Origin of the sequence: Labrys sedimenti, from assembly GCF_034424805.1 — a bacterium.
Lineage (GTDB): Bacteria > Pseudomonadota > Alphaproteobacteria > Rhizobiales > Labraceae > Labrys > Labrys sedimenti.
The window spans coordinates 1-114,046 of sequence record NZ_JAXOUF010000015.1; the positions used below are offsets into that span (position 1 = coordinate 1).

The window sequence follows — 114,046 nt, forward strand, 5'->3', positions numbered from 1 at the left end:
TAATCCGCTTGGATCATCGGTAAGCAGACTTTCTAGCAGGTCGCGCCGTGCCTTTAATGACCGCAAGTAATGATTAAATCCTGCCCCCGCAACCAATTCTGTCATAAATCGCTCGCCATCTGGGTCTAACCGCCCAGATGGCGTTTTGAGTCGAGGGCTTCCACACAAGTGGATACAGTTTGACCTGGGGGAGCGCGCATCGTCGACTACCGGCTCCTCCGGGCTCGGGGCAACGAAACCGGCAGCAGACTTGGCTCGCTCTCCCTTGCCTGACCTGGGTAAGGCGAAGGCGCTGGCGGCCGACTACTGACCCTTATCCAAACTGCGTCCGACATTTCGCGCCAAGAAGGAATGAATCTGCGCGATGACGGCCGCGCCCTCACCGACCGCGGCGGCGACCCGCTTGGTGGAGCCGGCGCGTGCGTCTCCCACCGCAAAGATGCCAGGGCAGCTCGTTTCCAACTGCAGTCGTTCGCCATGATCGGTGTGGTCTCCTGTGAGAACGAAGCCCTTTCCATCGATCGCGACACAGCCATCTAACCAGCTGGTATTGGGATCGGCACCAATGAATAGAAAGAGATGGCGCGACGCACACTCTTCTGTCTCGCCGGTTCGAGTGTCACGGAAGGTGGCACCGGTCAGACCTGTCTCTCGGTCTCCATGCAGGCCCACAATCTCCTTGCCCACATGAAGTTCGACATTGGGCAATGCTGTGATCCGGTCGATCAGATACTGGGACATGGTCTGCTCGAGGGGGCGCCGGACCACGAGATGTAGGTGCCTGACCTGCGGTGATAGGTAGGCTACGGCTTGGCCGGCCGAGTTTCCGCCGCCGACGAGAGTGACTTCCTCTCCGGTGCAGAGGCGGGCCTCGATCGGCGATGCCCAGTAGGAGACGCCGGCCCCCTCCAGCTCTTCGACATTAGTGATATCCGGCCGACGGTAACGCGCTCCTGACGCGATCACGATGGAACGCGCCTGTGCAGTACATCCATTGCTGAGCTCGAGAGAGAACGGAGCCTTCGCCTCAGCTCCATGGCAGCATAGCTTTCCGACGGTCAGCGGGATCGCGAGCTTGGCACCGAACTTCGTCGCCTGGTTGAAGGCGCGGCCGGCAAGAGCCTGTCCAGAGATACCAGTTGGGAAGCCAAGATAATTTTCAATCCGGGCGGACGCGCCCGCTTGGCCACCAAAGGCCCGTGAATCAAGAACCAGAACGGACAGTCCCTCAGATGCCCCATAGACGGCGGTAGCCAGCCCAGCCGGTCCTGCTCCGACGATTGCAACGTCATAGACGCTCGTCGGATCGAGATCCGGTATGATGCCGAGACAGGATGCAGCATCCCCGTCGCTTGGATTTCTGAGTAATGTGCCGTTCGGGCAGATCATCAAGGGCAGATCTTCTGGTGCGATGCCGAGCCGTTTAACCAACTCGCGCCCCTCGGTCTCGCATTCCGCGATGATGGCGTGAGGATAGCCGTTGCGGGTGAGAAATCCGGACAACCTCACGATGTCCGGAGCATCCCGGCGTCCAACCAGAACCGACCCTGCGCCGCCGACCCGCCCTTCATCGATCAGCGAAACGCGACGGAGGATAAAGGCACGCATGATCGCTTCACCAACATCCGCCGACCCGATGACAAGCGCGCGAAGATGTGGTGCATCAAAGGGTATTGCCAGTACGCCGTTATCGCCCGCGACCACCGATGCCAGCGTTGCATGGCCAGACAACTGATTGGTCTCACCGGTGAACTGGCCGGGACCGTAGGTGGCGATCACGGATGACCTGCCAGCCGCACCGCGCTGGATTGCATCGGCCGAGCCCTCCAGGATAAGCCAGGCAGGGACGTTGCGGGTACCGATTTCATAAAGGATGTCGCCTGGGCCAAAGTGGCACGGCTCACCGCTCGCGAAGCGTCGAGCCGTGCCGATTTGGAAGGCTGAAAGTGTTGGGTATGTTTGCTCTCGCCGAGCGTCGCTGATCGTCATGGTATGAACTCCGTATCGGCCTATGCTCGTGCGGACTGCATCCGGATCAATTCGTTAGCTATGCTGCTCGCCACTAAAGCCAACTTCTTCCGCAGCCTCTTCCGCGGACATTTCTAGAGCATCGCGCTGAAAAGTGGGTGCCGGTTTTCGGCAAAAGAGATGTGACAACAGGAACTTACAGCATCGAGCCTGATTCACAAATCAGGCTCGATGCTGTAAGCGTCCATAGTGGGTCATGCAGACGCAAGCTGAGGTGCCTTCGGCAGGGTGAGAGCGAAGACGAGAAGACCCAGAAGGGTCAGTCCGAAGCCCGCCCACACGGCAGAGAAAAGGCCGTAGCCGGCTGCAATGGTCAGGCTGCCCGCCCAAGCGCCGATAGCGTTGGCGACATTGAGCGCCGCAAGGTTCATGGCGCCCATCAGCGTGGGCGCCTCTGGAGCGAGGCGCGTCAGGCGCACCTGGATCGTGGGGATGGCGACCATCATGGTCGTGCCGACGCCAAACAGTGCTGGCATTAGGATCCACACATTGCCGCCACCGGCCGCCAGCACTGCAAGCACGATCAGGGCGCAACCATAACCCATTACCAATCCTCGCGCGGGATAGGTATCCGCCAGCCGGCCGCCGACCAGGTTGCCCGCGGTCATGCCGAGGCCGAACAGCGCGAGCGCTACCGGAATCCATGCTTGATCGAGCGTTGCCGCATCGGTGACGAAGGGGCCGATGAAGGTATAGACGGCGAAGATGCTGGCCACGCCGAGCGCAGCGACGAGCATCATGGTCCAGACCGCCGGCCTGCGCAGGGAGGTTAGTTCTTGTATGACAGGTCCGCCATGAAGCGCTTCGGTTCGAGGCACCCAGGTCCACAAGGCCAGAAAGGCCAGGCCGGCCACCGCGGCAACGCTGAGATAGGTGTTTCGCCAGCCCAGAGTCTGGCCGAGGAAGGTTGCCAGAGGCGAGCCGATGATCGTCGCGATCGTCAGGCCAGTCATGACTAGTGCGAATGCCTTTCCGGCGTGGCCAGGGCCAACGATGTACGACGCCACCACAGCGCCGGCGCCGAAATAGGCCCCTTGTGGCATACCGCTGACGAAGCGGGCCAGGGCGAACATGCTGAGATTGGTGGCGACCGCCGACAGGACGTTTCCGAGGATGAACAGGCCCATTAGACACAGAAGAAGCGTTCGCCGATTCAGCCGCGCCGCCGCCAGCGTCACGAGAGGAGCGCCGATCACCACACCGAGGGCATAGGCCGCAATCGCATTCGTTGCCGTGGGGATATCGATGCCAAGGCCTGCGGAGAACAACTGGAGCATCCCCATGCTCGCAAACTCGGACGTCCCGACGCAGAAGCTGCCGAGCGCCAGGGCGAAAAGCGTGAGGCCCCGTTTTCGCTGCTCTCCTTCGTTCGTGCAATGCACCTTCACGGCGGCGCATTGACCGCGATAGGCTTTCTCCAGCATCCCTGTCCCCATTCGTGGTGGTTATGCGGCGCGCACCGACCCCCGCGCAGCGATCTTCACCCATCTTGTCCAAGGCGGTTACCGGGGCAGGAGAAGCATGTGTGCGTCCGACCGGGAGCCATGGATACGTGACGCTAGCCTGTCACCCGTCTTCAGTTGTGCCCAGAAGTGTCTCCGCTTCACTGCCCGATGCTCTCTTGCAGTCGAGGCAATAGCAGACTGCAAGAAAGTTGGGATCGATGTCGAACCCAAATCTCGCCGGGCCGGACGCGCAGCGGTCGGTATGTTTTTTGATCATCGCAATGTACCTCGACAATAAGACGGCGACCGCAACAACGCGCATGAGGCGGCTTGCTATCGCAGAGCGATCCGCGAAAGGTCAGTTCGCCGGACGATAGGGAGACTGCGGAGCATCGATGAGGTCTCCGATGAATCCTGTATCGGCATGGCGTCAGTGCCGATCACCAAAACAGCACAACCATCATGCCTCCTCAGCGCGGGCAGGGCTGTCCGGCCGCGCCCCAAAGGGCCATGTCTTTGACATGATCCTCGAAGGTCCCCGGCGGAGGCGCGCGGCCGGCGCCTGGCTCCCATGCCCTGGGAATAAATCCGTTTAGCGATGCATCGTGCCTCAAATGCTCAAGGAGGCCGACAGCGTCGCGACCGCCATTCCGCTTGGGATCCTTAAGCTGAGCACAGATCTCGGCACCGCTCTTGCCAAACCAGATGAATTCTACGGGTGCAAGTTGCCAGTCGATGCCTGCATGCAGGGGCGCCGGAGCGGGCGGATTCGGCAATGTTGAAGTGAGATGGCACGTCGAACATGGGACTGTCTCAGCTCCAATTCGACTTTCTCCGCCGCGGATGTTCATGCCGTGTACTCGGGATTTGTTTTCACCGGCCGGCGTCCAAATCGGCACGGCTTTTGCGTCGACATGACAATTGGCACAGCGTGGATGCGTCACCACTGCCTCAATTCTCTTCCAGGCCTCCAACCCCTCGGCCCGGCTGATGCTGCCCGACGGCAAGGCATCCGTCGACTTCTCCTTGGCCAAAACAAAGCCCGTCAGGGCGACAATTGATGAACTCGCAAAGGTGAGCGCGATCAGAGTTGTCCTTCTCATGGCCCGCCCTCACGCGAAATCGACGAACTTGTTGAAAGGCATTTCTCGGATGCGTTTGCCCGTTGCGGCGAAGATAGCATTGGCCAGCGCTGGCGCCGCAGGCGGTACGGGCGGCTCCCCGATGCCCCTGACCGTGTAATCATTCTCCAGACCGCGCACCTCTATCACCGGGCATTGATACATGCGCATGGCTTCATGGTGGTTGTAGTTCGTCTGCTGTACGGCCCCCTTGGCATAGGTGAGTTCGCAGTTCATGGCGTGGCCAAGGCCCCAGACGACGCCGCCTTGGACGAGATTCTCGAAGTTGACAGGATCCACAATCTTGCCGACATCGGCCGCCACCCAGACCTTGTCGATCTTGATGCCCGCGTCGGTCATAGTCACTTCGATGATCTCGGCGACAGCCGTTCCAAACGACTCGACAAACGCAACGCCGCGGCCTTTTCCGCGTCCGAGGGGCCCCTTCCAGTCCGCCATCTCGCCGACGGTCTCCAGGAGCTTCCGATAGATCGGAATCTTGCACATCTCGATGCGCGCCTTGAGCGGGTCTAGCCCCGCGGCGTGAATCAATTCGTCGATAAATCCCTCGATGAAGAATCCATTGGCGGACGCGCCTACGGACCGCCAAGTCGTGGACGGCGATAGTCCTTGCACTTCGAAGCTTGTCGCCCGGTAATTCGGAATGTCGTAGTAAACGTTCCAGATTCCAACCCCCAGCTGGCCATCGGGCTCCTTCGAGGGCGAGCCCATCCTTGTTAAGAGCTCCTTGAACGGCGCTGTTGCGGCCACCTGCATATCAACCGCGACAATCTTTCTATCCTTGACGCTTCCCCTGCCTCGGCCCATCGCAATCTGCCGGGGAATGTCCTGTAGGAAGTCCTCCTCCCGCGAAAACACGAGCTTCACCGGCGTCCCGCGCATCTGGTTGGCGATCTCGGCAAGCACTCTGACATTCTCGAATTCGAGCCGATGCCCGAAGCTCCCGCCCATCCACTCGTTATGAAAGATCACTTGTTCTGGCTTCATGCCGATCGCATTGGCCGCGATGTACTGCACGGATTGTGGCGTTTGATGCCCGACCCAGATTTCCATCCCCTTGTCGGTAACGATGCCTATGCCGTTGAGCGGTTCCAGCGGCTGATGTCCCACATAGGGTGCGCGATATTCCGCCTCGATCAGGGTACCGTCTTTTAATCCAGTGTCGATATTGCCGTCGTTGCGCCATTCTTTGGCGAGGAACTGTGGCGTGAAGGACGAGGCCACGGCTGTCCAGTGATCGGCCTGCTCAGCCGGATATGTGCTCGGCTCCCACACACAGTCGACAAGCTCGGCCGCCTGCATCGCGTACCAACTGTTCGTTGCAATGACTGCGATGCCATTCGATACTTTGAGGATCTTTTGGACCCCCGGCATCGCCTGAGCCTTGCTCGCGTCGTAGGACTTGATCGGTTGCCCCTTGTTGGGGTTGAGCTTGACGGCCGCGTACACCATGCCGTCCATCGTCCGGTCGATACCGAACTTCATCTCGCCCGTAACTTTCGAACGGATGTCAAGTCGCTCCATCGGCTTTCCGAGAATTCGCCATTGCGATGGATCACGGAGCTTGGTGACCGCAACCGGAGTGATCTTCGCAGCCTCGGCCGAAAGCGCGACGTAGGGGATTTTTGTCCCGTCAGGCAAGATCACGCTTCCGGCTTCCGTTCGAATGTCAGCGGCCGGGACGCCACTGCGCTTGGCTGCAGCCGCTTTGAGCGTTTCGCGCGCAATCGCCCCGGCCATGCGCAGCTTCTCGTAGGTATCGGGAATCGCGCTGGAGCCCCCGGTCATCTGCAGACCGGCCTTCCTCAGCCATTCCAGCGCGGCCGCGCGGGCCTTCTCAGCTTCCGGGCTTTGGTCTGGTGCCATGAAGGGCGCAAGTTCGTGGGCAAAGCCGGTATTGAAATAGGCGGGACTAGGTCCGGCGAACCGAATCTCAAATTGGCCCGGCTCGAGGTCCAACTCCTCGGCGATCATGAGGGGCTGGATAGAGCCGATGCCTTGGCCCTTATCGGCATGCTGGGCTATCAGCGTGATTTTTTCCGGACTGATCTCGACCCACGGATTGAACGTTACCGAACGCGGACCGAGGTCCGCGATCAGCGGATTCGTCGCGGCTGCGGAAGAAGGTACCTGTTGTGCCTGACCATACTGCCCGAAGGCCACACCGCCAGCGAACGCGACGGAGCCGAAAATGAAGTTGCGTCGCGAAAGATTTGGCATCTCGCCCATGTCATTTCCCTCCCATCTTCTCGGCGGCCGTGTGGATAGCAGCGCGAATGCGCTCATAGGTGCCGCATCGGCAGAGATTTCCCGACATGACGTCGTTGATGTCTTCATCGGTCGGCTTGGGAATCGCTTTGAGCAGAGAAATCGCCTGAATCATCTGGCCGATCTGACAATAGCCGCATTGCGGAACCTGATGCTCGATCCAGGCTTCCTGGACCGGGTGCAGCTTTCCGTTGCCAACCGCTTCAATGGTGGTTATCGCCTTGCCTGCGACATCAGCCATACGCGCCTGACACGAGCGCACTGCCGCCCCGTCAATTTGCACCGTACAGGCGCCACACTGAGCTATTCCGCACCCATATTTGGGGCTGGTGATGCCGAGCTCATCACGCAAAACCCAGAGCAAAGGCATCTCTGGGACGACATTTACTTGGTGTTTGGTTCCATTGACAGTTAGCTCGATCATCCCGGCGCCTTCCCTCAGTAGACGTTGCTGCTCTTGGCCGCGAACATGGCGTTTTAGGAGTCCATTCTCTGGCTGATGGCCGCGGCTGCCGCCTCGGCCACGGCAATGTCCTGTTCGATCGAACCTGCGCTGGTGCCCACCGCGCCGACGATCTGGTTGTCGATCTTCACCGGTAGGCCGCCTCCGAAGATCACGACCTTGCCGCCATTGCTCTGCCCGATGCCGAATAGTGGCGCGCCTGGTTGCGCCATTCTCGCGAGATCCGAGGTGCACTTATCGAAAAGCCGCGCCGTAATCGCCTTGCCGATGGCGAGATCGATACTCCCGATCAGGGCGCCGTCCTGTCGTGTAAACGCGACAAGCGCGCCGCCGGCATCGACGACAGCGATATTATAGGCAATGCCCATACTGGCGGCCTTGGCTTCACCCGCTTCAAGCATCCGCTTGGCATCTGACAGCGACAAAGTGGTGGAGGAACGCGGCATTGTCTTGCTCGCTTTTCTCGATCCAGATTCCAATCGTCTCGGACCAGGCACGCGCCTTTGATATGACGGACCGAGCGGCCACTTGTTCAAAATGAGGAGTTCTACCCCGGATACCTGCCGCCAGCGTGCCCGGACCTTCATTCTCGCTATCCTGGCTCAGAGCTTACGTATCATCAGAGGCAGCACGTGGGTGGTTAAACGAGGTAAAAAAGATCAAAACTGCCTGCAGCCCCTGAGTCCAGCCAAGGCCTCGTCTACCGTTTGTGGAGCAAAAGGAGCGGCACGCGATACGAAACAATTGCGAAGTCCGCGGCGGAGAGAGGGAGCGAGGAAGGATGGGCGTGGTTGTTCTGCCTATCGCCTACCCATCGAGCTGGTTTTCACCAAGCATTCAAAGCGCTCTGCGCCGCGAGCCCGCGCGAACCGCCATGCCCCGATCAAAAGCATTGGCGGTCTACTCGATCGCCTCATTCCGTCCGAATACGCCAACTTCTTCGAAGCTGCTGGATATCAACGTTCATTGTAAAAGTGCTCCAGCCGGTGAGCTCGCCGAGTGCAGCAATTGCGTTGCGGTACGAAGATCCTGCGTGTCAAAGCCTTCGCTGAATCCCCGATAAAGAGGGGCGAGTAATGCCATAGCCTCCCCAGAGCGGCACGTGTCGATATAGTGGGCCGCAAGGTCGCTTGCGGCGCGCAGCTCGAACGACTTTGCTCCGATCGCATGCGCTTCTTCCACGGCGTCCTTCCACATCCGTTCGGCCGCGGCATGATTTCCGGCCCGGTGCCGAATGGCTGCATCAATCCGTATCAATTCGCTGCGACACCATCGCTCGCCCTGCCGCTCCTGATACCGGAATGCGAGGCTGATCGTATCGGCTGCCTCGTTCAGCAAGCCCCGGTGCAAGAGGACCCGGGCAAGACCAGCGATATACATGCCGATGCGCAACAGATATCTACATTCGATCATGTGCTCGATCGCGTCTCTTACTTCGCGATAGGCCTCACCATCTCCCTTTAAGTAGCTAAGCGTGCCCTTGAAATAATGATGAACCGGGATCCAGCGGGGAATGATTTCCCGCTCCATATTGCGTTGCATCAATACAGAATAATGTTCGAGAAGGGCAATGTTCCCTGTCTCCAAGGCCAGCGGCAGCGCAGCCAGTCCCAACGCATTGGATTGTGACAGCCAATGTCCAGCGCGCCCAGCCTGCTCGACTGCGTCGCGCGTGACAACGTTGGCATAGTCGGCACGGCCGGTCATCCAGGCGATGAAGGTGAGATAGCATCGGACCGACACAAATCGGATGATGTCCTGCCCTGCCATGGCTGTGCGCTTACCGGCGAAGGAATGTTGCACCGCGAGCCGGTCGAGGACCTTCCCGCTTTCGACGAAGTCGCCTCGATGCGCTTTCGCCCAGGCCAGTGCGCGATCGCCCTCGGGGGCGGCCGACCAATCCCGATGCCGCGCCGACAATCTCTCGGACGCCTCTAGGCAACTGATCGCCTCATCGATCTTGCCGACCTCCATCTGATAATAAGCGAGCCCCTCCAGGCCGCGCTGCTCGTATTCGAGGCTATGTGCGCGCTGGGCAAAGCCAATGGCGCGGAGCCAGGCATCCTCGATCTCCTTGCGCATCTTTGAGTAATACAGGCTCCAGGCGCGCGAGCAGGCCAGCTTGGCCTTGAGAAGACCATCACAGGGAACGCTCTCCGCGAGCTTCAGCGCCACTTCCGTGCGTTCCTGCGCTTCGGAAAGGATCGAGGTCTCCGACCACAGTGGAATGGCCGCGACCGTCAGCCCTATGCCGAGCGCGATATCGCCGTCAGCACCGAAAGCCCAGGCAAGCGCGGCACGTAAATCGGCGAGCCGGCTCACATAGCGCGTGGTCCAATCGCCCTTTTCGAGCCAGTGCCATTCATCTTCCGATCTCTTGAAAAGATCGAGAACGCGTTGCGCATGATATTTGAGGATCAAGGCGTCGGCATTGTCGGTACGCCGTTTCTCGGCAGCGTAATGTCGGGTGCTGGCGAGTTGGCGGTAGCGCAGTCCCGGCCCATTGACTTCCGCGTTCAGTAGCGATTTTGCAACGAGGCCGCCAAGGCCGGCCACGACATCGATGGGATCCAGATCCACCGCTCTGGCGACGTGAACGGCATCCTCCAACTCAAAGAAGTCGGCAAAGACCGACACCAGGCGGAAGATGGCCGCCTCCCTTTGCGAAAGAAGTCTGTAGCTCCAGTCTATCGTAGCAAGCAGCGTTTCATGGCGCGGTGTTACCCCGTCAAGGCGAAGATTGGAGAAACTGGTGTGTCGATCGAACATCGCCAGCAGCTCCAAAGGGGAATAGTTCTCAAGCTGCGCCGCCATCAGTTCGATCGCGAGCGGCAATCCGTCGACCGAGCGGCAGATCGACACGACCGCGTCACAATCGGCATCGCTGATTTGATATCCTGCCCACTGCAGCGCCCGAGACGCGAACAACTCCACGGTCGGGAATGAGATAGCGCGTTGCAAGGGCAAACCCGGTTTGCCATCAGGAACGGCAAGCGGCCCGATCCTAATCAGAAACTCCACGTCAAAATTCAGTGGCTCTCGGCTTGTCGCCAGGATCTTCGACAATCCTTTTTTCGACGCCAAGCTGCGTGCAAAAATGGTTGCGGCGGGCAGCACATGCTCGCAATTGTCGAGAATGACGAGCATCCGGCGCGAAAGCAGATAGTCCAATATTGCGGCGAAGCTGTCGTCAGGATTGCCCCGAATACCGAGCGCGGTCACGAGCGCGACTGGAAGTAGAGTCGCGTCGTCTATTGTAGACAGATCCACGAGGCAAAGGCCGTCAAAACATACGTCGGCATAGGCGCGGGCCGCGGCAATGGCCACGGTTGTCTTGCCGATGCCGCCCGCGCCCACCAGCGTCACATGCCGTTCGCGGTGCAAGGCGCTCAGCACGTCGGCAAGCTCCGCCTCCCGGCCCACGATATGCTCCTGCGGCGGCAAATGACCCAGTCCGGAACTTTCCGCAAAGGCGTCGCCTTCCTCGAATGCCCCTATTCCGGCCTGCACCGGCGCAATGAACCGATATCCGCGGCCGACAACCGTAGCGAGATAGCTAGGGTTCAATTTGGTGTCGCCCAGCAGGCGACGCAGGTTGGACATGTTGACCTTGAGATTGCTCTCGTGAACAAAGATACCGGGCCAGGCGGCAGCCATCAGTTCCTCTTTGCTAACGAGTTCGCCACCGCGATGCACGAGTAGCCGCAGCAGTTCGAAGCCTCGACCCCCAAGCTTTACAGGATGGTCCTCAAGAAGAAGCAGTTGGCGGCTCGGTATTAGCCGGTACGGTCCGAACGAGAATACCAGCTCGGGTTTTAAGCGCTCCGCAGCTTCGTCCATGATGCAGCCCCCGCAACCAGATCAATGCCGCGATCAGCTTTGGCGGAACTTGATCGGTATCGCCAGAATATCAATCACCAGAGATTTGTTTAGTCCCAGTATGTCATCGATTGGCGGCCTAGCGAGCGGTTTGTGTTGCAGACTTTTCACTATGCAGTGTGCAGCACGAGAAGCATCCGACCGACGGAGTGCGCTTTATATTCAAGATCGCGTATTCAACCGCCCGGTAATCCTATTTTGCGCGTGCTGATACTTGGCCTAAGCCCTGAGTCTGTGCGGCTTAAAGGAGAAGGTGGTTCAATCGAGAACCCCAGTATCATTTCCAACCTCGTAGATAAAACCAAGACGGTGTATGGAAAAAACTACATAAGATCGAAATCGGCACGGGTGACCCAAGTCACGGGAGGAAATACCCAAGGCGGGCATCAGCAATGGCGCTCAGCGCTTTTGTTATGATGCACAATGTAGGTCAGCAGAATTGATTTCTGCAAGCTCAAAGGTTGGGCAATTCACTCTGAACTCCGTTGGGTCTTTGTAAATCAGCATTGATCACAGCTTTTCGCCATCATACGGCTTCTGCCGCTGGACGATTGAGTGGACTTTTGCATTCGTTCTACAGGCAGACAGGCACGACCCCAGCTCAATTTGTCGAGGCCGCTCGGATCGGACGCGCGAAGACGCTGATGGAGACGTCAGACTGGCCCTTGGCTCGTATTGCCGAGCGGGCAGGTTTGAAGCCTCCATGCCTTGCATAGGGGGTTTTCTAGAAGCGGCTCGGCACTACGCCGGTTTTCTATCGTCGTCGCTCTGGGATGGGATAGGGCACCAATTTAGAACTGTGGCGTGGCGCAGCCAATCGCCTTCATCGCAATCCGCCGAGGGAAATCGCGGTTTCGGACATTGTGGCGTGCTGCGGAGTAGACTTGGTTGCGGGCCCCCGCAACCATCTTTACTTGCGATTTGCCCGCCCCTTCGGCGGGCTTTTTTATGTGACAACACGCCTCGCTGACAGTTCCAGACAAAAACCAAGAATTCCCAATACGTTACCCGCATTCCGCCGCAAACTGGGCGTCAACCTTGTGACGGCATGAGTGTTCGCCTCATTCAGAGGATGACTTCATGTTTTCAGGCCGCCGTTTCGACCGCTCGGTGATCCTGCTGTGCGTGCGTTGGTATCTGGCCTATAGTTTAAGCCTGCGTGATCTGGAAGAAATGATGGTCGAGCGCGGCATCCGGGTCGACCATTCCACGATCCACCGCTGGGTCGTTCGCTTTTCACCGCCGTTGCTGGAGCGATTCAACCTGCGAAAGCGCGCAGTCACCGGGAAGTGGCATGTTGATGAGACGTACATCAAGGTTCGCGGCCGTTGGATGTATCTGTATCGCGCGATCGACAGCGTCGGCGACACTGTCGAATTCCACTTCAGCGAGCACCGCGATCTGATGGCCGCCAAGCGCTTGATCCGCACGGCATTGAAGCGTCACGGCAGACCCGAGTGCATCGTCATCGATGGAAGCCAGACCAACCCGCAGGCCATTATCGCCTGTGGTAGTGAAAGCCGACTGCGAAGCGAGGCACGGTTGGAGCTGAAGGCTATCGGCATTCGCAACAGCCAATATCTCAACAACCGCATCGAGCAAGATCACCGTCGCATCGAGCGACGGATCCGGTCGATGCTTGGCTTCAAATCAATGGCCTGTGCGGTGATGATCACGTCTGGCATCGAGATGGTTCATATGATGCGCAAACGACAAGCGAGGTATGTCTTCAATCCAGCACCGTCCCTTGCCGAGCAGGTCGAAATCCTCTCCCTCTGAACCGGATCAGGTCCGCCCAAGCCCGTCTACAATTCAACTTTGCGACAGAGCCGCCGAATGAGGCTAATACTCATGCCAGCACAACGTTGACGCCGGCTTGCCATAGAACCGGTTGTTTTGTTTGTGCCCCGATATCGCGGGTGCAGCCGGTCAAGCAGCGCGATTGGGTATGCGGACCTATCGGCTCACCCGAGCATGACGTTGATGGTCTTGGCCTCGGTGTAGGAGAGCATCTCCTCGATGCCTTCCTCACGGCCGACCCCCGAATTCTTCATGCCGCCGAAGGGAACGCCGAGGAAATGGTTGGAGCAGCCATTGATCCAGACATGGCCGGAACGGATCCTGCGGGCGACGTTGAGGGCATTGCGGATGTCGTTGGTCCACACAGCGCCGGTGAGGCCGTACTCGGTGCTGTTGGCGAGATCTACCGCTTCGTCCACCGTCTTCCAGCGCCCCACCGATAGGATGGGTCCGAAGACTTCCTCCTGCCACAGCCGCATGCCGGGCTTGATGTCGGCATAGACTGACGGCTCCACCCAGAATCCCTTGGCGAAGCGTTCCCCTGCAGGCTTTCGGCCGCCTGTCATCAAGCGCGAGCCGTCATTCCTGGCGCTGTCGAAAAAGGAAACGACCTTTTCCAATTGCAGGCGTGAATTGAGCGGACCCATATCGGTGGCGGGATCGAAGGGATCACCGAGCCTGAGGCTGGCAACCGTCGAGACCACGCGTTCGAGCACGGCATCATGGATGTCCTCATGCAGCAGCAGCCGGCTGGTGGAGCCGCAGGACTGGCCCTGCCAGGTGAAGTTCATACCGCGGACCGCGGCGGCCGCGATGACATCGGGATCGGTATCGGGAAAGGCGATCAGGGGGTTCTTGCCGCCCAGTTCCAGCGTCACATGCTTGACCGCCACCTCAGCGGCCGAGCGCTGGATGGCGCGGCCGGTCTGAGGCGAGCCGATGAAGGCGATGCGCTTGATGCCGGGATGCCGCACGATGGCATCGCCCACGATGGCGCCCGGGCCGGTGACGATGTTGAACACCCCCGGCGGCAGGGCCTCGCGCGCGACCTCGGCCAGCAGCAGCGCCGACAGGGGGCTGGTTTCCGGCGGCTTGACGATCACCGCATTGCCGGCCGCGAGCATGGCGGCGGTGCGGGCGACGGCGAACATCAACGGGTGGTTGAAGGGCGCGATGCGCGCCACCACGCCGTAGGGTTCCCGCACGGTGAGATGCAGGTTTTCGGCCGTGGCGGGGATGGTCTCGCCCTTCAGCTCGTGGATGAGCCCGGCATAGTAGCCGAGGCTGTCGACGGCATGGCCGACATCGCCGCGCATCGGCGTGATGGTGTTGCCGGTGTCGGCGACCTCGATCCTGAGGAACTCCTCGGCGCGGGCACGCAGGGCTTCGCCGAAGGCGCGCATGCGGGCGCCGCGTTCGGCCGGGGTGAGCGCGGCCCAGGCAGGCCAGGCGGCATCGGCGGCGGCAAAGGCGCGCTCGACGTCCTCGGCCGTGCCGCGCGGCGAGCGGCCGATCACCTCTTCCGTGGCGGGGTTGATCGAGAGGTCGAACTCGCCGCTCGAGGCATGCACCAGTTCGCCGCCGATCAGCATCCGGTCCTGTTCTATCGCGTAAGCCATGTCTGCGTACCTTTTGCGGCCGCCCCTTCGAGAGCGGCCTGACTTCAATGGGTGATCATGCCGCCATCGGCATTGAGGAGCTGCCCGGTGATCCAGCGGGCCCGGCGCGAGAGTAGGAAGGCGATCGCATCGGCGATGTCGTCGGGGCCGCCGGCGCGTTTGAGGCATTGCTGCTCGATCATCGCGGCCTTCTGTTCGGGCGTCACGGTTGCCCGCTCGACCTCGGTGAAGGTCGGGCCTGGTGTCAGCGTGTTGACCCGGATCGCCTGGCTGCCGAGTTCGCGCGCCATGGCCCGCGAAAGGCCCATCACGCCGGCCTTGGACGAGACGTAATGGGCATAATTGGGCCGCCCGAACAGGATGGTCGAGGAGGCCACGTTGACGACCGAGCCTTCGCCCGATGCTGCCAGCGCCTCGCGGGCGGCGCGCGTCATGTTGAAGACGCCCTTGAGGTTGACGGCCTGGACCTGGTCCCATTCGTCGGAGGGGATCTCCCAGAAGGGGCGCATCTTCAGGGTCGAGAAGATCGAGGCATTGTTGACCAGGCCGAAGGCACCGCCAAAGGCTTCGAGTGTGGCCGCGACGGCGGCCTGGCAACTGGCCTCGTCGGCGACATTGGTGCGCACGAACAGGCGCTGGCCGGTTCCCGGCGTGTCCTCTTCGGCCACCGAGCGGCCCTTGTCCTCGTTCCAGTCGGCGATGCAGACATCGACGCCTTCGCTGACCAGCGTAAGGGCGAGCCGGCGCCCGATGCCTTGCCCGGCGCCGGTGACGATGACGGCGCCGCGTGCGGGATAATTTTGCATGGTGAATTCCTTTCGTGCCGACAGTCTCAGGCGGCAGCGCCGAGCTGCAGCGTGACCAGGGACGGCTCGTCCTTGCGCACGACCTCGGCTTCAAGCAGGGTGCCGCAGGCGGTGCAGACATGTTCGCGCAGCTCGAGATCGGCATGGGTGCGGATATGCGGCCCGTAAGATTCCGGTTCCACGTGATAGCTGCGCACCTTCTCCTTCCAATTCGCCTCCACTGGGCCGAGGTCGCAGCCACAGCCGCAGGCAAAGCGCCCGTCTGCGATAGTGAGCTCGCTTTGGGCCGCTGCCCGCGTGGGCGCGGTGCCGGCCAAGCGCCGGACGCGGATCGCGGCCCGGGCTTCCTCGGTGGCGTGCCTGTCGATGGCGCCGTTCGCGATCACTACGCCATATTGGGCGGCCGCGGCAGCGGAGCTGACATGGCCGTTGACGATATCCCTAAGCACCGCGTCGGGATCGCGCAGCAGGGGGTCGCCATAACCGCCGCCGCCCTGGAAGGCATAGCCGAGCACGTCATGCGAAGTGAGGCGCATGCGGCCGGGCTTGGGGCCGAGCTCTTCGACACCGGCCGTCAGCAAATCGTCGAGATCACCGGCGAGACCGGCCAGGACCGCCGGATCGCCGGCGTCGCGGCGGATGACGTTCCGGCCGCAGGCGCCGGGCAGGCCGCCGAACTGGCCGATGGCATTGGGCACCTCCACGCCATGGCCCAGCATCATCGCCTGCAGGGCATCTGTGCCATAGGGCGCGATGGCGAGGGCGGCACCGGCACCGCCGCGCTGGCGGCCGGGCCCGCCGCTGTCGGGCACGAAGGCGCGGAAGAGATAGAGCAGGGGGCCGTTCGCCTCATTGGCCTCGACATTGGCGATGGCCGGCCGCGGCACGCAGAAATCACCGGAGCCGTCGAGGCCGTCATGGTCGGGGAAGGCACCGCCTCCGCCCGCCGTGGAGTCGAGCAGGAAGGTGCCGAAGGGCGCGCCGTCCCGGTCTCGGCCGGCCAGCGTCATCACCATCATGTGGCCCTTGGTGACGGCCTGGCTCTCGCAGGCATGCGCGGGCGAGCAGGCCACCATGCGCGACAGCGCAGAAACCACCACGTTCTGGACGATCCAGGCTGTGGAGATCGTGCCCGAGGAGATCGGGGCCGGCCAGGAGGCGTTGCACAGGATGCCTTCCGGAGCCACGAAATCGACGGCGCGGAGAATGCCCTCGTTCCAGCGGATGCGCGGCGCCAGGATGGGCAGCAGGCCGGTAAGCGCGGCGCCGCGCATGCCCGAGGCCGTACAATTGATGAAGCCGGGCGCCTGGGGCGAGGTGCCGGTCATGTCGAGGGTGAGGCGATCGCCCTTCTTGGTCGCGGTCACGCAGACGCGGTAGAGCACGTTCTCGTGGCCGTCATGCTCGATATAGTCGCGCGCCCGGAAGACGCCGTCGGGCAGGGCTGAGAGGACTTGGCGGATCTGGCGCTCGGAACTGGCGATCTCCTCGGCCATGATGGTCTCGACAGTGTCGCCGCCATAGCGGTCCATCAGTTCGACCAGCCGGCGGGCCGCTACGGTGTTGGCCGCGATCATCGCCTTGAGGTCGAGCCCCAGGACATGGGGCAGGCGGGTCATGCCCATGATCATCTGCCACAGATCCTGGCGCAGCACGCCGTTCTCGACCAGCTTGATGCCCGGCAGCAACATGGCTTCCTGCTGGATCTCGGTGGCGCCGATGGCCCAGGAGCCGAAGCTCATGCCGCCGACATCGAGCTGGTGGGCGCAGGAGCCGGCCCAGGCGACATGACGGCCGTGATGGAAGATCGGAGCCACGATCGAGACGTCGGGCTGATGGATGGCACCGCGATAGGGATCGTTGAGGATGAACATGTCACCTTCCCGGATGCCCGGATTTTCCGCGAACTCGGCATTGATCGAGCGGATCACCGAGGACATCGTGCCGGTGTGGAACAGCACCTGCGGGCCCATGGTGACGATGGAGCCGTCGGCGAGATAGAGGCCGTTGTTGAAGTCGGTCGCCTCGGTCACCACCGGTGAGCCGGAGACCGATTTGAGCGTGATCGCCTGTTCCTCGGTGATCGCCTGCAGCTTGTTGCGCACGACCTCGAAGGTGATGGGATCGATGGCGTTGTCAGTCGTAGACATGGTGGTCTTCCTAACGCTGCTCGATGGTGATGTTGCTGGTGGCGTCGAGCCGGGCGATCTGGCTGGCCGCGACGAAGACCGAGGTCTCGGGATGCTCGATGACGGCAGGGCCGGGGACCGTGAAATCCATCGGCAGCTCGCGCCAATTGTAGACGGCGCACTCCATCCATTCGGCGGCCACGGGCTCGAAGATGCGGCGCTTGCCGACCGTCGGCTCGGACGAGGGCGCCGTGAGGGCGATCTCCGGCCGGCGCGCCTTGCCGAAGGCCTCGACACGGATGTTGGTCAGCTCGATGCCGGCCTCCCTGAAGGCCGATCCCTTGCCATAGGTCTGCTCGTAGACGGCCTCGAAGCGTGCGACGAGGTCGTCCAGCGTTGCGTCGGCGATCTCGCCCGATGGCACGGGAATGATGAGGTCGTTGGTCTGGCGGCGATAGCGCAGGTCCGCCGTGCGCACGAGTTGGATGTCCTCTTCCGCGACGCCAGCCCGGCGCATGGCATCGAGGCATTCGGCTTCGAGGCTCGCAAAACCCGCCGCGATCTCGGAGGCGACCAGGCCGTCGGCCGGGGCGCGGGACCCGCCGCCTGCCCGCATCAACAGCGACTTCTCGACCGCGAATTGCAGGTCGGCGGCCAGAGCCCCATAGGCCGAATGCGCCATGGACGTGACCGGCACCACCATCTTGGGCACGCCGAGCTCGGCGCCATAGCCGGCGCAATGGACCGGACCGGCTCCGCCATAGGCGAAGATCACGAAATCGCGCGGATCGTGGCCGCGGCCGATGGTGACCTCGCGCAGCGTATCGGCCATCTGGGCATCGACAATGCGGCGTATGCCGGCGGCCGCCTCCTCGGTGGTCAGGCCGAGCGGCCTGGCGATCTGTTCCTCGATCGCGGCTGAGGCCGCCGCCTTGTCGAGTTTCATCTTGCCGCCGAGAAAGGTCTGGGGGTCGATGATGCCGAGCACGACATCGGCATCGGTGACGGTGGCGAGCGTGCCGCCCCGGGCGTAGCACACCGGTCCCGGCCGGGCGCCGGCACTGTCGGGCCCGACGCGCAGCTGCCCGTCGACGACGCGGGCGATGGAGCCGCCGCCGGCGCCGATGGCGCGGACCTCGATCATCGGAGTGGCGATATGGAAGCCGCCCGCCTCGTGATTGGTGGACATCAGCGGCTTGTCGTCGACCACGATGGCGACGTCGAAGGAGGTGCCGCCCATGTCGGTGGTGATGAGGTTGCGATAGCCCAGCTTCTTGGCCAGGTGTACCGAGCCCATCACGCCACCGGTTGGGCCGGAGGTGACCAGGGTCACCGGCCGGCGCGCGGCCTCCGCGACCGGCATGACGCCGCCGGCCGAATTGAGGATGGAAAAGGCGCCCTTGAAGCCGCGCTTCCTGAGCATCTGCTCGATGCCGTCGAGATAGGAGACCACCTTGGGGGCGAGGTAGGAATTGAGCGCGGCGGTGGCGGTGCGCTCATATTCGCCGATGACGGGTGCTACTTCGCTCGACAGGCTGACATAGGCGCCCGGCGCTTCCTCGCCGATGATGCGGGCGGCGATGCGCTCATGCTCGGGATTGCGGAACGACCACAGGAAGGCGACCGCGAAGGTCTGGACGCCCTCGCTCGCCAGGGAGCGAACGGCCGCCCGCACCTGGTCCTCGTCGAGCGCGACCAGCACCTTGCCGGCATGGTCGACGCGCTCGCGGATCTCCCGCACCAGATGGCGCGGCACGATCGGCTGCGGATAGCGCCGGCGCGAATACCAGCCGAGCCGGTCGACCGGCACCCCGGCGGTGAAGCCCATCAGGCGCTGGATCGCCAGCGTGTCGCCGAAGCCTCGCGTGGCGATGAGGCCGGTGCGGGCGCCGTCGCGCTCGATCACCGCATTGGTCGCCTGCGTCGTGCCATGGCCGAAGGCGACCACGCGGGCCAGCAACTCTTCGCCCGTCATGCCGCGCTGCGCGGCGGCATCCTGCACGGCGTTGAAGACGCCGACCTCCAATTCGCCCGGCGTGGACAGGGCCTTGGTGGTGACCAGGCCTCCCTCTTCGTCCAGGAGGACGAGGTCGGTGAACGTGCCGCCGATATCGACACCTAGAAACATGGACTTCCTCCCAGCTTGATACCGGGTGATCCATGGCCGAGCGCATGGGTTCGCCGCATTGGAAATGCGGCTGGAACTGCGCTCGAAATCGGATTCTTTCCCGGTGCGGGGCTTTCATTGCCCGCGAGCATGGATCGAGTTTTACGCCCGGGATTTGCAGCAATCCAATATATAATTCACGGTGATACATAGCCAAATGACTATGCATGGACGGCAGCGCCAGCCTGCATTCACGGCGCCATGGGAGCCTCGAAACTTGGCACCCGGCCATCCACGACGGCTCCGCGCACGAAATCCATCAGCCGCGACTGGAACCGCGAGAAACTCTTGCCCCGCTTGTGGATCAGGAAGACGGGCACGGGCAGGTCCAGGCCGGGTGTCGCGACCTGGCGCAGCAGGCCCCGGGCGAGTTCGTCGCGTACGCAGCTCTCCAGTACGAAGGCGATGCCGGCATGATGACGCACGGCCTGCTTCATGGCTTCGGGATGCCCGAATTCGAGCACGACCTCGCGATGCCGGATGCCATGGGCATAAAGCGCGTCCTCCTCGAGTTCGCGGCGGACCTGCTGGCGCGGCGAGGAAATGAAGGGCAGCTTCGCGATGGTCTGTGGATCGGCGCTGTCGCCGACCAGGGTGCTGTCGGCGGCAACCACCAAGACCAGCTGTTCGGTCCACAACTTCTCGACGCCGAGGCCATCGACATCGTGCCGGGGATCGAGAATGCACAGCCCAAAATCGCAGGAGCCGTCTCGCACGCTGGCGGTGACGAATTGCGGGTTGGAAACCTGGACGGTGATGCCCCCCTCGCGCACGGTCCGGCGAAAGGCAGCAAACATCGGCGGCAGCACATAGGAGGCGACGGTCATCGAAGCAGAGACCACGGCGCTGCCGGCTTCGCCGTCGCCAGAGAGCGCCAATTCGCGCTCCAGTTCGCGTGTCCGGGTGACGATGTCGCGAGCCCAGGCCTCGACCCGGATACCTTCCCGCGTCAGCACCAGGCGTCGTCCGCTGCGCTCGAACAGCTTGGCGCCGACCTTGTCCTCGAGGAAGCGCAGATGCGCGCTGACCACGGGCTGGGCGATGCGCAGCCGCTCGGCCACGCGGGTGACGCTCTGCAGGTCGCAGACCATGCAAAAGATCTCGAGTTTATGGAGCGTGGCCTGGGAGGCGAACAAGCGTTGAGCGCCATGTCCTTGGGCGGGTGGAATCGTATCGGTGCTCGGCATTGGAACTTTTCCCGCTCACGATCGGCTCTGGATGGCTATGAATTCAACCATGTATGAACCTGCTGGCACAGCTTAGCTCGCAGTCGACGCTAGCATTCCTCATCGAGACAGGCGCTCAATCTGGCGGCTTGCAGACCTTGATAATGAGAGCCATGAAGTCGTCTCGCTCTTCAGGTGACAGCGAGCCGAGAATGTCCGCCTGAATCTCGATTACCAGGGGTCGCACGTCGGCGAGCAGGGTCTTGCCGCCTGTGGTCAAAGTGAGCGTCCGGGCGCGCCGGTCGGTTTTCTTGACGACGCGGCGGATCAGATCGCGCGCCTCCAGCCGCGAAACGACATCCCCGATGGTCACCTTGTCCATGTCGACCAGCATGGCCAGCGTGGCCTGGTCGATCTCCGGGTTTTCTTCCAGCACGGACAGCACCGCGAATTGCAGCTGGGTCAGGTCGAAGCCGGCTTCCTGGGTCTTCTGCGTGAAGGTCGCGACGGAAAGCTGGTGCAGCCGCCGGATCAGGTGGCCGGGAAGGTGATGGATGAATGCCATGCCCGTTTCCTATCAGCGCGTGGCGGCGGCGACAATCATTGACAAAATCCAATTAGTAAGTATACGTACTATTTAATTGGGAGGAACGACAATGGCGAATGCGATGCAGCCCGAGGACACGCCGGCCCTGCGCAAGCTCTATGCCGACTTCAGGGACCAGCACCTCAATCCGCTCTGGACCCAGCTCGGCGACCTGATGCCGCGCCACCCGCGTCCGAAGGCGGTGCCGCATGTGTGGAGATGGGCGGATCTCTTCCCACTGGCCCAGGCATCGGGAGCCCTGGTCCCGGTTGGCCGGGGCGGGGAGCGCCGCGCCATCGGGCTCGCCAATCCCGGCCTCGGCGGCGAAGCCTATGTCTCGCCCACGCTGTGGTGCGCCATCCAATATCTCGGCCCCAAGGAGACGGCGCCCGAGCATCGCCATTCCCAGAATGCCTTTCGCTTCGTGGTGGAGGGCGAGGGGGTGTGGACGGTGGTCAATGGCGATCCCGTGCGCATGAGCCGGGGCGATTTCCTGCTGACGCCGGGCTGGAATTTCCATGGCCATCACAACGAGACGGACCAGCCGATGGCCTGGATCGATGGCCTCGACATTCCCTTCTCCTACCAGAACGATGTCGGTTTTTTCGAATTCGGGTCCGAGCGCGTGACCGACTACGCCACGCCGCGGTTCTCGCGCAGTGAGCGGTTGTGGTGCCACCCGGGCCTGCGCCCGCTGTCGGGGCTGCAGAACACTGTTTCCTCCCCGATCGGCGCCTATCGCTGGGAATATACCGACCGTGCGCTCACCGAGCAGCTGTTGCTCGAGGAGGAGGGGCAGCCGGCGACGGTGGAGCAGGGCCATGCGGCGATCCGCTACGTCAACCCGACCACGGGCGGCGACGTGATGCCGACCATCCGCGCCGAGTTCCACCGCCTGCGCCAGGGCGCCGAGACGGCGGTGCGGCGGGAGGTAGGTTCCTCGGTGTTCCAGGTCTTCGAGGGCCGCGGCGCCGTGGTGATGGGCGGCGTCACGCACAAGCTCGAAAAGGGAGATATCTTCGTGGTCCCCTCCTGGGTTGCCTGGTCACTCCAGGCCGAAAGCCCGTTTGACCTGTTCCGCTTCTCCGACGCCCCCATCATAGAGCGCCTGAATTTCGACCGCGTGCTGGTCGAGAGCGGCGACTGATGGGCGAGCTCGATGCTGCCCGCCGGGCCTTGCAGGAGCGGCAGGGGGCCGGCGCGCGCTATGATGCGCCGGAAGCGCCGGCGGATGCGCTGCGGCTGGCTAGGCTGGGCACGGCCTATTTCGCCCGCAGGCTCGGCGAACTGAACGATGCCGCGCTTTCCGCGCCCTGCCGGGTTCCAGGCTGGACCCGCGCGCATGTGATCTGCGATGTCGCCTATCAGGCGCGGGCGATCAGCCGGCAAGCCGAGGCGGCGACGGCAGGCGAGGCGATCCCGCCTTTCTATGACGACGAGACCGCGCGGATCGGGGAGATCGAGCTTGGCGCCACGCTGCCTGCCCGGGCGCTGCGTCATCTGTTCGAGCACGCAGCCGTTCATCTCAACGTGGTCTGGCGCGATTTGCCGGGTACGGCCTGGGATGCGCTCGCGCCCGACGCCGACGGCTTGCCGCGAGCATTGCGCGCCACGGCGATGGAGCGCGCGCGCCGTCTCTGGCGCGGCGCCCTCGAACTCGACAATGGAGCACGATTGCGCGACTTGCCGCCCGGATTGCAGGGCTGACGGTTGCCGATATCACAGCAAAGGATGATCCGATGACGACAGCAAACCTCTTTGCCTCTCCCGCCTGGCCGACGGTGCCGGTGAAAAGCGAGACCGCCCTCTACCCGGTTCACCGCATTTTCTGCGTGGGCCGCAACTATGCCGCCCATGCCGCCGAGATGGGCGTCGAGGTGGACCGCGAGACGCCGTTCTATTTCACCAAATCGGCGCTGACCACCGAGCGCAGCGGGGCGACGACGGCCTACCCGCCGGGCACCGCGAACTTCCATTATGAGATGGAGCTGGTGATCGCCATCGGTGCGCCGGTCTTCAAGGCCGATCGGGTCGCCGCGCAGAAGGCAATCTATGGCTATGCCTGCGGCCTGGACATGACGCGCCGCGACCTGCAGCTCGAAGCCCGCGCCAAGCAGCGCCCCTGGGATCTCGGCAAGGATGTCGAGCAGTCGGCCGTGTTCTCCGCCATCACCAAGGCCGCCGATTTCGCGGCCATCGGGCCGCAGCGCATCCATCTGGCGGTGAATGGCGAGGTGAAGCAGGAAGCCCGTCTTGACGACCTGATCTGGAAGGTGGACGAGATCGTCAGCCATCTTTCGCATTATTACCACCTGCAGCCGGGCGACTTGATCATGACGGGTACGCCGGCCGGCGTCGGCGCCGTGGTGGCCGGCGATGTCATCACCGGCGGCATCGATGGGCTCGATCCGATCGAGTTGACGATCGGGGCGGCGGAATGATCCGCTTTCATGGCTATTTCCGCTCCTCTTCGGCCTATCGCTGCCGCATCGCCTTCAACCTCAAGGGCGTGGCCTATGATTTTGCCTCGGTGCATCTGCGCAAGGATGGCGGCCAGCAGAAGGCGCCGGCCTTTCGCGCCCTGAACCCGCAGGCCCTGGTGCCGGCGCTGGAGGAGGGGGATTTCCGCCTGACCCAGTCGCTCGCCATCATCGAATGGCTGGACGAGACCCGGCCGGGACCGAAGCTGCTGCCCGGGGATGCGAATATGCGCGCCGAAATACGCGCCTTCGCCCAGATCATCGCCTGCGATGTCCACCCGCTGCAGAACCTTCGCGTCCTCGATTACCTGAAGGCCAATTTCGCCGCCGACCAGGCAGCGCTCGATGCCTGGTGCCAGCGCTGGATCGTCGACGGCCTGGCCGCCTGCGAAGCCCTGCTCGCCCGCCGTGCGCCCTCGACCTTCTGTTTCGGCGAGGCGCCGACCCTGGCCGATATCTGCCTGGCGCCGCAGGTGTTTTCAGCCCAGCGTTTTGGCGCAGATCTCTCGGCCATGCCAAGGTTGCGTGCTGTCCACACCGCCTGCGAGGCGCTGCCCGCTTTCGCAGACGCCCATCCCGCTAGGCAGCCCGACCGGGAGGCCTGACTTGCGTGAATGAGCAAGACGATTCAGGTTCTCAATAATGGACTGATCAATCAGGAAACGGCGATGCTGCGCAGCATCGCCGTTTTCGTTTCGTCATGCGGCCATGGTTTGGCCCTGCATGTCGTCGGCACGCGCCAAAGCGGGCCTGCCGAGCATCATGTCGGCTGCCTTCTCCGCGATCATCATCACGACAGCGTTGATGTTGCCGCCCACCAGATCCGGCATCACCGAGGCATCGACAACGCGAAGCCCCTCCACGCCGGCGACCCGCAACTGCCCGTCGACGACGCGCCGCGAGTCCTCAACCCCGCCCATCCGGCAGGTTCCGGCCGGGTGGTGCACGGTCACCGAGGTCGCGCGGATGAAGGCGTCGAGGGCTTCATCGTCCTGGGCGGCGAGGCCCGGCGCATTCTCCTCGATGATATGGGGTGCCATAGAAGGCTGGTTCATAGTCCTGCGCAGGATGCGCAGCCCCTCGCGCAGCGTATCGCGATCCTGTTCCGAGGTCAGGAAATTCGGCGTGATGCGCGGTTTCGCCGCCGGATCGGCCGAACTGAGCGTGATCGTGCCGGTGCTCTCAGGGCGCAGCAGGGCAACCCGGCAGCCGAAGCCATCCGGTACCGGGGCGCTGAACGGCGGAAGATAGGGCCGGGCGGGGAAGGGCGCGGCCAGGAACAGGAATTGGATGTCGGGCGCCGGCAGGTCCTGCCGGGTCTTCAGGAAGGCGGTCACCCCGATCGGCACGTCGGAAGCAAAGCCGTCCCGGCGCAGCAGGGATTTCAGCATGGCCAAAGCGAGCCGGTCATAGCGCATTTCCTGCTGGAACCAGCTCGGGCTCTTGCGCCGGTAGCTCGCCATCACCGAAAGATGGTCCTGCAGATTGCCGCCGACGCCGGGGCTGGCGATCTTCACCGCGATGCCGTGCCCGGCCAGCTGGGTGGGATCGCCGATGCCCGAAAGCATCAGCAGCTTGGGCGAATTGATCACGCCGGCGGCCAGCACGACCTCGCGGCGCGCCTGGGCCAGCTGGGTACGGCCGCCCTCTGTGAAACGAATGCCGGTTGCGCGGCCATCCGTCATCTCGATCCGGTCGGCACGGGCACCGACGACGACGCGCAGGCTCTTGCGACCGAGAGCCGGGCGCAGATAGGCGGTGGCGGCGCTGTTGCGCCTGCCGGCATGGATGGTTTCCTGGATGTAGTCGAAGCCTTCCTGCTGCGCGCCGTTATAGTCCGTCGTCACGGGATAGCCCGCCTGCCGTCCGGCTTCGATGAAATCGGCCAGGATGCCGTCGCGATAGCGGGTGCGCTGGACGCGCAGCGGGCCGGCGTCGCCGCGGAAGGCGTCGCTGCCGCCCTCCCAGGTTTCGGAGCGGCGGAAATAGGGCAGCACGTCGGCATAGGACCAACCGTCGAGGCCCGATTGCGCCCAGCGGTCGTAGTCGCTGCGGTGGCCGCGTACATAGGCCATCACATTGATGGAGGACGAACCGCCGATCACCCGGCCGCGGGCACATTCGATGCCGCGGCCGTCGATGCCGGGAGCGGGCTCCATGAAATAACCCCAGTCATGCAGGCGTTGCGGGAAGATCTTGCCGATGCCGACGGGGATGTGGATGAGGGGATCGCGGTCCCACTGCCCGGCTTCGAGCAGCAGCACACTGGCGCCGCCCTCCGTCAGGCGGTTCGCCAGCACGCAGCCGGCCGAACCGCCCCCAACCACGACGAAATCATAGGTGCCGGCATCCTGGATTTGGGTTTCGCCGGCCATCAGGATGCTGCCTTCAGTTCGGAAGCCGGCGGCGCCGGCCGGCGCGAGAGCCACATCTTGAACAGCAGGGCGAAGATGCCGCCGATGACGGCCGCTACCCCTGCGCTGACCATGATCTGCCCCGGCAAGGCGCCCACGGCAAGCATCTGGCCGGCAAAATAGGGCGTGCAGACCTGGCCGAACCGCCCGACCGCCATGCTCAGGCCGACGCCGGTGGCACGGATGGCGGTGGGGTAGATTTCGGCGGCCATGGCGATGGCGCCGGCCGTGCCGATGCCGAGGAACAGGCCGACGAGGCCGATGCACAAGGAGGCTGCGGGCACGGATGCCACGCTGTAGCCCAGGCCGACCGTGGCAGCGGCCCCGAGGATGAAGGCCGGCACCATGGTCGGGATGATGCCGAACCGCTCGATGCAGCGGCCGGCAACGGCTTGTCCGAAGAAGGCGCCGAGACCGTTGAAGGCGACGACGAAGGCGCCGTCCGCCGGCGAGATGCCGTTCATGCCCATCAGGGACGGCGTCCACAGCACGGTGAGGGTCAGGACGCCCATGCCTGTGAAGAAGGGACCCCAGAGAAGGAGCGTACCGAGCGCGAGTCCCCCACTGAAAACCGAGCCGAAGGAGGCGCGTTCGGTCTTGTCGCCATCGGCCGTCAGCACGGTGCCCTCGGGGAGGGAAGCCACGCCCATGCGCTGGAGAATGCGGCGTGCCCCAATCGTGTCGTTGCGCCGCGCGATCAGGAATTTCAGCGATTCCGGCAGCCAGATTGCCAGGATGACGGCAATCGCCAGCGGCAGCATGCCGCCGATATAGAAAATCATCTGCCAGCCGAAATGCTCGATCAGCCGCGAATTGATGAAGGCACCCGCCATCGCTCCGAGCGGGAAGGAGGACCACATCAAGGTCACGCAACTCGACCTGTGGCGCTCCGGCGTATATTCGGCGGTCAGCGCGATGAAGCAGGGCGTGGCGCCGCCCAGGCCGATGCCGGCGAGGAAACGGCAGAGCATCAGGCTGTCGAAGGATTGGGCGGAGGCGGTGAGCAGGGTGAAGACGCCGATGAGCACAGCGGCGATCACCAGCAGGCGCTTGCGGCCGACCCTGTCGGCGATGGCGCCGAAGCCGATGGCACCGAGGGCAGCGCCCAGCAGACCGGCCGAGAAGACGGGACCGAGTTGGGGGATGGTCAGGCCCAGCGATTTGGCGATGAACGGTGCCGCCACGCCGATCGATTGGGTATCCATGCCATCGAAGAAATTGATCAAGCCGCACAGGGCGATCACGGCGATCTGCAGCCTGCTGATCGGCTTTTCGTCGATCAGCCGCGAAACGTTGAGCGAGGGGCTCGCCATGTCTTGTTTCCTCCCCGAATGGCCGGCTGTCATCCGTGAAGAGATCCGGCCGGGATCCTTATTGGCTTCTTGTCGAAGTCGAGCGGGCGTGGCCCCGCGATTTGCCCTGGCCGCCTCTTCGGAGGGTAGCCAGGAGGGCGCGCCCGTTCGATTTTTCAATTTAGTACGTATACATATAATCTGTATACTGTCAATAAAATCGGCCGCCGATATGAAGGTCGATTGGGCGTTCGCCGGACGGTCGGATGCCGCGCTTCCTCACCGTCCGAACGCGCAGATCAGGGGGGCGTGTTCTCGTTGTGGAGGCTGACCAGCTCCGTGAGCAAGCGCATCATCGTCGCGCGGCTCTCCGGCGGCAGCGGCGCGAGCAGGCGCTCCTGCACGCGATGGACAGCCGGCTCGACATCGCCCAGGAGCTTTTCGCCGGCCGGCGCGAGATAAAGCAGCTTGGCGCGTTTGTCGGTCGGGCTGGCCCGCCGCTTTATCCATTTTTTTGCTTCGAGGCGCTCGAGCACGTCGCCGATGGTCGAGCGGTCGAAGGCGATCAGGCTCGACAGCCGCGTGGCATCGAGGCCGGGATTGGCGCGGATGGTGAACAGCGCCGCGAACTGCACCGATGTCAGATTGAAGCCATCGCACTCCTCGGCGAAGATGCTGCTCGAAATTTGCTGCGCGCGCCGGATCAGATGTCCCGGCATGCCATAGAGCTCTGTCATCGAATGCTACCCAGTTTTCGCGGGACGATAGTTAAATCATCGCCCGCGGCAAATCAAAGCAGCCCGCCGGCCGGACTCGGAACTCAGCCTCTGGTGCGGCGCGCTTTCGCCTGCTCGACCCAGAGGTCCCAGGGCCGATGCACCTGCGCCTCGATGTTCTGCGCAGCCGTCCGGCTCTCGCCCTCGCTGAGATAGGTGATCTCGCCGAGCCGGCTGGCTTCGAGCTGGTAGCGGGCATTGAGCTCGGCATAGACAGCCCGGTAGACCGCCTGCGGCAGCGACTGGGCGACGACCGTCGAGCCATGGCCGCGCATCAGCACGATGTCGCTGGCGTCGAACTGTTCGGCGAGGGCGCGGCCGAGCGCGTTGTTGGAGATGAGCAGATCGGTGCTGTCGCCGCCGGCTTCGCGAATCTCGAACACGGGGGCAGCCTGGCCTATGAAGCCGGCCATGTGGAACAGCGCGCGCAGCCTCGTGGACTTCGACACGCTCAGGGGCACGATCGCGTGCGAATGGCTGTGCACCACGGCGATCACGTCGGGGCGGCGGCGATAGATCTCGCCATGGATGAAGCGCTCGAGATAGACCCGGCGTCCCTCGGCGTTGACGGCATCGCCATCGAGCGTGAACTCGATGATGTCCTCGGCGGCTACCCGGCCCGGCGCCATGTTGCGCGCCAGCAGGAAGCGATCCGGACGGCGATCGTGACGCACGCTGACATGGCCGAAGGCATCGACGACGCCCTGGTCGAACAGGATGTGATTGGCGTTGACCAGGTCCTCGATAAGGGCAGGCGAGGGCGCTACGCCGGCTCCCGCCTGGTCGGCGACGACGACGCCTGCGGCATCTTCGGAAGCGTGGGATTTATCGACACACATGGGAAGGTCCTCGAAATACTCTTGAAAGGCTGGATCTGTGCAAGGCGGTCAGGCCGCCGAAATGGATTGGGGAGCCGAAGCTACGCCGAGGCCGTTGCTGCCATACAGCCACTGCAGAGCGTCGTACCATTGCTCCTGCGATTTGGCCGACATGATCTCGTTGCGCAATCGGGCGTGAACGCCCGCCGGATGGTAGATGTGATCGCCGACCGCACGCGACATCAATTGGATACGCGCGGTGCGGGTCACGCGGCGGTGCTGGTAGGAGGCGAGGGCGGTTTCGTGGTTGCCGGGATGGGCGGCGATCTCGTCGGCAAGGCAGACGGCATCTTCCAGGGCCATGCAGGCGCCCTGCGCCATATATTGCAGGGTGGGATGGGCGGCGTCGCCCAGCAGTGCGACCCGCCCCTTCGTCCAGGTATCGGTCGGGTCACGGTCGCACAGCACCCATAATTTCCAGTCCTTGCCATGGCGGATGATGTCCTGCGCGCGGGGATGGACGTGCTGGAAGCCGATGAGCACTTCCTCCTGGCTGACCGGCTTGCCGGCGACCGGTTCCGGGGCGTCGTTGTGGTAGGTGACGACCAGGTTGAAGCTCTTCCAGTCCGACAGCGGATAGTGGACGATATGGCATTTGGGGCCGGCCCACAGCGTCGCCGCGTTCCAACGCAGGTCTTCCGGCATCTGCTCGGTGGGAATGACGCTGCGATAGGTGGTATGCCCCGTCACCCGGGGGGCGCCATCGCCGACGAGCTGGGTGCGGATGTTGGACCATAGCCCGTCGGCGCCGATCAGGAGGCTGCCGGCAACGGGTTCGCCGCCCTGGAGCAGCGCGGTAATGCTGGTGCCCTCCTGCTCATAGCCGGTCACGGTGCAGCCGGTGCGCAGGTCGATGAGCGGATCGGCGCGGCAGGCGCTGACCAGGACGCGGTGCATGTCGCCGCGATGGATGACGGCATAGGGATTGCCGAAGCGCTTCTGGAACGGCTCGGTCAGGTCGATCGAGGCGATTTCCTCGGCCGTCAGAGCATCCATCATCCGCAGCCGGTCGACATAGACGGCCAGTTTGCGCATGGCATCGCCGACGCCGAGATAGTCGAAGGAGTGGAAGGCATTCGGGCCGAGCTGGATGCCGGCGCCGATCTCGCCGAGCACGGGCGCGCGTTCGAGCACGATGCTGGCATGACCCTTGCGGGCGAGACCGAGGGCGGCCGCCAAACCACCTATTCCAGCGCCGGCAATGACGGTCTTGTGCTGCATTTTCACTGTTTCCTCTCCTCTGGCCGGTCCTTGGGATCGGTGCGGCCTTCACGGCACGGCAGACCGTGCGGTGGCCGGGGCAGATGCCCTAGGCACGGCGATCCCGGCAGCGTTCGATCGGGTATTTGATAATTGACAGTTAACTGATAATCCGTATACTGTCAATTATCAAATAAACAAGTCGAGCTGCCTTGGTACGGTGCCTGCGACGCGGGCGGACGGAAGCCCGTCGAGGGGCGGGGCAAGCGGGCGATTGGAGAATCAGGCGAGCTTGCCAAGAGGCTTGCCGCAGGGGAGGAGCACTGTCCGATGAACTACGTCACCCAGGCGGATCGCATGCTGATCGGCGGCGAACTGGTGCATGCCGGCAATGGCGAATTCGACCTGTCGATCAATCCCGCGACGGAGGAGATCATCGGCCGGGTTCCGCGTGCGACGGTCGGGGATGTCGACCGTGCCGCTAAGGCGGCGGATGTCGCGTGGCCGGAATGGTTCGCGCTGACGCCGCTAGCTCGCGGCCGGGCGATGCGTGATTTCGGCAAGGCGCTGCTCGCCCGCTCGGAGGAAATCCTCAAGGTCGAGGTTGCCGACACCGGCAACACCATCACGCCCATGCGCGGCGATGTCGGCTTTGCGGTGGACAGCCTCGATTATTATGCCGGCCTCACCCATGAGCTGAAGGGCGAGACGATCCCCTCCACCCATGAGAACCTGCATATTACCCTGCGCGAGCCCTATGGCGTGGTGGCACGCATCGCCCCCTTCAACCACCCCTTGATGTTCGCGGTGGCGAGGACGGCGGCGGCGCTGGCGGCCGGCAATGCCATCGTGGTCAAGCCGCCGGAAACCAGCCCGCTCTCGGCGATGATCCTGGCGGAAATCGCGCGGGATGCACTGCCGCCTGGCGTTTTCAACCTGATCACCGGTGGTGGCCGCACCGTGGGCAATGCCCTCGTCCAGCATCCGCTTATCAAGCGCATCGCCTTCATCGGCTCGCCGCAGACGGGGCGGGCGATCCAGCGCGCGGCGGCGGAGGTCGGCGTCAAGCACATCAGCCTGGAACTGGGCGGCAAGAACCCTTTCATCGCCTTCCCGGACGTCGATCCGGGGCGGATCGCCGAAGCGGCCGTCCGCGGCATGAACTTCGCCTGGCAGGGCCAGTCCTGTGGTTCGACCAGCCGCCTCCTCCTCCATGCCGATATCCATGACGCCGTGCTGGCGCGCGTCGTCGCCAAGGTGAAGGCGATCCGGCTCGGCGATCCGCAGTCGCCCGAAACAGGCATGGGGCCGGTCAATTCGCGAGGGCAGCTGGAGAAGGTGCTGTCCTTCTTCGAGAGCGCCAGGACGGATGGCGCGCGCCTGATGACCGGCGGCAAGCGCCCTGATGGTCCGATGTTCGAGAGGGGGTACTGGGTCGAGCCGACCGTCTATGCCGATGTCGAGCCGGGCATGCGGCTATGGCAGGAGGAAGTGTTCGGGCCGATCCTGTCCGTCGGCAAATGGCGCAGCTTCGACGAGGCGGTGGAGATGGCCAACAGCACCGAATACGGCCTGACCGCCGCGGTGTGGACCAACGACATCAACGACGCCTTGCGGATGGTGCGCAAGATCCGCGCCGGCCATACCTGGATCAACGGTTCTTCGGCGCATTTCATCGGCGTTCCCTTTGGCGGCATGAAGAGTTCGGGGATCGAGCGGGAGGAAGGCATCGAGGAGATGATGGGCTATACCGAAACCAAGACAATCAACATCATGCTGTCGAAAAGCTGAGGGCGCCTGTCTGCGCGCAAAGCGTGCCGTTCAACATGAAGGCGTAACAATATTGACAGCATACTGAATATATGTATACTTATTAAAAACAAAGAACAATCCGCATTCTCTCTGCGGCGCGCAGGGCGGAGAGGACGAGAACCGGCATAAAAAGGTTCGGCAGCAGTTCGATTTCGCCACCGGTGATTTACGCAGACGGCGATCGTTTCGCACCTGCGCGGGGGCACTGCTGACCAGAACAACCATACGAGGGAGGATCCATGACCTATGTAATCGGCGTCGATACCGGCGGTACATTCACCGACGGCTTCCTGGCCAGCACGGAAGGCGTGCTGGTCTCGGCCAAGGCCCATTCGACACCGCCCGATTTTTCGCGCGGTTTCATCAATGTCCTGGGCGAACTGGCGAATACCGTCGGGAGCAGCGTGGAAGACCTGCTGTCGCAGACGGATTATATCGTCCACGGCACCACCTCCACGCTCAACGCCGTCGTCACCGGCGACGTGGCGCGGGTCGGTTTCCTGACCACACGCGGGCATGCCGATTCCATCCGGATCATGAATCTGGAAGGGCGCTATGCCGGGCTCGATCCGAGCGCAGTCCAGAACATCTCCCGCACCAACAAGCCGGCGCCCCTGGTGCCGCATCGAGACGTAATCGAGCTCGATGAGCGCATCGACCACAAGGGCGCCATCATCGTGCCTCTCGACGAGCAGGGCGTGCGCACGGCTGTAAGCAAGCTGCGCGACGACGGCGTGCGTGCGATCGCCGTCTCGTTGCTCTGGGCCTTCCGCAACCCGGTGCATGAACGGCGCATCCGCGAGATCATCCAGGAGGAAGCGCCGGAGCTCTATGTCGCGCTATCGCATGAAACCAGCCCGCGCATCCGCGAATATACCCGCAGCGCCACCACCATCATCAACACGCAGGTCGGCCCGGTGCTGAAGGGCTATCTCACGCCGCTCGAAGAGGAGTTGCGCGCCAAGAAATTCGAGGGCTCCCTCCTGATCATGCAGGGTTCCGGCGGCTGCGTTCAGGCAGCCGACGCGTCCAAGCATGCCGTCAGCACGCTGGGCTCGGTGCTCACCGGCGGCGTCATCGGCTGCCTGCGCCTGGCCGAACGCCTCGGGCACAAGAACATCATCTCCACCGATATGGGCGGTACCACCTTCCTGGTCGGCCTGGTACGCGACGGCAAGCCGAGCACGACGACGACCACCGTGCTGCACCAGCACCAGATCAACACGGCGATGGTCGATGTCCGCACGATCGGGGCCGGCGGCGGCGCGATCGCCTGGATCGACGGCGGCGGCAATCTACGGGTCGGGCCGCGCAGCGCCGGCGCCCGTCCCGGCCCGGTCTGCTATGGCGAGGGCGGCCAGGAGCCGACCGTCACCGATGCCGATCTCGTGCTCGGTATCGTCAACGGCGACAATTTCCTGGGCGGGCGCAAGAAACTGTCCAAGGAACTGGCGGCGGAAGCGATCCGCACCAGGATCGCCGAACCGCTCGGCCTGACGATGGAGCAGGGGGCGGCCGCGATCTATGCCATCCAGAATGCCCAGACGGCCGACCTCGTGCGTAGCGTCGTCGTCAATGGCGGCCATGATCCGCGCGATTTCGTGCTCTATTCCTTCGGTGGCGCCGGGCCGGTGCATGCCGTCAACTATTCGGCCGATCTCGGCGTGTCGGAAGTGGTGGTGCCGCTCGGTTCGACCGCGGCGGTGTTCTCAGCCTATGGGCTTGCTTCCTCCGACATCGTGCTGACCGCCGAAATGTCTGATCCGGGCAATTTCCCCATCGATCCCGCCACGCTCAACGGCAATTTCGAGAAGCTCGAAGCCGAGCTGGCCGAACGCCTGGTCCAGCAGAAGCTGCGCTTCGCCAAGGTCGTTTATGAGCGGGAAGCCGAACTGCGCTACACCATGCAGATGGCCGAAGTGACCACCCCGGTGCCGGGCGGCCCTCTTGGGGAAGCGGAGATCGCCGGCATCGGCGACAGCTTCGAGCAGCTCTATGAGCGCATCTATGGCAAGGGCGCCGGTTTCAGCGATGCCGGCCTGCAGATCATCACCTATCGGGTGCGCGCCATCGGCATCCTGCCGATCCGTGCCGATCTCGCCGCGCATGAAGCCGCGACGCTCGACCCCGCGCCGTCCTCGATCCGCAAAGTGCTCCTCGACACCCGCAAGGGCTGGCAGGACACCAAGATCTACGACTACCGCTCCCTCGGAGCGGGGTCGAAACTGTCGGGACCTGCGGTGGTGGAGACACCGACCACCACCGTCGCGCTGCCGGAAGGCTTCGCAGGCGTGGTGGATGCCTATGGCAATCTGGCCATTCGCGTCGCGGAACAGGGCTGAGGGAGGGAACCATGCCGCTCATTCAAATCGCAGGGTCGGAGCGTTTCGCCTATCAGCCGAAAGCTGCCGACGAGACCAGAAAGCTGGCATCCGGTACCAGGCTGCACCAGGTGACCGCGGGGGATATCGAGGCTGTCGATCCCCTGACCTATGAGGTCATCCGCCACCGCCTTGCCGCCATCGCCAAGGAGATGGGCGACGGCCTCAAGCGCATGTCGGGCTCCGTCGTGGTGACTGACTGCAACGATTTCGGCGCCACCATTCTCGACGAATGTGGCGATTCCGTCGTCGTCGGCCTCTACAACACCCAGCTTGCCGCTTCGGTCGACATGGCCGTGAAATGGACGCTGGAGAACCGCTCTCGGCAGCCAGGTTTCCAGGCCGGCGACATGTTCCTGTGCAACGATCCCTGGGTCGGCGGCGGGCTGCACCAGAACGACGTCACCGTCTTCGCGCCGCTGGTGCATGATGGCGAGGTCTTCGCCTGGACGGCCGTGGTCTGCCATCAGGTCGACCTCGGCGGCGTCTCGCCGGGAAGCTGGTCAGTGGAAGGGCGCGACGTCTTCTGGGAATCGACGCCGATCCCGCCGGTGAAGATCGTCGAGGGCGGCAGTATCCGCGCCGACATCGAGGACATGTATCTGCGCCGCTCCCGGGTGCCGCGCCTGATCGCGCTCGATCTGCGTGCCAAGATCGGTGCCAACAACATCGCCCAGGAGCGCCTCGCCGCCCTCATCGCCAAATATGGCGCGCTTACCGTCAAGGCGGTGATGAAGCGCATGATGAACGATGCCGAGGCGCGGCTGCGGGCCAAGCTGCAGGCACTGCCGGACGGCACCTGGAGCGGGGTCGCCCACCAGGACTCCTTCCGCCACAGCGACCGCAACCTCTACAAGATCCTGCTCACCATGACCAAGCGGGGTGACCGGTTGACCTTCGACTTCACCGGCACCGACAAGGAAACCGAAGGCTTTGCCAATTGCACCTTCGCCGGCCTGCGCGGCGGAATCATGCCCATCGTGCTGACCATGCTGTGCGGCGACATTCCCTGGTCGCCGGGCGGGCTCTATCGCTGCCTCGACATCATCAGCGAGCCCGGCACCATCAACAATTGCAACTTCCCCGCCGGCATCGGCAAGGCCTCCGTCGCATCGGCCTGGGCCACGCAGAACGTGGTGTCGGAATGCGTCGCCGGCATGCTCGACGTGCATCCCGAGCACCGCAAATCGCTGATGTGCGTATGCTGCGGCACCTGGGACCTTGCCGTCTTGGCCGGGCTCGACCAGCGCGGCAATCCCTTCGTGACCATGATCTGCGATTCCATGGCCGGCGGCCTCGGCGCGCGCGTCGATCAGGACGGAGTCGATACCGGTGGCCTCAACTGCATCCCGATGGGGCGCGTCGCCGATGTCGAGATCAACGAATTCAGCTTCCCCATGCTTTATCTCTGGCGGCGGGAGGAGACGGATTCCGGCGGGCCGGGGCGTTTTCGTGGCGGCATGGGCGGCTCGAGCTGCTTCATCCCGCATGATTCCCCGGTCGGCGGCGTGCATCTGGTGGTCTCCGCTACCGGCAAGGCGCTGCCGCAGGCAACCGGCATCAGCGGCGGCTATCCCGCCGGCACCCAATATGACGTTCTCAAGCGCAACGCCCGGGTCGCCGAGCTCTTCGCGGCCGGGCGCATTCCGGCGACCCTGGAGGAGGCCGGCGGCACCGCCGACATCCTGGAGGCGCATCTGGAGACCCATCTTGGCGAGCAGGATGTCTACTATACCCATTGGCAGGGCGGCGGCGGTTATGGCGATCCGCTCCTGCGTGATCCCATCCTAGTCGCCCGCGACGTCGAGGCCCGCAAGGTGTCCGCCCAGGCGGCCAACGACATCTATGGCGTGTTGCTGAATATCGACGGCAGCGCCGACGACCCGGCGACGCGCCGGCGCCGCACCCAGCTTCGATGCGAGCGTGTCGGCGAACCCGTCCCTAACCAGGCCGCGGAGTGAGAAGCCATGAAGATCGATGACAATGTCAGCCTTCGCGCGGACGGCACCATCGTCTGCAGCCATTGCGATCATGCCCTCGGGGCGAGCGTCGGCGATCCCTTCGCCAACGCCATCCGCCGCGAGCGGCCCTCCCAAGCAGCCGGACCCGGTGTACGCGCACCCGCTTCGCATTTCACCGACCGGCCCATCGGCCTGCGCCAGGTCTTCTGTCCGGGTTGCCACGTCTTGTTGGCCACCGAGATCGCGCCGATGGACGAACCCTTATACCGGCGCTGGGAACTGGGGTTGTGTTGCAAATTTTCTGGCGGGTGCAATTGACCAGTCCGCGGGCGGATTTCAGGCGACGATGGCCTCGAATTGCTGCTTGAGCGAAGGGTTTGGATTGAAGGCAAATCGGCCTTGCCGCTTTCGCATCATATGAACCATCTCGATGCCCCCCAATGTCGCGGCTGCGGCATTGAACGATTTGAAACTCTGTATCGGCCGCACCCGCCGCTTGATGCGCCGATGATCCTGCTCGATGCGGTTGTTGAGATACTGGCTCCGTCGGATCCGGATCGGAACCAATACTCGGGGTGACCGGTCGCCCAATCGGTTCTCGGCATCGCAAGTAACAATCGCCTCTTGGTTGGTCTGGCTGCCGTCGACGACGATGCGCTCGGGCCGGCCGTGAGCAGATCGCGGTTCTCACTGAACCAAAACTCGACTGTGTCGCCGATGCTGTCGATGGTCCGATACAGGTACATCCAGGTTCCGCGCACTTTCACATAAGTTTCATCCACGTGCCACTTGGCGGTCACGGCTCGTTTACGCCGGTTGAAGCGTTTCAGGAGCAACGGCGAGAAGTGAACGACCCAGCGATGGATCGTCGAGTGATCGACACCGATGCCACGTTCCGCCAGCATCTCTTTCAAATCGCGCAGGCTCAGGCCGTAAGCCAGGTACCAGCGCACGCAAAGGAGGATCACCGAGCTATCAAAATGGCGGCCCTTGAACATAAAACGTACTCCAGCGGTGGAGGCGCTCATGCCGCACATTGCTTACCGAAAAGTTTGCAACACAACCGGAATTGCCCTGCGTCATACGAGATCGAGATAATGATGGGGGAGGCGCATCGCCATCATGTCCTTGCGTCGTACGACATTGGTCGGGTAACGGCTGTCGAGATTGCTGGTGTCGATATCCGCACAGGCGAGCGAGGCGCCGGAACCCGCATGCGCTTCGCGTCGGGGGAATTCGAATGTGTCGGGGCCAAATACGCCGCTTCTGCCGGGGAAACCGTTGAGTTCGTCGGCAATGTTGGCAAAGGCGAAGAAAACATTGTTCTCGCCGGCCCTTACTCGGAAATGATGCCAGTGGTTGGGGTCTGCCCCGGTCGGAATCGGATAGTTTTGATGGAGCGCCGAGCCAGCGTGACCGGCATGGAAGCGCTCTCGTATTGCCGCGGGGCATGCGATGAGGTCGCAGCCGCGCAGTGACAGAATGCGGGCTGCTTCAGGGAACATCGCGTCGTGGCCGATCAGCAGCCCCAGGCGTCCGAGCCGCGTGTCGAAGACCCGCCAATCCTCTCCCGGCGCTGCCCAGCTACCGTCCTCGGAGGTCAGATGAATCTGGCGATAGCTGCCGATGAGCCCTTCGGGGCCGGCAAGCACCGCCGTGTTATGAAGGCGCCCGCCCGCGTTCTCCGCCAGGCCCGCTATGATATGGATGTTCTCCCGTGCCGCCATCGAGAGCAGCCGCTCCACAGCAGGCCCGGAGATGCTTTCGGCGAGGCCGTGTCCCAGCCCGGTGATCGAGCGCTCCGGAAAAACGATGAGGTCTGCACCGTTGTCGTGCCTGGCGGCGGCGACCATCTCCTCGATGCGTGCCAGATTATCTTCCACATCGTTGGAGGGAGCGAATTGTGCGACTGCAACGCGGGATTTGCGGCCGGGCGGGAGAGGGCGGTAGCCATAGAGGCCGAAGAAGTCCAGCGGGTTCCATGCATGGGTGGTAGTCGGCAGTTCCTTGTAGAGGTCGGGCCGGCGCTGTTCGAGCGCCTTGCGCCCCAGCACGCTGGGATCGCGCGCCAGCTCGAGGTCGATCGTCGCATATGCGATGCCGTCGCCCGCATCGATGACTGCGGCTATCGAGCCGTCGGGCTCGATCACGCAACTTCCTCCGCTGAACTGGACGGTGCGCTCCAGCCCCCAGCGGTTGGACTCGATCAGATAGCATCCGTTCTCGAAGGCGCGGCTGATCCAATAAGGTGCAGGCGTGCGTTCGGCCAGCCAGTTGGAGACATGACAGATGACGTCGGCCCCCTTCAGTGCGACGATGCGCGCGGTCTCGATGAAATGGATATCCATGCAGATCAGGAGCGCGATGCGTCCGATCGGCGTTTCGAAGACCTGATGCCCGAGATCGCCGGGCGCGGACCATTTGGGCTCCGCGATGTAGGGATGCGTCTTGCGGTGCTTGCCGATCACTCCGTCCGGTCCGATCAGCACCGCAGTGTTGTAGTAAAGCCCGTTCGAGGGGTCGACCTCGGGCATGCCGATCACGATATGGCAATCGTGAGCCCGGGCGACGGCCTCGAAACGCGCGGTGGTGGCGCCGGGAACGGTTTCGACGAAGGGGGCGACCTCGGCCCGGTCGAACCAGCAATATCCGGTGGTGCCCATTTCCGGCGTGACGATCAGGCGTGCCCCTGCCTCGGCCGCCTCGGTCACCAGGGCAATCAGGCCGGTGATATTGCGCTCCTTCTCGAACATCGTCGGTTCGAACTGGACGGTGGCAACCTTGTGGAGGATGGACATCTGGCACCTTCGGGTTCGGGCAAGACCATGGCGTTTTGCGTTTCGACGCAGCCGCTTCGAATCGCAAAGACACGCTGGAACAGGGAGTTAGAGCAAAAGGGTGTTCACCCTGGAACGCGCTTGACTCTAGGGCGCCCGGCGCGCGGAAGCGCGCCGGGCAACCGGTTGGGACCTGGGCAGGATGAGGAGGTCGTCAGCCAAGGAAGGACTTCTTGATGGAAGCACCCAGCGTATATTTGGGATCGACCATGTTGCCGAGACGGACGCGTCCAGCCTGGGTGAGCAGCATATAGGCATCGATATCTTCGAAGCCGTAGTCGGTCGCCATCCAGCGAACCAGTTCGCGGTAGGCGATGCGCGCGGCATCTTCCATGGGCCGGGAAGAGCCGATGGTCATGATGAAGTCCCGGGTTTCGAGGCGCGGCCACCTGATCGTCCAGTTCTTGATCAGGTCGACCTGCACGGTGGTGACGGTCGGATGCTCGATCGCGACGCCGCAGAGCTCGCCGTCGCCCTGCGCCGCATGGCAGTCGCCGAGATAAAGAAGGGCGCCCTTTGTGTTGACCGGCAGGTAGACCACCGCATCCACGCCGACATCGGGCAGGTCCATGTTGCCGCCGTAATAGTCGGGCTGCAGGGCCGAGATCGCTTCGATCTCCGGCGATGTACCGATCGTGCCGATGAAGGGCTCGTAGGGCAGGGTGATCTTGTCGTTCCATTTCGTGCCCGTCTCGGCATCGATATGGAGCTTCTTGACGCGCTCGGGCAGAGGCGGGTTGAGCAGCGCGGTGTCGCCCGTACCCACCAGACCGCCGAATTCGGGCATGATCAGCGTCGTGCCGCGCGGCTGGGGGCCTCGGGGGACGATGCTCTTGATGTAGACTGCGAGCGTATCGCCCTTTTCCGCGCCATTCACGAAGATCGGCCCATTCTGCGGATTGAGATAGGGGAAATTGAGGATCTGCGTCGGCTTGTCGGTCTCATGCCGGATGCGTCCCTCGAAGGCGTCATGTGTCTCGGCGGAAATGACGGCGCCGGGATCAACCGAGAGAACGGGATCGACATAGGGACCGTAGACATAGTGGTACTTGCCCTGGTCGGCTTCGGTGATGGTGTGGGAAGTTCCGGTCTTGCCTCCGGCGACGCCCTTGCGCGCCATGATGGATTGGTCGAGCCACGGCGTCTGGGTCGATGACATAGTCTTCTCCTTTTCGAGGTGTGGATCACACGGCGAGATGGCGGCGCATGGTCTCGCCGTCCGCGAGGGCTTCCCGATCGAGCGCCGCGACGATGCGGCCCTTGTCCATGACGTAGCAGCGCTGTGCCATGGCCCGGATCATGTCGATGTTCTGTTCGACCAGGACGATGGTGACGCCGGTCGCCCGGTTGAGTTCGACCATGATCCTGGCGATGTCCTGGACGATGTTGGGCTGGATGCCCTCGGAGGGTTCGTCCAGGAGGATCAGGGAAGGTTCCGCTATCAGCACGCGGCCGATGGCCAGTTGCTGTTGCTGGCCTCCCGACATGGTACCTGCGCGCTGGCTCCAGCGCTCGCGCAGGATCGGGAAATAGCTGAGCACGCGCTCGCTACCGGCATTGGCGGGATTGCGCATGGCACCCACAGCCATATTTTCGGCGACAGTCAGGCGGGGAAAGACATCACGCCCTTGGGGAACATAGCCAATGCCCAGCCGCGCTCTTCTATGGGCGGGCAAATCGTTGATGGGCGCACCGCGATAGACGATCGAGCCGCCCATGACGGGGACCAGGCCGATCAGGCTCTTCATCAGCGTGGACTTGCCCACGCCGTTGCGGCCGATAACGGCGACGATCTCGCCCTCGTGCACTTCCAGGTCGAGGCCTTGCAGGACGGGCTTACCGCCATAGCCAGCACGAAGTCCGAGAGTGGAGAGCAGGACTTCCTTACGCATGAGCTTGTCCCAGATAGATGGCCGCCACCCGCTCGTCCGCGACGATCGCGTCGATCGAACCCTGGGCAAAGACCTGCCCGAGATGCAGAACGGTGACCTTGTGGGCGACCTGGCGGACGAAAGCCATGTCGTGTTCGACCGCCAGAACGGTCATGCCTTCGGCATTCAGGCGCTTGACCATCTCGCCGGTGGCGTGGGTTTCCTCGGGCGACATGCCTGCCGTCGGTTCGTCGAGGAGCAGGAGCCGGGGCTTGAGGCTGATGGCCATGCCGATCTCGAGCCATTGCTTCTGGCCGTGGCTGAGATTGCCGGCGGCCTGGGCCGCTTCAGAGCCTAGATTGAGGAAATCGAGGAGACGGTCGATCTCACCGGCCAGGGTGGACGCATCGAAATGATGCTGCATGGCGATCTGGAGGTTCTGGCGGACGCTCAGCGCCTTGAAGATGCCGGGCACCTGGAATTTCACGCTCATGCCGCGGCGGATCCGCTGGAACGGCTTGAGAATCGTGATGTCCTCTCCCGCCAGCAGGATGTGCCCGTCGCTGGGGATATGCTCGCCGAGGATCAAACGGAACAATGTGCTCTTGCCGGCGCCGTTCGGGCCGATCAGGCAATGCACTTCCCCGGCTTCCAGGCGAAGGTCGACGTTGTTGGTGACGTGCAGGCCACCGAAATGCTTGTTCAGAGCGCGCGTTTCGAGCATCGGCATCAGGCCCCTCCTTCCTTGCGTCCGCGCAGGAGCCGCCCCACCAGATCGGCGCCGGACAGGACGAGACCTCGTGGTGCGATCAGGACGGTGAGGACGAGCAGCAAGCCCATGACGACCAGGGCATATTGGCTGCCGTAGATCGTGAGGGTCTGGAATGCCGACAGCACGACCAGGGTCCCCACGAGAGTGGAGGTCAGGTCGGAGCGACCGCCGACGGCTACCCAGATCACGGGCAGGGCGGCCGCCGTCATGCCCATGCTGGATGGCGTGATGTACTGGCCCCAGGTGGTATAGAGGACGCCGGAGAGCCCTGCGAGACCGGCCCCGATCACAAAGGCGCCGAGTTGATATTTGCGGATGTCGTAGCCGAGCATTTCTGCCCGCTCGGGATTCTCGCGGATCGCGACGAGCACGTTGCCGAAGCGCGAATTCACCAGGATGCGCAGACCCAGATAGGTCACGACGAGCAGACCAAGCACGACATAATAGAGCCCGATGTCGGGAAACAGCACGATATTGCCGCCAGGCCAGGGAATGGTCAGAGGAGGCATGTTGCTCATGCCGTTGAAGCCGTTGAGGCGGGCCTTGCCGATGTGCCACTCCGGGCCGGCCGTCTGGGCCATGAAGCGTTCGAGCACCAACGTTACCGAAAGCGTGACAATGCCCAGGAAGACCCCGGTGATGCGGCCGAAATAGAGGAAATAGCCGAGCAAGGCGGCAAAGAAGGCCGTGAATGCGACCGCCAGGACGACGGCAGCCAGGGTAAAACCGTAGTTCGCCCCGAAATTGATGGTGAGAATGCCGTAGCTGTAGCCGGCTATGCCGAAGAAGGCCGTCTGCCCGAAGCTCAATGCTCCGCCATAGCCCCAGATGAGGCTGAGGCCGAGGGCCATGAAGACCCAGGTGAAGAAATAGACCGTGTTGCCGACCGTGTAGCCGTCGCTGAAGGCAGGATAGGCGCACGCCGCACCCAGCACCACGAGGAAGCCGATCCAGAATGCCGGCCCCCTTCCCATCGTCTGCGGACCTTCGAGGCGGCCCAGGAAACGCAGGAAACTGCTCATAATGCTCGTCTCCCCGTCTCAGGCCCGTTCGCGAAGGATGAAGCCGGAAATGCCCTTGGGCAGGACCCGGATCACGATGATGACGGCGATCAGCAGCCCGATCTGCCCGAAGAGCTGTCCCTGCCAGGAGGTCATGCCCGACTTGACGACAGCAAGAATGGCCGCAGCCGGAGCCGTTCCGAGAAAGACGTCTGCGCCGCCGGCGACCACCGTGACGAAGGCTTCCATGATGAAGGTCGTGCCCATGGTCGGCACCAGCGTCATCGTCGGCGCATAGAGCCCGCCGGCCAGTCCGGCCAGGCCTGCACCTAAAGCGAAGGTGAGGCTGTAGACGAGACGCGTATCGATACCGAGCGCGGCCGCCATGTGCGGGACCTGGATCGTGGCGCGGGCCATCACCCCGAAACGTGTCCAGTTGAACAGGGCATAGAGGCCGGCAAGCACCGCGATCGCCATGCAGAAGAGCACGACGCGATAGAGCGAGTAGGAATAGTCGGCTACCTGAAAGCTGCCGAAAGGCGTCCCGACCCCCGCCATCGTCGAGCCGAGTACGATCAATGTACCTTGCGTGGCGATCAGGCTCAGCCCCCATGTCGCGACGATGGTGTCGAGCGGCCGGTGGTAGAGATGGCGGATGATGACGACTTCCACCAGTGCTCCCACGGCTGCCGATACCAGGGCGCCGACGCAGATGGCCAAGGCAAGGGGAAGGCCTGCATGAACCGCGGAAACGGTGACATAGGCGCCGCACATGATGAATTCGCCATGCGCGAGATTGATCACACCCATCATGCCGAAGATGACGGCAAGGCCGCAGGCGGAGAGAACCAGGAAAGCGAATGCATCGCCGAACTGGTAGAGCGAGGAAAAGACAAATGTGCCGACGTCCATCGGGAGGAACAATCCTGATTTTGAGATCGAGGCCGCCTGCAAGGCGGGCGAGGGACCTGGAATGGGCGCCGTCGCGGGGGCGGCGCCTCTTTCAGGCCAGGCTGTTGGTGCCTTGCTTCAGGATTTCGGCGGGGGATTGGACGGGGTGTACTGCGCCTGCGGATCGTTCTTGGTAAGATCGCAGCCGGCACTGCCCAGCCAGTAGGGCTTGATGTCCTGCCACACCTTGGGGAAGGTGATGGAATGGTCGGCGCCGACCTTTGCCAGATAGATCGTGTGGGACATGTGCTGGCTCTTGGGGTCGAGGCACACCTTGCCTTCCGGCGCATCCATGCACACGTCGCCCTGCGCGATGATCTTGCGCAAGTCTTCGCGCTTGGTCGACCCGTTGGCCCGCTCGACCATCTGCTTATAGAGATAGACGGCCAGGTAGGAGTTTTCCGCCTCTTGGTTCACATAAGGCTCGCTCGGGAACTTCGCCTTGAACTTGGCGATGAAGTCCTTGCTCGAGGGCGAGTCGATTTCCTCGATGTAGTTGGTGGTGACATACATGTCCTTCAGGCTCGGCGGCTTGAAGCGCTTGTGTTCATAGCCCTGGCCCACATTCACCGAGGAAGCCATCGGCAGGCCGACATTCGCCGCCGCGGCCTGCTCGTAGTAGGAGGCCTGGGCCGTGCCGACCAGAAGCGTCACCACGAAATCAGGCTTGGCTTTCTGGATATTCTGGATCGACTGGGAGAATTGCGAGACGCCGAGCGGAATGAACTCTTCGCCGACCATCTCGCCGCCATTCTCCTTGACGATGTTGCGCACCCATTCGGCGGAGATCTGGCCAAAGTTGTAGTCGGCGGCGAGGGTGTAGACCTTCTTGCCGTATTTCTCCATCATCCAGGGAATGAGAGTGGAGAACTGCTGTTCCGGGACTGCCCCGGTGACGATCATATGGGAGTCGCAGACCCCGCCTTCATACTGGTTGTTGTAGAAGGCGAACCCGTCCAACTGGTCGACGATCGGCCGATAGGCTTCGCGGGAGGCCGACGAGAAGCCGGCGAAGACAGCGTCGACCTTGTCCCGCTGCAGCACGCGGCGCATGAATTCCTGATAGCGGGTGTTGTCCGACTGCGTATCGTAGACGACCAGTTCCAGCGGGCGTCCGGCGATGCCGCCCTTGGCGTTGATCTCGTCGGCCGCCAGTTGGATCGCATGGACCTTGCCGATGGTGGCGACGGCAAAGTCGCCTGATTGATCCTCCAGCACACCGAGTTTTATCGGGTCGGCGGCGAGCGCCTGGGACACGCTGAGCAAAAGTGTTCCCGTGAGGGCTGCGGCTCGCAGCCCCCTTTTGGCCTTACCAGTCATGTGAGTTCTCCTCTGTCGACGCTTATTTTTTCTCGGCACGCCAGCCGGGAGGCTCTTCACGTGCCGTCACTTTGGGCATTGCCGCCCACCTGCCGAGGAACTCCTCGCAGTATTCTTCCAGGCTGACGCGCAGACGCATGCTTTCGCGTCGCAACCGGTTGTAGGCTTCGTCGTCATCGATGCCGACCTGTGTCGTCAACGCCAGCACGGCCTTGATCACCGACCGGCGGCCACGCCGCCGCCGCTCCATGTCGTCGAGGCGATTTTGCATGTCGTTGCGCAACAGGAACTGGTTCACGCCCAGGAACAGCGCCGTGTAGATGGCTGCGCTATGCACCGGCTTGCGCAGGAAGGCGGTCGCACCAAGGTTGACGAGGCGCTTGAGCCGGCTCGGTGCCTCCACGCCTACCAGTCCTATCACCGGCACCGGCGGTAGGCGCGGATCGCCCTCCGCTTCCAGGGGGAGGGCGCCTTCCAGGTCTCCATCCACGAAGAGGATATCCCGTTCCGCCTTCAAGCTCGCCATGTCGATGTCGATGCGGCCATCGGTGACGGCGAGGAACTCGCTGGTCACTCCCAATTTGACGAGCGTCGTCTCGAGGGCCTCGACGGCGGTGCGATTGGTGGTAACGATCAAGGCCCTGCTGCCGTTGAAGTTTTGAAGAAGGCGAGCAACCATCACTTTGCGATCCTCAAATTGGGCGTATGGGAGACGACGGCATATCGCGGCGAGGATTGAACGAGGTAGGGGTCGGGCTGAATGGGGCCGGCCTCCTCGACGATTGCATCAAAGCGCGCCTCGCGGTTCGAGCGGCCGATGCGCGGTGTGAGCCAGGCATGGAATGTCTGCGGATCGATCCACACCTCGCCCTGCGGTGCTGCAAGCCTCTGGCGGGCAACGGCGTTCTTGACGGCTGACACCTCGTCTGTACCTGCCGCAGACAGCGATCGGGCCAGCAACTGTACCGCGATATAGGAGGCCTCTGCATCGGCGGATACGGCCGGCCCATTTGGGAAGGCCCGTTCGTAGGCCGTGGTAAATGCCTTGTTCGTCGGCGACCGTAGCGAGGAGAAATAGACAGAGGAACTTAGATGGCCATCGACCATATCGTGGCCGATCTCCTCCAGCTCCGGCTCGGAGAGTGTACAGCTGGCAATGGGGATTTGCGTGGCCTGGTCGATACCGCGAGCCCGGCAAGCCGATCGGAACAAGCGGAAGAACGCATAGGCGCTCTCGCCGATGAGGTTGTTGAACACGAAGTCGGGGCGCTCAGACAGTATGGTGTCGATCACCTGATCGAACTCGGTATCGCCTATGGCGAAATAGCGTTCACCGAGAACCTTGCCACCCTGGGCGATCATCGCCTCGCGAAATATTCGGTTGTTTTCCCAAGCCCAGATGTAGTTTGAGCCGACGCAGAACGCGCTCGAGCCGATCTCGGCCAGCATGTATCGCACGAGCGGCAATACATGCTGGTTGGGGGAGGCGCCGGTATAGATGACGTTGTTTGAGGTCTCGAAGCCCTCATAATGGGAGGGGTACCAGAGCAGGGCGTCGTATTTTTCGAAGCAGGGGATCACTTCTTTGCGGCTGGAGGAGGTGTAGCATCCGATGACGTGACGGATACCCGAACTCGTCATCTGCAGGCTGTATTCGGCATAGCGCGCCAGATCGCCCCCTGGATTCACCACGATCGGTTCGAGGCCAATATCGGGAAAGGACCGGGATATTTCTTCAAAAGCCAACAGGGCCCCGTTCAGCATGGAACGGGCAACCACGCTATAGGAGCCGGTTGTGGAGAACATCACGCCGATGCGATGCCTGGACGTCACCATAAGCCCATTCCAAAACAAAAAACGCCCACCGGCTGATATGCCGTTGGGCGTTTGCGCCACCAACCACACGACTGCGAGCAGCATCCGTCTGTTGGAAATATAATCATGTCTGGCGCATAAATGGGCATCTTTGCCCTGCGCTCTAAATTTAGGCTCCTTCAGATTTGTGTATTTGTCAAGTCGTTAAATGTAGGCGCGGATTCTTATCTGGGCCTGGTGGACGAAGAGCACTCAGTGCAATGCCGAGACGAGGCTGACGAAACCGAGACAAGACACCAGGGTTTTGCCCCCGTCGCGCGACTGGCCAAGCGTCTCCGTCGTCCGAGGCTCTTTTCTACGCCGGCAGCCGCTCCCTCACTCCGGGCAGCGGTGCGATCAGTTGCCCTTCTTCACTCGAAAGGCCGATCCGTGCTCCCGAAACTGCCTTCAAAACGCGTCCCGGATCAAAGCCAATTCATGTCGTCAAGGGTTGCCCACGAAACCTAGAGAAAGTGCGATTTCTTTGAATCGGACTTTCTCTCTATGTCTTTGTTTTGACGCGTTTTCTTAATCGAAAAGTCTACCAGCTTTTCTGGAAAAAGCTTTAGTTCGCCATCAGATCGCGCAGCAATCCCTTGAGAGTCTCCGCCTTGCCACCCCGCAGGCGATCGATGATGTGGCGCTGTTGGTCACCGACGATCTGGTCGAGCTTGGCGTGCAGAGCCGTGCCTTTGCTTGCGAGATAAATGAGAACCTTGCGGCGGTCGTTCGGATCTGGCCCCCGATATACCAGCGCGTCGACCACCATTCGATCGATGATCTTCGTCAGCGTGGTCGCATCGACCAGCACCAGCTCGGCGAGATGGCCCATGGACAGGCCGCTTTGCGTCGCCAGCGCAGCGAGGATGCGGAACTGCTCGATCGGAATGCCCTCGGGCTTCAGCCTGTCCTCCAGATCCTCCTCAAGCTGGCGGTTCACGCTCGCAATGAGATAGGCCAGTTGGTCTTCCATCTTGTCGGAGCGTGTCAAGCCGAATTTCTCATCTTCAATATTCGCAATTTCAGATAATTACCCTACTCGGCCTGTACCCTTCAAGCATCCAAACCAAAATTGTCGCCATGACCGTTTGGTCATACCGCGCGTGGCCATCGGGGTTGTCCCTGCGCCGAGAAATCCGCCAATTGCCCAAGAATCCGGCGCTGGACCAGCGTGTTCGATGGCATCCCGCTTTCATACATCGCCGCTCTCGGCAGCATAGGGCGCGAAAACACGGCCCGCTACCGGTGGCATGGTTTGTGCATATGGATCCGGTGACTTGGATGGACCTCAGACGGCTATAATGTCCGAACGTCGACCGAGATGATCAAGATTGGCTTGCTCACGCCGCGGCAGGGTCCCGCCGGCATCTGGTCTGCGTCCGCCGAGGCGAGCGCAATTCTCGCGGTTGCCGAAATCAACGTCGCGGGAGGCCTGATCGGTCAGGAACTCGAGCTGGTTCTCGCCGATGCCGGCACGACCGGCCGCTCGGCCGCGCTGGCAGCGGCGGACATCGTCGATATCGACGAGGTCGATGCCGTCGTCGCCCTTGTGCCCAGCTATGCGCGCAGGGCCATTTCCCACGCCGTCGCCGGCCGGGTGCCCTATATCTACACGCCGCAATTCGAAGGCCATGAAAGTGACCGCGGCGTGGTCACGGTCGGTGAAACTTCGAAGGAACTGCTGCATCCAGGCATTGCATGGCTGGCAAACAATAAGGCCGTGCGCCGCTATTATCTGGTCGGCAACGACTATGTCTGGCCGCGTGCCACCTTCGACGAGGCACGGCACATCATCCAGTCGACAGGCGGCATCATCGTGGGTGAAACGATCTTGCCTTTCGGCTTCGACGACTATGAACCGCTGCTCGACAAGATACGTCGCGCGCAGCCGGACGTGGTCATGCCCTATCTGCTGGGCTATGAGGCGATCGGCTTCAATCGCGCCTTTGCGGAGGCCGGCCTGGCGAGGAAGATCCTACGCTTCTCCTCGGCGATCGACGAGACCATCCTTTATGGCCTGGGTGTCGACTGCACCGAGAACCTTTTCGTGACCTCGGCCTATTTCTCCGCTCTGCGCTCCCGCAACAACGATGCATTCCTCGAACGCTATCACAGCTGTTTCGGTGAGACGCCGCCGCCGATGAACGGGTTCGGGCAGTCCTGCTACGAAGGGATTCACTGTCTCGCCTGCCTAGTCGCGTCGGCGGGGGGGCTGCGTCCGGGAGATCTGCGCCGCGGGGTGGGCCACGCTGTGCAGGTGCGGACAGCACGCGGCTTCGAGGCGCGGATCGTTGCTGGAGGCAGCCAGCCCGTCCATTTCGCCGAGGTCGACGGCCAGGAGTTTCGTGTCAGGGACCCGTGGTGAAACCCTCCATATTGCGGTGCAAAAAGTTATTGCAATTTCATATATTGTAATTTCATATAACCTTCATGGGCGGCCGAACACGCCCTTGAGGGGACCAATCTATGCCGACGTCGCGCCGCAGCTTTCTCAAGACGACCCTTTCCGCATCCGTTGCCGCCATCGCGGCACCGGCCCTGATCTCCAGAAGTGCTTTCGGCGCGGAGGCGCCGATCCTGGTCGGCAGCCTGCACGACCAGTCGGGACCCATCGCCGCTTCGGGCGTTCCGATGGTCGACAGCCTCAACGTTGCCATCGACGAGGTGAACGCCTCCGGTGGACTGCTCGGCCGGCCGCTGAAGCTGGTGCATTACGACACCCAGTCGAATATCCAGATGTATTCACAATATGCCCAGGCTCTGGCGCTCAAGGACAAGGTTGCGGTCGTCCATGGCGGGATTACTTCCGCCTCGCGCGAGGCGGTCCGGCCGACCTTCGATCGCTTCAAGATCCTCTACTTCTACAACACGCTTTACGAGGGTGGCGTCTGCGATCGCAACACCTTCTGCACTGGCACGACGCCGGCACAAACGGTGGAGAAACTCGTCCCCTATGCGATGAAGAAATGGGGCAAGAAGGCCTACATCATCGCCGCCGACTATAATTACGGCCAGATCACCGCCAAGTGGATGACGAAATATGTCAAGGACAATGGCGGAGAAGTATTGTCGATCGACTTCTTCCCGCTCGACGTCACCAATTTCGGTCCGACCATCAGCAAGATCCAGGCCGCCAAGCCGGACATCGTGCTGTCGGCGCTCGTCGGCGGCAACCACACCTCCTTCTACCGGCAATGGACGTCGTCCGGCATGAAGGGGCAGATCCCGATCGCCTCCACCACTTTCGGGCTGGTCAACGAACCAACCACGCTTGATGCGACCGAAAGCGAGGGCGTGCTGGGAGCATATGGCTATTTCGAGGAGCTCACGACATCCGCCAGCACAAGCTACGTCAAGAAACTCAAGGATAAATATGCTGATATTCCCTATATCAGCGAGCTCGCTGCGGCGACCTATGAAGGCTTCTATTTGTGGGTTGCGGGGGTCAAGGCCGCCGGTTCGATCGATCGCATGAAGGTGATCGCTGCGCTCGAAAGCGGCGTGTCCTTCGACGGCCCGAGCGGCAAGGTCGTTCTCGACCACGCCACCCATCATGCGGTGCGCAACGCCTATCTGGCCGACGTGAAGGCCAAGAAATGGTCGGTACTCGAAACCTATGAGCAGCAAAAGCCGCTGGATACGGCCGGCGTCTGCGATCTGATCAAAACCCCGACCGACAACCAGCAATACATTATCAAGATCTGAAGACGGCACCATCGCTTCGGTGCCGCGACCCGATGCGGCACCGCCTTTCGTTTGGCGAACTTGGCGGAGCCTGCCCCATTCATGGAACTTGCAATCATTCTCGCGCTTGACGTGCTGAACGGCGCGGCATCCCTCGTCCTGCTCTGCCTCGGGCTGGCGATCATCTTCGGGATGATGAAGATCATCAACCTCGCTCATGGCGAGTTCGTGATGCTCGGTGCCTATGCCACCGTCATCTCCGCCAATGCCGGTGTGAACATCTGGATTGCCATGCTGGTCGTCGCGCCGGTCTTCGTCGGCCTGGTCGGTATCGTCGTCGAACGTTGTCTGATCCGCTTCCTCTACGGTCGCCTGGTCGACACCATGCTGGCGACCTGGGGATTGAGCCTGTTCATCGTCGGTCTGGTCACCACAATCTACGGCAATACCATCAAGGGTGTTCCAACCCCCCTCGGCGGTTTTTCGATCGGGGAATACAAGTCGAGCTACTACACGCTGTTCCTGGTCGCCGCGGCGCTGATCATGCTGGCGCTGATCTTCGGCATGCTGCGCTACACGCGTTTTGGCCTGGTTTCCCGCGCCACGATGCAGAATCCCGGCATGGCCGCGGCGCTTGGTGTCAATCCGAGCCGGATCTACATGACGACCTTCGGCATCGGCGCGGCCATCACGGGCCTGGCAGGCGGCGTCTTGGCTCCGGTCTCCGGCGTGGTACCGACCATGGGCGCGGCCTATGTCGCCAAGGCCTTCATCACGGTGGTCGGCGGGGGGAGTGCCATTCTGGCGGGAACTGCCTCAGCCTCGGGGCTCTTCGGGCTGATCAACCAGATGGGTTCCTACCTGACCACGCCGGTCTTCGGTGAAGTCATCCTGTTCGTATCGGCCATCATCCTTATCCGCCTGCTGCCCCAGGGCATCTCCGGCCGCTTCTTCAAGGGAAGGCTGTGATGTCGGCAAAAGCCAAGCTATTCCTCCAATTCATCGCCCTGGCCGCCGCGATTGCAGCAACGGCAATGGCGCCGCAAGTCTTCGAAGTCTTCGATCTCATGCAGCTGACGCTGTTCGCGGCGATGGGTGTCCTGGCACTCAGCCTCGGCTTCATCTGGGGCTTCGGCGGTATCCTGTCCTTCGGGCAGACCGCATTCTTCGGCCTCGGTGGTTATGCCTATGCGGTCGCCGCGATCAACTATGGCGATTCCACCGGTGCCATCCTGCTGGCCATGATCGTGCCGGCGATCTTTGCCACGGTCCTGGGCTATTTCGTTTTCTATGGACGCATCAGCGACGTCTATCTGGGCGTGATTACGCTGACCGTCACGCTGATACTGTTCAACGTCGTCAATTCGACGGCCGGTGACGAATACCGCATCGGCACGGCTCCACTCGGCGGCTTCAACGGCATGCCGTCGGTACCGACCTTCAACATGCCCTTCGATCCGCAGACGGTGCTCGATCCGGTCCAAGGCTGGTATGCCACGGGCGGGGCGCTCATCCTGGTCTATATGTTCCTGCGTCTGCTGCTGTGGAGCCCCTTCGGGCGTGTCGCCGTCGCTGTCCGGGAAAACGAGGTTCGCGCCTCGCTGCTGGGCTACGATCCGCGCCTGATCAAGCTCGCCGTCTTTGTCGTCGGCAGCGCCATTGCCGGCCTTGCCGGCGCTCTTTACGTCAATTGGGGCGCGTTCGTCAGCCCGACGATCTTCGCCCTGTCCCTTTCGGCCGAGATCATCATCTGGGTTACGGTCGGTGGCCTTGGCACGCTGATCGGGCCGGTGGTCGGCTGCTTCCTGATTCAGTATCTCGTGGCGCAGATCGGATCGCAGCAGACCTTCAACGCCAACCTCATTCTCGGCGTGATCCTGATCGTCTTCGTGCTGCTGCTGCCCAAGGGGCTGATCCCGGCGGTGCGCGATCTCCTCCTCCAGGCGCTGCGCGCCTTGCCGCGCCGTACGGCGTCTATCAGCGACGCCGATCAACCCGTGGAGGCCGAGTGATGGCAGATCTCGTTCCGCTACTGCGCACGCAAGGCCTGACCATGCGCTTCGGCGGCGTGGTGGCCGTCAATGCGGTCGACTTCACCCTCGGGGAGGTGGAGTTGCGCTGCCTGATCGGGCCCAACGGCGCCGGCAAGAGCACATTCTTCAAGATGCTGACCGGCCAGCTGACGCCCACGTCCGGCAGCATAGCGTTCCGCGGCAGTCCGATTGCCGGCGCGCCCTCGCATGAAATCGCGCGCCTCGGCGTCGGTATCAAGACACAGGTCCCGAACGTGTTCAACGGACTGTCCGTGCGCGAGAACATCTGGCTGGCGGCACGCCGGCGCAACCCGCCAATGCGCACCAAGGCGCTGGTGGAAGAAGTATTGGACAAGATAAATCTTGCCAGGCGCGCCGATGACCTTGTGGGCCAGCTCTCGCATGGCCAGCGGCAATGGGTTGAGATCGGCACGGTGCTGGCGGGTGAACCCGAGCTGATCCTGCTCGACGAGCCGGCAGCCGGCATGACGGACGAGGAAACGGTCCGTACCGCCGAGATCATACGCGAAATCAACCTCACGCGCGCGCTCATCGTGGTGGAGCACGACATGCAGTTCATCAAGATGATCGCCAAGACCGTCACGGTCTTTCACCAAGGCCAGATCCTGATGGAGGACACGATCGATGTCGTCATGCGCGACCCGCGTGTACGCGACGTCTATCTCGGCAAGAAGGTGGCCGCCTGATGCTCGTCGTCAAGAACCTGCACGCTGCTTATGGCCGCATTCCCATCCTGACAGGCGTCAGCTTCGCGCTCCAGCCCGGTGAATATCTCGGCATTCTCGGTCACAACGGCATGGGCAAGACGACCTTGATGCGCGCTCTCATGGGCTCTCTGCCGACCACCGCCGGCTCCGTCGCCTTCGACAACCGCGATGTAACGCGACTGGCGGCCCATGCCCGCTCGCGGCTCGGCATCGGCCTGGTACCGCAGGGGCGCGAGATCTTCCCCAGCCTCACGGTCATGGAAAACCTGCGAATGGGCCTGGCCAGCGCCAAGCGGGAAGATCCTGCGATCATCGACGACGTCCTGAGTGAATTTCCAAGGCTGGTACGTCTGCTCGACCGGCGCGGTGGTGCGCTGTCCGGGGGCGAGCAGCAATTGCTCGCCCTTGCCCGCTGCCTGTGCACGCGCCCGCGCCTTGTTCTGCTCGATGAACCGACCGAAGGCATTCAGCCCTCGATCATCGAGGAGATCATCGAGACGCTGCTCCGTCTCAAGCACAAGCACAGCATCGCCATGATCCTGGTCGAGCAGAATCTCGACTTCATCACGTCGCTTTCGCAGCGCGTCCTCACCATCCAGAAAGGGCGGATCACTGGAGAGATCAATCCCGATGATCTCAAGGACAGCGAGGCCGTCGCCACTTACGTCGGTATGACCATGAGCTAGCGACCGCGGTCTTGCGAGGCCATCGTCTGCGGCCTCTCCCCAATACGCTCCAAACTTCTTGATTTCCCTTGCTTGCGAGAAAGGAAAGACGATGGCTATTACCCGACCGACCGCCCTGCAGATTGTCGAGGTTGCTGCCGAGCTCGGCATGACCCTGTCGGCGGAGCAGGCGGCTGGCTATCTGGCGCTGATGCAGCCCAATTTCGACGCGTACGATATCGTCGACGCCATGCCCGACAACGTACCCGCTGTGAAATATCCGCGTACGCCCGGTTATCGCCCCGGCCCGGACGAAAACACCTATGGCGCCTGGTACTACAAGAGCGTGGTCAAGGGGGCCGCGCGCGGCAAGCTTGCCGGCAAGACCGTCGTGCTGAAGGACAATGTCAGCCTGGCCGGCGTGCCGATGATGAACGGCGCGTCCACGCTCGAAGGCTTCGTGCCGAGTGTCGATGCGACCATCGTGACCCGCATGCTCGATGCCGGCGCCACCATTCTCGGCAAGGCCACCTGCGAACATTTCTGCCTGTCCGGCGGCAGCCACACCTCGGATCCCGCCCCCGTCCACAACCCCCACAAGCCCGGCTATTCGGCCGGCGGCTCATCGTCGGGCAGTGCCGCGCTGGTTGCCGCCGGCGAAGTCGACATGGCGATCGGTGGGGATCAGGGTGGATCGATCCGTATCCCCGCATCCTATTGCGGCATCTATGGCATGAAGCCGACACACGGGCTGGTGCCCTACACCGGTGTCATGCCGATCGAGACCACAATCGATCACACCGGGCCAATGACGGCGAACGTCAAGGACAACGCCTTGCTGCTTGAAGTTCTGGCCGGGGCGGACGGGCTCGATCCGCGCCAATACGCACCCAAAAAGGCGCCCTATACCCGGGCTCTCGACAGGGGCGTAAAGGGCCTGAAGATCGCAGTCCTGAAGGAGGGCTTCTCCACCGCCGGCATGCAGGCCGATGTCGTTGACAAGGTCAAGTCGGGGGCGGAGCGGTTCCGCGGCCTCGGCGCAACGGTGGAAGAAATCTCCATTCCCGAGCATCCTCTCACGGCGGCGGTGTGGCAACCGATCGGCTTGGAGGGCCTGACAGCGCAGATGATGTTGGGCAATGGCATGGGCTTCAACTGGAAGGGCCTGTACGATGTCGGCCTGATCGACGCCCATTCAGCCTGGCGCGAACGCGCAGACGATTTGTCCCCGACCCTCAAACTGTCGATGATCGTCGGCCAGTATTTCCTTACGCATTATCGCGGCCGCTACTATGGCAAGGCCCAGAATATCGCCCGCCGCATGAAAGCGGCCTATGACGCCGCCTTTGCCTCCTACGACTTGCTGCTGATGCCCACGCTGCCGATGAAGGCTACCCCTCTTCCTGGATCCGATGCTCCGCTGGCCGAGATCGTCGCGCGTGCTTTCGAAATGATCGGGACGACCTCCCAGTTTGACGTGACCGGCCACCCGGCAATGTCGATTCCGTGCGGCTTGAGCGAAGGGCTGCCGGTCGGCCTGATGCTGGTTGCCAGGGACTATGGCGAGAGCACCATCTATCAGGCGGCGAGTGCCTTCGAATCGCTTGGCGACTGGAAGACGATGTGAGGTGCTGCCATGGTAACGATCACGGCGATCATTCGGGTCCGCAAGGGCTCGGAGGCGGCGATGCGGCAGGCGCTTCTGGAGGTTGCTGCGCATGTGGAGGCGCACGAGCCGCGAACCGTCGGCTTTTTCGTCTCGCAAGATAGCGGCGATTCCACCCTGTTCACGACCTATGAACGTTTCGTCGATCGGGCCGCGATGGACACCCACAATGGCTCCTCGGCCGTTGCCCGCTTCTTCGCCATTGCCAATCCCCTCCTGGAGGGAAAGGTCGTGCTCGTCACCGCAGACGAAATCTCGGCGAAGGCCGACGGTGATGCGAGCAGCGTCAATGGTGGTCGGGGCTTGCTCTAAGGCAGGTCCCCGACTTCAAGGACGCCCATTCCCGGCAGAGGAGATCGGCATTGAGCCAGGACAGGATCGGTCGCGTCGTCATTAGCGCCATCTTGGGCGATCGCGCCGAAGCCGCCATGGCAGCGCAGCTTCATGACATCAGTCATAACGGAGGTCTGGAAACCTTGGTGCTCGCCCCTGTCGACCTGCCGCGCCGCCGCTTCCATGCGGCGACGCAGTCCGGGACGCAGTGCTTCATTCAACTTCCGCGGGACAGCACGCTGTTCGATGGCGCGGTGATCTACCTGGAGAACAGGCGCGCAATCGTCGTGCATGTCGGCGAGCAGCGATGGCTGAGACTGCGCCCTGCCGCAGGTGCCGATCTGGAACTTGGCTATCTCGCCGGCAATCTGCATTGGCGCGTCCGGTTCGAAGGCGGGACCCTTTTGGTGGCTCTCGATGGCCCGATCGAGTCCTACCAGGCGCGGCTGCGGGACTTTTTGGATCGAGGCAAGGTGGCGATCCTTGAGTGAAATCGAAAGACTTCTGACGGCTCTCCAGTTCGGGGACGGGCAATTTCCCGCGGGCGCCTTTGCCTTTTCCTGGGGTCTCGAGTCCCTGATCGCCGACGGAGCGGTCGCCCGTGCCGATTTTCCTGCCTTTCTGCTGGCTCAGCTGACGTACCGATGGGCCTCGTTCGATCGTATCGTTGTCATCCATGCCCATGAGGCCGCCTGGGACATCGACCGATTGTGCGAGCTCGATGACTTCGTCGACGCGGCGACCACGGTGGACGCCGCCCGCCTCGGTTCGAAGCGCGCAGGCAGCGCCCTTCTGAGTACCCACCACCGGTTGGGCATCCCCAGTGCAGCTGCCTTCAGACAGGCGGTCACGACAGGCCGCGCTGCGGGTCATCTGGCGGTGGTTCAAGGTTGCGTGCTGGCTGGCCTCGGATTGGACTGCATGACGGCATTGACGGTCAGCGCCTACTCGACCGCGTCGGCCCTTTCCACCGCGGCCATCCGGCTCGGATTGATCGGCCATCTAGATGCTCAGCGAGCCCTGCTCGCGGCCCGCCCATATCTATCGGACGCCATTAACCGGGAAGACGCGGATCTCGACCGCGCCTCGAGCTTCGTACCAACCGCCGACATCGCCATGATGAGGCATGCCCTCCAGACCCAGCGGCTTTTTTCCAACTGACAAGGCAGCGCCATGAATCTGTCCCCGACCGAGATCGAGCGCCTGACCATTTTCACGGCGGCCGAATATGCCCGTAGGCTGCGCACCGCGGGGATAGCTTTATCGCATCCGGAGGCCGTGGCCCTGATCGCGGACGAGATGCTGTTTTCAGCACGACGAGGCCTGACTTACGAAGTCATCGTCGACATGGCGTCCCGGCTCCTCACCACCGACGACGTCGAACCCGGTGTCGCCTCCATGGTGGAATTCGTAGCGGTCGAAGCGAGCTTCTCCGAAGGTACCAAGATGGTGATCGTTTTTCGGCCGATCCAGCCGGGACACAAGCCGGTGGCCGATCCGCTCGAGCCCGGCGAACTCATCGTGCCGGACGGCGATATCGAACTCAATGAAGGCCGGGCCGCCATCACAATCGAGGTTCTCAACACGGGCGACCGCGATATCCAGGTCCGCAGCCACAGCCATTTTTTCGAAACCAACAGGGCCTTGGACTTCGACCGAGCGGCGGCCTTCGGTTACCGGCTCGACGTGCGATCGGGAGGCGGGGAGCGGTTCGAGCCCGGCCTGCGCAAGACCGTCACGCTCGTCCCCATGGCGGGTGCCCGCATTGTCAGGGGCGAAGCCGGCTTGACCAATGGCCCGCTGGACGATCCGGACGTTCGGCAGCGGGCTTTCGCAGCGGCAAGCAGTCTCGGCTATCGCGGCATCTAGAGCAAAACGCGTTCAAACGGACAAGCCGTTTTGCTCATCGTTCCTATCGTCTTTGCGACTTTCGCGAATCCGGCAAGGCGCAAGGTGCTTCAGGCTTCAACCCACCAGGCGGACCATCATGGCAAGAATTTCACGGCGTGACTATGCAGATGCCTACGGCCCCACCACAGGCGATATGGTTCGTCTCGGCGATACCTCCTTGCTGGCCGAGATCGAGCATGACTACACCGTCTATGGCGAGGAACTCACCACCGGCGCTGGCAAGGTCATGCGCGACGGCGAGGGCCTGCAGACCACCGGCACCGCTGCCTCCGGTGCACTCGATTCCGTCATTCACAATGCAACCATCATCGATGCCGTCCTCGGTATCGTGAAGGCGGATATCGGTATTCGCGACGGTCGTATCGCCGGTGTCGGCAAGGCGGGCAATCCGGACATCATGGCGGGCGTCGATCCTGCCTTGCGCACTGGCCCCAACACAACGATGTACCATGGCGAGCACGTGATCGTGACCGCCGGCGCCATCGAGGCCCATGCGCATTTCCTGTCGCCGCAGCAATGCGAGCATGCGCTGGCCGGCGGGACGACGACCATGATCGGCATGTCGCCGGGGCCGCATTTCGACACCAGTTGCGCGGGTCCCAATGTCCTAGGGCAGCTTATCCAGGCGGTCGATCATTCCTGCTTGAATTTCGGTTTCCTGGGACGGGGGGCTTCTGACCCTGGCGCAGTGGAGGAATCGGTGGCGGGCGGCGCTCTGGGCGTGAAGATCCATGAAGATCTGGGCGCCTCGGCCGCCGTGATCGACGGATCGCTGGTCGCGGCCGATCGACATGATTTCTCGGTCAACGTCCATACCGACACAATCAACGAATTCGGCTTTTGCGAGGACACCCTGCGCGCAATCGCCGGCCGCACGGTGCACATGTTCCATACCGAGGGCGCGGGTGGTGGCCATGCGCCCGATCTGCTCGTGGTCAACGGCCAGCCCAACGTGTTGCCGTCCTCCACCAATCCCACCAATCCTTTCACCGCCTATGCCCTCAACGAAGGCGTTCCCATGACCATGCTGGCCCACGCCATGAACTGGCGGCTGGCCGAAGATCTTGCTTTCGCCGAATCCCGTATCCGGCCGCAAAGCATGGCGGCTGAAGATTTCCTGCACGACATGGGTGCGATCTCGATCTTCGCGACCGACAGCCAAGGAATGGGAAGGCTTGCCGAGAACGTCGCAAAATGCTGGCAGCTCGCCTGCGTGATGAAGCGGCGGGCCGGGCGCTTGCCGGAGGAGACCACGGCGCGTGCCGACAATGAGCGGATCAAGCGCTACATCGCCAAGTTGACCATCAATCCGGCGATCGCCGCAGGCATAGACACCCATGTGGGTTCGATCGAACCGGGCAAGATGGCTGATCTCGTCTTCTGGTCTCGCGCTTCCTTCGGCATCAAGCCACGCTTGGTGATGAAGAGCGGCTTCGTGGCCTGGGCCGCGATGGGGGACGGCAATGCGAGCCAGATCGACAGCGAGCCGATCATACAGCGCCCCATGTGGGGGAACACCGGCGCGTCGCCTCGACATCTCGGGGTGACCTTCGTATCCCGCCTCGCTTTGGAGGCCGATGTCCATCGCAAGCTGGAGGTCGCCAAGGCATTCGTGCCGATCCGCTCGGTGCGGGCCCTCACAAAGCGCGACCTCGTGCGCAACGATGCGTTGCCTCGCATCGAAGTCGATCCAAATACATTCGAGGTCCGGGCGGACGGGAAACGCCTGACCTGCGAGCCGACCCCGATCGTGCCGCTCAACCGGAGATATATGCTGCGATGAGTACAAGGGGCGCCGCGAGAGTCGGCATCGGCGGGCCGGTCGGCTCGGGCAAGACGGCGCTGTTGGAGTGCCTGGTTCCGACACTGCTCCGCCGTGGGCTCGAAGTGGCCGTGATCACGAACGATCTCGTCACCCAGGAGGATGCCGAGCGCTTGCGTCGCACGGGCATTCTGGCACGGGAACGGATCCTGGCCGTGGAGGCCGGGGCCTGCCCGCACACCGTGATCCGCGAGGATCCGACGCTCAACATGGAAGCCGCCGATAGCCTGGATCGCGCCTTCCCGGGTCTCGATCTCATTCTGATCGAGAGTGGTGGCGACAACCTTGCCTCAACATTCTCGCTCGATCTCGTCGATTATTGGCTGTTTGTCATCGACGTCGCCGGGGGCGATGACATCCCGCGCAAACGCGGTCCCGGTGTGGTGCAGTCCGATCTTCTGATCGTCAACAAGGTCGATCTCCATCCCCATGTCGGGGTCGATCTGCCGTGCATGATCGCAGAAGCGCGCACTGTGCGTGGCGATCGCATGGTCCTGTGCACCAACTGCCGCACCGGGGAAGGCATAGATGCCGTTGCCGATGCGATCGGCAATGCCGTGCTGAGCCGCGAGCCTTGAACACCCCCGAACGCCGACCGGCTCAGCTCGATCTTGCCTTCGTCCGGGCGATCGATGGACGCACGGTCCTCGCATCCCGGGCGGTGTCCTATCCATATTGCGTTACAGCCCCGCTGCGCACTGCAGCGACGAAGACGGCGGCGCGCCTCATCCTGCAGTCGTCCTCCGGTGGTCTCTATGCCGGGGAAGGCCTGGCCCAGGCGATAACAGCCGGGCCACAGTCCCGCGTCGCCATCGAATGCCCGGCCGCGACCGTCGTACATGGGATGAAACCGACGCTGCAGGCCCGGCAGATTCTAGGCATTGCCGTTAGCCGTGGTGGCCAACTGCGCTATTTGTCTCGCCCACTGATCTTTTTTCCCGATGCCGCGCTGGAACAACGGGTTGTGTTGCGCGCGGCAGCCGATGCGACGATCCTCTATCGCGAGGGTTTTTACCTGCATGATGCCCGCGGGGGTGACCGGGCATTCCGCCAGTTCCAAAGCTCTACACAGGTGCTGGATGAGAATGGCGCCTTGCTGGCGCTCGACCGGACCGTGGTTGAAGGAGCCCAAATTATCGCCGGCATTCCAGGCATAGGTGGAGCTTTTCGTGCCTTCGGATCGATATACCTCATCCGATCCTTGGACGAGGCCGACATCCTGCAGGTCAAGGGCGCGCTCATGGCTCATTTCGCCGGTTCGTCCTCGATCTATGCCTCGGCCAGTGCGCTGCGGCGTGGGTGCGGGCTCCTGGTTCGTGTGGCGGCTCGTGACGGCGGCGCACTTGCCGATGCTCTGGAAGAGATCACGGCTCGTCTGGCGAATGTCTTTCTGGAACGCGATTGACCGGTCGCAGCGATCAAAACAGCGCTATCGTCAATCGAAGGTGAGCTGCTTTATCTGTTCGTCGACACTTTAACCATTAGAGCACCTGCACAACCGCCAGGAGGTACAAGCACGCAGGAGGCCGCGCTTGCCATGGCGTAGCGTAAAGCCGTCACCGCCGCTTGAAGATACGAGGAGGTGCACAATTCGTTCTCGGTGCACATCGACGGTAACGTGGCGACGTCTTGAAGGGGTATGACTCGGGGGATATTATTACATGAGTATGTTTCGGTGCGGTTTGATCGCGGCGGGGAGGTCATCATTTCCGACGAGTGCGAGCATTTCCCGTTCGATCGTCCGCTTCAAGGCATCCAGCGGCAACGCGTTCGGCTCCAGGCCGAACGGTTCCTCGAGTTGGTGGCCGAGAGCGTCAAGGCCGAAGAAGGTGTAGGCGACGAGCAGAACCGGAAGCAATGTCCACCAATCCAGCGTACCGGCGAGGGCGAATGGCAGTGTCACACAAAAGACGAGAGCCGTTCGGTGCAGCAGCAAGGAATACGCAAAAGGAACTGGTGTGTAGGCGATGCGCTCGCACTCGCCCTGCACCTCGGTCAGGGCGCTGATCTGCTGTTCGATGACCAAGTAGTGAATTGGATCTATCCGCCCCCTATGCATGAGCGTCAGACAATATTTGCCAATCTGGTCAAGGACGGCATTCGTCAGATTGGGATTGTTCGAGGCGGTGCGAAGATCGAACCAGCGCGTGATGGCCCTCAACTCATCTTGACCCCGCAGATGGGCGGCAAGCCCCGCGGAGAAAGCGCGTAGTCCCCGGAGCAGGAAGCGCCGGTCATCCGCCTCCAGTGTGGATGTCTGGCGCGCGAGCGATCGACAGGCGATGATCAGTTCACCCCAGAGCCTGCGTCCCTCCCACCAGCGGGCGTAGCAGGCATTGTTTCGAAAGCTCATGAACACAGACAGGGCGATGCCGATCAGGGTGAAGGGAATGGCACTGATCCGCGTAAAGATGCCCGGATGCTCCTGTGCCGCATAAATCGCCAGCACGCTGATGAGTGCGATTGCGAGGAGACGGGGCGCTATGCGTGGCGAGATGGAGCCGTTGACGGCAAATAGAATGTCCCGGAAGCCGGGCTTTGAGCGCAAGATCATGCAGCCGTCCCTGTCATCGCTATCCCCTCTTTGCGCAGGCGCCGACCTGCAGGCCTAGATGCCGTCGATCTCGGGCAGCGCGACGCTTTCGAGAAAATGGCCTCGGTCGAAATGGCCATTGCAGCGAACGAAGCCTGCGGCTCCCCGATCCTGGGCGGTTGTTCTGAAGGCATCATTTATGCCACTTCCCGGCCGGACGACACATCAATGACTTGGCGCCGAAGATCCCTGATTTCTTGGACATTTTGTTCGTTCTAAATGGACAAAATGTCTATATATTTCAAATAGATAGAGTGTTTTACTATGTGCTCGACAGTTTCTGCGGAGCGGTTTCGAGCATGGCCGACAACAAGCCTCAATATAAGACATACCATCATCCGGCAGGGGGCTGGGGCGCTGCTGCAGCGACTGCCAAGGTGCTGCTGGAGCAGAGCGTCATCACCAAGGGGTCGCGCGCGCTGCTCGCCATGAACCAGCCTGGCGGCTTCAAATGCCCCAGTTGCGCCTTTCCCGATCCCGACCACAAGAAGACTCTCGAATTCTGCGAGAACGGCGCCAAGGCGCTGGCCTTCGAGGCGACCAAGCGAAGGATCACGCGGGAGTTCTTCGAAAGGCACAGCGTGTCGGAACTCATGGAGCAGTCGGATTACTGGCTCGAAATGCAGGGCCGGCTGACCGAACCCATGCGCTACGATGCGGCATCCGACCGCTATGTCCCCTGTGACTGGGAGGCCGCCTTCACGCTGATCGGCGATCACCTCAAGGCGCTCGAAAGCCCCCATCAGGCGGAATTCTACACCTCGGGGCGCACGCCCAACGAGGCCGCCTTCCTGTATTCCATCTTTGTGCGGGAATTCGGCACCAACAATTTCCCCGACTGTTCGAACATGTGCCACGAGCCGACGAGCCGCGGGCTGCCTGCCTCCATCGGGGTCGGGAAGGGGACGGTGGTGATGGAGGACTTCGAGCACGCCGAAGCCATCTTTGTCATCGGCCAGAACACCGGCACCAACTCGCCGCGCATGATGACCAATCTGGTCGAGGCGCGAAAACGCGGCGTGCCGATCGTGGCCGTCAACCCGATGCCGGAACGGGCGCTGATACGCTTCACCGAGCCGCAGGATGTCGTGCAGATGGCGACATTCGGGTCGACTGCGATCGCGAGCGAATTCGTCCATATCCGCATCGGAGGGGATCTGGCGCTGCTCAAGGGCATGATGAAGGTGATCTTCGAGCGCGAGGCGCAGGGCGAGGCCGTCATCGATACCGATTTCGTCAGCCGGCACACCGTTGGCCTGGAGGCGATCCGCGCCGATGTCATGGCGCAGGAATGGCCGGACATCGTGGCGATCTCCGGACTGGCGGAAGACCAGATACGCCGTTGCGCCGAAATCTACATTCGTTCGCGCGCAACCATGATCTGCTACGGCATGGGCCTCACCCAGCATCAGGAAGGGTCGCGCCTGCTCCAGCAGGTCGTCAACCTGCTCCTTCTCCGCGGCAATTTCGGCAAGCCGGGGGCAGGGATCTCACCCATTCGCGGCCATTCGAACGTGCAGGGCGACCGCACCGTCGGCATCGATGAAAAACCCTCCCAGGACTATCTGGACCGGGTGCGCGACGTGTTCGGTTTCGAACCGCCCCGCCACCATGGCCATCACACGGTCGAATCCGTGGAAGCCATGGAAAAGGGCTCGGCCAAGGTCTTCATCGGGATGGGAGGCAATTTCGTTCGTGCCATTCCCGACACCGACAGATCCTATGCGGCGATGCGCAAGCTGGCCCTGACGGTCGGCATCGCCACCAAGCTCAATCGTGGCCATCTCGTTCACGGACGCGATGCGCTGATCCTGCCCGTCATTTCCCGGTCGGAGGTGATCCATACGGCGGCCGGCGAACAATTCGTGACGATCGAGGACTCCATGTCGAACGTCACAGCCTCGCGCGGCGTGCTGACGCCCGCCAGCGCCCATCTGCTGCCAGAAGTGGAGATCGTCTGCCGGATGGCCCTGGCAAGCCTGCCCAACAGCAAGGTCGCATGGGCGAGCTACATCCACGACTACAATCTCATCCGTGACAAGATTGCCGAAGTCTATCCGGACATCTACGCCGACTTTTCGGAAAAGGTGAAGAATCCCAAGGGCTTTCATCTCGATGTGCCGCCGCGGCGGCTTGTCTGGCCGACGCCGAACGGCAAGGCGAATTTTCTGCTTCTGCCCGGCCTCGACGTGAATATCCCGGTTGCCGACCCGTGGATGCTGCGGCTGGCTACGGTCCGCTCGCATGACCAGTTCAACACGACCATCTACAGCAACAATGACCGCTATCGCGGCGTCTACAACGACCGCATGATCCTGTTCATGAATGCCGAGGATCGTGCGGCGCGAGGCCTGGACGCGGGCTCTCGCATCGCCTTGGAAACGATCAGCGACGATGGCGTCATGCGTCGCGTGGAGAGCCTGACGGTGCTGGATTATCCGATGCCCCGCGGGGCCGTGGCGGGATATTACCCCGAGCTCAATCCGCTGCTGCCCCTGGAGTATTACGACAAGATCAGCGGAACTCCGGCCGCCAAATCGATACCGGTGCGCGTCGTAGGGACCTAGGGCAAAGGGCGATTTGTCCGGACCGGCTTTGTCTCCAGCTCTTTGTTTCGACGCGTTTTATCAAGCGAAAAGTCTATCGACTTTTCTGGAAGACGGTGCGGGCCGTCCCGCATCATCAGGAAAAGCATCCCTGGCGTCAGCCAACCCCGGGGATGGCATCTTTCGGCTTCTTTGAGGGGAGGGGACGTTGCTTGGGCAACTGGATGCGGTGATCTTGGCGCGTGCGCAGTTCGCCTTCACGGTGTCGTTCCACTTCATCTTTCCAGCGTTTTCCATCGGGCTGGCAAGCTATCTGATGGTGCTGGAGGGGCTGTGGCTCAAGACGGGCAAGGGCGTCTATGCCAATCTCTATCGCTACTGGCTGAAGATCTTCGCCGTCGTATTCGGCATGGGCGTCGTGTCGGGCCTGGTCATGTCCTACCAGTTCGGTACGAACTGGTCGGCCTTCTCGACCAAGGCGGGCCCGATCATCGGCCCGCTCATGGCCTATGAAGTGCTGACCGCCGTCTTCCTGGAGGCCGGCTTCCTCGGTGTGATGCTGTTCGGCATGAGCAAGGTCGGCCGAGGCCTGCACTTCTTCGCCACCTGCATGGTGGCGCTCGGCACGCTGATCTCGGCGACTTGGATCATCGCCGTGAACAGCTGGATGCAGACGCCGGCAGGGTTTGCCGTCAATGCCAGCGGCCAGTTCGTACCGGCAGGGTCCTGGCTGCCGATCATCTTCACGGCCAGCTTTCCCTTCCGTCTGGTTCATACCGTGATCGCCGCCTATCTCACCACCGCCTTCGTGGTGGGGGGCGTCGGCGCCTGGCACCTGCTCAAGGACCGTGGCAATGCCGGTGCGCGCAAGATGTTCTCGATGGCCATGTGGATGGCGGCGATCGTGGCGCCCATCCAGATTCTGGCCGGCGATGCCCATGGCTTGAACACGCTGGAGCATCAGCCTGCCAAGGTGCTGGCCATGGAGGGCGACTACCAGCCCAGCCCCAATGGTGCTCCCCTCGTGTTGTTCGGCCTGCCGGACAACGAGGAAGGGCGCGTGCGCTACGAGGTGTCGATACCGCATATCGGTTCGCTGATCCTCAAGCACGATCCCTATGCGCCGCTTCCGGGCCTCACCGATTTTCCGCGGGATCAATGGCCCCCCCACACCCATCATCTTCTGGTCGTTCCGGATCATGGTGGCGCTGGGCTTCGCCATGCTCGGCATCGGGCTGTGGAGCTTGCTCGCACGCATGCGAGGCAGGCTCTATGATTGGCGCTGGCTGCATCGCGCCGCCGTTGCCATGGGACCGGCAGGCTTCGTTGCGGTGATCGCGGGCTGGGTGACGACGGAAGTCGGGCGGCAACCCTTCACGGTCTACGGCCTGCTGCGAACGGCCGAATCCCATTCGCCGCTCGCTGCGCCGGCCGTTGCCGCCTCGCTGATTGCCTTCGCGCTGGTCTATTTCAGCGCTTTCGGGGCCGGCACCTATTATCTGTTGCGCCTGATGGCGAAGGCGCCTGGACGTGGCGAGAGCGAGCCACCGAACCTGCCGCAACGCGCGGCCGGTATCACGCCCGCAGCAAGCGTCGGCGTTCCCCTGCCGGCGAAGGAGTGATCGTGATGGGCAGCATCGATCTCGCCATATTCTGGGCGGCGGTCATCGGCTTTGCGGTGATGGCTTATGTCGTCATGGACGGCTTCGACCTCGGTATCGGCATCCTGTTCCCGACCTTTGCGGTGGGCGAGGAGCGCGACCAGGCGATGAACTCGATCGCGCCGGTGTGGGACGGCAACGAGACCTGGCTGGTGATGGGCGGCGGCGGTCTGCTTGCGGCCTTCCCGCTGGCCTATGCCATCATCCTTCCGGCCACCTATCCGCTGATCATCGCCATGTTGCTCGGGCTCGTCTTTCGCGGCGTCGCCTTCGAGTTTCGCTGGCGCGATCCGCGCCACCGTCCGTTGTGGGACACGGCATTCTGCCTTGGGTCGGTCGTCGCTGCGTCGGCGCAGGGCGTGACGCTTGGCGCGATCCTGCAAGGCGTCCATGTCGAGAACGAGGCCTATGCCGGCGGCTGGCTGGATTGGCTGAGCCCCTTCAGCGTGTTGACGGGGCTGGCCGTGGTGACCGGCTATGCCTTGCTGGGGGCGACCTGGCTGATCTGGAAGACGGAAGGGACGAGCCAGTTCCATGCCCGCCGCCTGGCGTTCTGGCTGGGCGTGGCCACGCTTCTCGCTCTCGGGGCCGTCAGCGCGGCCACGCCGTTCCTGCACTATGATTATTGGCGACGCTGGTTTGCCATGCCGGGCGTGCTGCTGACTGCCCAGGTGCCGCTGCTCGTGGCGATCTGCACGGCGACCTTCTTCTGGAGCCTGCGGCGCGAGCGGGAGCGGCTGCCCTTCCTGATGGCTCTGGCGCTGTTCCTGCTTGGCTTCATCGGGCTCGGGATCAGCATCTATCCCTATGTGGTGCCCCGCGCCGTGACGATCTGGGAGGCGGCGGCACCACCCGAGAGCCAGGCCTTCATGCTGGTCGGGGCCCTCGTCATCATCCCCCTCATCCTCGTCTATACCGGCTGGGCCTATTGGGTATTTCGCGGCAAGGCCGGCATCCATGGCTATCATTGATGGCGTCGAGAACACCCTTCTGGAAACGGCTCGCCTGGATGCTCGTGATCTGGGCCGCCAGCATCAGCGTGCTCGGGATGGCAGCGGCCGTGATCCGGCTATGCCTTCTGCGTTAGTCCGGAATGGATCTTCTCGAGCCGGATCGGCGTTGGACGATTAGGCATGGGCTCGCGCAGCCCACAAGTCTCTGCGTTCGGGGATTACAGCATAGCGGCATTCATCTGAAAGCATCCGACAGGGAGGCGAAATGACCAGAAGAGCCAAACCCGAGAACGACATTCATGGGGCACCGGAGCCGGCAAATGCGCCGGGGCCGACAGCGAAGGCGACGGAGCAGGCCGATCCATCTCCGGCCGGATCAGCCGACGATGCCGCTGCGATCATCGCCAGGCTCGAGGCTGACAATGCCGCGTTGAAGGATCGCTTGTTGCGGGCGCTGGCCGAAACAGAGAATGTGCGCCGCCGTGCCGAGCGTGAGCTGAATGATGCGCGCCAATATGCCGTCGCGAAATTTGCCGGCGACATGCTGGGAGTGGCTGACAATATCGAGCGCGCCATCGCCAACGTGCCGGCGCAAGTCCGCGAAGGCGACGAGGCGGTCAGGACGCTGATTGAAGGGGTAGAGCTCACGGAAAAGGAGCTGCTGCGTTCGCTGGAAAGACATGGCGTCAGGAAGCTCGATCCCCTGGGAGAGCGCTTCGATCCCAATTTCCATGAAGCGCTGTTCGAGGTGCCCGATCCTTCGGTGCCGAGCGGCACCGTCAGCAAGGTCATCGGCGCCGGGTATTCGATCGGAACGCGCTCCTTGCGCCCGGCCAGGGTCGGCGTTTCCAGCGGTGGGCCGAGGCAACCCGCGGAAGCCGGGGCCGGAAGGCAGCCCTGACGGCGCGGCTGGCAGCGATGGCCGGCCATCGAACCTGTCGGTTCCTGGCTCAGCCGGCCCTGCCTGCGGACACTTTGTCTACGGTTGCGCGGACATGTTGTCCTGATCGACCGGGGACTCTCCCATAAGTCATTGATATCGCTGTGTATCCAGTCTGGCACGTCTGTTGCTGTCACGTCGAGGCCAGCGCTCGGCGGCAGCGCCACAAACAGACGGGACATCATGGCATCGTACTTGACGATATCCGGCCGCCCGCATGGCCATCCGGAACAGCAAGGCCAGGGGCTGGCGCCGGACGAGCCAAAACACCCAATGCCGTCTCTCGGAAGAGAGGCGAATGGCCCGCTGCCGGGCAGCAAATCCTCCGCCTGAGACATCTCGACCGCGGCAATCACAACAAAAGCGGCAACACATATTCCAGCAATCAAATAACAGGGAGCATCTTCATGGCTACGATCATCGGAATTGACCTGGGAACGACCAATTCATGCGTTGCGGTCATGGACGGCAAGAATACGCGCATCATCGAGAATGCCGAGGGTGCGAGGACCACACCGTCGATCGTTGCGTTTACAGGCGATGGCGAGCGTCTCGTCGGGCAGCCTGCCAGGCGGCAGGCGGTGACCAACCCGACCAACACGATCTTTGCGGTCAAGCGGTTGATCGGCCGACGCTACGACGACCCCACCGTCGAGAAGGACAAGGCCCTCGTCCCCTACAAGATCGTCAAGGCGGCCAATGGCGACGCCTGGGTGGAAGCCCAGGGCAAAACCTATTCGCCCTCGCAGATCTCAGCCTTCATCCTGCAGAAGATGAAGGAAACCGCCGAAGCCAATCTCGGCGAGAAGGTCACCCAGGCCGTCGTCACGGTTCCCGCCTATTTCAACGATGCCCAGCGCCAGGCGACCAAGGACGCCGGCAAGATTGCGGGTCTCGAAGTCCTGCGCATTATCAACGAGCCGACGGCTGCGGCGCTGGCCTATGGACTCGACAAGAAGAAGCAGGCCAAGATCGCGGTCTATGATCTCGGCGGCGGCACGTTCGACATCTCCATCCTCGACATCGGCGATGGCGTCTTCGAGGTCAAGTCGACCAATGGCGACACGTTCCTCGGCGGCGAAGACTTCGACATGCGCCTGGTGAACTACCTGGCCGACGAGTTCCAGCGCGAGCAGGGCATCGACCTGAGAAAGGACAAGCTGGCCCTGCAGCGATTGAAGGAGGCGGCGGAGAAGGCCAAGATCGAGCTCTCCACCATCACCCAGACGGAAATCAACCTGCCCTACATCACCGCCGATGCCAGCGGTCCCAAGCATTTCCAGATCAAGCTGACACGGGCGAAATTCGAGTCCCTGGTCGAAGATCTCGTGCAGCGAACCATCGAGCCGTGCCTCAATGCGTTGAAGGATGCGGGACTGGCGGCCAAGGACATCGATGAGGTCGTGCTGGTTGGCGGCATGACCCGCATGCCGAAGATCCAGGAGATCGTGCGCAAGATCTTCGACAAGGAGCCGCATAAGGGCGTCAATCCCGACGAGGTCGTCGCGGTCGGGGCAGCAATCCAGGCCGGCGTGCTGCAGGGCGACGTCAAGGACGTCCTGCTTCTCGACGTCACGCCCCTCTCGCTGGGGCTGGAAACGCTGGGTGGCGTCTTCACGCGCCTCATCGAACGCAACACCACCGTTCCGGCCAAGAAGAGCCAGGTGTTCTCCACGGCCGAGGACAATCAGAACGCCGTCACCATCCGTGTCTTCCAGGGCGAACGCGAGATGGCGGCAGACAACAAATTGCTCGGCCAGTTCGACCTGATGGGCATCGCGCCGGCCCCGCGTGGCGTGCCCCAGATCGACGTGACCTTCGACATCGACGCCAACGGCATCGTCAATGTCTCGGCGAAGGACAAGGGGACCGGCAAGGAGCAGCGCATCCAGATCCAGGCGTCCGGCGGCCTCTCCGAAGCTGACATCGAGCGCATGGTCAAGGATGCCGAAGCCCATGCCGCCGAGGACAAGAAGCGCAGGGAGACCGTGGAAGCGAGGAATACCGCGGAAGCCCTGCTGCACGCGACCGAGAAGGCGGTTGCCGAGCATGGCGGCAAGGTGGCCGAGGCGGATCGGCGGACAATCGAGAATGCCATGGCCGACCTGCGCGAAGCGGCGAAAGGCGAGGATGCCGCCGCCATCGCCGCCAAGGCGAGCACTCTGCAGCAGCTCTCGCAGAAACTGGCGGAGGCGGCCTATGCACAGCCGGGCGCATCGTCCGACACGCCCTCTCACGCCGGCGGCGACGATGTGGTCGACGCCGAATTCAGCGAGGTGGATGACAATGATGCAAAGAAATCGGGCTGACCTGGCGACGGGGTTGCAGGCCGCCCCTGCCGCGAAAGGCATTTTGCTCGCGACGCGGAGCCTGCCTGCCTGACTGACCGCGAAAAATGCTCTAGCATCGCGGCCTGCGCCGGGCCGAGTCCTTGGCGTTTCCAACATCGACCGGAGGCGCGATGGAGCGCCTTCTTGAAGCTTATGAACCGTCAAATCGCAAAACGCCGTGGAAATGCTATCGGAGTAGGTTGTGAGAAATCCTTACGAGGTTCTGGGTGTTGCCCCGACGGCATCTTCGGCCGAGATCCAGAGCGCCTATCGCAAGCTTGCGAAGAAACTGCATCCGGATCTCAATCCCGGTGACAAGGGGGCCGAGGAGAAGTTCAAGGAAGTCGCGGGCGCCTACGACCTGCTCAGCGACGCCGACAAACGCAAGCGCTTCGACAATGGCGAGATCGATGCGAGTGGTGCGGAACGCCCGCCGCAGCATTTCTACCGTGAATATGCCGGCGCCGATCACGATCATCCCTATGTCGATGCCTCCGGTTTCGCCGACTTCATGGACGGGGAGGATGCGTTTGCCGAATTGCTGAGGCGCGGCCAGCGAGCGCGCGCGAACCGGCGTGGCCAGGATCTGCACTATCGGCTGCCGATCGAGTTCGTCGAGTCGGTCATGGGTGCGAACAAGCGCCTGACCCTGCCGGATGGCGGCACGCTCGACGTGAAGATTCCGCCGGGCTTGGTGGATGGCCAGACCCTGCGCCTGAAGGGCAAGGGTGCGCCGGGCGCCGGTACGGGCGGTGCCGGCGATGCCCTGATCGAAGTGGAGGTTTTGCCCGATCGTCGTTTCACGCGCGAGGGCGACGACATCACGCTGGAATTGCCGGTTTCGCTGTCGGAGGCCGTGCTCGGGGGGCGGGTGCGTGTTCCCACCCCGACCGGTGATGTGACGATGTCCGTGCCGAAAGGATCGAACACCGGCACGACCCTGCGCCTCAAGGGCAAGGGGGCGCCTCGCAAGGGCGGAGGGCAGGGTGACCAATTCGTCAAGCTCAAGATCGTCCTTCCCAGGGGGGCCGATCCGGACCTCGAAGCGTTCGTTTCGAACTGGGCCAAGGGCAAGGACTTCAATCCCCGCGAGGATAGAGCATCATGAGCATGAACAAGCAGGAATTTCTGGCGAGTTCCGGCATCCAGGTGCAGACACTCGAATTGTGGCTCGAGCAGCGCTGGCTCATTCCGCGTCTGACGCAAGCGGGGGTGCAATTCACCGAGATCGATATTGCGCGTGCGCGCCTGATTCAGGACCTGAAGAACGATATCGGGGCCAATGACGAGGGTATCGATGTCATCCTGCACCTGATGGACCAACTCCACGGGCTGCGCCAGGTCCTGGCGCAGTTGCGTGGGAACATGCAGGAACGTTCCTAGCTAGAGACTGGGAGGAGAGTGGCATGAACGAAAGCCCAATGGCGTCCGAACCGGGAATCGATGTCCTCATCCTGCAGGCCCTGATGCGCAAGCTGGTGGCCAAAGGGCTTCTTTCGCCGGATGACGTGCGCGCCTTGCTGTTCGAGGCGGCAACCCGCCTCGACATCGACGGCAGCCAGCAGACCCCCCAAGCAGCCCGGGAGATGGTGGAAGAGAGTCTGGCGCCTGCGTTTCTGGGAGGCTGACGGTTCCTCACGTCAGGCCAGGGTGCGGTTGGGAAGGAAGTGTTGATGTCCGAGGATCCCGCTCACGATACTGCCGGCCCTGCCGCAGATCCACAATTCGGGCCGTGGCTGGCCCAGGCCTCGATCCTGGTCGTCGACGACGAGCCGGGGATGCGCAATTTCCTGGTCAAGATCCTGGGGCCGCGCAGCAAGCTGATAGCCGAAGCCGCGGACACCAAACAGGCGTCCCAGAAACTCGACCAGCAGCACTTCGACGTGGTCATTCTCGACAATATCATGCCGAGACAGAACGGCCTGGATTGGCTTGCCGAACAGCGAGCCGTCGGGTTCTTCGCCGATGTCATCCTGATGACGGCCTATGCCGACCTGGACACCGCGATCGGTGCCTTGCGGGCGGGCGCCGTCGATTTCGTGCTCAAGCCGTTTCGCTCCAACCAGCTTCTCAATGCGGTTGCCCGTTGTCTTGACCGGATCAGGCTGCAGCGTGAGAACGACGTCCTGCACCATGAGCTGAAATCGCCAGGCCATCAGATCTTCCTGAGCAACAAGCTGCTGGGCGACTCCAGGGCGATCCGGAATGTGCGCCAGTCCATCGCACGCGTTGCACCCTTGCCGACCTTGGTCCTGTTGACTGGCAGGTCGGGAACCGGAAAGGAAGTCGCGGCACGTTCGCTTCACTCGCTTTCCGGCCATTCCGACAAGCTTTTCGTGCCGATCAATTGCGGTGCCATCCCGGCGGACATGATCGAAAGCGAATTGTTCGGCCATCTGAAAGGAGCCTTCACCGGGGCGGGCAGGGCGCGGGAGTGTCAGGCCGGTCGGCTCGGAACGCGAGGTTCCCTTCGACGCCCGCTTCATCTTTGCCACCAATGCCGATCTTCCCAAGCGCGTCGAGGCCGGCAGTTTTCGTGCCGATCTCTTCTTCCGTATCAATGTCGTGCAGATCCATTTGCCGCTGCTGAAGGATCGCGGCGACGATGTGCAGGAACTTGCGGCCCTGTTCATGCGCGAATTCGCCCAGCAGCTCGGCATGCCCCCTGTCACCATCGACGACAGGGTACGCGCTGCGCTCGCACGCTATGATTGGCCGGGAAACATCCGGGTACTTCGCAATCTCATCGAACGAACGGTGATCCTCGGCGGTTTTCCGGAGGATATCGAGCGCATTGCCAGTGACGGCGATGACGACAGGGGCGGCCAGAGCCTGGCCGAGGTGGAACGGCGCCACATTCTGTTGGTCCTGCGCGAGGTCAAGGGCGATCGAGAAGAGGCTGCCCGCCGCCTCGGGATCTCGCGCAAGACCATCGATCGCAAATGCCTGGCCGGCCAATATCCTGGCAGCTGGCGCGGTGATCTCGATCTTCAGCGTGACGCTGATCTCGCTCTACGGACAGACCAGAATCCTCTTCGCCATCTCGCGCGACGGGCTGCTGCCGCCGATTCTGCATCGGGTCGATCCGCGTTCGATGACACCCGTGGCCTGCACGATCCTTGTGTCGATCTTCGTCGCGCTGATCGCCGCCTTCGTGCCGTCCGACATGCTCTGGGACCTGACTAGCATGGGCACGCTTTCGGCGTTCATGGTCGTTTCGGCCGGTGTGATCATCCTGCGCTATAAGCACCCGGACATGCCGCGGGGTTTCACTGTTCCCTTCTTCCCGGTCCTGCCGATCCTGAGCATCGCGAGCTGCCTCTATCTGATCTTCCAGCTGCATTGGACGGTTTTCGCCGTGACGGGCGCCTGGCTGGTGCTCGCAGCATTGGTCTACTTTGGCTACTCCATGCGGCGCTCCAAGCTTGAAGCCATGGCGCCAGGGGCTGCGGAATGAGGTACATCGTGGGATTGTCGCCCGATCAGGGCGGTCGCGAAGCACTGGCGCTGGGTTCACTCCTGGCGCGCTCAAGCCGAGGCTCAATCACGGTGGTCACCGTGGTGCCCGAGACATGGGGGCCACCCTCCCTGGCGCGGGTCGACGCCGAATATGCGCAGTTTGTCCTGCAGAACGCGCAGAAGTCGCTCGCAAAGGCAAAGGCATCGATATCGAGCGATGTCGATGCCGATTTCATCGCGGTTCCCGCCAAGTCCGCGCGTGACGGGCTGTTGCGGGCCGCCCAGGACATGGGTGCCGATTGCATCGTCGTGGGCTCGTCCCGCTCGGCACCGCCCGGGCGCTTTGCTGAGGGGAGCGTGGCGACGGGGCTGCTGCATTCGGCCGATCTGCCGATTGCCATCGCGCCCCGCGGCTATCTACCCGATCCCAGGAGTGTCGTCAGGCGTATCAGTTGCGCCTTCTCGCCTTCTCCTGCCTCGGCGGTCGTGGTGCGAAAAAGCGCCGAGCTGTGCGGTATTTTCGAGGTGCCGCTCAGGCTCGTCACCCTGATTGCGCGCGACAAGCAGATGTACCCCACCGGGGCGGGATACGATGCCGAAAACATGGTCGCCAACACCATGCGCGAGCAGGCCCAGGTGACGCTCGACGAGATGACGGCGGATTGGGACGGCGCGATCCAGCTCACCAGCGAGATCGGTGACGGCAAGACCTGGAAGTCGGCGTTTGACTCCCTGCTCTGGGCCAGCGCCGAGATCCTGGTGATCGGTTCGAGCAGCCTCGGGCCGATTGCGCGGGTCTTTCTCGGCTCGAAATCCGGCAAGATCGCCCAGAACTCGCCGGTACCCTGCCTGATCATGCCGCGGCACGGCAGCTAGCCGTCGTCGCGAGTGCTTGCAGGGTACTTGTGGGGATGCAGAAGGCCAATCTCCTCTGCGTCCCCACGGCATACTCATTCAAACCGATCGTATCGCCTGCGCAGAAATGGCGGGTCCGATGTGTTCGACAGGAAGACTATCCCGGCCGGCTCGACTTCGGAGCCCAGTGCCTGTCGCCGCTACCAACTTGATAGGAAGGCCTGGAAAATGGGTTATATCGACACATTCTATAGGTAAACTCTCACTGAGGACCTGCCATTTCCTGCTCTGCGTGAGAGCGTCGAGTGCGATACCTGCATCGTTGGCGGAGGACTTGCCGGCCTGACCGTCGCGCTACAGTTGGCGCGCAGTGGGCAGTCCGTGTCCGTATTGGAGGCGCAACGCATCGCCTCGGCCGCCCCCATCCATGGAATAATGAGCGTTTCGCGCCATGAAAATGGCGATGAATTGAGGGCCCAGGCCGAACAGCTCCAACGGGAGTTCGACTATTCCGTCGAATATATGCAGCCGGATGAAGTGCGAAGTGCTCTTCGTTCGAATCGCTATTTTCAGGCTTTGCGCGACCCACGGGCCTTTCATATGCACCCGTTGAACTATCTGCGCGCGATCGCTCGAGAAATCGAGCGCCTAGGCGGGAAGGTGTTCGAACCCAGCAGTGCAATATCCGCCGACCTGTCTGGGCCAGAAAAAACACTTCGCACCGTCAACGGCCAGGTCAAGGCGCGGCATGTCGTGATCGCGACCGGGGGCTACACAACGGAACTGGTTCCACAGTTGAAGCGCGCCTATCTGCCGATTGCCACCTATGTGATGCTTTCCGAAGAGCAGCCGGACCTCATTGCTAACGCGATAACGACGACGGATGCAGTTCTCGATAGCAGGCGAGCCGGTGATTACTACCGCGTCGTGGACGGTGGAAAGCGCTTGTTATGGGGCGGCCGGATCACCACCAGGGTTGCTTCACCCGCTGCATTGGCGACCCAGTTGCGTCGTGAGATGACCAATACCTATCCGCAACTTGCCGATCTCGGAATTGAAACGTCCTGGTCGGGGCTGATGTCCTATGCGAGGCATCTCATGCCTCAGATCGGCCGATTGCAGGCGGGGGTCTGGTATTGCACCGCATTTGGCGGCCACGGCCTGAACACCACGGCAATTGGCGGCAAGGTCATCGCGGAAGCCATCCTCGGGCAATCCGATCGGTACATGCTGTTCGCGCCTTTCGGTCTGGTTTGGGCCGGCGGTCTGGCGGGCTTGTCGGTTGCGCAACTCACCTATTGGAAACTGCAGACGCAGGATTGGTGGCGCGAACGTTCGTCGTATCAGCAGCACTAAAAATAAGCGGCGCTTTTGGAAGACATCAAGACAATCAGAGTGTCATGAATGTAATAAATCCTCGTCGAGTAATGAAGCGAGAATATCGCCGGAATCCTGTGGCAAACGTAGAGCGTATTCATAACGAGAATCCTAAAGAATTACAACATCCGGGGGCGTTGATGTTCGCAAGAGAGACTAATCAGGGTGACGTCGCGAGCGCTACTCTCGTTTATCTTGTCGATGACGATGAGGATTTCCGCGAAGAAATAGTGTCGGGCCTGTCCAGACTGGGCTTGAACGCATATGGATTTGACAGCGCCGCGGCCCTGTACCGGGCCTATGCCGTCATGCCCCCTGAAATCGTTGTCCTCGACATTGGCCTGGAGGGCGAAGACGGCCTGTCCATAGCGGCCCATTTGCGGGCATCGCAGCCGATCGGGATCATCATGGCTACGGCCCGAGGGGCTGTCGACGACCGGGTTGCCGGCCTTGAGAAGGGTGCGGATGTCTATCTGGTGAAGCCCATCGATGTTCGGGAACTGGCCGCCACGATTGTGGCAGTCCACAATCGCGTCAACTGGTACCGCGAGGCGCCGGCTCCCCCTCAAGCCCCGCAATGGGCTCTGGTGGAAGGGGGCTGGGCAATCATTGACGGCCTGGGCAACCGCCTGCGCCTGACCGTCTCCGAGCAGCGCCTCTTGGGATGTTTGTTCAAGGAGCGCGGCAACACCGTCGAGCGCAGCGTGCTCGCCGCAATCATGGGCGAGGATGCCTACAACTTCAACTATGCCCACCTTGATACCATCGTAAGTCGCCTGCGCCGGAGGGCGAGAAAATCCAACATGCTTCTGCCCTTGCATGCTATTCGCGGGCTTGGGTTTACTTTTCCCGAGTAGAGAGCGTGTGTATCTCCATTATGTAAACTTTAATTTTAAAAAAATCGTATACATTTTAGAATGTAAATATATTTATCAATAAAAACGGAGAATAAGAATCTAAAATACATAGATATTGCGAGGATTTTTCAAATAAAATTGATTGTTTTTTAGATTTTCTGGGAATGTAAGACCTCATATGAGAGCGCCTTCATCTGAGAAGCGTATTTCACGAGGTTGAAAGGCCGTCATTTCGACCGACCGGTGCTCCTGCCTTGCGTACGTTGGTATCTGGCCTACGGGTTGAGTTTGCGGGATCTGAAGGAAATGATGGCCAAAAGGCCATCGACAAAGAGCGTCACCGCGCATGGGCGGGCGCTCTGCTTTCCCCTTGATGTTATCGGCCGTTGGGCCGGCGGACCGGTGGGACGAGGCGCCTGACAAGCGCAACGAGATCACTCTGTCGCGATACACCCATCTTGGCAAAGATGTGCTCGCGATGTGTCCGGGCTGTCGCCTCGCTGACTTGTAGCGCTGCCGCCGCCTTGCGGAGTGTCGCCCCCGCTATCAATTGCTCGAGCTGACGTATCTCGGCGGGCGTCAATCCGAACATGCGGGCGACAGCTCCGAGGTCGGTCGGCAGCGGGGTTGCGTCGAGTGCGACGAAGACGGCAGCCGTTGCCTGGGGCACGAGCCTTGTTCTGCGCTGGCCGCGGGCGAGTGGCAGGATATGAGCGATGGCTGCGACCCCGTCGGCCTTGCCGAGAGGCACACCCAACCCTGCCTCCGGAAGTTGCGTTTCGTCTTCCTGGGCCATCGCAATGGCCTTGCGCAGTTCTTCAGTTATGCGAGAGTCGACGGTGGCCAGACATCCGCCGGAAGACAGGATCGGCGATCCCGCATCGAGCATGCGCTGCGCCGTTTCATTAGCGTGCATGATGCGCCCTTCGCTCGCAACGATAACGATGCCGGCGGTCACGCTGTCGAGTGTTGCTCCGAGAGCCTGCTGCTCCACGGTTTTCATATCCAGAAGATCGCTGATCGTTACAGCGCGCCTGATATGCGGCACCAATATTCGTCCTATCGTTACCTCGCGGTCGGTATAGATGCCGGCATCCCTGTGGCGGTTGAGGCCGAGATGGGCTTGCCGGGTCGGGCTGTTGATCAATGTCAACCCAATCGAATCCACGATGCCCTGTGGCTCGCCCCATTCCTTAAGCATCGGTGATTGCGACTGGATCTCCGCGGTGAGATGGCGCGAAAACACCTGTGGTTCGTCGATGGGCATGTCGCGGAGGGCCGGTAGGCGCTCCCAGGATGCCATCTCTTCCCCATAGAGCTGAAAGCGCTCCAGCCAATAGGGGTCGATCCCGATCGTCTTGATGAGCGAGGCCCTGCCGCCGACCAGATCGATCATGGTCAGCGAGGCATTGTGGGCGCGCAACATTTCTTTGATGCCAGCCAGCATCGACTCCCAGAGGCCTGGGTCGAGAGCGCAATCGTAAATCGTGCCGATGAGCGCCGATATCTCGTCGATGGAGGGGAGGTCTTCTACTTCAGAGGCCCGAGCTTCAAAGGAGTCTGTGGAGTTCAGCATAGCATAGCAGTGAGAGAGAAGAATCGTTGTTGGCTAGGCGCCAGCTAAAACAACTGTTGCATCATTACAACGCTGCGACGGATTCTCAACCAAAAACGACGTCTATCGGATGAACATCCGATGCGCCAGTGCTTCGCCCCTGGGCATAACAGTGAAACGTGGAATTAAGCTCGTCCCGCGGTCGCGCTGATCGAATTCTGCAATCCCGCAATGGAAAATCCGTATGTCGCCCCCATTCAAAGACAACTGACAGACCGGCAGCTATTTCCGCAGGCCCCGACCGCAATCTGTTCGGGCGCAGCGAGAGGCGGGCCGCGGGCGGCCCTATTACCCAACCATCCCCAGACCGGCGGGCAGGGCGAGCGGGTGGTGTGAACTATCAAGGACGTGAAGAGCTTTCCTGCAAATTTGCCCGGTTTCTTTCAACTGCGTGCCGTTCGAACGGAGGCGTGGGGTGTCGTATGGAAGGTGGATAGATGTCCGTGGAGGAGACCAAGCGAGGCGATATTGCGAGCGCTCCTCTCGTTTATCTTGTTGATGACGATGAGGATTTTCGCGAAGAGATGGTATTCGGCCTATCCAGACTGGGCTTGAACGTACATGGATTTGGCAGCGCTGCGGCCCTGTACCGGGCCTATGCTGCCATGCCATCCGGAATTGTTGTCCTCGACATTGGTCTGAAGGGCGAAGACGGCCTGTCCGTAGCGGCCCATTTGCGAGCATCGCAACCGATCGGGATCGTCATGGCTACGGCGCGGGGGTCTATCGACGACCGAGTTGCCGGCCTGGAGAAGGGTGCAGATGCCTATCTCGTCAAGCCCGTCGATGTTCGGGAACTGGCCGCTACCGTGATGGCGGTCCACAATCGCGTCAACAGGCATCGCAAGGTGCCGCCTCCTCCTCAAATCCCGCAATGGGCGTTGGTGGAAGGAGGGTGGACAATCATTGACGGCCTGGGCCACCGCCTGCGCTTGACCGTCTCCGAGCAGTACCTCTTGGGGTGTCTGTTCAGGAAGCGCGGCAACACTGTCGAGCGGAGTGCACTTGTCGAAGCCATGGGTGCTGACGTCTATGATTTCAACTATGCCCATCTCGACACCATCGTAAGCCGCCTGCGGCGGAGAGCGAAAAAGTCCAACATGATCCTGCCCTTGCACGCAATCCGCGGGCAGGGTTTCACTTTCGCCGAATAGGAAAAAACAAGCCTGCTTTCTGTAATTAAAAAGTACCTCCGAATTGCAGGAAAGTTGATGGCAGGAGTGCCCGATGGGCACCTGCGGCTTCATTCTCAACTTTGCCCGTCTGCCAGAAGTCATTCCCTCCGATGATGCTGTGTGGAGCCAGATGTTTTCCAGGCTCGCTCACTGCGAGCGCGTCCAGCATCGCCGGCTTCACCAAGTGGCGCGTAATCGAACGCTCCTTCCCAACAAGCCACTCTGCATCATCTCAAAAATCCTCTCATCCGGCATGTGAGCGATACCAGTCGCCCTGTTTGGGGGCTCTCTTCAACAGCTCGGATCTGGCAGCCGGAATAGGGCGAAACTTCCAAGCCATCATCGCCCTCGCGGCCGCCTCCATCCTGGTAAATGCCGCCTAAAGCAAAAATAACTTCATGTCATATAGTGACATCATGTGTATGCGTGTGAAAGTAAACGTCAAAATAGAGATCTGTATAGTCAGTTCATACTAAATTTTACTGCAATGTTGCACATATATCACAGCAAAATTTCAGATAAATGCATAAGAGTAAAAGGCGATTTTTTGGGGGATTTCGATGCGTTCCGTGTATCATACCAGTGCAATCTTTGCCGTCTTGCTGGCGTCGACAGCCACTTCCGTTTTCGCTGCGGATCTTTCGCCCGCCCAGCCGTCTCCCCGTCCCCCCGTTATGGCCTATGATTGGTCCGGTCCTTACGTCGGTATTCATGCCGGCTATGGCTGGGGTAGCGAGAACGACAATCAAAGCCGTTATTTCGGCGGTGGGGCCCCCACCGGCGGTGGGGGGACCATCGGCGGCGGCGTCATAATAATCGGCGGCGTCAATGTGACCAACGTCGGGTCGATTATGGCCGACAAATTCAACGTTGACGGCTTCGTGGGCGGCGCTCATGCCGGTTACAACTATCAGATCAACCAATTTGTCCTCGGCATCGAGGGTGACGTTGATTATTCCGATATCAAGGGGCGCCATATATTCAACGGATCGGTAGGGACGGGAAGCCTCTCACTCGACAGCAAGTGGCAGGCCTCGGCCCGCCTTCGTGCGGGTTACGCATTCGATAATCTGCTTATCTATGCGACAGGCGGCATCGCCACCGGTTCTGCCGAACTTTCGACAACCGGCTATAAACTGCTTGTCATTGACAACAATTGGTATTTGCGGCGCATTCGCGGAAGCTCAAGCGAGATTCATATCGGTTGGACTGCCGGTGCGGGTGTCGAATACGCATTTGCCGAGAATTGGATCGGTCGCGCGGAAGTGCGCTACACCGATTTTGGTAAAAAAACATATGATACGCCGCTGGGATCTGTGAAGTCTGGATGGGATCAGACCACCGCGACCCTCGGCGTCAGCTATAAATTCTGATTTCTTGCTCTATGTCGAAATTAGGCAGCGAGTTCCTAAACGGATCAGACGCGCAGGAAACTCCAGCCATCTGCTCGGCCTTGATGCATTTGCGTCAAGGCGCGCAACCGCTTCTCTGTGCCGGTGATGTTCTCTCGGGTTGGGGTCAATCCTTCGGTGTCGTGACATCCCACGGGTCTTCTTCGCGCTCGCCCTGCTACAGCGCTTCGTACGAGGCGGAAGGCGGGTGGTTGAGATCGGATCATGGGTGCCGTTGCCGCTACCTATGACGATGGTATCCAGATGATCGGCAGCATATCCGTTTGCGTCCGCCGGCAGGGCGCGACGGAAAAAGGGGAATCGAGATCACTGTCTCGGTCGGTCCCGGGGCGATCTCACGAAGAAATCCACGCGGGTCGCGTCAGGTGGCCCTTCTGAGAGAGGGGCGCGATGGCCAATATTCCGCTCGGACCGGCGCCGCAGCGGCGCTGGCCGGGCTGGTCATCGCCTGCTCTCCCTCCAATGGATGGGCTGGAGTTCAGGGATACGCGTTCCGGCTCGTGCAGAGGGAGATCAAGCGGGCAACGCTGTCGGGATTCCGAAAGGTATCCTGCCTATTCCGCCGTGTCGAAGCAGGCACCTGATCCCTGGGACCTTGTCGCAGTTCAGTTCACGCAAACGAGGAGGCCGGTTCCCCTTCCTCGATGTCGGTTCATTGAGTGCGGCCAGGGTCACTGGAGGCGGCTTGGGTAGAATATTGTCCTCGATATGATTAGCCGCTCCTGATGCGAAGCTTAACTGGTACGTCATTTCTGCAATGGTTTGTTTTAATTTTAGTTTATTAATATATATTGATGTTATTGTATCCAGAATTAGAAAATATTATTTTCAATATCAATATTTCTACGTTAATTCTAAAATTAATTAGATTATATATTTCATTCGGGAATTTTCATTCGAAGATGGCCGCTAGGATAAAAATTATCGTCCAAGTTCCAGTGATTCACATATTAGGCAATCTTAGGATGACACATACTGTCACTAAATGACACTTAAATTCGCTTTTGCATAAAGAAATTGTTGCATGATTGCATCGTTTTCGAAAAAAATACAAACAATAGGGAAATTCATTTCACAAATGGCGTATTATAGTTAGGCAGTATGCTACCAATGAAAGCAGCGTAAGCGAGTATTTGAGTGTTCTTTTCTGTCTGACGTTCAGGAAATCCAAGGGGCAAGTGTAAACATGACAAGCAGGGCACGGGGGGGCGGATCGGCGCCGATGGTGGGACGCACATCGGTGCTTCGCCACTTGCTTCAAGGGTGTAGTCCCCGAGCGCTATCCATAGGGAGCGTGTTGTTCGCGACAGTATTGGCGGCGACCGCAATGCCATCCCAGGCCCAGGCGCAATGCGTACCGGCACCGGATGCGCCTGTGAGCATTTCCTCGGGTAGTTGCACGGATTCGGGCACGCCAGGCATTCCAACCCGAGTGAGCAATGACGCCACCGACGTAGTCAGCGCCTCGGGCACCGGTACCTATACGGGAAACGTCGTTGAATTAGACGCGAGCGGTACTGGCTCCGGCGCCCACGCGAGCGGCGGCGGAACGATCAATTTGAACGGCGCGCCGGATGGCAGCGGGGGGTACAACACCGCCATTGTCAATACGACTGAAGCGGGCAGTCACGGCCTCTATGCCGATGGCGGCGGCCATATCAACGGAAATGGGGTACTCGTCACCACATCGGGCGCCGGCAGCCACGCCATCTACGCAACCGGAACTGGCAGCGACGTGAATGTTGACTATAGCGGCGTGACGCTGCCACCGAATACCGGGCAACAAATCCTGGTCACAAACGGCGACAATGCATATGGCGCCTATGCTGCCAACGGCGGCAAGGTCGAGATAACCGGTATCGATCCCCAGAAATCCAGCATCTTGACCTATGGCACGGGCAGTTCCGCCTTCGTTGTCGAGTCGGGCGGCCAGATGACCCTCAACAATCTGAGTGGATTTTTGAACTACTACGACGTCGATGACACAGTGGGTGCCTCCGTTGCGGGCGTCGGCAGCAGCATCGTCACAAACAACACTTACATCAACACCTATGGCAACAACAGTACCGGGATGTTGGTTGCCGACGGGGGAACAGCCACCATCCATGGCGGCGCGGTCGTAACCGGCAAATTTCATAACACGCTCATCAGCAATTCCGTGGCTCTCCTCGCCCAGGGGACCGGCAGCCAGATCACGATTGACCAGGGCGGTAGCGTGACCACCTATGGCGCGGCCAGCGCCGGTGCAGTGGCTCAGGGCGGGGCTTTTATCGATTTCAAGGGCTATGGCATTTTCACCTATGAAACCGGCTCGACCGGCGCGGTTGCGGATGGGACGGACGGTAACGGAACGGCCAGCGAGGTAGCCATTAGCAATGCCATCGTCCGGACGACCGGCCCGTCCAGTGCCGGTGTCCGTGCCACGGGCGGCGGTGCGATGAGTGTAACCGGCGGCGAGATCACCACAGGGTATAAGCCAGGGTTCGACACCTCCGGCGGCCACTACTTGGCGAGTGAGATTGGCAGGGAAGCCAACGGCGCGGAGGCGATCGGGGCTGGCAGCACGCTCACGATCACAGACAATAAACTCACAACCACCGGTGACGGCGCCATCGGTGTCGCGGCGAGTGGCGGCGGCACCGCCACGGTTGCTGGCGGCACCATCACGACCAAAGGCGCCCCGACCGCCAATTTCACCGCCGATGGTGTCCGGGCGACCGGTCCCGGCAGCACGGTCACACTGACGAGCAGTGCGAACGGCGGCACGGCAGTCACCACTTCGGGTGTCAACGCCATGGGCCTGCACGCGATGCAGGGTGGTGTCGTCGACGCCACGAATGCCACAGTCAAGACCAGCGGAACCGGAGCCTTCGGCGCGCTATCGGAAGGAGCGGACAGCAATGTCAAGCTGACAGCCTCGACCGTTACCACGCAGGCCGCTTCGGGCCTTTCCGTCAACGGTGGCGGCCAGATCAACACAACCGGCACCGCCGTGACGGCCAACGGGACCGGCTCGTCGGGCATTCTGGGCACCGGCGATGGCACGGTGACGATGACGGGCGGCTCCCTGAGCGCGACCGGGGACCTGATCACCGGAACGGCCGGCAATGTCGTCGCCAATCTGACCGGCGTCGCCCCCACGACGGGCAGCGGCATCCTGGTGCATGCCGTCGGCGGCACCACCAGCGGCAATTTCACCAACATGGCGATGACCGGCAACGTCGTGGGAGAGGTCGGCGCCAGGGCCAATGCAACGCTGAAGTCCAGCGTCCTGACCGGCGTTGCCATCAATGCCGACAACATGACCGTCGATGCCAACAGCACCTGGAACATGACGGCCAGCTCCACGGTCAACAGCACCGCGACCAGCACCACCAACAATACCGGGTTGATCGTCTTCACGCCGCCTTCGGGGGGCGCCTACAAGACGTTGACGACTTCGAATTTCGTCGGAGGCACAGGGGGCGCAATCGGCACGGTTGTCCTGAATACCTATCTGGGCAGCGATGGCTCGCCGTCGGACCAGATCGTGATCGATGGCGGCACGGCGACGGGCTCGACGGCCCTGACCATCGTCAACAATGGCGGCCCCGGCGCGGCGACCATCCATGACGGCATCGAGGTCGTGCACGTGATAAATGGCGGAACGACGAGTACCGACGCCTTTCATCTCACCAGAGCCGTTGCCGCGGGCGCCTATGATTACAATCTGTTCAGAGGTGGCGTCGCCCCCAATGTCGAGACGGATCAGAACTGGTTCCTGCGCAATGTCGGCCTGAACGAGTCGACGCAGACCGTTTTGCCCTATGCGCAGATCCTGAGCGATTACAGCTTCGCAACGCTGGGTACGCTGCAGCAGCGCACCGGAAACCGGGTCTGGCCGAACGGCGCTCCTCCGGAAACAATCTGGTGCAAGGACCCGGCCCAGAACTTCAAATGCAAAGTCAGCGGCGAGCAGGCCGGCGTTTATGCCAATGGCGGCCCGGTGATCTATGGCCAGGGTGCCTGGGGGCGTATCGGCGGACAATATTCGTCTTTTGATCCGAAGGTCGGCTCATCCTACACGCAAAGCCTCGGCTTCATGCAAGCCGGTTATGAGGGCGCTGTTTACGAGTCCGCCACGGGAACGATGACGCTCGGTGCCTATGGCACCATCGGCACCGCGCGCGCCGACATCGACATCACCCGTGACCCCGCAACGCTCGCGGCGCGCGCCAAGGGCAAGATCACGACGACGGGCTACGGCATCGGCGCCAATCTGACCTGGCTCGGCAATAATGGCTTCTATGCCGATGCCATCGCCCAATTCACCTGGTACGATTCGAGCCTGTCCAACAAGCCGGGTGGCAATAACCAGGGATGGTCTGGCGCGGCCAGCATCGAGGCCGGCAAGCGCATGGATCTCGGTTCCGGCTGGGCGCTGGTGCCGCAGGCGCAGCTTGCCTATTCGAGCGTCGATTTCGAAAAATTCACCGACGTCAACGGTGCCAGGCAAGAATTGGGCGAGGGCAACTCGCTGCAGGGTCGTATCGGCGTCAGGATCGAGCATCTCTCGAGCTGGCAGAACGCCAACAATAAGACCGACCGCCTCCAGGTTTATGGTATCGGCAACCTTTCCTATCAGTTCTTGAATGGCACCAAGATCGACGTAGCCAACGTCTCGGTGAAACAGCAGAACAAGAGATTGTGGGGTGAGGTCGGGCTGGGCGGCACTTATGCCTGGAACGATGCCTGGAGCGCTTATGGAGAGGCCGACTATGCCACCGCCCTCTCCTCGGGCGCCGGCGACAACTATACCGTCAAGGGCACGCTCGGCATACGCTATAACTGGTAGGCAGGCCTTCCACCTGCCCCGGAAAAGATAAGTTCAGAGGCGCGAGTGAATTGCTTCACTGGCGCCTCATCCGCGATCGATCCATAGGCGGATCCCGATGCAGGTTTGAAAGAATATTCAGGAATCAAGTGCCGAAAGGGCGAGTGACCGTACGAGGCCGGGCACATAGCAGGCTTGCTGCGGCGTTCCGCATGCGTACGAAGTCACCCGCGAGTTGCATAACGCTCCGGCTTTCGTCGCGGTGGGCTGGACGTCTATTTCAACCCGCGCCGCTCCGGCTTTATTCGACGATCACCTTGGCGCCGATGCCGGTACGGGCGTAGAGATCAATGACGTCCTCATTGAACATCCGAATGCAGCCGGAAGAGGCCTTGGTGCCGATGGTCCAGGGTTCGCTGGTGCCGTGGATGCGGTAGAGCGTATCCTTGCCATTGGCATAGAGATACAGGGCTCGAGCGCCGAGCGGATTGTCGGGCCCTGGCGGGATGGTGCCGGGCATGCCGGGTGCCTGGGCGAGCATCTCGTCGGTAGGATACCAAAATGGCCATTCAGTTTTGCGCTGAATGCCGGCCACGCCCTTCCAGGCATAGCCCGCCTTGCCGACAGCGATGGCATAGCGCCGCGCCTTGCCATCGCCTTCGATCAGAAAGAGCTTGCTGGCCCTGGTATCGACAATGATGGTGCCGCGAGCTTCGCTGGAAGGATAGTTCACATCTGCGACGACGAAATCGGCCGGAAAGCGGGCGCGGTTGATGAGGCGCACCGGATAACGTTCACCTGAAAGATGCGATGCATCCGCGGATACGGGATGGCCGGTGCTCGCGCAGCCGCCCAGGCCGCCCGGAACGAGGCTGCAGACAAGGAGGGCAGTTATCGTCGTGATTTTCATGACGCTCTCTTGCCAGACAGTTGCTGGAAGTGAAATAAAAAAGGCTGATCTGCCGCAGTGGAGCGATACCGGATAACTGCTGGGTTTCCGGTGCCGCAAGGTCCGAAGCTGCCCGGTCAACGCGCCGACGATGATGATGGCTGAGAAAGCCGCGGCGATGATCCTGCGGGACAACACCTAGCGACCCCATCGATCGCCTTACATCGGCTGCTTCTCCAGAACTTGGGCCAGCACCTCCACGCCCTTGGCGATGGCCCGTTCGTCGATCGCGCTCACGCCGAGAACCAGCCCGCCCCGATCGTGCATCTGATTGATGCAGAACCGGCTGATGGGGGAGACCAGCAGGCCGACTGCATCGGCATCTGCCGCAACTTTCTCGTCCTGCATCGCCGGTGATGCAAATCGGCCAACCGCGTGAAATCCGGCAACGGAGCGGTTCGTCTGCAGCAGTCCCGCAAGATGCGTCGCGGTCGCTTCGTGGAAGACGGCATGGCGGCCGGCATAGATCTCGCGCATGCGGCGCAGATGGGTGGCGAAATGCCCTTCATCGATGAAGGCGGCCAGAACGGCCTGGATGCTGGAGGGCACGCCCTGGAGGAACGCGCCGCTGATGCGCTGGAAGACCGGCACCAAAGGTTTGGGTACGATGTAGAAGCCGAGCCGCAAGGCAGGGAACATCGTTTTGGAGAATGTGCCGACATAGATGACGCGTTCACCGGCATCACCGCTTTTCAAGGTCGGCAACGGCCGGCCATCGTAGCGAAATTCCCCGTCATAGTCGTCTTCGATGATCCAGGCGTCGTTCCGGTTGGCCACAGCGAGCAGTTCGGCTCGCCGCGCCAGGCTCATTTCCACCCCCGTCGGGTGCTGGTGTGAGGGTGTGACGAAGGCGAGGCGAAAGTCCGGAGCCAGATCGAGACCGGCCTCGACGGAGAGCCCCTCCCGGTCGACGGGTACGGGGACGATCGAGGCGCCGCATGCGACCAGGCTGTTGCGCGCACCAATGGCGCCGGGATTCTCGAACCATACCCGGTCGCCCGGATTGAGAAGGACACGGCCGATCAGGTCGAAGGCCTGCTGAGCACCGTTCACGATGAAGATCTGGTCGACATCGCATGAAAGGTCGCGATTGGCACGCAGGTGCTCCGCGATCGCCAGGCGCAGGCGCGGATGGCCGTTGGCGTCCGAATAGCCCATGATATCTTCACGCGGCTCGCGCCAGTGCTTCGCGGTCAGGCGCGCCCAGACCGCCATTGGGAACGAGGCATAGTCCGGCAGTCCGGTCACGAAGGCGCGTACGCGGTGCGGATGAGACAGCCGCTGAAAGAAACGCGGCGAGGCGTCGGCAATAATGTCGGCGAGCTTGGCGGAAACCGGGCCGGGAGGTTGAACCACCAGGGCCTGTTCCGGCTTCCTGGTTTCGGCAAGATCCGACACGTAGGAACCCGATCCGGTACGCGAGACGATCAGGCCTTCCGAGGTCAGGCGCTCGAACACCGTCATCGCGGTGGTGCGTGATATCGCCAGCTCCTTTGCCAGCGTCCGGCTCGACGGCAGGCGCTTGCCGGCAGGCAAGTGGCCCGATGTGATCAACTGGCGGATCGCATTATAGACTTGGGTGGTTATGGATTTGTCCAAGGCGCGATCGACGGTGATCGAAAACAACAATTCACCCGAGGACCTCTTCACCATTATCTGCGCTTCCCGACGGTTGAACAGCGAGTTCGCGGCATAGCGCGATGAATATACTCAATCGCGTTTGCTTCACGACTTCCCGGAAAGGCCGCAGGCGGTCTCGCCTCGGCCACCGTGAATCATTGGTCCGCCGATCCGCCATAACCGGCTTTCTGGTTTTTCGAAAGTGGACCTTATGACCTATGGACTGCTTTGGTAGGCCAAACTCGATTGCACTGCCTTGCATTTTCGGGAAGAGCGGACTTGAAGATCAAACGCATCGAGACATTCTCCACCCAATTCATCGGCTTCGTGCGCATCACGGCCGAGGACGGATCCCAGGGACTGGGCCAGGTTTCGACCTACAATTCCGACATCACCTCGACCGTGTTGCACCGGCAGGTTGCGCCCTATGTCCTCGGTGTCGAATTCGACGATATCGATGCGCTTACCGACAGGGTGATCGAGCGCGAACACAAATTTCCCGGTTCCTATATGAAGCGGGCGCTTGGCGGCCTGGACACCGCGATCTGGGACCTGCGTGGAAAGGTGGCCGGATTGCCCGTCTGCACCCTGTTGGGTGGGACACCGGGCAAGCTGCGCGCCTACGCCTCCTCCATGAAACGCGACATCACGCCGATGGCGGAAGCCGACCGCTTCAAGCGCCTGCAGGATCAGTTCGGCTTCGACGCCTTTAAATTCCGCATCGCCGCCGAATATGGCCATGATATCGACGAATGGCCGGGGCGTACGGAGGAGATCGTTCCTGCTATCCGCAAGGCGCTCGGCGACAAGGCGTCCCTGCTGGTCGATGCCAATAGTGGCTTCTCGCCCAGGCGGGCGATCGAGGTCGGAGCCTTGCTCAAGGACAATGGCATCGAGCATTTCGAAGAGCCCTGCCTCTATTGGGAGCTTGAGCAGACCAGGGAAGTGACCGAAGCGCTTGACATCGCCGTGACCGGTGGCGAGCAGGATTGCGAGATCCCGACCTGGCGGCACATGATCGAGATGCGGGCCGTCGACATCGTGCAGCCCGACATCCTCTATCTCGGTGGCATCAGCCGTACCCTGCGTGTCTGCGCCATGGCGAGAGCCGCAGGGCTGCCGGTGACGCCGCACAGCGCCAATCTCGGGCTCGTGACGCTGTTCACCATGCATTTGCTGCGCGCCATCGAGGGGGCGGGCAAATATCTGGAGTTCTCGATCGAGGGGGCGGACTATTATCCTTGGCAGGAAGGCCTCTTCGTCAAATCGCCCTATGCGGTCGAAGATGGCATGGTGACGGTTTCGAGCGAACCGGGCTGGGGGGTGGAAATCGACCCCGAATGGCTCGCCCGGTCGAGCTACCATGTCAGCGAGGTGGCGTGATGACCAAGACATCCACGATCGTTGCCGAGGATTGCGCACCGCTGCCCTCCAAGCATTTCATCCATGGCGGCTGGCGCCAGGCGGCATCGGGACAGGCGATGGAAAGCTTCGATCCCGGCTGCGCGGAGCCGCATGCGCGATTTGCGGCGGGAACGGCCGAGGATGTCGCCGACGCCGTCGCATCCGCCAAGCAGGCTCTGGCCGGCGAATGGGGCAGGGCGACGCCGGCCGAGCGTGGGCGTGTGCTGATGCGCGCGGCTAGCCTGATCCGGGAGAATATCGAGCGCCTCGCCGTCGCGGAGGTGCTGGACAGCGGCAAGACGCTGGCCGAGGCCCGCGGCGACGTACGCGGTTCCGCGCGCGCCTTTGAATATTATGCCGGCGCAGCCGACAAACATGAGGGCAGGGCCTATCCGCTGGGGCCGGACTACACCTCCTATTCGATCGAGGAGCCGGTCGGCGTCACCGCCCATATCGTGCCGTGGAACTATCCCTTGTCGACCACCTGCCGTTCGATTGCGCCGGCCCTGGCCGCCGGCTGCACCGCCGTGGTGAAGCCGGCGGAACAGACGCCGATGACGGCGCTGCTGCTGGCCGAGATCCTGGTCCAGGCCGGTCTGCCCCAAGGGGCCTGCAATGTCGTGACCGGCACCGGCATCGCGGCCGGCGCTCCGCTGGTTTCGCATCCCGATGTCAGGCACGTCACCTTCACGGGCTCGACCGTCACAGGCATCAACGTGATGAAGGCGGCGGCCCAGAACATTGCTTCCGTCACGCTCGAACTCGGCGGCAAATCGCCCAATATCATCCTGGCGGATGCCGATATCGAGCTGGCGCTCGACAATGTCGTCGGTGCGATCTTCGAAAATGCCGGACAGATCTGCTCGGCCGGTTCGCGGCTGGTGATCGAGCGCTCGATCCACGCCCAGTTCATCGAGAGGCTGGTCGAGCGTGCCCGCCGCCTCAAGATCGGCCATGGCCTGAGCGAAGGCGTCGATTTCGGCGCCATCAATTCGGCCGAGCACCTGGGCAAGATCGCGTCCTATCTCGAGGGAGCCAGGGCACGGGGCCTCGAGATCGTCACCGGCGGCAAGGTGACCGTGGATCCGGCGACCGGCAAGGGCTGGTTCTTCGAGCCGACCATCGTGGACGGCGCCGATTGGCACGATCCGATCATCCAGGAAGAGATCTTCGGCCCTGTCCTGGCCGTGCAGGTGGTCGACGGTGTCGAGGAGGCGATCGCGGCGGCCAATTGCACGGACTATGCCCTGGTCGCCGGCCTGTTCACCCGTGACCTTGCCAAGGCGCAGCGCATCGCCAGGGATGTCGATGCCGGCCAGGTCTTCGTGAACGAATATTTCGCAGGTGGCATTGAAACGCCCTTCGGCGGCAATCGCCGTTCCGGCATCGGCCGGGAAAAGGGGCTCCTTGCGCTTTCCGCCTATACCCGGACCAAAACCGTGACGCTGCGGGTCTGACCGTCGAGCCGCCAAGCGGCCTCATCATTGATTGAGAGTGGACCTTATCTGCCGTAGCCAGGCCTTTCATAGTCGTGCAGGGAGGCAGGCTGACAGCTCGATCGGCCGCCTATCTATTCTGAGAGGGAACCGTGATCTTGAAAAAACTGATCGGAATGCTGGTCGGCGCCACCGCGGCCATCGTCGTCTCGAATGCGGCGAATGCCGAAACGCTGCGGATACTGACATGGGGCGGCTATGCGCCCGACAATGTCATTCAGTTGTTCGAGAAGGAATATCCGGACATCGATGTCGAGGTGACGCTTTCCAACAATGAGGAAATCATCGCCAAGCTGCGGGCAACCGGCGGTGCGGGTTTCGATCTCGCCCAGCCCAGCCATGACCGCATCTTTGCGGCGCAGCAGGAATACAACATCTACAAGCCTCTCGATTTGTCGAAGATCGACACCGCCGCCATGCAGGACAACCTGCTCGAAGCGGTGAAGACCAATGCCACGATCGACGGCAAGGTCTATGCCGTTCCCCATCAGTGGGGCACCTCCGGCCTGGTGGTCGACGCCTCGAAGGCTCCCGGTATCAAGGGCTGGGGCGACCTGTGCGATCCGCAGTACAAGGGGCGGACCTCGATGCGGCTGAGGCGCACGATCCTGCTCGGCATGGCCTTTTCGCTCGGCAAGGATCCATTCGCTCTCTATGGCGACAAGGTTGCCTACCAGAAGATGCTGGATGAGGTGACCGAGAAGATGATCGCCTGCAAGGCCAATGTGAAGACCTACTGGAACGGCGGTGACGATCTGTCGACGCTGCTGCTGTCGGGTGAGGTCGTGGCTTCGGAAGCCTGGGATTCGACGGCCTTCAAGCTCTACGGCCAGAACAAGAACCTGGTCTATGTGCCGCCGCAGACCGGCGCTCTGGCCTGGATCGACACCTTCGCCATTCCGCGCAAGGGCAAGGCCGACGAAGCCGCCTACAAGTGGATCAACTTCGTCCTGCGTCCCGATATCGTCAAGCTGATGTCGGACTCGACCGGTGCGATCTCCGCGGTAAAGGGTGGCGTCGATCTCCTGCCGGATGACAAGAAGGCAGCCGTAAAAGTGGCCTTCGACGACAAGGCGCTGGCCAATCTGAAGTTCTTCGCCAATATCCCGGCGGGTCTGGAAGATCTGGAAGGCAAAGCGCTGGAACGCATCAAGGCGGCCGCCTCCAACTGACGTACTTTCCAGAAAAGTCGGTGGACTTTTCGAATGGAAAAATGCGTCAAGACAAAGAGCTGCGAGCAAGGTGCGATTGGAGGAAATCGCACCTTGCTCCAAGGCCTGTCTTCACGGCCCACGACAATGAACGGTTCGCGTGGGCTGGGATCCCTGCGGACCAGCCATTCAGCCTAATTTCACGAGCTTCCATGCACGATCTTGAATGCGAGAGCCTGACCAAGAAGTTCGGCCGGTATGTTGCGGTCAACGATGTTTCGTTTGAAGTGCCGCGGGGCTCGTTCTTTTCGATCCTGGGGCCGTCCGGCTGCGGCAAGACCACGCTCATGCGGATGATCGCCGGGTTCGAGGCGCCGTCCAGCGGCGACATTCGCATCAAGGGCAAGTCGGTCCTCTCGGCGCCGCCGAACAAGCGAAGCGTCAAGATGGTCTTTCAGCATCTGGCCCTGTTCCCGATGATGAATGTCGGCGAGAATATTGCCTATGGCTTGCGCTGCCGCGGCGAGAACAAGGCTGACATTGGCCGCAAGGTCGCCTCGGTGCTGGAGCGCATCGGCCTGCCGGGCGTTGCCGAAAAGCAGGTCTCGCAATTGTCCGGCGGCCAAAAACAGCGCATCGCGATTGCGCGCTGCATGGTGCTGGAGCCCGATGTGCTGCTGCTGGACGAACCGCTCGGTGCGCTCGACCTCAAGCTGCGTGAGCGGATGAAGATCGAACTGAAGCAGTTGCAACACCAGTTCAACACGACCTTCCTCTATATCACGCACGACCAGTCCGAAGCGCTGGTGATGTCGGACAATGTGGCCGTGATGAATGCAGGTCGGTTTGAGCAGATCGGCTCGCCGCAGGAGCTCTACAACAATCCCAGGAGCGGCTTCGTCGCCGGCTTCGTAGGCGATACCAATCGCTGGCCGGGCCGGGTGACCGCCTTCAGCAAGGGCCAGGCTCGCGTCGAGCTCGATGAAGGGGGCGAAATCTTTGCCGTCGCGCGAGACGGCAAGGTCGCCGCCGGCGCGAAGGTCGAGGTCTTCGTTCGTCCCGAGACCATCGCCTTGGGAGAGAATCAGGACGGCAACCGGCTGGGCGGCGTCGTCGACAGTCTGTTGTTCAATGGCGCCAACAGCCGTGTGCTGGTGCGCCTGGACGGGGGTGGTCTCGTCGAAGTCGGCCATGCCGTGATGGACGGCTCCTCGCCCGTCAAGCCGGGCGACAGGACCGACATTTCCTGGCGGAGGGATCACTGCCTCTGCTTCAGCCTGGCGGGGTAGGCGCGATGCCCCGTTCCGACGCCGGCAAATTGTCGCTGATCCTCTTGTTCACGCCGTTTGCGCTGTGGATGGTGTTGCTCATCGTCCTGCCGCAACTGGGCATCGGCTATCTGTCCCTGCGCGAAAAGCTGGGGCCGGGCGAATATGCCTTCGGCTTCGCCAATTACGTCGATTTCCTGCGCGAGCCTGTCTACTGGAACACCCTGTTGCGCACGGCCTGGATGTCGGTCCTGGTCACGGTCCTGGCCCTGATCGTCGGTTTCCCGGTCGCCTATTACATCGCCAAGATCGCCAGACAGCGTTCGCGCGCGGCCCTGTTCCTGATGTGCCTGATCCCGCTCTGGGTCAGCGACCTCGTGCGTGCCTTCGGCTGGATCGTGCTCCTGCGCGAGACCGGACTGATCTCCGCCCTGCTGCAATATATCGGCTTTGCCAGCGGCCCGATCGAATTGCTCTACAACGATGTCACCGTGGTGATCGGCCTTGTCTACACCGTCGTGCTGTTCATGATCGTCCCCCTGGTCTCGACCCTGGACGGCATGGACAATTCGCTGATCGAGGCCGGCTACAATCTGGGCGGCAGCCGTTTCACCGTGTTTCGCCGCATCGTCGTGCCCTATGCCATGCCCGGCATCGTCGCCGGCTGCATCATCGTCTTCATGCTGACGGCTGGAAGCTACCTGACACCGATCCTGCTTGGCGGCAAGAACAGCATGTGGTTCACCGAGCAGATCTACGAGCAGTTCGTGACCCGTTACAACTGGGAGTCCGGCGCCACATTCGGCGTGCTTCTCCTGGCGTTCACGTCCCTGGTCGTGTGGCTGGGGCTCCGGCTGACCGGCCAGAGCCTGGCCTCCACGGTGGCGAAGGATTGAGCCCATGAACGTTGCCGCTCCTCAGTCTCTTCTCCTGCGCTGGATCTATGGCGGCTACATGCTCGCCTTTTTCCTCTACCTCGCCGCGCCCCTGGCCGCCGCCGCCATCTTCGCCTTCAACGATTCGATCTTTCCGGCACTGCCCTGGAAAGGGTTCACGCTGGAATGGTTCTTCGGCACCAGCGGTCCGAAGCTCGGCATGTTTCATGATCGCCGGCTGATGGAAGGCCTGTGGAACTCGCTCTATATCGGCCTGGTCGTATCGGCCCTGTCGGTCGTGGTCGGCACCTGCAATGCCTTCCTGTTCGAACGCAAGCAGTTCCCGGGCAAGAGCCTGCTTTATGTGCTGATGATCGTGCCGCTGGTCATTCCGGGCGTGATCCTGGGCATCTCCATCCTGGTGTTTGCAAGCGCCATCGCCAATGGTTTGGAGGATGGGCTCGGCCTGGAATGGGATTTTCTGCGACCCGGCACTTTCCTCGTCGTGCTCGGCCAGTTCTCCTTCCTGGTCACCATCACCTCGCTGGTGATAGCGGCGCGCCTGCGCAAATTCGACGTGGCCCTGGAGGAGGCGGCGCTCAATCTGGGCGCATCGCGCCTGCGGGTGCTCCGTACCGTCACCTTGCCCTATCTGGCGCCGGCCTTGTTCTCCGCCTTCGTCGTGGCCTTTCTCGTCTCGTTCGAGAATTTCAACACCACCTTGATGCTGGTGGGGTCCGACGCGCCGCTGACGATCACCATGTATGATCGCATGGTCAAGGTGGGATCCACGCCGGTTCTGAATGCCGTCTCCGTCTTCCTGATGGTCGGGTCGGGCCTGCTGGCGCTGCTCAGTATTCTCGTGCAGCGCGGCAAGGAACAGAAAGTCTGAGCGAGGCGCGCCGCGGCGTTCCAAGGTGGATACCCAAACTTTCGGGAATGGCGCTGCCCGCTATCGCAGCCTTCTTCCTCGATGGTCTTCTCATCGGGGAGGGGAAAGATGTTCATGCACCGGATTTCAGAACTGGTGATGGCTACCCTGTTGGCGACGACCGTTGTGGTCGCCGGCGCCAAGGCGGAGAAGCTGCGCACATGGGAGGGCGGCTATGCCTCGGACGGGGTAATCTCGCTGTTCGAAAGAAAATATCCCGACATCGAAGTCGAGTGACCCTGCCCAATAATGAGGAAATGATCGCCAAGCTTCGCGCCACAGGTGGATCGGGCTCCGATAACGTCCGCACATGCTCTGGAGCCGGATCCAAGATGCGCTCTAGGTACCAGCGCACACGAAGTGGGATTACCGAACCGTCGAAATAGCTGGCTTTGCACATGAAACCCAGTTCATAGGACGGATGACACTCCAGTGTCGCACGCCGCTTACCGAGAGGTTCGCAACACCACCCCTCTATGCCGTCCCGGGCTGGTGACGCATTGCGCTCGCCACCGTGCGAGTATACTCCTATAGCCGGAGAAACAGTGGCGTTTCCCGCTCTCGCCTTTGTCGACCGGCCCGACAGGCGTATTCCTGTCTGTGCTCCGTTCTCAGGTGATAGTTGTGACCAATGACGATTGGAAAATCGGCGTTCTATTTTCCAAGAGCGGCGTAACAGCTGCCGCGGAAATAGCCGAAGCAAATGCGACGCTCCTGGCCACCGAAGAAATCAACGCTGCGGGAGGCGTGCTTGGGCGAAGAATTGCGCCGACATTCTACGATCCGGAATGTTCCGCGCGTCGATATCGCGAACTGGCCGTTCGGCTCCTGACCGAAGATCGCATCCAGGCCATCTTTGGTTGCTATATGTCGACGGCCCGAAAGGCCGTTCTTCCGGAGATCGAGGCCTATCGCGGATTGTTGTTCTATCCTACATTTTATGAAGGATTTGAATATTCCAACAATTGCTTCTACACGGGTTCATCGTCAAATCAGAATGCTGTCCAATTGGCGCAGTATCTGATCGAGAATTACGGCAAGAGATTTCTGCTGGTTGGCTCAAATTATGTTTTTCCATATGAATATAATCGCGTCGTAAGCGATCTGGTTACCTTGGCCGATGGAACAATTCTGGATGAGATTTATGTTCCGGTCGAAGCGGTTCGGAAGGACTTCGACAAAGTCATCAAACGTATAAGAGAGCTCAAGCCGGACGTGCTGGTGTCCAACGTCGTTGGCACGGGAGCGGTGCTCCTCTATCAGGCCTATCGTGAGGCGGGCTTCGACCCCAATTCGATGCCCATTGCCAGCTTGGCGACGACCGAGGCCGAGGTGGCCCTGATGCCGGCGGGATTGGCTGCAGGCCACCTGACGGCTGCCTCGTTTTTCGAGACCTTGGACACGCCTGCCGCCAGGCGTTTCGTCGCGGCTTTCAAACAGCGTTTCGGCGAGGGGGCGCCTGTGACAGCCAGCGCGGAAGCCGCGTATTTTCAGACATATCTCTACGCAGCGGCGCTTGAACGGGCAGGGACCGACAATCCCGACGCCCTTGTGCGCCACTTGGCGGGCTTGGAATTCGACGCACCGCAGGGGCGGATTCGTATTGACCCCGACAACCATCATACGGAGCTGTGGGCCCGTATCGGCAGGCTCAATCCGCAAGGCAAATTCGACGTCATCTGGGAGTCGGAGACACGGGTAAGGCCGGACCCTTATTTCGTCACGGCGGCGCATGACGGCTGGGCAAGCGGCCTGACTCGCGCGCGTCGCAAGGCCTGATGGGAGCAGGCGATGACAGCCCATCTGCTCAAGGATCTCAAAGGCCTGCGTGTGCAGGTCATACATCCGCCCGATGCCCAGGGCGTGGCGCTGGTCGAACATCTGCGCCGTATCGGCTGCAGCTGTGAAACGACATGGCCGCTGCCACAGGCCGTGAGTGCGACCGCCGTCGTGGTCCTGGTCTCCATCGAGCAGGAAAACCGGGACAAGATTCTGCGCCTTTTCAGGCCTGTCGAACCTTCGGACCCCGCCGTCCTGGCCGTCGTCTCGTTCGAGGATCCGAGCACGCTGCAAGTGGTGCTGGAGTGTGGGGCACTGGCCGTGATCGAGAGGCCCATTCGTCCCTTCGGATTGCTCACAAACCTGATCATCGCCCGTTCGCTCTGGATGGAGCGCCAAAGCGCGGCCAAGCGCATCCGCAAGCTCGAACGCAAACTCGCCGGCAACAACCGGATCTTGAGAGCCAAGACCATCCTCATGGAAACGCAGGGGCTCAGCGAGCCGGAAGCCTATGAAAGCATACGCAAACAGGCGATGGGCAAACGCGTGGCGATGGACGATGTCGCTACCGCAATTATCAATGCTTATGAGCTCTTGACGTTCAAGGAAAGTCGTGCCTAGTATGAAACTTAGTTGACGTCCGGTGAAACGGCGTCAATCTCGGCGATGGACAGTGTAGTCCGCGCCATTTGGCTGTGCAGCCCGCAAACTCCTGTTCGGAGTTGGCGGGTTTTTTGTTTTGATTGGGCCGACAAGGCTGTTGGCCTCCTATCCTGCAATATCGGCGACACTGAGCATGCGCGAGCCGGCGCATGCGAGGCAATGCTTTTACTCTCTATCCGAAAATCTTTGTCCAGACCTTGTCGCCTGGGGCTTGTGCGCGCCCAGGCGGCAGGACCCACATCGAAAAGAAGGAACCCAGTTCATCGTCTTTCGACGGCAGCCTCCCGCCGAGATTGGAGAGGCTGGACCGCAATGGTCAGGGCGTGCTCGGCGCGCCCGCGAGACTTCCGAATGATCCTGCACGGCCGCGAGGGGCGGCTCGAAGACAAGGACGCGCCCATCGAGGCGCCGAGGAGGGGTAATGAACGACAAGACAAGGCGTGCCTTTCTCAAGGCAAGCGGATCTGCGGCTATGGGACTGGCGGCACCGGCCATCCTGCGTCTGGGCGATCGCGCCTGGGCAGCCGAAGAAGTGCCGGTCGGCATCATGTATTCGCTCACCGGTACGACGGCGATCGTCGAGAAATCGATGAATCAATGTGCCCAGATGGCAATTGCGGAGATCAATGCCAAAGGAGGCGTGCTCGGCAAGCAATTGCGCCCGGTGATCGAAGATCCTGCTTCCGAGCCGCGCACCTACAGCGAAAAAGCACGCAAGCTGGTGATGGAAGACCAGGTGCCCGTCATCTTCGGTTGCTACACCACCGCCAGCCGCAAGGCGGTTCTGCCCGTGGTCGAGCGTCGCAAAAGCCTGCTGGTATGGCCGACCTGGTACGAGGGAGAGGAGTGCTCCAAGAACGTGCTCTATGCCGGATCCGCGGTCCCAAATCAGCAGCTCGAGAATTCGCTGCCATGGCTGAAGAAGACGCTCGGACGCAACAAGCTCTTCATCGTCGGTTCCGACTATGCCTTTCCTCGGGGCATGGCCAAGACTTCGAAAACCATATGCCAGAAGATCGGCATGGAAGTGGTCGGCGATGAATATCTTCCGCTCGGTCACACCGAATGGGCATCGATGGTGTCCAAGATCGGATCGAGCGGGGCGGACGTGATCTTTTCCAATGTCGTCGGAGATTCAATCGTCGCTTTCTATCGCGAGTTGCGCAACCAGGGCTATAGTTTCGACAAATTGCCTTTGTGCTCCTCGACCACGACCGAAGTCGAGATCAAGGCCATGGGGCCGGAATATGCCCTCGGCAGCTACGTATCACTGCCCTATTTCCAGACTGTCGAAACGCCGCAGAACCAGGTTTTCGTGAAGGCGTTCAAGGCCTATGCCGGCGCCGATGCCGTAACCCATGCCGCCATGGAGGCTGTCTATATCGGCGTTCACATGTGGGCGATGGCGGCTGAAAAAGCCGGTGAATTTTCGGCCAAAGGGGTGGTTTCGGCCGTCGGCGGGATGTCCTTCGACGCCCCGCAAGGCAAGGTCACGATCGACCCGCAAAACCTCCACAGCTACCTGACGCCCCGCATCGGCAAGACACGAGCCGATGGATTGCTCGACATCGTCGATCAATATCCCGAACCGCTGCTGCCGCTCCCCTATTCCAGCGTCGGGGAAAGCGCGGAGAAGCGTCTCTGCACCACGAGCGGCGCATCGCTCTAACGCGTTATCGGTCGGACTCCAGGCCGTTGCAGGCGCTGCACGGCCACCGGCCACTTGCGATCGGGTTTGAGATGGAAACCTTCGTCATCGGGCTGAGTATCGGGTCGATCCTGTTCATGGTCGCGCTCGGTCTTGCGATTATTTACGGAACCATGAAAGTCATCAATCTCGCCCATGGCGAAATGGTGATGATCGGTGCCTACGTTACCGTATTGGCGACCCGTCATCTGGGCTTGAATATCTATCTGTGCCTGCCCTTGGCGTTCTTCGTCACGGCGATGTTCGGCCTGGCGATCGAACGTTCGGTCGTCAGCCGTCTCTACGGACGTCTGCTTGATACTCTGCTGGCGACCTGGGGCATCGCCCTCATTCTTCAGCAACTCGTCCGCATCCATTTCGGGTTGGCCCTGTTCGGCATCAAGATCGATGGGCTCGGAGCGGACCTGCAAAATGTCCCGGTACCGGTCGAGCTGCAGCAGACTTGGCATCTGCTGGGAGCTAATATCCCCGTCTATCGGGCCTTTGTCTTCGGGGTTGCCGTCCTGCTTGGGGCCGCGACCTGGTGGCTCCTTTACCGCACGCGATTTGGTAGCCAGCTAAGAGCCGTATCGGTAGCCAGGAACACGGCTGCCGCCTGCGGCGTCAACGACAAGAAGGTCAATGCCCTCGCCTTCGCCTATGGCTGCGGCCTTGCGGGTGTAGCAGGCGTTCTCGTCTCCGGGTTCAAGACGGTGTCGCCGGACATGGGAACGTCCTATGTCGTCGACGCCTTCCTCGTGGTGGTCGCCGGAGGCGTGGGCCAGTTGCTGGGTACCTTCGCCGCGGCCGGAATACTCGGCGAGGTTCAGAGCTTCGTCGCCACCTGGCTCAATGATGTGTATGGCCGCACTGTTCTGTTTGCCGTGGTCATCCTCATCCTGCTGTTCAAGCCGCAAGGCCTGTTCGTGACCAAGAGCCGCTGACACTCCCAAAGACCATGGATGAGCGTATGACATATCGAAGCACTTCCATTGCCGCCTACATAGTGTTCTTTGCGGTGGTGTTCGCCCTCCCGTTCTTCCTCAACAGCTTCTGGACCAATCGGGTTGCGACATATCTCGTCTATGCAATCTGTGCCGTCGGGATAAGTCTGGCCTGGGGCTATACGGGAATACTTAGCCTCGGCCAGGGCCTGTTCTTTGGAATGGGCGCCTATATGCTTGCCATGTCGCTCACGCTGGCGGTGCCGGAAAACAACCCGGTGCCGGATCTGATGCTGCTCAACATGCAGCCGGATGCCGTGCGCGATCTTTGCTGCGTGACCCCGGGTTCCTTCCTGTGGATTCCTTTCAGATGGGTCGCGATCGGCATGGTGGCGGGATTGCTGGTGCCCTGTGGCCTGGCCGCGGGACTTGGCTATGTCATGTTCAAGCGGCGCACGACGGGTGTCTATGTCAGCATCATCACCCTGGCGTTCGCGCTGATCGGGCAACTGCTCGTGATCAACAATCAGCCCTTGACCGGCGGCTTCAACGGCCTTGCCAGCTTTGCCCCGCTGACGATTGCCGGTTTTGAATTCGACCCTTACGGGCCCAGCGTCTATTACGCCGTTGCCGGCATTCTGTTCCTCGTCGTGCTCGGACTTCGCCTGCTTCTTTCGGCCCGCATCGGACAGGTTCTCAAGGCGATCCGCGAGGACGAGGCCCGGGCCCGCTATCTGGGCTATGACGTCGAGAGCTACAAATTGTTCGTGTTCTGCCTCTCGGCCACCATAGCAGGGCTGGCAGGCATGTTGTTTACCCTGACGGCGGAGTTCGCCTCGCCCTCCCTGATGGCGACGTCCTTCAGCATCTCCATGGTGATCTGGGCCGCGACGGGCGGGCGAGCCTCCCTGCTGGGGGCCTGCATCGGCGCCCTGCTGGTGAATTTCGTCGGCTCCTATGCCAGCGAAAATGCCGTGCTCCAGCCGGTCTGGCCGATCATCCTGGGCGGGTTGTTCGTTTTCGTGGTGCTGGTGATGCCCAATGGCCTCGTGGGCCTCATCAAGGCGTGGTTCGAACGCACCCCGCGTGACAATTCCTCGCGACGGGAGGCTTACCCATGAACGCCGTGACCAGGATAGAGGTCGCACAGTCGAAGGCCGCGACCCCGCCCATTCTGACGACCCGCCAGCTCACCGTCCGCTTCGATGACTTTCCGGCCGTGAGCAATGTCGACCTGTCCATCGAGGATGGTGAACTGAGGGTCATCATCGGTGCGAACGGTGCCGGCAAATCGACGCTGCTCGACCTGCTGTGCGGCAAGGTGCTCCCGTCGGAAGGCGAAATCTGGCTGCGCGACCGCAACATCACCGGCATCGGCGAGGCGGCGATTGCACGCAGCGGCGTCGGCCGGAAATTCCAGACACCCGCCGTCTTCAAGGAGATGACGGTGCTCGAGAATTTGCAGATCGCAAGCAACCGGTATGTCAAGGTTCGCGACAATCTGTTCCGGCGCTTCTCGCGGGGGCCGAGCGACCGGGAATTGGCGGTCGCCGAACGGACGGGGCTGTCTTCCTTCATGAAGCGCAAGGCCGGGGAATTGTCTCACGGCCAGTTGCAATGGCTGGAGCTGGCCATGGTCCTCAGCCAGGATCCCAAGGTCATTCTTCTCGACGAACCAGCCGCCGGAATGACCGCCGCCGAAACCGACAAGACGGCCGAGCTCCTGCTGGCACTGGCCGGCGAACACACCGTGCTCGTCATCGAGCATGACATGGCGTTCGTGCGCAGGATCTGCCGCACCATAACCGTTCTCCACCAAGGTTCGGTCCTGGCGGAGGGAACGGCGGATGACATCGAGAAGAACCCCGCCGTCATCGAAGCCTATCTCGGTTCTGCGACGCTCAGCCATGCTTAAGATCAGCCATGTCAATGCCTTCTATGGCACCAGCCACATCATCCACGACCTCGACCTGGAGATACGCAAGGGCGAGACATTCTGCGTCCTCGGCCGCAATGGCGTGGGCAAGACCACATTGCTGCGCAGCCTTCTGGGCATTGGGGTGCGCACCACGGGGAGCATCGAGTTCCAGGGCCATGAGATCGGCAGGGCCCTGACCCATGATCGCGCCCGGCGCGGCATCGGCTATGTGCCCCAGGGGCGGGAAATCGTTCCAGGCATGAGCGTGCTCGACAACATCCTGCTTGGCTGCAATGCACGCGCCGATCGCAAGACCGACGTGCCACCGCTTGTCTGGAGCCTCTTTCCATTCCTGAAGGACCATCTTGGGCGGCGTGGAACAAACCTCTCGGGCGGCCAGCAGCAGCAATTGGCCATCGCCCGCGCTCTCGCCACCGATCCAAGCCTCCTCATCCTGGATGAGCCCACCGAGGGCATCCAGCCCAACATCGTGGAAGACATCGAAAGGGCGATCATCGCGCTCAACCGCGATCACGGCCTCACGATCATCCTGGTCGAACAGAAGATCCGCTTCGCTCGAACGGCGGCACATCGCTTCGCCATCCTTGAGAAAGGGCGCGTCGCGGCGGCCGGCCCAAGCAGCGAACTCACTCACGAACTCGTCCATCGGCACATGAGCCTGTAGCGCGTCGCAACGGCGGACGCCGCAACCGAACAATGGGAGGAACCCAGCATGCTTCGCATCGAAAGCCTTGTCGGCGCCAGCACGGATCCCGGACTGCACGAGCATCTTCATCATCTCGAACATCACGGTGATCTGGAAGTGGTCAAGATCGCCGTCGGGGACCTTGATCGTCGCCGCTTGCTCGCCCGGACTGAGCGTGGCGAGGAACTCGCCATCGCACTTCCGCGCGACCAGAAGCTGTTCGACGGGGCGGTGCTGCTCATGGAAGCCAGGCGGGCCATCGTCGTCAAAGCCGGGGAGCAGCGCTGGCTCAGGCTTTCGCCGCGCGGGGCCGAAGAAGCGCTGGAGCTGGGCTACCATGCCGGCAATCTGCATTGGCGCGTGCGTTTCGAGGGCAGGGACCTGCTGGTGTCGCTGGATGGCCCGGTCGCCGACTATATCGCGCGCATAGACCCGCTGGTCAGGAGTGGAGCCGTTCTCGCGGCCGAAGAGCACCAATGAGCACGCTCGATCCGAGCCCTCTGCTCGTGGCCCTGCAGCATGCCGACAGCCAGTTTCCATCCGGAGGCTTCGCGTTCTCCCAGGGGCTGGAAGCGTCCGCGCTCCTGAAGGACACGCTGGGTGGCTGGGACCTGGCCGATTTCATTCTCACGCAGCTCGGCCAGCGCTGGGCCGAGGCCGATCGCGTTGCCCTGATCAGGGCCCACCGCTGTGGAAGCGAACTGGCAGGAGTGGCGGAACTGGACCTTGAGGTCGAAGCGTCGACCTTCGTGGACGGGCTCAGGGCCGGTTCGCGCCGGAACGGCATGGCACTGCTGACGACCCACGCCCGCATCGGTACGCCGCAAGCGTCGCAGTACCGGGCATTGGTGCGTGAGGGCTCCGCCTGCGGGCATCTGGCCGTCATGCAAGGCCTGCTCTGGCGGGCGGTCGGGCTCGACGAAACCGCGGCCGCCTCGATCAGCGGCTACCAGGCCGCCGCATCGCTCGCCACCGCAGCGATCAGGCTGGGCCTGATCGGCGCCATCGAAGCGCAGGCCATCCTCACCACGGCCCTGCCGGTCATCGCCGGAATTTGTCGGGAGCCGGTAGCAGACGACGAACCGATCCGCTCGTTCAATCCGTTGACTGAAATCGCCGTCTCTTTTCATCGCGGCGGCGGCCAGCGGTTGTTTTCCAACTAGCCCGATCAAAGAGGGAAGCACATTCATGCTGCTGACGCCCACTGAACTGGAACGCCTTACCATCTTCACCGCAGCCGAGCTGGCCCGCAAGAGACGCGCGAAGGGCCTGAAGCTCAATTATCCCGAAGCCGTGGCCTTGATTTCCGACGAGATCCTCGAAGGCGCGCGCGAGGGGCGCTCGGTGGCGGAAATGATGGCGCTGGGATCGCAAATTCTTACGCAGGACGACGTCATGCCCGGTGTCGCCGCCATGCTTCCGATGTTGCAGGTGGAGGCAACATTCAAGGACGGCACCAAGCTGGTCACGGTTCACGACCCCCTGCGTCCCGCACCCGACGGCCCTCTCGACGGTTTCGAGCCGGGAGAAATCGTCAGCGAGGAAGGCGAGATCGAGCTCAATGCCGGCAGGGAGAAGCGGGCGCTCCGGGTGATCAATACCGGCGACCGTCCCGTGCAGATCGGCTCCCACTACCATTTCTTCGAGGTCAACCGGGCTCTGGAGTTCGATCGCGCCGCCGCCTTCGGCATGCGCCTCGACATCGCGGCCGGCACGGCGGTGCGCTTTGAGCCCGGACAGGAAAGGGAAGTGGAGCTCACCACTTTCGGGGGACAGCAGATGCTTTCGGGGCTGAATGCGTTGTCGGACGGCTTGGCCCGGGATCCCAACGCCAAGGCAGCGGCACTCGAGCGTGCTCGCGCCGCCGGCTTTCGCGGCGCTTGAAAAGGAGACGACAGATGGCCTTCCTCTCCCGCCGCGACTATGCCGCGATGTATGGACCAACCACGGGCGACGGCTTCCGGCTCGGCGACACCTCGCTCGTAGCGGTGGTCGAGAAGGACTACGCCACCTATGGCGACGAGTGTCTTCATGGCGGTGGAAAGACACTGCGCGATGGCGCAGGCCTGGCCGCCGGTGTGACCAGCGCCGAGGGGGCGCTGGACTTTCTCTTGTGCAATGTCACCGTGATCGATGCCGTGCTCGGGATCGTCAAGGGCGATCTCGGCATCAAGGAAGGGCGTATCGTCGGCATCGGCAAGGCCGGCAATCCGGCAGTCATGGACAATGTCGATCCTCGCCTGATCGTCTCGGCGGCGACGACCGTGCGGGATTGCGAGGGGCTCATCGCCACCGCCGGAGCCCTGGACGTCCACGTCCATTTCGACAGCGCCCAGCTTTGCGAGCACGCGATCGCCTCCGGCATCACCACCATGCTGGGCGGTTCGCTCGGACCCATCACCGTCGGCATCGATTGCGGCGGCGCCTTCAATGTCGGCAAGATGCTGCAGGCGGCCGAACAATGGCCGATCAATTTCGGTTTCCTCGGGCGAGGCAACTCGCACAAGCCAGCCTCGCTGGTCGAACAGATCGAAACGGGCTGCCTCGGCCTCAAATTGCACGAGGACTGGGGCACGATGCCCGCTTCCATCGACACCTGCCTTTCGGTTGCCGAAGATATGGACTTTCCAGTCCAGATTCATACCGACACGCTGAACGAGTCCGGTTTCCTGGAAGATACGCTGGCGGCCATCAAGGAACGCACCATCCACATGTACCACACCGAGGGTGCGGGAGGCGGTCATGCGCCCGACGTCATCCGCGTTGCCGGTGTCCCCTGGTGCCTGCCGTCGTCCACCAATCCCACCAATCCCTACACGGTGAACACCTTCGACGAACATCTCGACATGACGATGGTGTGCCATCACCTCAACCCCTCGATACCCGAGGACGTGGCCTTTGCCGAAAGCCGCATCCGGGCACAGACCATCGCCGCGGAAGATGTGCTGCACGATATCGGCGCGATCTCGATGCTGGGATCGGACAGCCAGGGCATGGGCCGCATCAACGAAGTCATCTGCAGGACCTGGCAACTCGCCGACAAGATGAAGAAGCAGCGGGGGCGCCTGCCGGAGGAGAAGACACGTCTCGGCGACAATGAGCGGATCAAGCGCTATGTCGCGAAATACACCATCAACGCCGCCCGCACTTTCGGGATCGCCGATCATGTCGGTTCGCTCGAGGACGGCAAGATCGCCGACATTGTGGTCTGGCGGCCGGCCTTCTTCGGCATCAAGCCGGAGCTGGTCATCAAGGGCGGCTTCATCGCCTGGGGTGCGATGGGGGATAGCGCGGCCTCGCTGATGACCTGCGAACCCCTCCTGTTGCGCCCGCAATGGGGAGCGTTCGGGAGGGCCAGGCAGGCGCTCTCTGCTTGTTTCGTCAATCCGGCCGCCATCGATCGCGGATTGGCCGACACGCTCGACCTGAAGAAGCCGTTATTGCCCTCCCGCGGATCGCGGACCTTGTCCAAGAAGGACATGCTGCACAACGATGCCTGTCCCCACATCCGCGTCGATCCCCAGACCTTCGATGTCTTCGTCGACGGTGAGCTTGCCACATGTGAGCCAGCCCACGAGCTGCCGTTGGCGCAGCGCTACATGTTGAGGTGAGGTCGTGGACACAATGCGTGAATTGACCGAGCGGGCACCATCCCGCGTGGGCGCGGCCCGTGTCGGCATCGGTGGACCAGTGGGGTCGGGCAAGACGGCGCTGATCGAGCAATTGATCCCGGCTTTCGCGGCACGGGGCGTCTCGCTGGCGGTCGTCACCAACGATCTGGTGACGGCGGAGGACGCAGAGCGGCTGCGGCGCTCCGGCCTGATCGATCCGGCGAGGGTTGCGGCAGTCGAGGCTGGCGCCTGTCCCCACACGGTCATTCGAGAGGATCCTACCCTCAACATCGCCGCTGCCGACGAATTGGAGCTGCGCTTTCCCGATGCCGAACTGATCCTGATCGAGAGCGGCGGCGACAATCTCGCCTCCACCTTCTCGCTGGATCTCGTCGATTGGTGGATGTTCGTCATCGATGTCGCTGGAGGGGACGACATTCCCCGCAAGAACGGCCCCGGCGTGCTCAAATGCGATCTGCTGGTGATCAACAAGGCCGATCTGGCGCCCTATGTCGGCGTTGATCTCGATCGCATGACGGACGAGGCCGGCGCCGCCCGCCGGGGGCGCCCGCTGGTGCTGACCAATTGCCGGAAGGCCGAGGGCATCGGCGCAATCGTGGACCGCATCCTGGCCGATGTGTTGTTCCGATGACGCAGCATTGGCAGCCACCATCGCTGCATGGCGATCCGGCCGTGCACCTCCTGGCCGAGCATCGGGGCCGTTTCGAACTGGACTTCATCCGGCACGGCGCGAGAACGACGCTCGCACGGCAGTTCGTCTCCTACCCATTTCATTTGACGCGGCCCTTCCGGCTGGATCCCGCCATTCCCTCCCTGCTCACGCTCTATCAGCAATCGTCGTCCGGAGGTCTCTATCGGGGGGAACGGCTCTCATGCCGATTTCGAGTCGGGGAGGGTGCTGCCGCTCACATAACCACCCAAGCCGCCACGATCGTTCATGACTGCCAGGGCAGGCCCGCTCATCAGGGGGCTGTCATCCAGGTCGACGCCGGCGCTTTTCTGGCCTATGCGCCCGATCCGCTGGTGCTCTTTCCAGGTGCGTCTTTTGCAGCCAGCCTTGAGGCGAAGCTGGAGGATGACGCGGTCGTGTTCCTTTGCGATGCATTCACCACGCATGATCCTCAGGCGGAAGGGCGTCGCTTCGACCGGCTCAGTTCGGATGTGGTGATCCGCAATTCGAGCGGAATGCTGGTCGTCCGTGACTGTTTCAAGCTCAACGGCGAGGCACTGTGCGAACGGACTTCGCCGATGGGACTCTGGCAGGTCATGGCGAGCTATCTCGTCCTCGGTCCTCCTTCCCGTCTTCCATCCCTAGCCGAGCTTCAGCGTTCGCATGTCGAGGGCCGTTCGATTCTTGGTGTGAGCGCCCTCCCCAACGCGGCCGGTTGGGGCATCCGCTGTCTTGCCGCAGATGCGATCGCAGCTCGGAAAACCTCCGACCGGCTGTTCTCACTGTGTTGCCAGGCTGCGTTCGGCCATTCCCCCATGCCCCGGAGAAAATGAAGCCTCAGGGGCCGCTGACTGATTTCGAAAGGAGATAGCCCATGAAATCCCGCTGCACCGTTCCATTGCTTGCTGCGATCCTTGTCGGCGCCATGACAGTCGCTGCCAATGCCCATACGGGCATCGGCGATACCAGCGGGCTCGCGCATGGTTTCCTGCACCCTGTCAGTGGACCGGACCATATCCTGGCCATGGTCGCCGTCGGATTGTTTGCCGCTCAACTGGGCGGGCGGGCGATCTGGCTCGTTCCCTTGAGCTTTGTGGCCGTCATGGCATTCGGCGGAGTATTGGGACTGGCCGGCGTAACGTTGCCGTTTGTCGAACTGGGCATCGGCCTTTCCGTCCTCGTGCTGGGTGCTGCCGTTGCCTTTCGGCTGCGCGCGGCAGTGCCTGTCGCCATGGGACTCGTCGGCTTTTTTGCAGTCTTCCATGGTTATGCGCATGGCGCCGAGATGCCTGAGAATATCGGCGGCTTCACCTATGGCGTGGGCTTCATGCTCGGGACCGCCATGCTGCATGCCATTGGCGTGGGAGCCGGCCTTGCCGTCGGCAGATCGCAAAACGGCCGCGGAGAACTCTTCGTCCGTTCGGCCGGAGCCCTTATTGCGATCACCGGTGCGGCTTTCCTCGGTGGGCTTGCCTGAAAGGGCCGCGCAGGCGTCCTGCTCCAGCGGCAGTGCAAACGTCGTGCGCTCGTGTCGATTATTGCGCAAGGACATAAGCGGGCGTCATCGATGGGGAGCCGGCCGGCGTGTCTACGTCCGCGTTCGAGCCGGCGCCTCCTTCCCGTTGGAGCGCATGCACGGCTCAAGCCAAAACAACGTCATTGAGCAATTTGGCCTGTGGGAGAGCTAGGTTGTCGGTAAGAATAAAGAAGGAACGCCTTCCGGTCGCGATCGGTCGAGAGTTACGGGTCTGCCGGGAACGCGAAGGAATCTCCGCTGTCGATCTTGCACGTGCGGCTCAAATTTCCGGCGGCACCTTGTCGAAGATTGAACGAGGCACCATCACCGCATCCCTGACGATCATACAGTCCTTGGCAAGAATTCTTGGCGTTTCATTGTCTACGTTGATAAAAAGGACGGAAAGGTGTCGTAAGATCATCTTTGTCAGGCATGCCGACGTGATAGGATCAGGTGTGTTCCCTGTCCAGAAGGGCGTCTACAACTTAGATCTCGGTTCAGTTGATTCTTATAAAGATTTTCTTCAAGCTACGCCTTCTTTGATGGTGATTTACGATGAGGACTATTCCAGTCCATCATCTCAAGGGAAGGGTTATGTTTTAATCTTCATGCTGGAGGGTGAAATGATATATCGCTATGGCTCGGATAATCATAGATTGAAATCAGGAGATAGTCTGTTCTTCGATGCTGAAATTTGGCATGGCCTTGCCAAAACTGTCAAAGCCCCTCTCAAGTTTCTACAAATCAATACATGTTCCAGATAATAAGTATTGTGTAGGGGTTTGTTTCGTTCGAATAGCATTGCCGCCTGTGTCCACTAAGTTATTGCCACACTATGTTGAATTCGCCGTGAAACGGGAAGGGAGGTGTCCGACCGTCGCCAGGAGCGGCCCGTCTCATGCGGCGGCTTTCTCGATTTGCGAATGAAGCATTGATGGATTTGGCACGAGCCCGCATTGGCTGGCCAGCGCAGCTGGCGGGTCGAGATGGCCCCTTATGTCTCTCTCGGTCATATGGGCATACGCAACCAGTTTGATCGTAAGTCACTAACCGTCCAGGTCTGGTCACCCGGGCGGTTTTTAATTCTGGATACTTTCCTAGTCGCAGCGGGGATGCCTCGATTTGGATAGAGCTGCGAGCCGCCGAGCGGCTGAAATATCGATGCAATATTTCTCCCGTCGAATCGAGATAGCACGGCCTGGGACCCGTCGCCGGACGGGCAGTTGGCGCGAAATGGCAAGACTGACGGTCTGCCTTTGCTCGAAAAGGTCCGAGCAAGTTCGTTTGCCGATCAGATCGTGATGGGTTGGACAGTGCTTGAGTTGTCCCGTGCCGCACTTTGTGGAATCGCTCCACGTCGCTACTCCGCGCGGCCTTGAATGGAGAGGTATGCTTATGTTCCGCTTGGTTGGGATCGGTCTCGCATTTGCTTCAATCGCACTGACCGGTGGAGCATTCGCCCAGGCGCCGAACAGCACAATGCCGGTCACGGTCGACAATTTCCTCCGCGCTGAAACCGACCATTATCTCGCGATGAATGCAAAGGTCATCGGTGGACTGGGCAAGTTTCAGCATTCCCGAGAGCCCGCGTCGATCGACAATCAAACCGTCATTCGCATGAACCGGGATACGCTCTATTCGTTTGCGGTGTTTGATCTCGCCGGCGGTCCGGTCACGCTCTCGCTGCCTGATGCCGGCAAACGCTACATGTCGATGATGGTCGTTGACCAGGACCACTACCTGCCGATCGTCGCCTACGGTACAGAGCCGGTGATCCTGACGCAGAAGTCGGTCGGCACCCGATATGCCTTCGTAGCCGTCCGGACATTGGTCGATCCCAACGATCCGAAAGATCTCGACGAAGTCCACAGGCTTCAGGATGCGATCAAGGTCGGCCAGAAGGAGGCGGGCGAACTCGATCTTCCGAACTGGGACGAAGCCAGTCTCACCGATATCCGTAATGCACTGCTCGCCTTGGCGAAACATCAGTCATCTTTCCGTGGCGCCTTTGGAGCTCGCGGCAAGGTCGATCCGATCCAGCACTTGATCGGCACAGCCGCCGGATGGGGCGGTATTCCGGAGAGGGACGCCACCTATGTGAGCTTCACTCCCGCGAAAAACGATGGCCAGACAGTGCACACCCTCAACGTGCCGGCGCATGTGCCGGTAAAGGATTTCTGGTCTGTCAGCGTCTACAACCCAAAGGGCTTCTTCGAGAAAAACGCCTACAACGCCTATTCGATCAACAGCATTACCGCCAAGAAGAATACGGACGGTTCGGTGACAATCCAGTTCGGCGGCTGTGACGGCAAGATCCCCAACTGCCTGCCGATCGTCGAGGGTTGGAACTACACCACGCGGCTCTATCGTCCAGAGCAATCCATTGTCAGCGGGACGTGGAAGGTTCCGGAAGCAAGCCCCTTGAACTGAGCCTCAAGGGAGAAGCAGGCCGATTTTGTTGCAGCGGCGACATGAAGTCACGACCACGCTAGCTGGGGGCAAACCGCCAAGCTCTCGAATTGTCCCGCAATGACAGTATCGGATCATCGGCCTGCCTCGCCGAGGCCATCATACGATTGGTCTTCCGCTTGCTTGAACACGCTATTCTTGCGTGCCCATGATCTCTCTGCGTCGGACGGGCGCGCAGAAGGGGCTCACCCGGCCGGAATTGCCCTATTGTTCGGACAAGGCGGTAGCCTCGGCTGCACAGTCGGTTGTAGGAGCGGCGTGCCTTGCCTTCGCTGCCTCTACTTCCGCTTTGGCCGCCTCGAGGTCGGCAAGGAAGGCTGGGTTGGTCTGCAGGCGTGCAACGGTGGCCGCGCCCATGATGCGTCCGGCATCGACATCGCTCTGCCAGTGCGCGTTGCAGATCACGCGGCTCTGCCCGAAGGCGATGCCGCGCTGGAACAGTTGGTTGGAACGTTCGGGATTGATCTGCGCGAAGATAAGGGCCCAGCCCCAGCCGGCCGCGGTATGGCCTGACGGATAGGACCCGTCCGTCCGTAGAATGGCTTCCTGATCCGCCCTGCATGTCGCCTCATTGTGAAGGACGAAGGGGCGAACCCGGTTGTACTTGTTCTTCACGCCATAGGTGGACAGTCCGAGATCGGACAACACTTTGCGCATCATCGCATAGAGCCGCGGGGTTTGCTTTTCATCGATCTTGATACCCATCGCGCAGGAAAAATTGTCGGCCGCTTGCGGGAAGGCGAGATCGGCGTCGGTATAGGCGAGGTTCCAGCGGGCGGTGCCACGCAGCGGGATCGTCGCTTTGCGTGCCTCCTCGTCCCTGGCCAGCGCTGCCGAATCCTTCTCGGGTGGCGGCCCGAGAAGGACCAGGCTGTCCGGCAGATCGGATTTCTCCAGATAGCCCGGCGCGATCTTGAAATGCGGATCGGTGACGTCGGGCTGGGCCGCCCCCGATTGCGCGAAGGCCTGCCCGCAGAGTGCGAGCAGTGCAAGTGCGGAAACACTTGCGGCCCGAACCGCATTCCCCGTCATGGACATTCCTATTCCTTTCAATATCGCGGAGATAATAGACTGCGCAGTCAAAATCGATATGTTACCGCCATGACCGGACCATGCTGCGTCACGTCGTACGAAAAGTCGCCCTTGCGATAATCGACATGGAGCGCCCGGTAGCCCGCTCTCAACGTCAAGCTCTCGCTCCAGGCGTAGTTGACGCTGCCCAGGGCCTGCCAAGTGAACTTTGAGCCGATATCAAAGCCGCCGACATCACCGGCCACCGTCAAGGTCCACGGGCCGCCAAGCTTGATCCCCAGCCGTGCGCCGACGATGGGATCCGCCCACATCTCGGAATCGCGGTGATCGATGCGAAGATTGGCCAGGCCCGGCTGGATCTCCAGTCTGTTGTTCAGGTTCCAGAACCGCACGCCGCCGCCGACATCCAGCGAAACGGTCGGGCCCTCATAGACGCGATGAAGGACCGAGCCCTGAACGGTCGCGGTCTGGGAACGTAGCTTCACCGAGGAAAAGAAGGGACCCGGCAGCGCGCCGGCAGAACTGACTTGGGAAAACTGCCCATCGACCAGAAAGCTCCAGCGGCCGACACGCATTTCCAGCGAGGCCATCATTGCGCCGTTGAGCTCCT

Annotated in this window: 96 protein-coding genes and 6 pseudogenes; 66 read left to right on the forward strand and 36 right to left on the reverse strand. The window is 61.8% G+C overall.

From position 1 onward, the window contains the following. Positions 1-303 precede the first annotated feature (303 nt). From U1R88_RS27325 to U1R88_RS27360, 8 genes are all read right to left on the reverse strand, one after another. Positions 304-1,989 carry an FAD-dependent oxidoreductase gene (locus U1R88_RS27325; RefSeq protein WP_322434099.1) on the reverse strand — a complete coding sequence of 562 codons (1,686 nt, stop codon included), beginning with the start codon at positions 1,987-1,989 and terminating at the stop codon, positions 304-306. Positions 1,990-2,222: 233 nt separating this feature from the next. Beyond that, on the reverse strand, positions 2,223-3,452 hold the full coding sequence (locus tag U1R88_RS27330) for an MFS transporter (protein WP_322434100.1): 1,230 nt from the start codon (positions 3,450-3,452) through the stop codon (positions 2,223-2,225). 142 nt (positions 3,453-3,594) lie between these two features. After that, positions 3,595-3,795: a GFA family protein gene (locus U1R88_RS35835; protein WP_489671956.1), complete on the reverse strand. Its 201-nt coding sequence runs from the start codon at positions 3,793-3,795 to the stop codon at positions 3,595-3,597. A 148-nt stretch (positions 3,796-3,943) separates the two neighbouring features. Beyond that, positions 3,944-4,576, reverse strand: a complete 633-nt coding sequence (locus U1R88_RS27340; RefSeq protein WP_322434101.1) for a hypothetical protein — start codon at positions 4,574-4,576, stop codon at positions 3,944-3,946. A 9-nt stretch (positions 4,577-4,585) separates the two neighbouring features. Beyond that, complete coding sequence (locus tag U1R88_RS27345) at positions 4,586-6,844, reverse strand: xanthine dehydrogenase family protein molybdopterin-binding subunit (protein ID WP_322434102.1); 2,259 nt, start codon at positions 6,842-6,844, stop codon at positions 4,586-4,588. A 1-nt stretch (position 6,845) separates the two neighbouring features. Next, on the reverse strand, positions 6,846-7,307 hold the full coding sequence (locus U1R88_RS27350; protein ID WP_322434103.1) for a (2Fe-2S)-binding protein: 462 nt from the start codon (positions 7,305-7,307) through the stop codon (positions 6,846-6,848). 53 nt (positions 7,308-7,360) lie between these two features. After that, entirely contained in the window at positions 7,361-7,792 is a 432-nt protein-coding gene (locus U1R88_RS27355) for a GlcG/HbpS family heme-binding protein (RefSeq protein ID WP_322434187.1), read from the reverse strand. A gap of 517 nt (positions 7,793-8,309) precedes the next feature. Next, positions 8,310-11,186, reverse strand: a complete 2,877-nt coding sequence (locus tag U1R88_RS27360; RefSeq protein WP_322434104.1) for an ATP-binding protein — start codon at positions 11,184-11,186, stop codon at positions 8,310-8,312. Between the two features lie 1,119 nt (positions 11,187-12,305). Here U1R88_RS27360 and U1R88_RS27365 point away from each other — a divergent pair. Then, positions 12,306-13,004 carry an IS6 family transposase gene (locus U1R88_RS27365; RefSeq protein ID WP_322434105.1) on the forward strand — a complete coding sequence of 233 codons (699 nt, stop codon included), beginning with the start codon at positions 12,306-12,308 and terminating at the stop codon, positions 13,002-13,004. A 185-nt stretch (positions 13,005-13,189) separates the two neighbouring features. On the opposite strand, the gene U1R88_RS27370 is transcribed toward U1R88_RS27365, so the two are convergent. From U1R88_RS27370 to U1R88_RS27395, 6 genes are all read right to left on the reverse strand, one after another. Further along, positions 13,190-14,644: an aldehyde dehydrogenase family protein gene (locus U1R88_RS27370; RefSeq protein WP_322434106.1), complete on the reverse strand. Its 1,455-nt coding sequence runs from the start codon at positions 14,642-14,644 to the stop codon at positions 13,190-13,192. Between the two features lie 44 nt (positions 14,645-14,688). Then, the gene (locus tag U1R88_RS27375; protein WP_322434107.1) at positions 14,689-15,450 is read right to left on the reverse strand and encodes an SDR family NAD(P)-dependent oxidoreductase; all 762 of its coding nucleotides are present in this window, start codon (positions 15,448-15,450) and stop codon (positions 14,689-14,691) included. A 26-nt stretch (positions 15,451-15,476) separates the two neighbouring features. Beyond that, entirely contained in the window at positions 15,477-17,600 is a 2,124-nt protein-coding gene (locus U1R88_RS27380; RefSeq protein WP_322434108.1) for a hydantoinase B/oxoprolinase family protein, read from the reverse strand. A gap of 10 nt (positions 17,601-17,610) precedes the next feature. After that, on the reverse strand, positions 17,611-19,707 hold the full coding sequence (locus U1R88_RS27385; RefSeq protein ID WP_322434109.1) for a hydantoinase/oxoprolinase family protein: 2,097 nt from the start codon (positions 19,705-19,707) through the stop codon (positions 17,611-17,613). A 230-nt stretch (positions 19,708-19,937) separates the two neighbouring features. Then, the gene (locus U1R88_RS27390) at positions 19,938-20,933 is read right to left on the reverse strand and encodes a LysR family transcriptional regulator (RefSeq protein ID WP_322434111.1); all 996 of its coding nucleotides are present in this window, start codon (positions 20,931-20,933) and stop codon (positions 19,938-19,940) included. Between the two features lie 115 nt (positions 20,934-21,048). Further along, on the reverse strand, positions 21,049-21,477 hold the full coding sequence (locus U1R88_RS27395; protein WP_322434112.1) for a MarR family winged helix-turn-helix transcriptional regulator: 429 nt from the start codon (positions 21,475-21,477) through the stop codon (positions 21,049-21,051). Positions 21,478-21,568: 91 nt separating this feature from the next. On the opposite strand from U1R88_RS27395, the gene U1R88_RS27400 reads away from it, so the two are divergent. From U1R88_RS27400 to maiA, 4 genes are read left to right on the forward strand one after another with little or no spacing between them, the layout of a single operon-like run. Further along, positions 21,569-22,645 carry a cupin domain-containing protein gene (locus U1R88_RS27400; RefSeq protein ID WP_322434113.1) on the forward strand — a complete coding sequence of 359 codons (1,077 nt, stop codon included), beginning with the start codon at positions 21,569-21,571 and terminating at the stop codon, positions 22,643-22,645. Further along, positions 22,645-23,205: a maleylpyruvate isomerase N-terminal domain-containing protein gene (locus tag U1R88_RS27405; protein WP_322434114.1), complete on the forward strand. Its 561-nt coding sequence runs from the start codon at positions 22,645-22,647 to the stop codon at positions 23,203-23,205. The genes U1R88_RS27400 and U1R88_RS27405 overlap by 1 nt, the downstream gene beginning before the upstream one ends. Before the next feature lie 32 nt (positions 23,206-23,237). Then, positions 23,238-23,939, forward strand: a complete 702-nt coding sequence (locus U1R88_RS27410; RefSeq protein ID WP_322434115.1) for a fumarylacetoacetate hydrolase family protein — start codon at positions 23,238-23,240, stop codon at positions 23,937-23,939. Continuing rightward, a complete protein-coding gene (gene maiA, locus U1R88_RS27415) occupies positions 23,936-24,583 on the forward strand; it encodes a maleylacetoacetate isomerase (protein WP_425545490.1) in 648 nt (215 codons plus the stop codon). Before U1R88_RS27410 ends, maiA begins: the two co-directional genes overlap by 4 nt. Positions 24,584-24,676: 93 nt before the next feature. Here maiA and U1R88_RS27420 read toward each other — a convergent pair whose 3' ends face one another. From U1R88_RS27420 to U1R88_RS27440, 5 genes are all read right to left on the reverse strand, one after another. Next, on the reverse strand, positions 24,677-26,353 hold the full coding sequence (locus U1R88_RS27420) for a GMC family oxidoreductase (RefSeq protein ID WP_322434116.1): 1,677 nt from the start codon (positions 26,351-26,353) through the stop codon (positions 24,677-24,679). Continuing rightward, a complete protein-coding gene (locus U1R88_RS27425; RefSeq protein ID WP_322434118.1) occupies positions 26,353-27,705 on the reverse strand; it encodes an MFS transporter in 1,353 nt (450 codons plus the stop codon). Before U1R88_RS27425 ends, U1R88_RS27420 begins: the two co-directional genes overlap by 1 nt. Before the next feature lie 278 nt (positions 27,706-27,983). Further along, positions 27,984-28,421: a MarR family winged helix-turn-helix transcriptional regulator gene (locus U1R88_RS27430; protein ID WP_322434119.1), complete on the reverse strand. Its 438-nt coding sequence runs from the start codon at positions 28,419-28,421 to the stop codon at positions 27,984-27,986. An 83-nt stretch (positions 28,422-28,504) separates the two neighbouring features. Continuing rightward, a complete protein-coding gene (locus U1R88_RS27435; protein WP_322434120.1) occupies positions 28,505-29,299 on the reverse strand; it encodes a class II aldolase/adducin family protein in 795 nt (264 codons plus the stop codon). A 48-nt stretch (positions 29,300-29,347) separates the two neighbouring features. Beyond that, positions 29,348-30,559: a 3-hydroxybenzoate 6-monooxygenase gene (locus U1R88_RS27440; protein ID WP_322434121.1), complete on the reverse strand. Its 1,212-nt coding sequence runs from the start codon at positions 30,557-30,559 to the stop codon at positions 29,348-29,350. A gap of 309 nt (positions 30,560-30,868) precedes the next feature. On the opposite strand from U1R88_RS27440, the gene U1R88_RS27445 reads away from it, so the two are divergent. The 4 genes from U1R88_RS27445 (at position 30,869) to U1R88_RS27460 (ending at position 37,010) form a co-directional block, all read left to right on the forward strand. Then, positions 30,869-32,329, forward strand: a complete 1,461-nt coding sequence (locus U1R88_RS27445; RefSeq protein ID WP_322434122.1) for an aldehyde dehydrogenase family protein — start codon at positions 30,869-30,871, stop codon at positions 32,327-32,329. Positions 32,330-32,589: 260 nt separating this feature from the next. Next, positions 32,590-34,692, forward strand: coding sequence for a hydantoinase/oxoprolinase family protein (locus U1R88_RS27450; protein ID WP_322434123.1), 2,103 nt, complete (start codon positions 32,590-32,592; stop codon positions 34,690-34,692). Between the two features lie 11 nt (positions 34,693-34,703). After that, positions 34,704-36,692: a hydantoinase B/oxoprolinase family protein gene (locus U1R88_RS27455; protein WP_322434124.1), complete on the forward strand. Its 1,989-nt coding sequence runs from the start codon at positions 34,704-34,706 to the stop codon at positions 36,690-36,692. 6 nt (positions 36,693-36,698) lie between these two features. Then, positions 36,699-37,010 (forward strand): hypothetical protein, encoded by a 312-nt coding sequence (locus U1R88_RS27460; protein WP_322434126.1) that lies wholly within the window; start codon positions 36,699-36,701, stop codon positions 37,008-37,010. Positions 37,011-37,028: 18 nt separating this feature from the next. Here the strand turns inward: U1R88_RS27460 and U1R88_RS27465 are convergent. The 11 genes and pseudogenes from U1R88_RS27465 to U1R88_RS27515 all read right to left on the reverse strand — a co-directional run bounded on the left by U1R88_RS27465 (position 37,029) and on the right by U1R88_RS27515 (position 48,289). Then, positions 37,029-37,690, reverse strand: a pseudogene (locus tag U1R88_RS27465) (IS6 family transposase). An 81-nt stretch (positions 37,691-37,771) separates the two neighbouring features. Then, positions 37,772-39,490 carry a nitrilase-related carbon-nitrogen hydrolase gene (locus U1R88_RS27470; protein ID WP_322434127.1) on the reverse strand — a complete coding sequence of 573 codons (1,719 nt, stop codon included), beginning with the start codon at positions 39,488-39,490 and terminating at the stop codon, positions 37,772-37,774. 193 nt (positions 39,491-39,683) lie between these two features. Beyond that, positions 39,684-40,688, reverse strand: coding sequence for an acetamidase/formamidase family protein (locus U1R88_RS27475; protein WP_322434128.1), 1,005 nt, complete (start codon positions 40,686-40,688; stop codon positions 39,684-39,686). Positions 40,689-40,713: 25 nt separating this feature from the next. After that, a complete protein-coding gene (locus U1R88_RS27480) occupies positions 40,714-41,421 on the reverse strand; it encodes an ABC transporter ATP-binding protein (RefSeq protein WP_322434129.1) in 708 nt (235 codons plus the stop codon). Continuing rightward, positions 41,414-42,130, reverse strand: coding sequence for an ABC transporter ATP-binding protein (locus U1R88_RS27485; protein ID WP_322434130.1), 717 nt, complete (start codon positions 42,128-42,130; stop codon positions 41,414-41,416). Before U1R88_RS27485 ends, U1R88_RS27480 begins: the two co-directional genes overlap by 8 nt. Further along, a complete protein-coding gene (locus tag U1R88_RS27490) occupies positions 42,130-43,194 on the reverse strand; it encodes a branched-chain amino acid ABC transporter permease (protein ID WP_322434131.1) in 1,065 nt (354 codons plus the stop codon). Before U1R88_RS27490 ends, U1R88_RS27485 begins: the two co-directional genes overlap by 1 nt. Positions 43,195-43,212: 18 nt before the next feature. Then, positions 43,213-44,085: an ABC transporter permease subunit gene (locus U1R88_RS27495; protein ID WP_322434132.1), complete on the reverse strand. Its 873-nt coding sequence runs from the start codon at positions 44,083-44,085 to the stop codon at positions 43,213-43,215. Between the two features lie 117 nt (positions 44,086-44,202). After that, complete coding sequence (locus U1R88_RS27500; protein ID WP_322434133.1) at positions 44,203-45,444, reverse strand: urea ABC transporter substrate-binding protein; 1,242 nt, start codon at positions 45,442-45,444, stop codon at positions 44,203-44,205. 22 nt (positions 45,445-45,466) lie between these two features. Further along, positions 45,467-46,123 (reverse strand): ANTAR domain-containing response regulator, encoded by a 657-nt coding sequence (locus tag U1R88_RS27505; RefSeq protein WP_322434134.1) that lies wholly within the window; start codon positions 46,121-46,123, stop codon positions 45,467-45,469. After that, on the reverse strand, positions 46,123-47,280 hold the full coding sequence (locus U1R88_RS27510; protein WP_322434189.1) for a transporter substrate-binding domain-containing protein: 1,158 nt from the start codon (positions 47,278-47,280) through the stop codon (positions 46,123-46,125). The genes U1R88_RS27505 and U1R88_RS27510 overlap by 1 nt, the downstream gene beginning before the upstream one ends. Positions 47,281-47,863: 583 nt before the next feature. Next, positions 47,864-48,289, reverse strand: a complete 426-nt coding sequence (locus U1R88_RS27515; RefSeq protein ID WP_322434135.1) for a MarR family winged helix-turn-helix transcriptional regulator — start codon at positions 48,287-48,289, stop codon at positions 47,864-47,866. A gap of 330 nt (positions 48,290-48,619) precedes the next feature. Here U1R88_RS27515 and U1R88_RS27520 point away from each other — a divergent pair, with 330 nt between their 5' ends. From U1R88_RS27520 to U1R88_RS27585, 14 genes are all read left to right on the forward strand, one after another. Continuing rightward, positions 48,620-49,663 carry a substrate-binding domain-containing protein gene (locus tag U1R88_RS27520; protein WP_322434136.1) on the forward strand — a complete coding sequence of 348 codons (1,044 nt, stop codon included), beginning with the start codon at positions 48,620-48,622 and terminating at the stop codon, positions 49,661-49,663. Positions 49,664-49,764: 101 nt separating this feature from the next. Next, complete coding sequence (locus U1R88_RS27525; RefSeq protein WP_322434137.1) at positions 49,765-51,003, forward strand: urea ABC transporter substrate-binding protein; 1,239 nt, start codon at positions 49,765-49,767, stop codon at positions 51,001-51,003. Between the two features lie 81 nt (positions 51,004-51,084). After that, entirely contained in the window at positions 51,085-51,951 is an 867-nt protein-coding gene (locus U1R88_RS27530) for a branched-chain amino acid ABC transporter permease (RefSeq protein WP_322434138.1), read from the forward strand. Then, positions 51,951-52,994: an ABC transporter permease subunit gene (locus tag U1R88_RS27535; RefSeq protein ID WP_322434139.1), complete on the forward strand. Its 1,044-nt coding sequence runs from the start codon at positions 51,951-51,953 to the stop codon at positions 52,992-52,994. The genes U1R88_RS27530 and U1R88_RS27535 overlap by 1 nt, the downstream gene beginning before the upstream one ends. Continuing rightward, positions 52,994-53,722: an ATP-binding cassette domain-containing protein gene (locus U1R88_RS27540; protein ID WP_322434140.1), complete on the forward strand. Its 729-nt coding sequence runs from the start codon at positions 52,994-52,996 to the stop codon at positions 53,720-53,722. The genes U1R88_RS27535 and U1R88_RS27540 overlap by 1 nt, the downstream gene beginning before the upstream one ends. Continuing rightward, positions 53,722-54,429: an ABC transporter ATP-binding protein gene (locus U1R88_RS27545; RefSeq protein WP_322434141.1), complete on the forward strand. Its 708-nt coding sequence runs from the start codon at positions 53,722-53,724 to the stop codon at positions 54,427-54,429. The genes U1R88_RS27540 and U1R88_RS27545 overlap by 1 nt, the downstream gene beginning before the upstream one ends. A 91-nt stretch (positions 54,430-54,520) precedes the next feature. Then, on the forward strand, positions 54,521-56,035 hold the full coding sequence (locus U1R88_RS27550) for an amidase (RefSeq protein ID WP_322434142.1): 1,515 nt from the start codon (positions 54,521-54,523) through the stop codon (positions 56,033-56,035). Between the two features lie 9 nt (positions 56,036-56,044). After that, positions 56,045-56,386 (forward strand): putative quinol monooxygenase, encoded by a 342-nt coding sequence (locus U1R88_RS27555; protein ID WP_322434143.1) that lies wholly within the window; start codon positions 56,045-56,047, stop codon positions 56,384-56,386. Positions 56,387-56,436: 50 nt separating this feature from the next. Beyond that, positions 56,437-56,898, forward strand: coding sequence for an urease accessory protein UreE (locus U1R88_RS27560; protein WP_322434144.1), 462 nt, complete (start codon positions 56,437-56,439; stop codon positions 56,896-56,898). Then, a complete protein-coding gene (locus tag U1R88_RS27565; RefSeq protein WP_322434145.1) occupies positions 56,891-57,568 on the forward strand; it encodes an urease accessory protein UreF in 678 nt (225 codons plus the stop codon). Before U1R88_RS27560 ends, U1R88_RS27565 begins: the two co-directional genes overlap by 8 nt. Positions 57,569-57,580: 12 nt before the next feature. Continuing rightward, on the forward strand, positions 57,581-58,276 hold the full coding sequence (ureB, locus tag U1R88_RS27570) for an urease subunit beta (RefSeq protein ID WP_322434146.1): 696 nt from the start codon (positions 57,581-57,583) through the stop codon (positions 58,274-58,276). Between the two features lie 118 nt (positions 58,277-58,394). Continuing rightward, a complete protein-coding gene (ureC, locus tag U1R88_RS27575; RefSeq protein ID WP_322434147.1) occupies positions 58,395-60,101 on the forward strand; it encodes an urease subunit alpha in 1,707 nt (568 codons plus the stop codon). Further along, positions 60,098-60,718, forward strand: a complete 621-nt coding sequence (gene ureG / locus U1R88_RS27580) for an urease accessory protein UreG (protein ID WP_322434148.1) — start codon at positions 60,098-60,100, stop codon at positions 60,716-60,718. Before ureC (U1R88_RS27575) ends, ureG (U1R88_RS27580) begins: the two co-directional genes overlap by 4 nt. Further along, on the forward strand, positions 60,637-61,545 hold the full coding sequence (locus U1R88_RS27585) for an urease accessory protein UreD (protein WP_489671957.1): 909 nt from the start codon (positions 60,637-60,639) through the stop codon (positions 61,543-61,545). Before ureG (U1R88_RS27580) ends, U1R88_RS27585 begins: the two co-directional genes overlap by 82 nt. Positions 61,546-61,797: 252 nt before the next feature. On the opposite strand, the gene U1R88_RS27590 is transcribed toward U1R88_RS27585, so the two are convergent. Then, positions 61,798-62,694, reverse strand: coding sequence for a bestrophin family protein (locus tag U1R88_RS27590; RefSeq protein ID WP_322434149.1), 897 nt, complete (start codon positions 62,692-62,694; stop codon positions 61,798-61,800). A gap of 338 nt (positions 62,695-63,032) precedes the next feature. On the opposite strand from U1R88_RS27590, the gene U1R88_RS27595 reads away from it, so the two are divergent. From U1R88_RS27595 to U1R88_RS27665, 15 genes and pseudogenes are all read left to right on the forward strand, one after another. Continuing rightward, a complete protein-coding gene (locus tag U1R88_RS27595) occupies positions 63,033-65,300 on the forward strand; it encodes an FdhF/YdeP family oxidoreductase (protein WP_322434150.1) in 2,268 nt (755 codons plus the stop codon). Between the two features lie 187 nt (positions 65,301-65,487). Next, positions 65,488-66,901 (forward strand): annotated as a pseudogene (locus U1R88_RS27600) (cytochrome ubiquinol oxidase subunit I). Between the two features lie 2 nt (positions 66,902-66,903). After that, on the forward strand, positions 66,904-67,911 hold the full coding sequence (gene cydB / locus U1R88_RS27605) for a cytochrome d ubiquinol oxidase subunit II (RefSeq protein WP_322434151.1): 1,008 nt from the start codon (positions 66,904-66,906) through the stop codon (positions 67,909-67,911). Next, positions 67,911-68,027 (forward strand): DUF2474 family protein, encoded by a 117-nt coding sequence (locus U1R88_RS27610; protein WP_322434152.1) that lies wholly within the window; start codon positions 67,911-67,913, stop codon positions 68,025-68,027. The genes cydB and U1R88_RS27610 overlap by 1 nt, the downstream gene beginning before the upstream one ends. Positions 68,028-68,158: 131 nt before the next feature. After that, positions 68,159-68,794, forward strand: coding sequence for a nucleotide exchange factor GrpE (grpE, locus tag U1R88_RS27615; protein ID WP_322434153.1), 636 nt, complete (start codon positions 68,159-68,161; stop codon positions 68,792-68,794). Positions 68,795-69,240: 446 nt separating this feature from the next. Then, complete coding sequence (gene dnaK / locus U1R88_RS27620) at positions 69,241-71,142, forward strand: molecular chaperone DnaK (protein WP_322434155.1); 1,902 nt, start codon at positions 69,241-69,243, stop codon at positions 71,140-71,142. Positions 71,143-71,365: 223 nt separating this feature from the next. Continuing rightward, entirely contained in the window at positions 71,366-72,271 is a 906-nt protein-coding gene (locus tag U1R88_RS27625; RefSeq protein WP_322434156.1) for a DnaJ C-terminal domain-containing protein, read from the forward strand. 2 nt (positions 72,272-72,273) lie between these two features. Further along, entirely contained in the window at positions 72,274-72,546 is a 273-nt protein-coding gene (locus U1R88_RS27630) for a chaperone modulator CbpM (RefSeq protein ID WP_322434191.1), read from the forward strand. 23 nt (positions 72,547-72,569) lie between these two features. After that, complete coding sequence (locus tag U1R88_RS27635; RefSeq protein WP_322434157.1) at positions 72,570-72,791, forward strand: hypothetical protein; 222 nt, start codon at positions 72,570-72,572, stop codon at positions 72,789-72,791. A 45-nt stretch (positions 72,792-72,836) separates the two neighbouring features. Next, a pseudogene (locus tag U1R88_RS27640) lies at positions 72,837-74,115 on the forward strand (sigma-54-dependent transcriptional regulator); the annotation flags it as partial. A 43-nt stretch (positions 74,116-74,158) separates the two neighbouring features. Further along, positions 74,159-74,620, forward strand: a complete 462-nt coding sequence (locus tag U1R88_RS27645; RefSeq protein WP_322434158.1) for an APC family permease — start codon at positions 74,159-74,161, stop codon at positions 74,618-74,620. Continuing rightward, the gene (locus U1R88_RS27650; RefSeq protein WP_322434159.1) at positions 74,617-75,498 is read left to right on the forward strand and encodes a universal stress protein; all 882 of its coding nucleotides are present in this window, start codon (positions 74,617-74,619) and stop codon (positions 75,496-75,498) included. The genes U1R88_RS27645 and U1R88_RS27650 overlap by 4 nt, the downstream gene beginning before the upstream one ends. 252 nt (positions 75,499-75,750) lie before the next feature. After that, positions 75,751-76,833 (forward strand): NAD(P)/FAD-dependent oxidoreductase, encoded by a 1,083-nt coding sequence (locus U1R88_RS27655; protein WP_322434192.1) that lies wholly within the window; start codon positions 75,751-75,753, stop codon positions 76,831-76,833. 161 nt (positions 76,834-76,994) lie between these two features. Next, a complete protein-coding gene (locus U1R88_RS27660) occupies positions 76,995-77,711 on the forward strand; it encodes a response regulator transcription factor (protein ID WP_322434160.1) in 717 nt (238 codons plus the stop codon). A gap of 216 nt (positions 77,712-77,927) precedes the next feature. Next, positions 77,928-78,032 (forward strand): annotated as a pseudogene (locus U1R88_RS27665) (IS6 family transposase); the annotation flags it as partial. 55 nt (positions 78,033-78,087) lie between these two features. Here U1R88_RS27665 and U1R88_RS27670 read toward each other — a convergent pair. Continuing rightward, positions 78,088-79,287 (reverse strand): helix-turn-helix transcriptional regulator, encoded by a 1,200-nt coding sequence (locus tag U1R88_RS27670; RefSeq protein ID WP_322434161.1) that lies wholly within the window; start codon positions 79,285-79,287, stop codon positions 78,088-78,090. Between the two features lie 476 nt (positions 79,288-79,763). Between U1R88_RS27670 and U1R88_RS27675 the strand changes: the two genes are divergently transcribed. From U1R88_RS27675 to U1R88_RS27695, 5 genes and pseudogenes are all read left to right on the forward strand, one after another. Beyond that, on the forward strand, positions 79,764-80,480 hold the full coding sequence (locus tag U1R88_RS27675) for a response regulator transcription factor (protein ID WP_322434162.1): 717 nt from the start codon (positions 79,764-79,766) through the stop codon (positions 80,478-80,480). 73 nt (positions 80,481-80,553) lie between these two features. Continuing rightward, entirely contained in the window at positions 80,554-80,760 is a 207-nt protein-coding gene (locus U1R88_RS27680; RefSeq protein WP_322434163.1) for a hypothetical protein, read from the forward strand. Between the two features lie 310 nt (positions 80,761-81,070). After that, positions 81,071-81,874, forward strand: a complete 804-nt coding sequence (locus U1R88_RS27685) for an outer membrane protein (protein ID WP_322434164.1) — start codon at positions 81,071-81,073, stop codon at positions 81,872-81,874. Positions 81,875-82,108: 234 nt separating this feature from the next. Next, a pseudogene (locus tag U1R88_RS27690) lies at positions 82,109-82,280 on the forward strand (IS5/IS1182 family transposase); the annotation flags it as partial. Between the two features lie 855 nt (positions 82,281-83,135). Then, on the forward strand, positions 83,136-86,747 hold the full coding sequence (locus U1R88_RS27695; protein WP_322434165.1) for an autotransporter outer membrane beta-barrel domain-containing protein: 3,612 nt from the start codon (positions 83,136-83,138) through the stop codon (positions 86,745-86,747). Between the two features lie 280 nt (positions 86,748-87,027). Here the strand turns inward: U1R88_RS27695 and U1R88_RS27700 are convergent, their stop codons facing one another. Then, a complete protein-coding gene (locus U1R88_RS27700; protein ID WP_322434166.1) occupies positions 87,028-87,810 on the reverse strand; it encodes a L,D-transpeptidase in 783 nt (260 codons plus the stop codon). Between the two features lie 24 nt (positions 87,811-87,834). Then, a complete protein-coding gene (pdxR, locus tag U1R88_RS27705; protein WP_322434167.1) occupies positions 87,835-89,328 on the reverse strand; it encodes a MocR-like pyridoxine biosynthesis transcription factor PdxR in 1,494 nt (497 codons plus the stop codon). A 246-nt stretch (positions 89,329-89,574) separates the two neighbouring features. Between pdxR and U1R88_RS27710 the strand changes: the two genes are divergently transcribed. From U1R88_RS27710 to U1R88_RS27820, 23 genes are all read left to right on the forward strand, one after another. Then, positions 89,575-90,678, forward strand: coding sequence for a mandelate racemase/muconate lactonizing enzyme family protein (locus U1R88_RS27710; RefSeq protein WP_322434168.1), 1,104 nt, complete (start codon positions 89,575-89,577; stop codon positions 90,676-90,678). Further along, positions 90,678-92,156: an aldehyde dehydrogenase family protein gene (locus tag U1R88_RS27715; protein WP_322434169.1), complete on the forward strand. Its 1,479-nt coding sequence runs from the start codon at positions 90,678-90,680 to the stop codon at positions 92,154-92,156. Before U1R88_RS27710 ends, U1R88_RS27715 begins: the two co-directional genes overlap by 1 nt. 137 nt (positions 92,157-92,293) lie before the next feature. Further along, positions 92,294-93,367, forward strand: coding sequence for an extracellular solute-binding protein (locus U1R88_RS27720; protein ID WP_322434170.1), 1,074 nt, complete (start codon positions 92,294-92,296; stop codon positions 93,365-93,367). A gap of 191 nt (positions 93,368-93,558) precedes the next feature. Next, positions 93,559-94,635 (forward strand): ABC transporter ATP-binding protein, encoded by a 1,077-nt coding sequence (locus U1R88_RS27725; RefSeq protein WP_322434171.1) that lies wholly within the window; start codon positions 93,559-93,561, stop codon positions 94,633-94,635. Between the two features lie 5 nt (positions 94,636-94,640). Then, positions 94,641-95,510: an ABC transporter permease gene (locus tag U1R88_RS27730; RefSeq protein ID WP_322434172.1), complete on the forward strand. Its 870-nt coding sequence runs from the start codon at positions 94,641-94,643 to the stop codon at positions 95,508-95,510. A 4-nt stretch (positions 95,511-95,514) separates the two neighbouring features. Continuing rightward, entirely contained in the window at positions 95,515-96,381 is an 867-nt protein-coding gene (locus tag U1R88_RS27735) for an ABC transporter permease (RefSeq protein ID WP_068290288.1), read from the forward strand. 114 nt (positions 96,382-96,495) lie between these two features. Then, positions 96,496-96,657: a hypothetical protein gene (locus U1R88_RS27740; protein ID WP_322434173.1), complete on the forward strand. Its 162-nt coding sequence runs from the start codon at positions 96,496-96,498 to the stop codon at positions 96,655-96,657. A gap of 387 nt (positions 96,658-97,044) precedes the next feature. Continuing rightward, positions 97,045-98,199 (forward strand): transporter substrate-binding domain-containing protein, encoded by a 1,155-nt coding sequence (locus U1R88_RS27745; RefSeq protein ID WP_322434174.1) that lies wholly within the window; start codon positions 97,045-97,047, stop codon positions 98,197-98,199. A 12-nt stretch (positions 98,200-98,211) separates the two neighbouring features. After that, the gene (locus U1R88_RS27750; RefSeq protein WP_068290287.1) at positions 98,212-98,820 is read left to right on the forward strand and encodes an ANTAR domain-containing response regulator; all 609 of its coding nucleotides are present in this window, start codon (positions 98,212-98,214) and stop codon (positions 98,818-98,820) included. 463 nt (positions 98,821-99,283) lie between these two features. Next, a complete protein-coding gene (locus U1R88_RS27755) occupies positions 99,284-100,531 on the forward strand; it encodes a transporter substrate-binding domain-containing protein (protein WP_322434175.1) in 1,248 nt (415 codons plus the stop codon). Positions 100,532-100,602: 71 nt separating this feature from the next. Continuing rightward, complete coding sequence (urtB, locus tag U1R88_RS27760) at positions 100,603-101,493, forward strand: urea ABC transporter permease subunit UrtB (RefSeq protein WP_209434363.1); 891 nt, start codon at positions 100,603-100,605, stop codon at positions 101,491-101,493. A gap of 26 nt (positions 101,494-101,519) precedes the next feature. Then, positions 101,520-102,614 (forward strand): urea ABC transporter permease subunit UrtC, encoded by a 1,095-nt coding sequence (gene urtC / locus U1R88_RS27765; protein WP_322434176.1) that lies wholly within the window; start codon positions 101,520-101,522, stop codon positions 102,612-102,614. Further along, positions 102,611-103,408, forward strand: a complete 798-nt coding sequence (gene urtD, locus U1R88_RS27770) for an urea ABC transporter ATP-binding protein UrtD (RefSeq protein ID WP_322434177.1) — start codon at positions 102,611-102,613, stop codon at positions 103,406-103,408. Before urtC ends, urtD begins: the two co-directional genes overlap by 4 nt. Beyond that, positions 103,401-104,096, forward strand: a complete 696-nt coding sequence (gene urtE / locus U1R88_RS27775) for an urea ABC transporter ATP-binding subunit UrtE (protein ID WP_068290279.1) — start codon at positions 103,401-103,403, stop codon at positions 104,094-104,096. The genes urtD and urtE overlap by 8 nt, the downstream gene beginning before the upstream one ends. Before the next feature lie 48 nt (positions 104,097-104,144). After that, positions 104,145-104,597, forward strand: coding sequence for an urease accessory protein UreE (gene ureE / locus U1R88_RS27780; RefSeq protein WP_322434178.1), 453 nt, complete (start codon positions 104,145-104,147; stop codon positions 104,595-104,597). Further along, on the forward strand, positions 104,594-105,280 hold the full coding sequence (locus U1R88_RS27785) for an urease accessory protein UreF (RefSeq protein ID WP_322434179.1): 687 nt from the start codon (positions 104,594-104,596) through the stop codon (positions 105,278-105,280). The genes ureE and U1R88_RS27785 overlap by 4 nt, the downstream gene beginning before the upstream one ends. Before the next feature lie 25 nt (positions 105,281-105,305). Then, on the forward strand, positions 105,306-106,001 hold the full coding sequence (locus U1R88_RS27790; RefSeq protein ID WP_209434357.1) for an urease subunit gamma: 696 nt from the start codon (positions 105,306-105,308) through the stop codon (positions 105,999-106,001). A gap of 14 nt (positions 106,002-106,015) precedes the next feature. Further along, positions 106,016-107,728: an urease subunit alpha gene (ureC, locus tag U1R88_RS27795; RefSeq protein ID WP_322434180.1), complete on the forward strand. Its 1,713-nt coding sequence runs from the start codon at positions 106,016-106,018 to the stop codon at positions 107,726-107,728. A gap of 13 nt (positions 107,729-107,741) precedes the next feature. Continuing rightward, positions 107,742-108,380, forward strand: a complete 639-nt coding sequence (gene ureG, locus U1R88_RS27800; RefSeq protein ID WP_322434181.1) for an urease accessory protein UreG — start codon at positions 107,742-107,744, stop codon at positions 108,378-108,380. Then, positions 108,377-109,252, forward strand: a complete 876-nt coding sequence (locus U1R88_RS27805) for an urease accessory protein UreD (RefSeq protein ID WP_322434182.1) — start codon at positions 108,377-108,379, stop codon at positions 109,250-109,252. The genes ureG (U1R88_RS27800) and U1R88_RS27805 overlap by 4 nt, the downstream gene beginning before the upstream one ends. A gap of 41 nt (positions 109,253-109,293) precedes the next feature. Next, complete coding sequence (locus tag U1R88_RS27810; protein ID WP_322434183.1) at positions 109,294-109,896, forward strand: HupE/UreJ family protein; 603 nt, start codon at positions 109,294-109,296, stop codon at positions 109,894-109,896. Between the two features lie 212 nt (positions 109,897-110,108). Then, entirely contained in the window at positions 110,109-110,699 is a 591-nt protein-coding gene (locus U1R88_RS27815) for a helix-turn-helix domain-containing protein (protein WP_322434184.1), read from the forward strand. Between the two features lie 631 nt (positions 110,700-111,330). After that, positions 111,331-112,365, forward strand: a complete 1,035-nt coding sequence (locus U1R88_RS27820) for a DUF1254 domain-containing protein (protein ID WP_322434185.1) — start codon at positions 111,331-111,333, stop codon at positions 112,363-112,365. A gap of 243 nt (positions 112,366-112,608) precedes the next feature. Here the strand turns inward: U1R88_RS27820 and U1R88_RS27825 are convergent, their stop codons facing one another. Together U1R88_RS27825 and U1R88_RS27830 are read right to left on the reverse strand one after the other, a co-directional pair. Further along, positions 112,609-113,436 carry an acid phosphatase gene (locus U1R88_RS27825; RefSeq protein ID WP_322434186.1) on the reverse strand — a complete coding sequence of 276 codons (828 nt, stop codon included), beginning with the start codon at positions 113,434-113,436 and terminating at the stop codon, positions 112,609-112,611. 47 nt (positions 113,437-113,483) lie between these two features. Continuing rightward, positions 113,484-114,046, reverse strand: a pseudogene (locus U1R88_RS27830) (hypothetical protein); the annotation flags it as partial.

What these genes read in the sequence shown, in the direction of transcription:
- U1R88_RS27325 (WP_322434099.1), bottom strand. Translation starts at nt 1,989, where the DNA reads ATGACGATCAGCGACGCTCGGCGAGAGCAAACATACCCAACACTTTCA.
- U1R88_RS27330 (WP_322434100.1), bottom strand. Translation starts at nt 3,452, where the DNA reads ATGCTGGAGAAAGCCTATCGCGGTCAATGCGCCGCCGTGAAGGTGCAT.
- U1R88_RS35835 (WP_489671956.1), bottom strand. Translation starts at nt 3,795, where the DNA reads ATGCGCGTTGTTGCGGTCGCCGTCTTATTGTCGAGGTACATTGCGATG.
- U1R88_RS27340 (WP_322434101.1), bottom strand. Translation starts at nt 4,576, where the DNA reads ATGAGAAGGACAACTCTGATCGCGCTCACCTTTGCGAGTTCATCAATT.
- U1R88_RS27345 (WP_322434102.1), bottom strand. Translation starts at nt 6,844, where the DNA reads ATGGGCGAGATGCCAAATCTTTCGCGACGCAACTTCATTTTCGGCTCC.
- U1R88_RS27350 (WP_322434103.1), bottom strand. Translation starts at nt 7,307, where the DNA reads ATGATCGAGCTAACTGTCAATGGAACCAAACACCAAGTAAATGTCGTC.
- U1R88_RS27355 (WP_322434187.1), bottom strand. Translation starts at nt 7,792, where the DNA reads ATGCCGCGTTCCTCCACCACTTTGTCGCTGTCAGATGCCAAGCGGATG.
- U1R88_RS27360 (WP_322434104.1), bottom strand. Translation starts at nt 11,186, where the DNA reads ATGGACGAAGCTGCGGAGCGCTTAAAACCCGAGCTGGTATTCTCGTTC.
- U1R88_RS27365 (WP_322434105.1), top strand. Translation starts at nt 12,306, where the DNA reads ATGTTTTCAGGCCGCCGTTTCGACCGCTCGGTGATCCTGCTGTGCGTG.
- U1R88_RS27370 (WP_322434106.1), bottom strand. Translation starts at nt 14,644, where the DNA reads ATGGCTTACGCGATAGAACAGGACCGGATGCTGATCGGCGGCGAACTG.
- U1R88_RS27375 (WP_322434107.1), bottom strand. Translation starts at nt 15,450, where the DNA reads ATGCAAAATTATCCCGCACGCGGCGCCGTCATCGTCACCGGCGCCGGG.
- U1R88_RS27380 (WP_322434108.1), bottom strand. Translation starts at nt 17,600, where the DNA reads ATGTCTACGACTGACAACGCCATCGATCCCATCACCTTCGAGGTCGTG.
- U1R88_RS27385 (WP_322434109.1), bottom strand. Translation starts at nt 19,707, where the DNA reads ATGTTTCTAGGTGTCGATATCGGCGGCACGTTCACCGACCTCGTCCTC.
- U1R88_RS27390 (WP_322434111.1), bottom strand. Translation starts at nt 20,933, where the DNA reads ATGCCGAGCACCGATACGATTCCACCCGCCCAAGGACATGGCGCTCAA.
- U1R88_RS27395 (WP_322434112.1), bottom strand. Translation starts at nt 21,477, where the DNA reads ATGGCATTCATCCATCACCTTCCCGGCCACCTGATCCGGCGGCTGCAC.
- U1R88_RS27400 (WP_322434113.1), top strand. Translation starts at nt 21,569, where the DNA reads ATGGCGAATGCGATGCAGCCCGAGGACACGCCGGCCCTGCGCAAGCTC.
- U1R88_RS27405 (WP_322434114.1), top strand. Translation starts at nt 22,645, where the DNA reads ATGGGCGAGCTCGATGCTGCCCGCCGGGCCTTGCAGGAGCGGCAGGGG.
- U1R88_RS27410 (WP_322434115.1), top strand. Translation starts at nt 23,238, where the DNA reads ATGACGACAGCAAACCTCTTTGCCTCTCCCGCCTGGCCGACGGTGCCG.
- maiA (WP_425545490.1), top strand. Translation starts at nt 23,936, where the DNA reads ATGATCCGCTTTCATGGCTATTTCCGCTCCTCTTCGGCCTATCGCTGC.
- U1R88_RS27420 (WP_322434116.1), bottom strand. Translation starts at nt 26,353, where the DNA reads ATGGCCGGCGAAACCCAAATCCAGGATGCCGGCACCTATGATTTCGTC.
- U1R88_RS27425 (WP_322434118.1), bottom strand. Translation starts at nt 27,705, where the DNA reads ATGGCGAGCCCCTCGCTCAACGTTTCGCGGCTGATCGACGAAAAGCCG.
- U1R88_RS27430 (WP_322434119.1), bottom strand. Translation starts at nt 28,421, where the DNA reads ATGACAGAGCTCTATGGCATGCCGGGACATCTGATCCGGCGCGCGCAG.
- U1R88_RS27435 (WP_322434120.1), bottom strand. Translation starts at nt 29,299, where the DNA reads ATGTGTGTCGATAAATCCCACGCTTCCGAAGATGCCGCAGGCGTCGTC.
- U1R88_RS27440 (WP_322434121.1), bottom strand. Translation starts at nt 30,559, where the DNA reads ATGCAGCACAAGACCGTCATTGCCGGCGCTGGAATAGGTGGTTTGGCG.
- U1R88_RS27445 (WP_322434122.1), top strand. Translation starts at nt 30,869, where the DNA reads ATGAACTACGTCACCCAGGCGGATCGCATGCTGATCGGCGGCGAACTG.
- U1R88_RS27450 (WP_322434123.1), top strand. Translation starts at nt 32,590, where the DNA reads ATGACCTATGTAATCGGCGTCGATACCGGCGGTACATTCACCGACGGC.
- U1R88_RS27455 (WP_322434124.1), top strand. Translation starts at nt 34,704, where the DNA reads ATGCCGCTCATTCAAATCGCAGGGTCGGAGCGTTTCGCCTATCAGCCG.
- U1R88_RS27460 (WP_322434126.1), top strand. Translation starts at nt 36,699, where the DNA reads ATGAAGATCGATGACAATGTCAGCCTTCGCGCGGACGGCACCATCGTC.
- U1R88_RS27470 (WP_322434127.1), bottom strand. Translation starts at nt 39,490, where the DNA reads ATGTCCATCCTCCACAAGGTTGCCACCGTCCAGTTCGAACCGACGATG.
- U1R88_RS27475 (WP_322434128.1), bottom strand. Translation starts at nt 40,688, where the DNA reads ATGTCATCGACCCAGACGCCGTGGCTCGACCAATCCATCATGGCGCGC.
- U1R88_RS27480 (WP_322434129.1), bottom strand. Translation starts at nt 41,421, where the DNA reads ATGCGTAAGGAAGTCCTGCTCTCCACTCTCGGACTTCGTGCTGGCTAT.
- U1R88_RS27485 (WP_322434130.1), bottom strand. Translation starts at nt 42,130, where the DNA reads ATGCCGATGCTCGAAACGCGCGCTCTGAACAAGCATTTCGGTGGCCTG.
- U1R88_RS27490 (WP_322434131.1), bottom strand. Translation starts at nt 43,194, where the DNA reads ATGAGCAGTTTCCTGCGTTTCCTGGGCCGCCTCGAAGGTCCGCAGACG.
- U1R88_RS27495 (WP_322434132.1), bottom strand. Translation starts at nt 44,085, where the DNA reads ATGGACGTCGGCACATTTGTCTTTTCCTCGCTCTACCAGTTCGGCGAT.
- U1R88_RS27500 (WP_322434133.1), bottom strand. Translation starts at nt 45,444, where the DNA reads ATGACTGGTAAGGCCAAAAGGGGGCTGCGAGCCGCAGCCCTCACGGGA.
- U1R88_RS27505 (WP_322434134.1), bottom strand. Translation starts at nt 46,123, where the DNA reads ATGGTTGCTCGCCTTCTTCAAAACTTCAACGGCAGCAGGGCCTTGATC.
- U1R88_RS27510 (WP_322434189.1), bottom strand. Translation starts at nt 47,280, where the DNA reads ATGGTGACGTCCAGGCATCGCATCGGCGTGATGTTCTCCACAACCGGC.
- U1R88_RS27520 (WP_322434136.1), top strand. Translation starts at nt 48,620, where the DNA reads ATGATCAAGATTGGCTTGCTCACGCCGCGGCAGGGTCCCGCCGGCATC.
- U1R88_RS27525 (WP_322434137.1), top strand. Translation starts at nt 49,765, where the DNA reads ATGCCGACGTCGCGCCGCAGCTTTCTCAAGACGACCCTTTCCGCATCC.
- U1R88_RS27530 (WP_322434138.1), top strand. Translation starts at nt 51,085, where the DNA reads ATGGAACTTGCAATCATTCTCGCGCTTGACGTGCTGAACGGCGCGGCA.
- U1R88_RS27535 (WP_322434139.1), top strand. Translation starts at nt 51,951, where the DNA reads ATGTCGGCAAAAGCCAAGCTATTCCTCCAATTCATCGCCCTGGCCGCC.
- U1R88_RS27540 (WP_322434140.1), top strand. Translation starts at nt 52,994, where the DNA reads ATGGCAGATCTCGTTCCGCTACTGCGCACGCAAGGCCTGACCATGCGC.
- U1R88_RS27545 (WP_322434141.1), top strand. Translation starts at nt 53,722, where the DNA reads ATGCTCGTCGTCAAGAACCTGCACGCTGCTTATGGCCGCATTCCCATC.
- U1R88_RS27550 (WP_322434142.1), top strand. Translation starts at nt 54,521, where the DNA reads ATGGCTATTACCCGACCGACCGCCCTGCAGATTGTCGAGGTTGCTGCC.
- U1R88_RS27555 (WP_322434143.1), top strand. Translation starts at nt 56,045, where the DNA reads ATGGTAACGATCACGGCGATCATTCGGGTCCGCAAGGGCTCGGAGGCG.
- ureB (WP_322434146.1), top strand. Translation starts at nt 57,581, where the DNA reads ATGAATCTGTCCCCGACCGAGATCGAGCGCCTGACCATTTTCACGGCG.
- ureC (WP_322434147.1), top strand. Translation starts at nt 58,395, where the DNA reads ATGGCAAGAATTTCACGGCGTGACTATGCAGATGCCTACGGCCCCACC.
- ureG (WP_322434148.1), top strand. Translation starts at nt 60,098, where the DNA reads ATGAGTACAAGGGGCGCCGCGAGAGTCGGCATCGGCGGGCCGGTCGGC.
- U1R88_RS27590 (WP_322434149.1), bottom strand. Translation starts at nt 62,694, where the DNA reads ATGATCTTGCGCTCAAAGCCCGGCTTCCGGGACATTCTATTTGCCGTC.
- U1R88_RS27595 (WP_322434150.1), top strand. Translation starts at nt 63,033, where the DNA reads ATGGCCGACAACAAGCCTCAATATAAGACATACCATCATCCGGCAGGG.
- U1R88_RS27610 (WP_322434152.1), top strand. Translation starts at nt 67,911, where the DNA reads ATGGCGTCGAGAACACCCTTCTGGAAACGGCTCGCCTGGATGCTCGTG.
- grpE (WP_322434153.1), top strand. Translation starts at nt 68,159, where the DNA reads ATGACCAGAAGAGCCAAACCCGAGAACGACATTCATGGGGCACCGGAG.
- dnaK (WP_322434155.1), top strand. Translation starts at nt 69,241, where the DNA reads ATGGCTACGATCATCGGAATTGACCTGGGAACGACCAATTCATGCGTT.
- U1R88_RS27630 (WP_322434191.1), top strand. Translation starts at nt 72,274, where the DNA reads ATGAACAAGCAGGAATTTCTGGCGAGTTCCGGCATCCAGGTGCAGACA.
- U1R88_RS27635 (WP_322434157.1), top strand. Translation starts at nt 72,570, where the DNA reads ATGAACGAAAGCCCAATGGCGTCCGAACCGGGAATCGATGTCCTCATC.
- U1R88_RS27650 (WP_322434159.1), top strand. Translation starts at nt 74,617, where the DNA reads ATGAGGTACATCGTGGGATTGTCGCCCGATCAGGGCGGTCGCGAAGCA.
- U1R88_RS27660 (WP_322434160.1), top strand. Translation starts at nt 76,995, where the DNA reads ATGTTCGCAAGAGAGACTAATCAGGGTGACGTCGCGAGCGCTACTCTC.
- U1R88_RS27670 (WP_322434161.1), bottom strand. Translation starts at nt 79,287, where the DNA reads ATGCTGAACTCCACAGACTCCTTTGAAGCTCGGGCCTCTGAAGTAGAA.
- U1R88_RS27675 (WP_322434162.1), top strand. Translation starts at nt 79,764, where the DNA reads ATGTCCGTGGAGGAGACCAAGCGAGGCGATATTGCGAGCGCTCCTCTC.
- U1R88_RS27680 (WP_322434163.1), top strand. Translation starts at nt 80,554, where the DNA reads ATGGGCACCTGCGGCTTCATTCTCAACTTTGCCCGTCTGCCAGAAGTC.
- U1R88_RS27695 (WP_322434165.1), top strand. Translation starts at nt 83,136, where the DNA reads ATGGTGGGACGCACATCGGTGCTTCGCCACTTGCTTCAAGGGTGTAGT.
- pdxR (WP_322434167.1), bottom strand. Translation starts at nt 89,328, where the DNA reads ATGGTGAAGAGGTCCTCGGGTGAATTGTTGTTTTCGATCACCGTCGAT.
- U1R88_RS27715 (WP_322434169.1), top strand. Translation starts at nt 90,678, where the DNA reads ATGACCAAGACATCCACGATCGTTGCCGAGGATTGCGCACCGCTGCCC.
- U1R88_RS27725 (WP_322434171.1), top strand. Translation starts at nt 93,559, where the DNA reads ATGCACGATCTTGAATGCGAGAGCCTGACCAAGAAGTTCGGCCGGTAT.
- U1R88_RS27730 (WP_322434172.1), top strand. Translation starts at nt 94,641, where the DNA reads ATGCCCCGTTCCGACGCCGGCAAATTGTCGCTGATCCTCTTGTTCACG.
- U1R88_RS27735 (WP_068290288.1), top strand. Translation starts at nt 95,515, where the DNA reads ATGAACGTTGCCGCTCCTCAGTCTCTTCTCCTGCGCTGGATCTATGGC.
- U1R88_RS27740 (WP_322434173.1), top strand. Translation starts at nt 96,496, where the DNA reads ATGCACCGGATTTCAGAACTGGTGATGGCTACCCTGTTGGCGACGACC.
- U1R88_RS27750 (WP_068290287.1), top strand. Translation starts at nt 98,212, where the DNA reads ATGACAGCCCATCTGCTCAAGGATCTCAAAGGCCTGCGTGTGCAGGTC.
- U1R88_RS27755 (WP_322434175.1), top strand. Translation starts at nt 99,284, where the DNA reads ATGAACGACAAGACAAGGCGTGCCTTTCTCAAGGCAAGCGGATCTGCG.
- urtB (WP_209434363.1), top strand. Translation starts at nt 100,603, where the DNA reads ATGGAAACCTTCGTCATCGGGCTGAGTATCGGGTCGATCCTGTTCATG.
- urtC (WP_322434176.1), top strand. Translation starts at nt 101,520, where the DNA reads ATGACATATCGAAGCACTTCCATTGCCGCCTACATAGTGTTCTTTGCG.
- urtD (WP_322434177.1), top strand. Translation starts at nt 102,611, where the DNA reads ATGAACGCCGTGACCAGGATAGAGGTCGCACAGTCGAAGGCCGCGACC.
- urtE (WP_068290279.1), top strand. Translation starts at nt 103,401, where the DNA reads ATGCTTAAGATCAGCCATGTCAATGCCTTCTATGGCACCAGCCACATC.
- ureE (WP_322434178.1), top strand. Translation starts at nt 104,145, where the DNA reads ATGCTTCGCATCGAAAGCCTTGTCGGCGCCAGCACGGATCCCGGACTG.
- U1R88_RS27785 (WP_322434179.1), top strand. Translation starts at nt 104,594, where the DNA reads ATGAGCACGCTCGATCCGAGCCCTCTGCTCGTGGCCCTGCAGCATGCC.
- U1R88_RS27790 (WP_209434357.1), top strand. Translation starts at nt 105,306, where the DNA reads ATGCTGCTGACGCCCACTGAACTGGAACGCCTTACCATCTTCACCGCA.
- ureC (WP_322434180.1), top strand. Translation starts at nt 106,016, where the DNA reads ATGGCCTTCCTCTCCCGCCGCGACTATGCCGCGATGTATGGACCAACC.
- ureG (WP_322434181.1), top strand. Translation starts at nt 107,742, where the DNA reads ATGCGTGAATTGACCGAGCGGGCACCATCCCGCGTGGGCGCGGCCCGT.
- U1R88_RS27805 (WP_322434182.1), top strand. Translation starts at nt 108,377, where the DNA reads ATGACGCAGCATTGGCAGCCACCATCGCTGCATGGCGATCCGGCCGTG.
- U1R88_RS27810 (WP_322434183.1), top strand. Translation starts at nt 109,294, where the DNA reads ATGAAATCCCGCTGCACCGTTCCATTGCTTGCTGCGATCCTTGTCGGC.
- U1R88_RS27820 (WP_322434185.1), top strand. Translation starts at nt 111,331, where the DNA reads ATGTTCCGCTTGGTTGGGATCGGTCTCGCATTTGCTTCAATCGCACTG.
- U1R88_RS27825 (WP_322434186.1), bottom strand. Translation starts at nt 113,436, where the DNA reads ATGACGGGGAATGCGGTTCGGGCCGCAAGTGTTTCCGCACTTGCACTG.